The sequence below is a fragment of the Amnibacterium kyonggiense genome (genome assembly GCF_004364555.1).
GTDB lineage: Bacteria > Actinomycetota > Actinomycetes > Actinomycetales > Microbacteriaceae > Amnibacterium > Amnibacterium kyonggiense.
Map to the genome: position 1 here is coordinate 229349 of NZ_SOAM01000004.1, position 114586 is coordinate 343934.

101 protein-coding genes, 2 tRNA genes, 1 pseudogene and 1 riboswitch are annotated in these 114586 nt (G+C 73.7%); of the genes and pseudogenes, 49 read left to right on the forward strand and 55 right to left on the reverse strand.

Going from position 1 to position 114586, the window contains the following annotated elements; translation table 11 throughout:
- Nucleotides 1–55: 55 nt before the first annotated feature.
- The 7 genes from CLV52_RS17320 to CLV52_RS17350 form a co-directional block, all read right to left on the reverse strand.
- Complete coding sequence (locus CLV52_RS17320; RefSeq protein WP_133767650.1) at nucleotides 56–1069, reverse strand: hypothetical protein; 1014 nt, start codon at nucleotides 1067–1069, stop codon at nucleotides 56–58.
- A gap of 5 nt (nucleotides 1070–1074) precedes the next feature.
- A complete protein-coding gene (locus tag CLV52_RS17325; RefSeq protein WP_133767651.1) occupies nucleotides 1075–2331 on the reverse strand; it encodes a sensor histidine kinase in 1257 nt (418 codons plus the stop codon).
- Nucleotides 2321–3013, reverse strand: coding sequence for a response regulator transcription factor (locus tag CLV52_RS17330; protein WP_211342745.1), 693 nt, complete (start codon nucleotides 3011–3013; stop codon nucleotides 2321–2323). The genes CLV52_RS17325 and CLV52_RS17330 overlap by 11 nt, the downstream gene beginning before the upstream one ends.
- Before the next feature lie 117 nt (nucleotides 3014–3130).
- Nucleotides 3131–4147 carry a hypothetical protein gene (locus CLV52_RS17335; protein ID WP_133767653.1) on the reverse strand — a complete coding sequence of 339 codons (1017 nt, stop codon included), beginning with the start codon at nucleotides 4145–4147 and terminating at the stop codon, nucleotides 3131–3133.
- Entirely contained in the window at nucleotides 4144–5379 is a 1236-nt protein-coding gene (locus CLV52_RS17340) for a sensor histidine kinase (RefSeq protein WP_133767654.1), read from the reverse strand. Before CLV52_RS17340 ends, CLV52_RS17335 begins: the two co-directional genes overlap by 4 nt.
- Nucleotides 5369–6028, reverse strand: a complete 660-nt coding sequence (locus CLV52_RS17345) for a response regulator transcription factor (protein ID WP_246018212.1) — start codon at nucleotides 6026–6028, stop codon at nucleotides 5369–5371. Before CLV52_RS17345 ends, CLV52_RS17340 begins: the two co-directional genes overlap by 11 nt.
- Nucleotides 6029–6274: 246 nt before the next feature.
- Nucleotides 6275–7483, reverse strand: a complete 1209-nt coding sequence (locus tag CLV52_RS17350) for a class I SAM-dependent RNA methyltransferase (RefSeq protein ID WP_133767656.1) — start codon at nucleotides 7481–7483, stop codon at nucleotides 6275–6277.
- Between the two features lie 53 nt (nucleotides 7484–7536).
- Here CLV52_RS17350 and CLV52_RS17355 point away from each other — a divergent pair, with 53 nt between their 5' ends.
- Nucleotides 7537–8172: a Maf family protein gene (locus CLV52_RS17355; protein WP_133767657.1), complete on the forward strand. Its 636-nt coding sequence runs from the start codon at nucleotides 7537–7539 to the stop codon at nucleotides 8170–8172.
- An 87-nt stretch (nucleotides 8173–8259) separates the two neighbouring features.
- Entirely contained in the window at nucleotides 8260–10065 is a 1806-nt protein-coding gene (locus CLV52_RS17360) for an acetyl/propionyl/methylcrotonyl-CoA carboxylase subunit alpha (RefSeq protein WP_133767658.1), read from the forward strand.
- A 144-nt stretch (nucleotides 10066–10209) separates the two neighbouring features.
- Here the strand turns inward: CLV52_RS17360 and CLV52_RS17365 are convergent, their stop codons facing one another.
- The 3 genes from CLV52_RS17365 to CLV52_RS17375 form a co-directional block, all read right to left on the reverse strand.
- Entirely contained in the window at nucleotides 10210–10890 is a 681-nt protein-coding gene (locus tag CLV52_RS17365; RefSeq protein WP_162850929.1) for a DUF4397 domain-containing protein, read from the reverse strand.
- A gap of 144 nt (nucleotides 10891–11034) precedes the next feature.
- Nucleotides 11035–12426 (reverse strand): FUSC family protein, encoded by a 1392-nt coding sequence (locus CLV52_RS17370; RefSeq protein WP_133767660.1) that lies wholly within the window; start codon nucleotides 12424–12426, stop codon nucleotides 11035–11037.
- Nucleotides 12427–12429: 3 nt separating this feature from the next.
- A complete protein-coding gene (locus CLV52_RS17375; protein ID WP_133767661.1) occupies nucleotides 12430–13866 on the reverse strand; it encodes an NAD(P)H-quinone dehydrogenase in 1437 nt (478 codons plus the stop codon).
- Between the two features lie 105 nt (nucleotides 13867–13971).
- Here CLV52_RS17375 and CLV52_RS17380 point away from each other — a divergent pair, with 105 nt between their 5' ends.
- Nucleotides 13972–14820, forward strand: a complete 849-nt coding sequence (locus CLV52_RS17380) for a purine-nucleoside phosphorylase (protein WP_133767662.1) — start codon at nucleotides 13972–13974, stop codon at nucleotides 14818–14820.
- Complete coding sequence (locus CLV52_RS17385; protein ID WP_133767663.1) at nucleotides 14817–16460, forward strand: phospho-sugar mutase; 1644 nt, start codon at nucleotides 14817–14819, stop codon at nucleotides 16458–16460. The genes CLV52_RS17380 and CLV52_RS17385 overlap by 4 nt, the downstream gene beginning before the upstream one ends.
- Nucleotides 16461–16522: 62 nt before the next feature.
- On the opposite strand, the gene CLV52_RS17390 is transcribed toward CLV52_RS17385, so the two are convergent.
- From CLV52_RS17390 to CLV52_RS17405, 4 genes are all read right to left on the reverse strand, one after another.
- On the reverse strand, nucleotides 16523–16801 hold the full coding sequence (locus tag CLV52_RS17390; protein WP_246018201.1) for a PTS sugar transporter subunit IIB: 279 nt from the start codon (nucleotides 16799–16801) through the stop codon (nucleotides 16523–16525).
- A gap of 9 nt (nucleotides 16802–16810) precedes the next feature.
- A complete protein-coding gene (locus CLV52_RS17395; RefSeq protein WP_133767664.1) occupies nucleotides 16811–17920 on the reverse strand; it encodes an adenosine deaminase in 1110 nt (369 codons plus the stop codon).
- Between the two features lie 66 nt (nucleotides 17921–17986).
- Nucleotides 17987–19276 carry a thymidine phosphorylase gene (locus CLV52_RS17400; protein ID WP_133767665.1) on the reverse strand — a complete coding sequence of 430 codons (1290 nt, stop codon included), beginning with the start codon at nucleotides 19274–19276 and terminating at the stop codon, nucleotides 17987–17989.
- A 34-nt stretch (nucleotides 19277–19310) separates the two neighbouring features.
- Entirely contained in the window at nucleotides 19311–19955 is a 645-nt protein-coding gene (locus CLV52_RS17405; RefSeq protein WP_133767666.1) for a DUF4232 domain-containing protein, read from the reverse strand.
- Nucleotides 19956–20039: 84 nt separating this feature from the next.
- Here CLV52_RS17405 and CLV52_RS17410 point away from each other — a divergent pair, with 84 nt between their 5' ends.
- Nucleotides 20040–21431 (forward strand): amidohydrolase, encoded by a 1392-nt coding sequence (locus CLV52_RS17410; RefSeq protein WP_133767667.1) that lies wholly within the window; start codon nucleotides 20040–20042, stop codon nucleotides 21429–21431.
- 78 nt (nucleotides 21432–21509) lie between these two features.
- Here the strand turns inward: CLV52_RS17410 and CLV52_RS17415 are convergent, their stop codons facing one another.
- From CLV52_RS17415 to CLV52_RS17440, 6 genes are all read right to left on the reverse strand, one after another.
- Complete coding sequence (locus CLV52_RS17415) at nucleotides 21510–22781, reverse strand: ABC transporter permease (protein ID WP_133767668.1); 1272 nt, start codon at nucleotides 22779–22781, stop codon at nucleotides 21510–21512.
- On the reverse strand, nucleotides 22778–24055 hold the full coding sequence (locus CLV52_RS17420) for an ABC transporter permease (RefSeq protein WP_246018213.1): 1278 nt from the start codon (nucleotides 24053–24055) through the stop codon (nucleotides 22778–22780). The genes CLV52_RS17415 and CLV52_RS17420 overlap by 4 nt, the downstream gene beginning before the upstream one ends.
- A gap of 5 nt (nucleotides 24056–24060) precedes the next feature.
- A complete protein-coding gene (locus tag CLV52_RS17425) occupies nucleotides 24061–25578 on the reverse strand; it encodes an ABC transporter ATP-binding protein (protein WP_133767669.1) in 1518 nt (505 codons plus the stop codon).
- Between the two features lie 72 nt (nucleotides 25579–25650).
- Nucleotides 25651–26739 (reverse strand): BMP family lipoprotein, encoded by a 1089-nt coding sequence (locus tag CLV52_RS17430; RefSeq protein ID WP_133767670.1) that lies wholly within the window; start codon nucleotides 26737–26739, stop codon nucleotides 25651–25653.
- Nucleotides 26740–26891: 152 nt separating this feature from the next.
- On the reverse strand, nucleotides 26892–27308 hold the full coding sequence (locus CLV52_RS17435; RefSeq protein ID WP_133767671.1) for a cytidine deaminase: 417 nt from the start codon (nucleotides 27306–27308) through the stop codon (nucleotides 26892–26894).
- A gap of 82 nt (nucleotides 27309–27390) precedes the next feature.
- Nucleotides 27391–28542: a mannose-1-phosphate guanylyltransferase gene (locus tag CLV52_RS17440; protein WP_246018202.1), complete on the reverse strand. Its 1152-nt coding sequence runs from the start codon at nucleotides 28540–28542 to the stop codon at nucleotides 27391–27393.
- Nucleotides 28543–28665: 123 nt separating this feature from the next.
- Between CLV52_RS17440 and sdhC the strand changes: the two genes are divergently transcribed.
- From sdhC to CLV52_RS17470, 6 genes and pseudogenes are all read left to right on the forward strand, one after another.
- Nucleotides 28666–29091: a succinate dehydrogenase, cytochrome b556 subunit gene (gene sdhC, locus CLV52_RS17445; protein WP_133767672.1), complete on the forward strand. Its 426-nt coding sequence runs from the start codon at nucleotides 28666–28668 to the stop codon at nucleotides 29089–29091.
- Nucleotides 29091–29534 (forward strand): succinate dehydrogenase hydrophobic membrane anchor subunit, encoded by a 444-nt coding sequence (locus CLV52_RS17450; protein WP_133767673.1) that lies wholly within the window; start codon nucleotides 29091–29093, stop codon nucleotides 29532–29534. Before sdhC ends, CLV52_RS17450 begins: the two co-directional genes overlap by 1 nt.
- A 104-nt stretch (nucleotides 29535–29638) precedes the next feature.
- On the forward strand, nucleotides 29639–31459 hold the full coding sequence (sdhA, locus tag CLV52_RS17455; RefSeq protein ID WP_133767761.1) for a succinate dehydrogenase flavoprotein subunit: 1821 nt from the start codon (nucleotides 29639–29641) through the stop codon (nucleotides 31457–31459).
- A 46-nt stretch (nucleotides 31460–31505) separates the two neighbouring features.
- Complete coding sequence (locus CLV52_RS17460; RefSeq protein WP_133767762.1) at nucleotides 31506–32267, forward strand: succinate dehydrogenase iron-sulfur subunit; 762 nt, start codon at nucleotides 31506–31508, stop codon at nucleotides 32265–32267.
- Between the two features lie 207 nt (nucleotides 32268–32474).
- Nucleotides 32475–34433 (forward strand): hypothetical protein, encoded by a 1959-nt coding sequence (locus tag CLV52_RS17465; protein WP_133767674.1) that lies wholly within the window; start codon nucleotides 32475–32477, stop codon nucleotides 34431–34433.
- Nucleotides 34434–34476: 43 nt separating this feature from the next.
- A pseudogene (locus CLV52_RS17470) lies at nucleotides 34477–35250 on the forward strand (helix-turn-helix domain-containing protein); the annotation flags it as partial.
- 20 nt (nucleotides 35251–35270) lie between these two features.
- Here CLV52_RS17470 and CLV52_RS19000 read toward each other — a convergent pair.
- The 3 genes from CLV52_RS19000 to ptsP form a co-directional block, all read right to left on the reverse strand.
- On the reverse strand, nucleotides 35271–36104 hold the full coding sequence (locus CLV52_RS19000) for an alpha/beta hydrolase (RefSeq protein WP_133767675.1): 834 nt from the start codon (nucleotides 36102–36104) through the stop codon (nucleotides 35271–35273).
- 50 nt (nucleotides 36105–36154) lie between these two features.
- Complete coding sequence (locus tag CLV52_RS17480) at nucleotides 36155–36940, reverse strand: SDR family NAD(P)-dependent oxidoreductase (RefSeq protein ID WP_133767676.1); 786 nt, start codon at nucleotides 36938–36940, stop codon at nucleotides 36155–36157.
- Nucleotides 36941–37090: 150 nt separating this feature from the next.
- Nucleotides 37091–38755 (reverse strand): phosphoenolpyruvate--protein phosphotransferase, encoded by a 1665-nt coding sequence (gene ptsP / locus CLV52_RS17485; RefSeq protein WP_133767677.1) that lies wholly within the window; start codon nucleotides 38753–38755, stop codon nucleotides 37091–37093.
- 138 nt (nucleotides 38756–38893) lie between these two features.
- On the opposite strand from ptsP, the gene CLV52_RS17490 reads away from it, so the two are divergent.
- From CLV52_RS17490 to ribH, 9 genes are all read left to right on the forward strand, one after another.
- Nucleotides 38894–40147 carry a YihY/virulence factor BrkB family protein gene (locus CLV52_RS17490; protein ID WP_133767678.1) on the forward strand — a complete coding sequence of 418 codons (1254 nt, stop codon included), beginning with the start codon at nucleotides 38894–38896 and terminating at the stop codon, nucleotides 40145–40147.
- Between the two features lie 138 nt (nucleotides 40148–40285).
- On the forward strand, nucleotides 40286–41125 hold the full coding sequence (locus CLV52_RS17495; protein ID WP_281276104.1) for an exodeoxyribonuclease III: 840 nt from the start codon (nucleotides 40286–40288) through the stop codon (nucleotides 41123–41125).
- A 42-nt stretch (nucleotides 41126–41167) separates the two neighbouring features.
- Nucleotides 41168–42175, forward strand: coding sequence for a tryptophan--tRNA ligase (gene trpS / locus CLV52_RS17500; RefSeq protein WP_133767679.1), 1008 nt, complete (start codon nucleotides 41168–41170; stop codon nucleotides 42173–42175).
- Between the two features lie 48 nt (nucleotides 42176–42223).
- Nucleotides 42224–43324, forward strand: a complete 1101-nt coding sequence (locus CLV52_RS17505) for an NAD(P)/FAD-dependent oxidoreductase (RefSeq protein ID WP_133767680.1) — start codon at nucleotides 42224–42226, stop codon at nucleotides 43322–43324.
- A 35-nt stretch (nucleotides 43325–43359) separates the two neighbouring features.
- Complete coding sequence (locus CLV52_RS17510) at nucleotides 43360–44229, forward strand: alpha/beta fold hydrolase (protein ID WP_133767681.1); 870 nt, start codon at nucleotides 43360–43362, stop codon at nucleotides 44227–44229.
- 66 nt (nucleotides 44230–44295) lie between these two features.
- Nucleotides 44296–44430: riboswitch (FMN riboswitch) on the forward strand.
- Nucleotides 44431–44503: 73 nt separating this feature from the next.
- Complete coding sequence (gene ribD, locus CLV52_RS17515) at nucleotides 44504–45544, forward strand: bifunctional diaminohydroxyphosphoribosylaminopyrimidine deaminase/5-amino-6-(5-phosphoribosylamino)uracil reductase RibD (protein WP_133767682.1); 1041 nt, start codon at nucleotides 44504–44506, stop codon at nucleotides 45542–45544.
- Nucleotides 45544–46170, forward strand: coding sequence for a riboflavin synthase (locus CLV52_RS17520; RefSeq protein WP_133767683.1), 627 nt, complete (start codon nucleotides 45544–45546; stop codon nucleotides 46168–46170). Before ribD ends, CLV52_RS17520 begins: the two co-directional genes overlap by 1 nt.
- Nucleotides 46170–47444 carry a GTP cyclohydrolase II gene (ribA, locus tag CLV52_RS17525; RefSeq protein ID WP_133767684.1) on the forward strand — a complete coding sequence of 425 codons (1275 nt, stop codon included), beginning with the start codon at nucleotides 46170–46172 and terminating at the stop codon, nucleotides 47442–47444. The genes CLV52_RS17520 and ribA overlap by 1 nt, the downstream gene beginning before the upstream one ends.
- The gene (ribH, locus tag CLV52_RS17530; protein WP_133767685.1) at nucleotides 47441–47917 is read left to right on the forward strand and encodes a 6,7-dimethyl-8-ribityllumazine synthase; all 477 of its coding nucleotides are present in this window, start codon (nucleotides 47441–47443) and stop codon (nucleotides 47915–47917) included. The genes ribA and ribH overlap by 4 nt, the downstream gene beginning before the upstream one ends.
- A gap of 56 nt (nucleotides 47918–47973) precedes the next feature.
- Here the strand turns inward: ribH and CLV52_RS17535 are convergent, their stop codons facing one another.
- Nucleotides 47974–48804 (reverse strand): PfkB family carbohydrate kinase, encoded by an 831-nt coding sequence (locus CLV52_RS17535; RefSeq protein WP_133767686.1) that lies wholly within the window; start codon nucleotides 48802–48804, stop codon nucleotides 47974–47976.
- Nucleotides 48805–48824: 20 nt separating this feature from the next.
- On the reverse strand, nucleotides 48825–49424 hold the full coding sequence (locus CLV52_RS17540; RefSeq protein ID WP_133767687.1) for a TetR/AcrR family transcriptional regulator: 600 nt from the start codon (nucleotides 49422–49424) through the stop codon (nucleotides 48825–48827).
- Nucleotides 49425–49545: 121 nt separating this feature from the next.
- Between CLV52_RS17540 and CLV52_RS17545 the strand changes: the two genes are divergently transcribed.
- The 3 genes from CLV52_RS17545 to CLV52_RS17555 are packed head-to-tail and all read left to right on the forward strand — an operon-like array spanning nucleotide 49546 to nucleotide 54982.
- Nucleotides 49546–50853, forward strand: a complete 1308-nt coding sequence (locus CLV52_RS17545) for an MFS transporter (protein ID WP_162850931.1) — start codon at nucleotides 49546–49548, stop codon at nucleotides 50851–50853.
- 23 nt (nucleotides 50854–50876) lie between these two features.
- Complete coding sequence (locus CLV52_RS17550) at nucleotides 50877–53147, forward strand: beta-glucosidase (protein ID WP_133767689.1); 2271 nt, start codon at nucleotides 50877–50879, stop codon at nucleotides 53145–53147.
- Complete coding sequence (locus tag CLV52_RS17555) at nucleotides 53144–54982, forward strand: glycoside hydrolase family 3 protein (RefSeq protein WP_133767690.1); 1839 nt, start codon at nucleotides 53144–53146, stop codon at nucleotides 54980–54982. The genes CLV52_RS17550 and CLV52_RS17555 overlap by 4 nt, the downstream gene beginning before the upstream one ends.
- Nucleotides 54983–55242: 260 nt before the next feature.
- Here the strand turns inward: CLV52_RS17555 and CLV52_RS17560 are convergent, their stop codons facing one another.
- Complete coding sequence (locus tag CLV52_RS17560; protein WP_133767691.1) at nucleotides 55243–56241, reverse strand: LacI family DNA-binding transcriptional regulator; 999 nt, start codon at nucleotides 56239–56241, stop codon at nucleotides 55243–55245.
- 136 nt (nucleotides 56242–56377) lie between these two features.
- On the opposite strand from CLV52_RS17560, the gene rhaI reads away from it, so the two are divergent.
- From rhaI to CLV52_RS17610, 10 genes are all read left to right on the forward strand, one after another.
- On the forward strand, nucleotides 56378–57544 hold the full coding sequence (gene rhaI / locus CLV52_RS17565) for an L-rhamnose isomerase (protein WP_133767692.1): 1167 nt from the start codon (nucleotides 56378–56380) through the stop codon (nucleotides 57542–57544).
- A gap of 36 nt (nucleotides 57545–57580) precedes the next feature.
- The gene (locus tag CLV52_RS17570; RefSeq protein WP_133767693.1) at nucleotides 57581–59617 is read left to right on the forward strand and encodes a bifunctional aldolase/short-chain dehydrogenase; all 2037 of its coding nucleotides are present in this window, start codon (nucleotides 57581–57583) and stop codon (nucleotides 59615–59617) included.
- A 103-nt stretch (nucleotides 59618–59720) separates the two neighbouring features.
- Nucleotides 59721–61145 (forward strand): rhamnulokinase, encoded by a 1425-nt coding sequence (locus CLV52_RS17575; RefSeq protein WP_133767694.1) that lies wholly within the window; start codon nucleotides 59721–59723, stop codon nucleotides 61143–61145.
- A gap of 4 nt (nucleotides 61146–61149) precedes the next feature.
- A complete protein-coding gene (locus tag CLV52_RS17580; RefSeq protein ID WP_133767695.1) occupies nucleotides 61150–62388 on the forward strand; it encodes an alpha-hydroxy acid oxidase in 1239 nt (412 codons plus the stop codon).
- Nucleotides 62389–62443: 55 nt separating this feature from the next.
- Nucleotides 62444–63418 (forward strand): lactonase family protein, encoded by a 975-nt coding sequence (locus CLV52_RS17585; RefSeq protein WP_162850932.1) that lies wholly within the window; start codon nucleotides 62444–62446, stop codon nucleotides 63416–63418.
- Nucleotides 63415–65151, forward strand: a complete 1737-nt coding sequence (locus tag CLV52_RS17590) for an ABC1 kinase family protein (RefSeq protein ID WP_133767697.1) — start codon at nucleotides 63415–63417, stop codon at nucleotides 65149–65151. The genes CLV52_RS17585 and CLV52_RS17590 overlap by 4 nt, the downstream gene beginning before the upstream one ends.
- A 62-nt stretch (nucleotides 65152–65213) precedes the next feature.
- Nucleotides 65214–66059, forward strand: a complete 846-nt coding sequence (locus CLV52_RS17595) for an HpcH/HpaI aldolase/citrate lyase family protein (RefSeq protein ID WP_133767698.1) — start codon at nucleotides 65214–65216, stop codon at nucleotides 66057–66059.
- A 141-nt stretch (nucleotides 66060–66200) separates the two neighbouring features.
- Entirely contained in the window at nucleotides 66201–66935 is a 735-nt protein-coding gene (locus tag CLV52_RS17600; protein WP_133767699.1) for an IclR family transcriptional regulator, read from the forward strand.
- A gap of 53 nt (nucleotides 66936–66988) precedes the next feature.
- A complete protein-coding gene (locus tag CLV52_RS17605; protein WP_133767700.1) occupies nucleotides 66989–68398 on the forward strand; it encodes an MFS transporter in 1410 nt (469 codons plus the stop codon).
- Between the two features lie 129 nt (nucleotides 68399–68527).
- A complete protein-coding gene (locus CLV52_RS17610) occupies nucleotides 68528–70324 on the forward strand; it encodes an ABC transporter ATP-binding protein (protein WP_133767701.1) in 1797 nt (598 codons plus the stop codon).
- Between the two features lie 138 nt (nucleotides 70325–70462).
- Here CLV52_RS17610 and CLV52_RS17615 read toward each other — a convergent pair whose 3' ends face one another.
- The 3 genes from CLV52_RS17615 to CLV52_RS17625 are packed head-to-tail and all read right to left on the reverse strand — an operon-like array spanning nucleotide 70463 to nucleotide 74007.
- The gene (locus CLV52_RS17615) at nucleotides 70463–71935 is read right to left on the reverse strand and encodes an NAD-dependent succinate-semialdehyde dehydrogenase (protein WP_133767702.1); all 1473 of its coding nucleotides are present in this window, start codon (nucleotides 71933–71935) and stop codon (nucleotides 70463–70465) included.
- Between the two features lie 47 nt (nucleotides 71936–71982).
- Nucleotides 71983–72555: a nicotinamidase gene (locus CLV52_RS17620; RefSeq protein ID WP_133767703.1), complete on the reverse strand. Its 573-nt coding sequence runs from the start codon at nucleotides 72553–72555 to the stop codon at nucleotides 71983–71985.
- A gap of 39 nt (nucleotides 72556–72594) precedes the next feature.
- On the reverse strand, nucleotides 72595–74007 hold the full coding sequence (locus CLV52_RS17625) for a D-alanyl-D-alanine carboxypeptidase/D-alanyl-D-alanine-endopeptidase (RefSeq protein ID WP_133767704.1): 1413 nt from the start codon (nucleotides 74005–74007) through the stop codon (nucleotides 72595–72597).
- 103 nt (nucleotides 74008–74110) lie between these two features.
- On the opposite strand from CLV52_RS17625, the gene CLV52_RS17630 reads away from it, so the two are divergent.
- Nucleotides 74111–74186 (forward strand) — tRNA-Thr (locus CLV52_RS17630).
- A gap of 59 nt (nucleotides 74187–74245) precedes the next feature.
- Here CLV52_RS17630 and CLV52_RS17635 read toward each other — a convergent pair.
- From CLV52_RS17635 to sp36, 12 genes are all read right to left on the reverse strand, one after another.
- Entirely contained in the window at nucleotides 74246–74893 is a 648-nt protein-coding gene (locus CLV52_RS17635; RefSeq protein WP_246018203.1) for a TetR/AcrR family transcriptional regulator, read from the reverse strand.
- A gap of 36 nt (nucleotides 74894–74929) precedes the next feature.
- Nucleotides 74930–76447: an alpha/beta hydrolase gene (locus CLV52_RS17640; protein WP_133767706.1), complete on the reverse strand. Its 1518-nt coding sequence runs from the start codon at nucleotides 76445–76447 to the stop codon at nucleotides 74930–74932.
- Nucleotides 76444–77625 carry a DNA polymerase III subunit delta' gene (locus CLV52_RS17645; protein WP_133767707.1) on the reverse strand — a complete coding sequence of 394 codons (1182 nt, stop codon included), beginning with the start codon at nucleotides 77623–77625 and terminating at the stop codon, nucleotides 76444–76446. Before CLV52_RS17645 ends, CLV52_RS17640 begins: the two co-directional genes overlap by 4 nt.
- Nucleotides 77622–78230: a dTMP kinase gene (gene tmk / locus CLV52_RS17650; RefSeq protein ID WP_133767708.1), complete on the reverse strand. Its 609-nt coding sequence runs from the start codon at nucleotides 78228–78230 to the stop codon at nucleotides 77622–77624. Before tmk ends, CLV52_RS17645 begins: the two co-directional genes overlap by 4 nt.
- A 2-nt stretch (nucleotides 78231–78232) precedes the next feature.
- Nucleotides 78233–80965, reverse strand: coding sequence for a type I DNA topoisomerase (gene topA / locus CLV52_RS17655; protein WP_133767709.1), 2733 nt, complete (start codon nucleotides 80963–80965; stop codon nucleotides 78233–78235).
- 134 nt (nucleotides 80966–81099) lie between these two features.
- On the reverse strand, nucleotides 81100–81441 hold the full coding sequence (locus CLV52_RS17660; RefSeq protein ID WP_133767710.1) for a hypothetical protein: 342 nt from the start codon (nucleotides 81439–81441) through the stop codon (nucleotides 81100–81102).
- The gene (locus CLV52_RS17665; RefSeq protein ID WP_246018204.1) at nucleotides 81438–81716 is read right to left on the reverse strand and encodes a hypothetical protein; all 279 of its coding nucleotides are present in this window, start codon (nucleotides 81714–81716) and stop codon (nucleotides 81438–81440) included. Before CLV52_RS17665 ends, CLV52_RS17660 begins: the two co-directional genes overlap by 4 nt.
- Before the next feature lie 16 nt (nucleotides 81717–81732).
- On the reverse strand, nucleotides 81733–81912 hold the full coding sequence (locus CLV52_RS17670) for a DUF4244 domain-containing protein (protein ID WP_133767712.1): 180 nt from the start codon (nucleotides 81910–81912) through the stop codon (nucleotides 81733–81735).
- 82 nt (nucleotides 81913–81994) lie between these two features.
- The gene (locus tag CLV52_RS17675; protein ID WP_133767713.1) at nucleotides 81995–82912 is read right to left on the reverse strand and encodes a type II secretion system F family protein; all 918 of its coding nucleotides are present in this window, start codon (nucleotides 82910–82912) and stop codon (nucleotides 81995–81997) included.
- Nucleotides 82909–83913, reverse strand: coding sequence for a TadA family conjugal transfer-associated ATPase (locus CLV52_RS17680; RefSeq protein WP_246018205.1), 1005 nt, complete (start codon nucleotides 83911–83913; stop codon nucleotides 82909–82911). Before CLV52_RS17680 ends, CLV52_RS17675 begins: the two co-directional genes overlap by 4 nt.
- 481 nt (nucleotides 83914–84394) lie before the next feature.
- Nucleotides 84395–84853 carry a RidA family protein gene (locus tag CLV52_RS17685; protein WP_133767714.1) on the reverse strand — a complete coding sequence of 153 codons (459 nt, stop codon included), beginning with the start codon at nucleotides 84851–84853 and terminating at the stop codon, nucleotides 84395–84397.
- Complete coding sequence (sp36, locus tag CLV52_RS18575) at nucleotides 84853–85011, reverse strand: Sp36 family protein (protein WP_162850933.1); 159 nt, start codon at nucleotides 85009–85011, stop codon at nucleotides 84853–84855. Before sp36 ends, CLV52_RS17685 begins: the two co-directional genes overlap by 1 nt.
- A gap of 69 nt (nucleotides 85012–85080) precedes the next feature.
- Here sp36 and CLV52_RS17690 point away from each other — a divergent pair, with 69 nt between their 5' ends.
- The 8 genes from CLV52_RS17690 to CLV52_RS17725 all read left to right on the forward strand — a co-directional run bounded on the left by CLV52_RS17690 (nucleotide 85081) and on the right by CLV52_RS17725 (nucleotide 92869).
- Nucleotides 85081–87654: a penicillin-binding protein gene (locus CLV52_RS17690; protein ID WP_133767715.1), complete on the forward strand. Its 2574-nt coding sequence runs from the start codon at nucleotides 85081–85083 to the stop codon at nucleotides 87652–87654.
- On the forward strand, nucleotides 87618–88553 hold the full coding sequence (locus CLV52_RS17695) for a metallophosphoesterase (protein ID WP_133767716.1): 936 nt from the start codon (nucleotides 87618–87620) through the stop codon (nucleotides 88551–88553). The genes CLV52_RS17690 and CLV52_RS17695 overlap by 37 nt, the downstream gene beginning before the upstream one ends.
- Nucleotides 88554–88678: 125 nt before the next feature.
- A tRNA-Pro gene (locus tag CLV52_RS17700) sits at nucleotides 88679–88755 on the forward strand.
- Nucleotides 88756–88846: 91 nt separating this feature from the next.
- Nucleotides 88847–89701 carry a phosphotransferase family protein gene (locus CLV52_RS17705; protein ID WP_133767717.1) on the forward strand — a complete coding sequence of 285 codons (855 nt, stop codon included), beginning with the start codon at nucleotides 88847–88849 and terminating at the stop codon, nucleotides 89699–89701.
- A 48-nt stretch (nucleotides 89702–89749) separates the two neighbouring features.
- On the forward strand, nucleotides 89750–90406 hold the full coding sequence (locus CLV52_RS17710) for a hypothetical protein (protein WP_133767718.1): 657 nt from the start codon (nucleotides 89750–89752) through the stop codon (nucleotides 90404–90406).
- A 27-nt stretch (nucleotides 90407–90433) separates the two neighbouring features.
- On the forward strand, nucleotides 90434–90913 hold the full coding sequence (locus CLV52_RS17715; protein ID WP_133767719.1) for a tetratricopeptide repeat protein: 480 nt from the start codon (nucleotides 90434–90436) through the stop codon (nucleotides 90911–90913).
- Nucleotides 90914–90990: 77 nt separating this feature from the next.
- The gene (locus CLV52_RS17720; RefSeq protein ID WP_133767720.1) at nucleotides 90991–92175 is read left to right on the forward strand and encodes an aminotransferase class I/II-fold pyridoxal phosphate-dependent enzyme; all 1185 of its coding nucleotides are present in this window, start codon (nucleotides 90991–90993) and stop codon (nucleotides 92173–92175) included.
- A gap of 76 nt (nucleotides 92176–92251) precedes the next feature.
- Nucleotides 92252–92869: a YdeI/OmpD-associated family protein gene (locus CLV52_RS17725; protein ID WP_246018206.1), complete on the forward strand. Its 618-nt coding sequence runs from the start codon at nucleotides 92252–92254 to the stop codon at nucleotides 92867–92869.
- A 260-nt stretch (nucleotides 92870–93129) separates the two neighbouring features.
- Here the strand turns inward: CLV52_RS17725 and CLV52_RS17730 are convergent, their stop codons facing one another.
- The 7 genes from CLV52_RS17730 to CLV52_RS17760 all read right to left on the reverse strand — a co-directional run bounded on the left by CLV52_RS17730 (nucleotide 93130) and on the right by CLV52_RS17760 (nucleotide 101154).
- Entirely contained in the window at nucleotides 93130–93789 is a 660-nt protein-coding gene (locus CLV52_RS17730; protein ID WP_133767721.1) for a thymidine kinase, read from the reverse strand.
- Nucleotides 93790–93793: 4 nt separating this feature from the next.
- Complete coding sequence (locus CLV52_RS17735) at nucleotides 93794–94516, reverse strand: DNA-binding response regulator (protein WP_133767722.1); 723 nt, start codon at nucleotides 94514–94516, stop codon at nucleotides 93794–93796.
- 95 nt (nucleotides 94517–94611) lie between these two features.
- Nucleotides 94612–95658 carry an Rv2578c family radical SAM protein gene (locus CLV52_RS17740; protein WP_133767723.1) on the reverse strand — a complete coding sequence of 349 codons (1047 nt, stop codon included), beginning with the start codon at nucleotides 95656–95658 and terminating at the stop codon, nucleotides 94612–94614.
- A 104-nt stretch (nucleotides 95659–95762) separates the two neighbouring features.
- Nucleotides 95763–97241 carry a malate:quinone oxidoreductase gene (locus CLV52_RS17745; RefSeq protein WP_133767724.1) on the reverse strand — a complete coding sequence of 493 codons (1479 nt, stop codon included), beginning with the start codon at nucleotides 97239–97241 and terminating at the stop codon, nucleotides 95763–95765.
- Nucleotides 97242–97380: 139 nt separating this feature from the next.
- Nucleotides 97381–98433: an aspartate-semialdehyde dehydrogenase gene (locus tag CLV52_RS17750; protein ID WP_133767725.1), complete on the reverse strand. Its 1053-nt coding sequence runs from the start codon at nucleotides 98431–98433 to the stop codon at nucleotides 97381–97383.
- Entirely contained in the window at nucleotides 98430–99713 is a 1284-nt protein-coding gene (locus CLV52_RS17755) for an aspartate kinase (RefSeq protein ID WP_133767726.1), read from the reverse strand. The genes CLV52_RS17750 and CLV52_RS17755 overlap by 4 nt, the downstream gene beginning before the upstream one ends.
- Before the next feature lie 70 nt (nucleotides 99714–99783).
- Nucleotides 99784–101154 (reverse strand): polysialyltransferase family glycosyltransferase, encoded by a 1371-nt coding sequence (locus CLV52_RS17760; RefSeq protein WP_133767727.1) that lies wholly within the window; start codon nucleotides 101152–101154, stop codon nucleotides 99784–99786.
- Between the two features lie 90 nt (nucleotides 101155–101244).
- Here CLV52_RS17760 and CLV52_RS17765 point away from each other — a divergent pair, with 90 nt between their 5' ends.
- Entirely contained in the window at nucleotides 101245–102318 is a 1074-nt protein-coding gene (locus CLV52_RS17765) for a glycosyltransferase family 2 protein (RefSeq protein WP_133767728.1), read from the forward strand.
- Here CLV52_RS17765 and CLV52_RS17770 read toward each other — a convergent pair whose 3' ends face one another.
- The 4 genes from CLV52_RS17770 to CLV52_RS17785 form a co-directional block, all read right to left on the reverse strand.
- Complete coding sequence (locus tag CLV52_RS17770) at nucleotides 102319–103149, reverse strand: alpha/beta fold hydrolase (RefSeq protein WP_133767729.1); 831 nt, start codon at nucleotides 103147–103149, stop codon at nucleotides 102319–102321.
- 168 nt (nucleotides 103150–103317) lie between these two features.
- Nucleotides 103318–103917: a recombination mediator RecR gene (gene recR / locus CLV52_RS17775; RefSeq protein ID WP_133767730.1), complete on the reverse strand. Its 600-nt coding sequence runs from the start codon at nucleotides 103915–103917 to the stop codon at nucleotides 103318–103320.
- Nucleotides 103918–103921: 4 nt separating this feature from the next.
- Entirely contained in the window at nucleotides 103922–106066 is a 2145-nt protein-coding gene (locus CLV52_RS17780) for a DNA polymerase III subunit gamma and tau (protein WP_133767731.1), read from the reverse strand.
- A 140-nt stretch (nucleotides 106067–106206) separates the two neighbouring features.
- Nucleotides 106207–106578 carry a VOC family protein gene (locus CLV52_RS17785; RefSeq protein ID WP_133767732.1) on the reverse strand — a complete coding sequence of 124 codons (372 nt, stop codon included), beginning with the start codon at nucleotides 106576–106578 and terminating at the stop codon, nucleotides 106207–106209.
- 101 nt (nucleotides 106579–106679) lie between these two features.
- On the opposite strand from CLV52_RS17785, the gene CLV52_RS17790 reads away from it, so the two are divergent.
- Nucleotides 106680–107525, forward strand: coding sequence for an LLM class F420-dependent oxidoreductase (locus CLV52_RS17790; RefSeq protein ID WP_133767733.1), 846 nt, complete (start codon nucleotides 106680–106682; stop codon nucleotides 107523–107525).
- A 12-nt stretch (nucleotides 107526–107537) separates the two neighbouring features.
- Here the strand turns inward: CLV52_RS17790 and CLV52_RS17795 are convergent, their stop codons facing one another.
- Both CLV52_RS17795 and CLV52_RS17800 read right to left on the reverse strand, forming a co-directional pair.
- Nucleotides 107538–108254 carry a hypothetical protein gene (locus tag CLV52_RS17795; protein ID WP_133767734.1) on the reverse strand — a complete coding sequence of 239 codons (717 nt, stop codon included), beginning with the start codon at nucleotides 108252–108254 and terminating at the stop codon, nucleotides 107538–107540.
- The gene (locus CLV52_RS17800) at nucleotides 108244–108804 is read right to left on the reverse strand and encodes an RNA polymerase sigma factor (RefSeq protein WP_246018207.1); all 561 of its coding nucleotides are present in this window, start codon (nucleotides 108802–108804) and stop codon (nucleotides 108244–108246) included. Before CLV52_RS17800 ends, CLV52_RS17795 begins: the two co-directional genes overlap by 11 nt.
- Nucleotides 108805–108920: 116 nt before the next feature.
- Here CLV52_RS17800 and CLV52_RS18580 point away from each other — a divergent pair, with 116 nt between their 5' ends.
- The 5 genes from CLV52_RS18580 to CLV52_RS17820 all read left to right on the forward strand — a co-directional run bounded on the left by CLV52_RS18580 (nucleotide 108921) and on the right by CLV52_RS17820 (nucleotide 113730).
- Nucleotides 108921–109076, forward strand: a complete 156-nt coding sequence (locus tag CLV52_RS18580) for a hypothetical protein (RefSeq protein ID WP_162850934.1) — start codon at nucleotides 108921–108923, stop codon at nucleotides 109074–109076.
- Between the two features lie 261 nt (nucleotides 109077–109337).
- Nucleotides 109338–109688: a hypothetical protein gene (locus tag CLV52_RS17805; RefSeq protein ID WP_133767736.1), complete on the forward strand. Its 351-nt coding sequence runs from the start codon at nucleotides 109338–109340 to the stop codon at nucleotides 109686–109688.
- Nucleotides 109689–109838: 150 nt separating this feature from the next.
- Nucleotides 109839–110825, forward strand: coding sequence for a helix-turn-helix transcriptional regulator (locus CLV52_RS17810; protein ID WP_162850935.1), 987 nt, complete (start codon nucleotides 109839–109841; stop codon nucleotides 110823–110825).
- Between the two features lie 655 nt (nucleotides 110826–111480).
- Nucleotides 111481–112485: an NAD-dependent epimerase/dehydratase family protein gene (locus CLV52_RS17815; RefSeq protein WP_133767738.1), complete on the forward strand. Its 1005-nt coding sequence runs from the start codon at nucleotides 111481–111483 to the stop codon at nucleotides 112483–112485.
- A 69-nt stretch (nucleotides 112486–112554) separates the two neighbouring features.
- On the forward strand, nucleotides 112555–113730 hold the full coding sequence (locus CLV52_RS17820) for a zinc-dependent alcohol dehydrogenase (protein WP_133767739.1): 1176 nt from the start codon (nucleotides 112555–112557) through the stop codon (nucleotides 113728–113730).
- A 77-nt stretch (nucleotides 113731–113807) separates the two neighbouring features.
- Here CLV52_RS17820 and CLV52_RS17825 read toward each other — a convergent pair whose 3' ends face one another.
- A complete protein-coding gene (locus tag CLV52_RS17825) occupies nucleotides 113808–114479 on the reverse strand; it encodes an HAD family hydrolase (protein WP_133767740.1) in 672 nt (223 codons plus the stop codon).
- Between the last annotated feature and the right edge of the window lie 107 nt (nucleotides 114480–114586).

Consider the following 114586-nt stretch of genomic DNA (forward strand, 5'->3'; position numbering starts at 1 on the left):
GGTCCGCCTGCCCGCGCGGGCGGAGGTGCCGCGGAGAGGCGGACTCGGGCTCGGGTCAGGCGGGCGCGGGCTGCGGGCGCGGGAGCTCGAGCCAGAGGTCGACCTCCTCGCCCTCGTCCTCCAGGCCGAGGGCGGCCGCGGTCTCGTCGATCGTGATGGCCACGACCGTCACGGACTTGTCGGAGCCCTTCGGAGCGGTCCGGATAATGATGCGGTCGGAGTGGACGTGCGCGAGCTTCGCCGCGACCTCGTCGAGGATCGGCTCCATCAGGCCGGGGTCGACGTCGTCCAGGCCGCCGTCGTCGAGCACCTGCACGAACGCGCCGCGCCGGCGGTGCGCGATGACCTGATCCCGGAGGGCCTCGTTCAGGAGGCGCCGACCGCGGATCTCGTCCCGGATCGTCTGCTCGAGCACGCGGCACTCGGCGCGCGCGGCGTCGTCGAGGTCGCCGTCGGTCTCCGCGATGTGGAGCAGCATCGGCAGCGCGACGCGGCTCGTCTGCGTGAGCCGCACCTGCCGCTCGAAGTGGTGCGCGTCCTGCGCGGCCTGCCACTCGACGGCCTCCCGCTCGGAGCGGGCGAACTGCTGGATGTCGCGCATCGCGTGCGAGAGCGAGCGGACGCCGAAGTACGCGGCCGCGACCCAGAGCGCCATCGGCGCCGCACCCACCGCGACGACGCCCGCGGGACCGGCCCAGACGAGCGTCTGCGCGACGACCAGGCCGACGCCGATCCACGCGTGCGCGGGCCGCCGCCGGAGCATCGTGAGCACGAGCAGGCAGCCGGCGGCGCCGATGTACCAGTGCGCGTTCCCCTGGACGCCGGGACCGGACATGCTGCTCGCGCAGAGCAGGGCCATGGCGAACGAGGTGCCCGCGTTCAGCCCGGACACGAGCGGGGACATCGCGGACCTGCGGCCCAGCAGCGTCAGGACGAACGCGACGGCGAAGAGCGCGAGCGCGATGACGACGCGCTCGGGGTGCAGGGACGAGGGCAGCGAGAGGACGCCTGCGCAGATCGTGCACGCCGCGACGACGCTCGCGAGGAGCGCGATCAGCGGGCGGGGCATGGGGATCACGCCAGCACCGCCTCGCCGTCGGCGGGCGCCTGCGCGGGCGCGGAGGCACCGGCGGGCCATGACAGCACGAAGGTGGTCCCCTCCCCCAGCGCGGTCCGGAGGTCGACGGCGCCGCTCACGCGGCTCATGCGCTCGATGATCGAGACGCGCAGGCCGAGTCGCTCGGAAGCCACCTTCGCGGGGTCGAAGCCGCGCCCCTCGTCCTCGACGTGGACGCACACCGCGCCCTGACCGGTCCCCTTGACGAGCACGGAGCGCCGCACCTCGGGCCCACCGGCGTGCTTCACGCTGTTCGTCATCGCCTGCACCGCCGCGGACACGAGGGCGTCGGCGACGTTCTCGGGCACGACGTCGGCGTCGACGTCCTGCGTCGAGAAGGTGAACGCGTCGCCGATCGCCCCGGACTCCTCCCGGATCCGGTCGAGCAGATCGCCGAGCGGGACCTTCGGGCCGACGGAGGACGCGACCGTCGCGCGGGAGAGCACGCCCATCGTGTGCTTCGCCATCCGCGCCGCGAGCCGCTGCGCCTCGGGCGTGTGCGCGCCGGCCGCGGACAGGAACGTGGTGAGGACGGAGTCGTGCACGAGGGCGTCGGTGCGGACGCGCTCGCTCTCCGTCGCCTCGTCGATCTGCGCGTCGGCGTAGCGGCTGAGCGCCGCCCCCTGGGCGGAGTCGACCTGCTTCGCGGCCCGGCGGACGGCGACGACGATGAGCAGCAGGCTGATCCCCACTTCGAACACCGCGGCACCGTCGAGCAGCGCCGACCCGAGCGTCGCCGCCCCGCCCGAGGCGGTCAGGCGGAGGCCGACGGTCGAGACGGAGACGAGGAGCACGTACACCGCCGCGACCGCCCAGCGGGACGCCACGACGACGAGCGCGCACGGCACGCCGGCGAGGGCGAAGAGCCACGGCTTCGTGTCGCCGACGTAGGTGTGGCCGATCGTGGCGGGCCAGAGCGCGAGCGCGCCGAAGTACACGAGCCCGACGCCGCCGAACACGGCGCGCGTCCACTGGTGGAGCAGCGCAGCGAGCGCGGCGACGACGATCGAGCCGTAGACGGCGACCGCGAGCATGAGCGTCAGCCCCGGACGGAGGTCCGGCCAGTCCGCGACGAGCGCCGGGATCGTCGTCGCCGCGAACAGCAGGCCGAAGAGGCTGGCCATGCCCGCCAGCAGCATCTCGATGCGCCGCGAGCCGATCGGCGCGAGCCCCATGCGGGCCGCGAGGTCGCGGCCGCGGCCGTCAGTCGTCATGGAGGGAGGCGTCGGGGTCGAGGCCCGGCAGGATGCCGTCCTCGACCGCGCGCCGGAGCAGGTCGACCTTGGTCGGCGCGGGACGACCGACCTCGACGTACTTGACCCGGATCCGGTCGAGGTACTCGCGGACCGTCGACGGGGCGATGCCGAGCTGCTCGGCGACCATCCGCAGGGGCAGCCCCGACGCGTAGAGGTTGAGGACGTCGCGCTCACGCCGGCCGAGCTGCGCCTTCGCGAAGTCGGTGTCCGCGTCGATGGCGGTCGCCCACTCGAGGTTGTTCAGCACCGCACCGGACGCAACCGTGCGGATCGCCGCCATCACGACCGCGGTGGCGGCGGACTTCGGGATGACCCCGGCCGCACCCGCGGCGAGCGCCTCACGCACGCCGGCCGCGCGGTCGGCGATCGAGTGGATGAGCACCCCGGCGCCGGTCGCCTGGCACGCCTTCACGTTGTCGGTGATGGAGACGCCGTCGCCGAGCGACAGGTCGAGCACGACGACGTCGATCTCACGGCCGCCCAGGCGGGACAGGAGGTCGGCGACGTTCGCCCCCTCCTCCACGAACTGGTACCCCTCCCGCATGCACGCCGCGAGGAGACCGAGGCGGACCGACTCGTGATCGTCGACGACCGCGACGCGGACGACATCGGTGGCACTCTCAGCCTGCGCGATCGACACGACCGGGCTCCTCTCCGTCAGCGACCCGTCCCGGGCGGGACGGCGCGAGTGTATGTGCGGTGGCGCGGACCGAAGCGGCGCGCACGCCGGGGTCCCCGACCCCCAGAACGGGGTGGCTCACGCGAGCACCGGCCGCTCGAGCTCGAGCCACAGGTCGACCTGCTCCTCGTCGTCGTCGACACCGAGGGCGGCCGCGACCGGGTCGGTCGACATCGCGACGACGGTCACAGCCGTGTCGGAGTCGCGCGGCGCCGTCCGGATGATGATGCGGTCGGACGAGAGTCCCTCCAGGGCCGCCGCGATCTGCGCGAGCATCGGCTCGAGCACCGCCGCGGGGATGTCGTCGATGCCGCCGTCGTCGTTGACCTGCACGAGCGCGCCGCGTCGGCGGTGCGCGACGACCTGCTCGCGCACCGCGTCGTTGAGCAGGCGGCGTCCGCGGATCTCGTCGCGGATCGTCTGCTCCAGCACGCGGCACTCGAAGCGGTCGGCGTCCGTGAGGCCGTCCTTCGCGGCCGCGATGCGGTGGAGCATCGACGACGCGAGCCGGGCCGTGGTCGCGAGGCGCACCTGGCGCTCCGCGTGGTACGCGTCCTGAGCGGCCTCCCACTCGAGCGCCTCCCGCTCCGCCTCGGAGAAGGAGGAGAGGTGGTGCTCGGTGCGGGCGACGGCCCACCCGCCGGCGGCCATGACCGCGATGATCAGGGTCGCGGCGACGACGCCGAACCCGTTCAGCGCGTCGAATCCGCCCCACGCGTACGTGTGGACGAGCAGGCCGCCCATGAGGATCCAGGCCGCGCTCGCGCGGCGACGCCACAGGAGGACGACGACGAGGCAGGCGACGCCGCTCACGTACCATGCGCCGCTGCTGTAGCTGTCGTGCACGGGGTCGAGTCCGACGCTGCCGAGCACCGGGAGCAGGAGCCCGGAGGCGACGATCACGATCGTCGCCGGCAGCGAGGCGCGCCCGATCCGGACGATGGAGACCCCGAACGCGAGCCCGAAGAAGCCGAGCGCGATGAGGTTCGTGAGCGGCGAGCGGGCGGTCGCGATCCAGATGACCGCGAACGCGGCGGTGTAGGCCGCGATGGCGGAGGCGAGGCCCGCGGAGAACCAGCGGGGGACGACGATCACGCCGACACCTCCGCGCGCTCGGGGCGGATCGCGGTGCCGGAGACGACGACGGAGCCCCAGCTGAGCACGACCGCGGTGCCGCCCGCGCTCCCCGCGCGGACGTCGGCGCGGCCGTCGACGCTGCGCATGAGCTCGGCGGCGTCGCGGAGGAGCGCCGCGCGCTCGTGCCCCGCTTCGGCGGGGTCGAACGCCGCGCCGTCGTCCTCGAGGACGATGCGGATGCCGTCCGGGCCGAGCTCGCTCATCCGGATCGTGCGGGACGTCGCCTCGTCCGTGTGCAGCGAACCGGCCGTGACCGCGAGCAGGAGCGCGTCGACGAGCGCCTCCCCCGCCTCGACGGGGAGCACGAGGTCGTGGAGGCTGCCGAGGTCCTGGACGTCCCACCCGGGCAGCACGCCCGCGAACCGGTCGGCGGCGTCGCCGAGGACCTTGCCGAACGGCACCGCCGGTCCGGTGTCGCCGGCGCGGCTCACGTGCGCGAGGACGCGGAGGGCGTTCGCCGCCATGCGGCGGGCGAGCTCCTCCGCCTCCGGGTCGCGGGCGGCGGCGGCCGCGAGGAAGGTCGTGAGCACGGAGTCGTGCACGAGGGCGTCGGTGCGGACGCGCTCGTGCTCCGTCGCGTCGTCGAGCCGGGAGCGGCCGTAGCCCGCGAGCGCCGTCTGCTGGGCCAGGTCGGCGCGCTCGACGCCGCGGCGGACGGCGGCGATGAGGATGACGAGGACCGTCGACACGGCGATGCCGAAGAGGCCGTTCGCGACGGCGTCGGCGATCCCGAGCCCGCCGCGGAGGACGAGGACCGTCGCGATGGCGGCCGAGAGGAGCATCGCGGCCCAGATCGGGGCGGCCGCCCGGCGGAACGCGACGGCGAGGTAGGCCGCGACGACCGGGAGGAGCGCGATGAACCACGGCATCGGCGCGTCCGGGACGGGACCGCTGATCGAGAACGGCCAGACGGCGGCGGCCGCGCAGAACAGGATGGAGGCGCCGAGGAACAGGCTCCGCGCGCGCGACGGCACGAGCCCCGCGACGGTGCCGAGCAGCACCGATCCGGCGACGAGCGCCACGGCGGCGCCGCCGACGGGGCCGGCCATGGTCGGCCAGTCCGCGACGAGGCCGTCGAGGGTCTGGAGCGCGTAGAGCAGCCCGAACGCCGCGACGATGACGCCGAGGTACTTCTGGAACCGCAGAGCGCCCACGCGGTGGGCCGACACCCCGCGGAGGTCAGTCGTCATGGAGGGGCGCGTCGGGGTCGAGGCCCGGCAGGATGCCGTCCTCGACCGCGCGCCGGAGCAGGTCGACCTTGGTCGGCGCGGGACGACCGACCTCGACGTACTTGACCCGGATCCGGTCGAGGTACTCGCGGACCGTCGACGGGGCGATGCCGAGCTGCTCGGCGACCATCCGCAGGGGCAGCCCCGACGCGTAGAGGTTGAGGACGTCGCGCTCACGCCGGCCGAGCTGCGCCTTCGCGAAGTCGGTGTCCGCGTCGATGGCGGTCGCCCACTCGAGGTTGTTCAGCACCGCACCGGACGCAACCGTGCGGATCGCCGCCATCACGACCGCGGTGGCGGCGGACTTCGGGATGACCCCGGCCGCACCCGCGGCGAGCGCCTCACGCACGCCGGCCGCGCGGTCGGCGATCGAGTGGATGAGCACCCCGGCGCCGGTCGCCTGGCACGCCTTCACGTTGTCGGTGATGGAGACGCCGTCGCCGAGCGACAGGTCGAGCACGACGACGTCGATCTCACGGCCGCCCAGGCGGGACAGGAGGTCGGCGACGTTCGCCCCCTCCTCCACGAACTGGTACCCCTCCCGCATGCACGCCGCGAGGAGACCGAGGCGGACCGACTCGTGATCGTCGACGACCGCGACGCGCACCACATCGGTGGTGCTCTCGACTGCCTGCGCGATGGACACGGTGGATGCTCCTGGGATCTCGGATCGGTCCATCCACGGTAGGAGCGGCACCCGCCCCGCGTCCCGCCCCTGATCGGGGCTGTGTGGTCCCCAGTTGTGGTGCCTGCGGAATCCGCACGACGGGCCGGCCGCCCCTCCCCGCCGGTCGAGGTGCGAGCGAAGCGAGCCTCGAGACCACAGCAGCGCAGTGATCTGGCCGGAGCGGAGGGCTCAGGCGTCGGGGACGAGGCGGGCGACGGCCTCGAGGTGGTGCGTGTTCGGGAACAGGTCGAACGCGGCCAGCGACGCCGCGCGCCAGCCGCGGTCCGCGAACGTGCCGAGGTCCCGGGCGAGGGCGACCGGGTCGCACGCGACGTAGACGATCTGCGCGGGGCGGCTGGCCGCGATCGCGTCGACGACCTCCGCGCCGGCGCCGGAGCGCGGCGGGTCGAGAAGCACGGTCGCGCCGGGTCGCCGCGTCCGCTCCGCCTCGAGGAAGGCGTCGACGCGCGCCTCGACGGCCCGCGCGCGCGGGAGGTCCGCGAGGTTCGCGCGCGCGTGGCCGCTCGCCGCGCGGTCCGACTCGACGGTGGTCACGCGCACGTCCCGCCCGCCCGCGAGCGCCGCGGCGAGCAGGCCGACGCCGCCGTACAGGTCGAGGTTGTCCGCGTCCGGGTCGAGCAGCGCCGGGTCGACCGCGGCGCGCACCGCGTCCGTGAGCACCTGGGGGGCGGCCGGGTGCACCTGCCAGAACCCGAGCGCCTCGAGCCGGAACGTCCGATCGCCGACGCGCTCCTCGATCACCGGACGGCGGTCCCGCGGGCCGGCCGCGAACGCGTCCCCACCCGCGGCCACGAGGTCGAGCTCGCGGCCACGGGCGCGCTCGGGCAGCAGGCGCTCGAGCGGCTCGACCGCGAGCGGCAGGTCGCGCACCGGGATCACCCGCTTCGACCGGGCCGCGTAGGGCCCGACGCGACCGCCGCGGTCCACGTGCAGCCGGACGCGGGTGCGCGACCGGGTGCCGTCGGGTCGCCCGGGCACCGCGGCGACCTCGGGCGCGAGCGCGTCGACCTCCGACGCCGGCAGACGGCCGATGCGGCCGAGCGCGTCGCGGAGGACCTCCCCCTTCAGCGCCCGCTGCCGCGCGGGTGCGATGTGCCCGAACTCCGCCCCGCCGGCGCGCTGCTCGGGCGCCCGGTCGACGGACGCGGCGGCCCACACGTGCGGCACGCGGTCCGGGGACGGGTCGAGCACGCGGACCGTCTCCGCGCGCCAGAAGCGGTCGTGCCGGTCGTCCGTGACGCGGGCGAGCACGCGTTCGCCCGGGATCGCGTCGGCGACGAACACGACTCGGCCGCGGTGCTCGGCGACGGCGACGCCGCCGTGCGCGATCCGCAGCACGTCCAGCTCGAGGTCCGTCACCCCACCAGCCTGGCCCATCCGCTCGTGCGGCGGCGCACGCGGGAGCGCCGCAGAACCGGAAGGCTGGAGGGATGCGGCTCATCCTCGCGTCCACCTCCCCCGCCCGTCTCGCGCTGCTCCGCGCCGCCGGGATCGAGCCCGAGACCGTGCCGCCCGGCGTCGACGAGGAGGCCGCGGTCGCCGCCGCCGAGCTGCAGCGGGGCGCGCCGCTCGAGCCGGAGGACCTCGTGCAGCTGCTCGCGCGCCTGAAGGCGGAGGCCGTGGCGGAGGTCGTCGGCACGACGGACGCGCTGATCCTCGGCGGCGACTCGGCCTTCGCCTTCGACGGCACGACCTTCGGCAAGCCGCACGAGCCCGCCATCGCGACCGCGCGCTGGCACGCCCAGCGCGGCGGCACCGGCGTGCTCCACTCCGGCCACCACCTCGTCGACGCCCGCACGGGCGAGGGGTTCGGCGAGACCGCGCGCGCCTCCGTCCGGTTCGCTCCCGACCTCGATGACGAGGAGATCACCGCTTACGTCGCGAGCGGCGAGCCGCTGTCCGTCGCCGGCGCGTTCACGATCGACGGGCTCGCAGGCCCCTTCATCGAGCACGTCGACGGCGACCCCTCGACGGTCGTCGGCCTGTCGCTCAGCACGCTCCGCCGCCTGGTCCGCCGCACGGGGACGTCCTGGCCGTCGCTCTGGAACCGGCCGCCGTCGGCATGAGCTGGTGCGATCGGCACACGGATCGAGGCGGAGGTTTGTAGAGGGTCACCAAAGGGCTTCGGGCGCCTGCGAATACAGTAAGGATCCATGCCCTCCCCAGAGTCGCGTCGGATCACCAAGCTGCTCGTCGCGAACCGGGGCGAGATCGCCGTCCGGATCATCCGCGCGGCGCGCGACGCGGGCATCGCCTCGGTCGCGGTCTACGCCGATCAGGACCGCGACGCGCGGCACGTCCGCCTGGCCGACGAGGCGTACGCCCTCGGCGGCGCCACCTCGGCGGAGACGTACCTCGTCATCGACAAGCTGCTGTCGGTCGCGCGCCGCAGCGGCGCGGACGCCGTCCACCCCGGTTACGGCTTCCTCGCCGAGAACAGCGCCTTCGCGCAGGGCGTCATCGACGCCGGGCTGATCTGGATCGGCCCCTCCCCCGACGCGATCGAGGCGCTCGGCGACAAGGTCACCGCCCGCCACGTCGCGGAGTCGGTCGGCGCCCCGCTCGCCCCCGGCACGCTGAACCCGGTCGCGGATGCCGACGAGGTGGTCGCGTTCGCGCAGGAGGTCGGCCTCCCGATCGCCATCAAGGCCGCGTTCGGCGGCGGCGGCCGGGGCCTCAAGGTCGCGCGCACGATGGAGGAGATCCCGGAGCTGTTCGACTCCGCCACCCGCGAGGCGGTCGCCGCCTTCGGCCGCGGCGAGTGCTTCGTCGAGAAGTACCTCGACAAGCCCCGCCACGTGGAGACGCAGTGCCTCGCGGACGCGTTCGGGAACGTCGTCGTCGTGTCGACGCGCGACTGCTCCCTCCAGCGCCGCCACCAGAAGCTCGTCGAGGAGGCGCCTGCGCCGTTCGTCACCGACGAGCAGCGCGAGCTCCTCTACCGCTCGTCGAAGGCGATCCTCAAGCAGGTCGGGTACGTCGGCGCGGGCACGTGCGAGTTCCTCATCGGCTCGGACGGCACCGTCTCGTTCCTCGAGGTGAACACGCGGCTCCAGGTGGAGCATCCGGTGTCGGAGGAGGTCACGGGCCTCGATCTCGTGCGCGAGCAGTTCCGCATCGCCGAGGGCCAGGCCATCGGCTACGACGACCCCGAGCCGCGCGGGCACTCCTTCGAGTTCCGCATCAACGGCGAGGACCCGGGCCGGAACTTCCTCCCCTCCCCCGGACCGGTCAAGTCGTTCCGGGTCCCCGGCGGCCCCGGCGTCCGCGTGGATTCCGGCGTGACGACGGGGGACGTCGTCTCCGGCGCGTTCGACTCGCTGCTCGCGAAGCTCATCGTGACGGGCTCCGACCGCGCGGACGCGCTCGAGCGGTCGCGTCGCGCGCTCGCGGAGTTCGAGGTCGCGGGCCTCCCCACCGTCATCCCGTTCCACCGCGCCGTCGTGCGCGACCCCGCGTTCACCGCGGAGGGCGGCCGGTTCGGCGTCTACACGAGCTGGATCGAGACCGAGTTCGAGAACGAGATCGAGCCGTGGAGCGGCTCGCTCGGCGACCAGGACCCGACCGGGCCCGCGCCCGACGAGCGCCAGACGGTCACCGTCGAGGTGAACGGGAAGCGCATCGAGGTGTCGCTGCCGACCGCCCTGGCGAGGCCGCAGTCCGCGACCTCCGCGCCGCCGCCCCCTCGCCGCCGGACCGCGGCCGGCCACGCCAGCACGACCTCCGGCAACGCGGTGAAGGCTCCGATGCAGGCGACCGTCGTCAAGGTCGCGGTGACGGAGGGCCAGCGCGTCGTGGCCGGCGACCTCGTCGCCGTGCTCGAGGCGATGAAGATGGAGCAGCCCCTGACCGCGCACCGCGACGGGGTCGTGGGCCGGGTCGCCGCGACCGTCGGGACCACGGTGTCCTCCGGAACGGTCCTGCTCGAGATCCTCGACGAGGCCGCCGTCCCCGCCTGATCCCCTTTCACGGATCAGGACGGATTCGCGACACGCCGCTGCCACGCCCCGGCGGCACGGCGTGTCGCCCATTCCGTCCTGATCCGCGCAACGTGCGCAGAAGGGCCCGGCGCCTGGGCGGCGCCGGGCCCCTCCGGCTGCGGACTACTTCAGCGCCGGGGCGCGGGTCGCGAGCGCGAGCGTCCCGTCCTTCGCGCTGCCCCAGGCGTAGACGATCGCGTTCGTCCCGGCCGCCACGGGCAGCGTCGCGCTGAGCACGGTCGTGTTCGGCGACGCGGCCAGCTGCACCTTCACGTCGTAGGTGCCCGCGTAGAGCACGCCCTTCGCTTGGTGCGGGTTCTTCAGGTACGGCACCGCGACGAAGCCGTTCACGACGACGCGGACGGGCGGCGCCGCCGCGACGTGCCGCACGGTCAGACGGGCCTGGTCCTTCCCGACCGGGCGCAGGTCGTTCGTGTACTTCGTGAGGGTCGGCTTGCCCTTCGCGGTCAGGTGCGCGATCAGCGAGTAGCTCGCGCCCGACTTCAGCGAGACGTGCGCGGCCAGGATCGGGTGCTTCGGGCTCGTCGCGGTCGCCTTCGTCACCCGGACGAGGTAGCGGCCCTGCTTCAGCGAGAGCGACGGGGAGAAGGTGCCGGGCTGGAAGTCGTCCAGCACGCGCTTCGAGCCGACGTAGACGTCCACGGGGGTCTTCGGGATGCCGTGGAAGACGCCCACCGTCGCGGGGGCCTTGCCGTAGTGGGCGGGCTTCGCCTCGGCGGGGACCGCCAGGCCGAGGGCGGCGACCAGGCCGATGACGGCTCCGGCCACGAGTGTGCGTCGCATGGGACTCCTTCGTCTCTCTGACGTGGGCGGGGGATCGCGCCCACGGGAGCACCGTCCCGCATCCCGCCCGCAGCGCGCGGGACTCATACGACCTCAGCAGCCTGTTCAGGTCCAGTGCAGGTTCGGGGGGCGCGGTCGTCGATCTCAGCGGAGGCGCTCCAGCGGCTCCCAGAGCGCGTCGAGCGCGACACCGAGGGGCAGCGGTGGTACCGCCGGGCGCTCCTCGCCCTCCCGACGGCCGTTGAGGCGCCGCAGCGCGCCGACCTGCTTCTCGAGAGCGCCGATCCCCCGCTCCGGCGGACCGGCGACGAGGTCCTTCAGACGACGACCGACCTCGGCTGCGCGTTCGAGCACGGCGGCCTCCGGCGGCGCCGTGCGGCGCAGGACCCGCGCGATCCAGGCCTGCGCTCGGTGCGTCGTCGTCAGCTCCTCGAGCCGCGCGAGCGCCGCGCACACCGGCCCGAGCGGCGCCGCCTCCTCCGCGCGGATGGCGCCGAGCACCACCTGTGTCGCTGCGAGGAGGTCCGCGACGCGCCGCCGCAGCACGTCCCGCGACCGGACCGGCAGGACGAACCACGACGAGGCCGCCGCGATCAGCCCGCCGACGATCACGGCGAGGAGGCGCGGCAGCAGATCGGCCGGCGAACCCCGCCCGAGCACGTCGTAGAGCAGCGCCAGCGACGCCGTGACCCCGGCCGCCCACCAGACGTACGAGCGGGACCGCAAGGCGGAGGCGGACACGAGGACGAGCAGGATCAGGGCCACCCGGACCGGGTCCGGCAGCGGAACCGCTGCCGCCGCCATCCCGGCCGCGGTCCCGCCGAGCGCACCGCCGAGCCGCTCGACGGCCGTGAGCGCCGCGTGCCCCCGCCCGCGGGCACCGATCTGCACCACGTACGCCGTGATGACGACCCAAGCCCAGTGCCGGCCGAAGAGCAGGAATCCGACGGCGAACGCGGCGAGCAGCGCGAGGAGGATCTGCAGGGCCTGCCGCGTCGGCGCGTCGAGTCGCCCGGCCGAGCGGGGCCGGCCGGGAGGAGCAGGCGCCTCCACCGCCTCCGTCCGCACGCGCAGGGCGGTGAGCGCGAGCGCCGTGAGCGCCTGCCCGGCGATCGCGACCAGCGGCACGGCGAGCGCGGCCCCCGGACCGGCCGCGATCGCGGGAGCCGGCACGACGAGCACCGAGACGAAGGGCGCCGCCGCGAGCCGGCCGATGCGCCGCCCGCGCGGTCCCAGTCGCCGGGCGAGCACGGACGCGGCCACCGCGACGGCCAGCAGCACCGCGCCGAGCGGCGGCAGCGCGACGAGCACCCGCCCGAACAGGACGGCGACGACGATGAGCAGGGCGACGACGGGCAGCTCGGCGAACCGCCGCGCGGGGCGGAGCCCCGACATCGACCGGGCGGCGAGGATCACGTTCGCGACCCCGGTCACCGCGATCGCCGCGGGCAGGCCGGCGAGCGCGGCGACGAGCAGTGCCAGCCCGAGCGTCGCCGCGGCGGCGAGCCCGACGGCGACCGAGCTGCGGATCGGCACGGGTCAGGCGACGATGTGCATCGCCCGCGCGGCGTCGGTGATGGCGCCGGAGAGGCTCGGGTAGACGCTGAACGCGCGCGCCAGCTGGTCGACGGTCAGCCGGTGCTCGACCGCGAGGGCGATCGGGAGGATGAGCTCGCTCGCCCGCGGCGACGCGATCACGCCGCCGATGACCGTCCCGGATCCCGTGCGGGCGAACAGCTTCACGAAGCCGTCCTTCATGCTCAGCATCTTCGCCCGGGGGTTCGTGTCGAGCGGCAGCTTGTAGATCTCGCCCTGCGCGATGCCGTCCTCGATCTGCTTCTGCGTCCAGCCGACGGACGCGATCTCCGGCGCCGTGAAGATGTTGCTCGTGACGTTGCGCAGCTCCGTGGGCACGACGGCGTCGCCGAGCGCGTGGAAGACCGCCGTGCGGCCCTGCTGGGAGGCGACGGAGGCCAGCGGCAGGAAGGTCGTGCAGTCCCCGACCGCGTAGACCGACGGGCGCGACGTCGAGGCGACGCGGTTGACGCGGATGTGGCCGGACGGGTCGAGCTGCACGCCCGCCTCCTCCAGCCCCAGTCCGTTCGTGTTCGGCACGGAGCCGACGGCCATCAGGCAGTGGCTGCCGCGGATCTCCCTGCCGTCCGCGAGGGTCACGACGACCCCGTCGCCCTCCCGCTCCACCCTCGTGGCGCGGCTCTGCGACATGAGGTGCATGCCGCCGCGGGTGAAGACGGTCTCGAGGAGGTTCGCCGCATCCGCGTCCTCCCCCGGCAGCACCCGGTCGCGGCTCGAGATGAGCGTGACCTCGCTGCCCATCTGCATGTACGCGGAGGCGAACTCGGCGCCGGTGACGCCGGAGCCGACCACGATGATGTGCTCGGGTACCTCGTCGAGCTCGTAGAGCTGCGTCCAGGTGAGGATCCGCTCCCCGTCCGGCATCGCCGTCGGCAGCTTCCGCGGACTCGCCCCGACGGCGATCACCGTCGTGTCGGCCTCGAACTCGTCGAAGTCGTGCGCGGTCCTCCCCCGCCCCGTGGAGACGACGACCCGGCCCGGGCCGTCGAGCCGCCCCTCACCGATCACGACCTTCACGCCCGCGTGCTCGAGGCTCTCCCGCATGTCCTCCGACTGCTGGCTCGCGAGGCCCTTCAGCCGCCGGTTCACGGCGCGGAGGTCGACGGAGACGTCCGGCGTGTGGTGGCGGCCGGCGTCGTCGGGCACCGAGAAGCGCACCCCGAGCCGGGCGATGCGCTGGATCGCGCCCATGGAGTTCGCGGTGGCGATGAGCGTCTTCGACGGCACGACGTCCGTGAGCACGGCGGATCCACCGACGCCGGAGCGCTCGACGAGCGTCACCTCCGCGCCGAGCTGCGCGCCTGCGAGCGCCGCTTCGTAGCCGCCGGGCCCTCCGCCGACGACGACGACCCGGTGGTTGCGCTCGAACTCGTAGCTCACGCACGCCATTGTGGCCGCTCCCCCATCGTGCTCACGCTTCTTGCCGCCGACGTCGTTGCGCGGCGGCAAGAAGCGTGAGCAAGTCGGGCTCTCTAGGGTGGGGGCGTGGCTGCCGCACCGTCGCTCGATGACCCGTCCACCCCGCCGACCGCCGTCGCGCAGCTCGCCGCGGCGGAGATCGCCCGCCGCACCGGCGTCGAGCAGCACGACGTCGCGCTGACCCTCGGCAGCGGCTGGGGCCGCGCGGCCGAGCGTCTCGGCGAGATCGTCGCGCGCATCCCGGCGGAGGAGGTCCCCGGGTTCTCCGCGTCCGGCATCCCGGGCCACTCCGGGACGCTCACCTCCGTGCGCCTGCCGAACGGGTCGCACGCGCTCGTGGTCGGGGCCCGCACCCACTTCTACGAGGGCAAGGGCGTGCGCCGCGTCGTGCACAGCGTCCGCGCCGCCGCCGCGGCGGGCGCGAAGGTCATGGTGCTGACGAACGGCGCGGGCGGCATCGACCCGTCGTGGACGCCCGGCACGCCGGTGCTCATCTCCGACCACATCAACCTCACCGCCGCCTCGCCGCTCGAGGGCGCGACGTTCATCGACGTCACCGACCTGTACGCGAAGCGCCTCCGGGACCTCGCCCGCGAGGTCGATCCGTCCCTCGACGAGGGCGTCTACGTCCAGTTCCGCGGCCCGCAGTTCGAGACGCCCGCCGAGGTGCGGATGGCGCGCGCGATCGGCGGCACCATCGTCGGCATGTCGACGGCGATCGAGGCCGTCGCCGCGCGCGAGGCCGGCGTGGAGGTGTTCGGCATCAGCCTCATCACCAACCTCGCCGCCGGGATCTCGGACAGCCCGCTGAACCACGAGGAGGTGCTCGAGGCCGGCCGGAACGCGGAGGACCGCCTCGCCGACCTCCTGTCGCGGATCGTCCACCGGATCGCCGACGACCTCGCAGCGCGATGACGGACCTCGGCGCGCTCGAGGCCGCGGCGCGGGCCTGGCTCGCGATCGACCCCGACCCGGTGACGCGGGCGGAGACGGAGGCGCTGCTCGCGGCCGGAGACGAGCGCGGGCTCGCCGACCGGTTCGACGGCCGGCTCGAGTTCGGCACGGCCGGGCTGCGCGGCGCGCTGGGCGCCGGGCCGCTGCGCATGAACCGCGTCGTCGTGCGGCAGACGACGGCCGGCCTCGCGCGCTTCCTCCTGGCCCGCGAGCCGCGGCCGACCGCCGTGGTCGGGTACGACGGCCGCCGCAACTCCAAGGTGTTCGCGGAGGACGCCGCCGCGGTGCTCGCCGCCGCGGGCGTCGCGGCGACGCTGCTGCCCGCGGCGCTCCCCACCCCCGTCCTCGCCTTCGCCGTGCGGGACCTCGGCGCGTCCGCGGGCGTGATGATCACCGCCTCCCACAACCCGGCGCCGGACAACGGCTACAAGCTCTACCTCGGCGGCGAGGACGCGGGCTCGCAGCTCGTCTCCCCCGCGGACCGCGAGGTGCTCGTGGCGATCGAGGCGGCCGTCGCCGACGGGGCGGGCGCCGACGGCGGCGATCCGAGCGGCGTCGTGGTCGCGGGTGAGGAGGTGCTGTACCGGTACGTCGCCGCGACGGCCGGGCTCGCCACCCCTTCCGGCACCCTTCCCTGGGTCTACACGCCGATGCACGGCGTCGGGCTGGCGACCGTGCGGCGCGTGCTGGCACGGACCGCGTTCGACGCCCCCTCGGTCGTGCCGGAGCAGGCGCAGCCCGACCCGGACTTCCCCACCGCACCGTTCCCGAACCCCGAGGAGCCCGGCACGCTCGATCTCGCGACAGCGCTCGCAGATCGGGAGGGGGCGGCGCTCGTCCTCGCGAACGACCCCGACGCCGACCGCCTGGCGGTCGCGGTGCGCACGCCGGAGGGGTGGAGGCGCCTCAGCGGGAACGAGGTCGGGCTGCTGCTCGGATGGCGGATCGCGTCCCGCTCCGACGTCGCCGGGGGCTCGCTCGCGTCCTCGATCGTGTCGACGCCGGGCCTCGCGCGCATCGCGGAGCGGTTCGGCTTCCTCCACGTCGAGACGCTGACGGGCTTCAAGTGGATCTCGCGGGTGCCCGGGATGCTGTTCGGGTTCGAGGAGGCGCTCGGCTACCTCGTCGACCCGGACGTCGTCCGGGACAAGGACGGGATCTCGGCGCTCGTCGCGGTGCTGTCGACCGCGCACGAGCTGGCCGGGAACGGCCGCACGCTCCTCGACCTGCTCGGCGAGATCGAGGAGGCGATCGGGCGCTTCGACTCCGACCAGGTGTCCATCCGCGTCGACGACCTCCGGGCGCTCGGTGCGATGACCGCGCGGCTGCGCGCGGACCCGCCGACCGCGATCGGCGGGCTGGAGGTGCTCGAGGCCGACGACCTGTCGACCGGCGACGCCGGCCTCCCGCCGACGGATGCGCTGCGCTACCGCCTCGCCTCGGGCGCCCGCATGATCGTGCGTCCGTCCGGCACGGAGCCGAAGCTCAAGGTCTACCTCGACGTCGTGTCCGAGGCGCCGACCGCGCCGGAGCGCGCCGCCGCGACCGCCCGCACCCTGGACGCCCTCCGCGCCGCTGTCCGCCCCCTCCTCAGCATCTGACCCTCCGTTTCGGAGGACGCCGACTCCTACAGAACGAAGCGTGCGGGGGCGGGGAGGCAGGGCTAGTCGAGGGCGTCGGCGAGCTTCGCCTCGACCTCCGCCTGGTCGAGGATGTTGTCGATCACGATCACCTGCGCGTAGGTGCGCCCGATCGCCGCGACCTTCTCCGAGGTCGCGAGGACGACCTGGGCCTCCTCAGCGAGCTCGCGCACGTGCTCCGCGTCCGTCGCCGTCACCGTCGCCTCGATGCCGAGGCGCTGCAGCGCGCGGGTCGCGGTGACGCGGAGGATCTCGCTCGTCCCGACACCCGCCCCGCACACCGTGAGGATCTGCACCGCCATCGGCGCCTCCTAGTCGATCGCGTCGAAGCCGCTCGTGATCCGGTCGGCGAGCGCCTCCCGGTCCTCGAGCGGCAGGAACGCGGACTCGGCCGCGTTCAGCTGGAACGTGAGGAGGTCGTCGAGGTCGTAGTCGAACGCCTCCGTCAGCAGCGCGAGCTCCTTCGACAGGCTCGTGCCGCTCATCAGCCGGTTGTCGGTGTTCACGGTGACCCGGAACCCGAGCTGGTAGAGCAGGTCGAACGGGTGGTCCTCGAGCGAGTCGCCCCACGCGGCGATCGCGCCGGTCTGCAGGTTCGAGGAGGGCGACAGCTCGAGCGCGATCTGCCGATCGCGGATCCAGCGCGCGAGCCGGCCGACCGTGACGTACGAGCGGTCGTCGTCCTCCCGTTCGACCACGAGGTCCTCCGCGAGCCGGACGCCGTGCCCGATGCGGAGCGCGCGGCCGTCGAAGAGCGCGGAGCGGATGGAGTCGAGCCCGTCGGCCTCCCCCGCGTGCACGGTCGCCGGGACGTGCTGCTCGGCGAGGTAGTCGAACGCGACCCGGTGCCGCGACGGCGGGAACCCGGCCTCGGCGCCCGCGATGTCGAAGCCGACGACGCCCCGGTCCCGGTGCCGCACGGCGAGCTCCGCGATCTCGAGGCCGCGGTCCGCGTGCCGCATCGCGGTGACGAGCTGGCCGACCCGGATGCTCCGGCCGCTGCGCTGCACGCGCTCGACGCCCGTGTCCAGCCCGCGCTGGACCGCCTCGACCGCGCCGTCGAGCGTGAGGCCGCGCTCGAGGTGCTGCTCGGGCGCCCAGCGGACCTCGCCGTAGAGCACGCCGTCGTCCGCGAGGTCCTCCACGAACTCCCGCGCGACGCGCTCGAGGTTCGGGGCGGTCTGCATCACGCCGGTCGTGACCGCGAACGTCTTCAGGTACTCGACGAGCGACCCGGAGTCGGCCTGCCCGCGGAACCACGCCCCGAGCGACTCCCCGTCGGTCGCCGCGACCTCGACGCCCGCGTCCTGCGCGAGCTCGAACACCGTCGCCGGCCGGAGCCCGCCGTCGAGGTGGTCGTGCAGCGACACCTTCGGCAGCTTCGCCGCATCCACATCGCCCCAGAGGAGCCACCCCGCCATGGGGTCAGGATAGGCGACGCCGGTCCGGACGCCCCGGGGACCGGCAGGTCCTCAGCAGCCGGGCCCTCAGGCGATGCGCGCGGCGACGATCGGCCGACTCGGCACCGGGGTGCCGGCCGGAGCGATGGTCATGGCGCCCTCGAGCGCCTCGAGCGCGCGCGGGATGCGGTCCGCCTCCTCCGTGCGGAGGACCGCGAGGGGCTCACCCGCGCGGACCGCGTCCCCGGGCTTCGCGTGCAGCAGGATGCCCGCCCCGTGCTGGACCGGGTCGCCCTGCCGCGCCCGGCCCGCGCCGAGGCGCCACGCGGCGACGCCGACGGCGCGCGCGTCCTGCTCGACGAGGACGCCGTCGGCCTCCGCGACGACGACGTGCGCCTCGCGCCCGACCGGCAGCGGCGCGTCCGGGTCGCCGCCCTGCGCCCGGATCATGCGACGCCACGCGTCCATGGCGCGGCCGTCGTCGAGCGCCGCCTCGACGTCCGCGTCGGGCCGGCCGGCGAGGGCGAGCATCTCCCGCGCGAGCGCGACCGTCAGCTCCCGGACGTCGGCGGGCCCGCCGCCGGCGAGCACCTCCACGCTCTCGGCGACCTCGACCGCGTTGCCGATCGCGCGGCCCAGCGGCACGGCCATGTCGGTCAGCAGCGCCACGGTCGTCACACCGGCGTCCCCGCCGAGCTCGACCATGGTCCGGGCCAGCTCCTCCGCGCGCTCGCGCTGCGGCAGGAAGGCGCCGGACCCGAACTTCACGTCGAGGACGAGGGAGGACGTGCCCTCCGCGATCTTCTTCGACATGATGCTCGACGCGATGAGCGGGATCGCCTCGACCGTGCCCGTGGTGTCTCGGAGGGCGTAGAGCCGCTTGTCGGCGGGCGCGAGGTCGGCGCCGGCGGCGCAGATCGCCGCCCCGACGTCGGCGAGCTGCGCCCGCAGCGCGCCCGGCGAGAGGTCCGCGCGCCAGCCGGGGATCGACTCGAGCTTGTCGAGCGTGCCGCCGGTGTGGCCGAGGCCGCGCCCGGAGAGCTGGGGGACGGCGACGCCGAACGCGGCGACGAGGGGCGCGAGCGGGAGCGTGATCTTGTCGCCGACGCCGCCGGTCGAGTGCTTGTCCACGGTCGGCTTCCCGAGCCCGGCGAACGACATCCGCTCGCCCGAGTCGATCATCGCGAGGGTCAGGTCGCGGATCTCCCGGCGGTCCATGCCGTTCAGCAGCACCGCCATCGCCCAGGCGGACATCTGCTCGTCCGCGACGACGCCGCGCGTGTACGCGTCGACGAGCCAGCGGATCCGGTCGGTGTCCAGGGCGTGACCGTCGCGCTTGGCGGCGATCACCTCGACGGCGTCGAACGGTTCGGTCACCGGTCCACGCTACCGACGCCGACCGGGCCCGGGCTCACCGCGCTGCGACCGGCCCGACGGTCATGAACGCGGGTCCCGGCGCGCAGGCGACCGCCTTCGGGTCCGAATAGAAGAACGCCGTCGTCGAGTGCGGCGGGTACACGCGGTAGCCGTCGCCCTTCCGCACCGTGCAGCCGTCGAGCGGGCCGCCGTTCGTGCCGATGTTCACGATCGACAGCGGTGCGGCGACCGTGTCGCCGGCCTGCAGCGTCAGCGTGCGGACGTCGGACTGGTTCCGCGTCGCCGGCCTGCCGAGCTGCGTGCCGTTCCCGTCGCCGACCACGGAGACGCCCGGCGTGCCGCGCAGCGCGCACGGGGTGCCGCCGGTGTTCGTGAAGAGCACCTGGTACCCGACGCTGCCCGCACCGCCGCCGTCCCGATCCGCGATGACGCTCACGCCGAGGTCCGTGCACTGGTTCGCCGGGCGCCCGGGATCCGGATCCGCGCGCGTCGTCGTCGGCTCGGGCGTCGCGGTGGGCGCCGTCTCGGTCGGCGTCGGGGCCGCGCTCGAGGGCGGGGCGGACGCGGTGGGCGCGACCGTGATCGTCGGCGAGGACGTCGGCTGCGTCGCCTGCGACCCGCATCCCGTCAGCGCCAGCACCAGCGCGGCGCCGAGCGCCGCTCCCCCGAGGACCCGCATGGCTGCACCGTAGCCCGCTCCGGCGACCGGCCGGTGGTCCCACGACGGCCGGGACTGCTCCCGCGGTCCTCCTAGGCTCGTCCGGTGGCTCCCGTGGACCTGCTCATCAGCGATGCGACCGTCCTCACGCACACGGAGGGCGCGGCACCCGGCTACCCGGACGATCCCGGCGCAGCCCGGGCGGTCGCGCACCTGCTCGAGCACCACGACGTCGGGATCGCGGACGGCGCGATCGCCTGGGTGCTGCCGACCGGCACCGCGGCGCCGGAGGAGCGCGAGGGCGCCCGCGTGATCGACGGCCGCGGCCGCCTCGCCATGCCGGGGCTCATCAACTGCCACACCCACTCCGCCATGACGATGTTCCGCGGGTCGGCGGAGGACGTGCCGGTGCACTCGTGGTTCAACGACCACATCTGGCCGATGGAGGTGAACCTCACGCCGCACGACGTCGCACTCGGGGCCCGCCTGGCGATCGCGGAGATGCTGCTCGCCGGTGTGACCACCTTCTGCGACCACTACTTCTCGATGGACGAGATCGCGAAGGAGGTGTCGGCGAGCGGCGCCCGCGCCGTGCTGGCGCCGACCTACTTCTCGTCGGAGGGGGCGGCCGGGCTGGACCGCTCGGCGGCCTTCGCCGCGGAGTGGCACGGCGCCGCCGACGGCCGCATCACCGCGATGATGGGCCCGCACGCGACCTACACGGTCGTCGACGCCGACCTCGAGCGCACCGCGCGCATCGCGATGGAGCTCGGGATCCGCACCCACCTCCACGCCGCGGAGGGCATGTTCCAGACCGAGTCGAGCCTCGAGCAGCGCGGCGTCACGCCGATGCAGGTGCTCCAGGACACGGGGCTCCTCGAAGCGGGCGTGCTCATCGCGCACGGCGCGGGCATCACGCCCGACGACGTCCGATGGCTCGCCCCGGTCGCCGACCGGATCGGCGTCGCGGCCTGCGACAAGGTCTACCTGAAGCACGCGCAGCAGAGCACGACGCCCGTGCGCCTGCTCCACGACGCCGGCGTCCCGGTCGGCATCGGCACGGACGGCCCGGCCTCCGGCAACACGCTCAGCGTGCTCGAGAGCATGCGGACGCTCTCGCTCGTCGAGAAGCAGAAGGAGGCGGACGCCACCTGGCTGACGAGCGCGCACGCGCTCGACCTCGCGACCCGGCAGAGCGCACTCACGGCGGGGCTCGGCGACCGGATCGGCGCGCTCCTCCCCGGCCGGCGCGCGGACGTCGTCCTGGTCGACCTCGGCCGGCCGCACCTGCAGCCCCTGCACGACATCGCCGCCGCGCTCGTGCTCAGCGTGCAGGAGTCGGACGTCCGCACCGTCCTCGTCGACGGTCGCGTCGTCGTCGACGAGGGGCGGCTGACGACGCTCGACGTGCAGGAGGCGATCGACGGCCTGACCGCCCGCATCCCGCAGCTGCGCGACCGCTCGCACGGCCGCCGCATCCAGGACTACGCCCCCTGAGGACTGCTGGTTCACCGATACGGAGATCCGCGCGCGGAGCGCCCGGATCTCCGTATCGGTGAACCAGCGACGGAGGGGTCAGCCCTTGACGTAGGGGCGGCCCGCGGCGGCCGGACCGCGGACGCGGCCGACGAGGCCGGCGACCGCGACGATCGTCACGACGTAGGGCAGCGTGAGCAGGATGTCGGACGGGACGGGGCTGCCGACGATGCCGAGGATGTTCGCCACCTGGCTCGCGAAGCCGAACAGCAGGCCGGCGGCGGAGGCGCGCAGCGGGTCCCAGCGGCCGAAGATCACCGCGGCGAGGGCGATGTAGCCGGCGCCCGAGGTGATGTTCTGGCTGAACGCACCGACCGAGCCGAGCGTGAAGTACGCGCCGCCGAGTCCGACGATCGCGCCGGCGAGCGCCACGTTCCAGAAGCGCGTCCGGGCGACGTTGATGCCGACGGTGTCGGCCGCCTGCGGGTGCTCGCCGACCGCGCGGAGGCGGAGCCCCCAGCGGGTGCGGGTCAGCCCGATCCAGACCACGAACACGGCGATGATCATCAGGTAGGTGACGATCGACTGGTCGAACAGCAGCGGCCCGAGGACCGGGATCAGCGAGAGCCCGGGGATCGGGAGGTTCGAGAACGTGGGCGGCTGATTCAGGGTGTCCGTCGCCGGGATGAGCACCGACTGGTACAGGAACGTCGTCAGGCCGAGCACGAGCACGTTGAGCACGACGCCCACGATGACCTGGTTCACGACGTACTTGATCGACAGCGCCGCGAGCACGAACGAGACGAGCGTGCCGGCGATCACCGCGCCGACGAGGCCGACGAAGAGGTTCTTCGTGACGGAGGCGAGCACCGCCGAGACGAAGGCGCCGGCGAGCAGCTGCCCCTCGATGGCGATGTTCACGACGCCCACGCGCTCGGACACGACGCCGCCGAGCGCGCCGAAGATGAGCGGGGCGGCGAGCGCGAGCGAGCCGGTGAGCAGGCCGATGATCGGCAGCCGCTGGCCCGCGGTCGCCCAGGCGAGGAAGCCGACGACGAGCGCGAGGGCGAACACGACGACGAGCCAGCGCGAGGAGGCGCCGCGGAGCCGCACGAGCGCCGCGGCGACGACCGCGAGCAGCACCGCGATCACGGCGACGACGACACCGGTGCCGCGGACCGGGAACCGGACGTCGGGCAGCGCGACGGTGCCGGACTGCGCGAACGAGAACGTCGAGACGCCGTCCCGGCCGAACACGACGAACAGCAGGATCGCGAGCAGCGCGAACGCACCCAGTGCGATCGGCGTCTTGTAGCTGACGCCCTTCGTCGTGGTCGCGGTGGCGGCGGGCTCGGTCGTGGTCGCGGTCACGCGACGACCCCCTTCGGCTGCGGGAGGCGGAAGATCCACCGGACGAGGGGCGGCGCCGCGATGAAGAGCACGATCACCGACTGCACGACCTGGACGGCGTTGATGTCGACGTTCTGCGCCGCCTGCATCGTGTAGCCGCCGGCCTGGAACACGCCGAAGAGGATCCCGGCCCAGAACACGCCCCAGGGGCGCGAGCGGCCGAGCAGTGCGACCGTGATCGCGTTGAAGCCGATGCCGGCGTCGACGCCGCTCGTGAAGCCCGTGGTCGTGGTGCCGAGCACCTGGTAGACGCCGGCGAAGCCGACGAGCACGCCGGAGATCACCATGGCGGCGGTGAACACGCGGTCGACCTCGATGCCGGCGACCCGGGCGGCGCGCGCGTTCTCGCCGACCGCGCGCATCTTGAAGCCGATGCTCGAGCGGGAGAGCAGCCAGGAGCAGGCGAAGGTCGCCGCGATCGCGAGGACGAAGCCGATGTTCACGTGGTACTCGGCGGGCAGCACGTTGAAGAAGATCGCGTTCGCGTTCTCGGGCGGACTGATCGGGTTCACCGACTTCGGGTCCTGGAGGAGCGGCGTCTGCAGCGCGAAGTCGAGCAGGTAGTAGACGACGTAGTTGAGCATGATCGTGACGATCACCTCGTTGGCGCCGGTGCGCGCCTTCAGGACGCCGACGAGGCCCGCGAGCAGACCGCCGCCGAGCAGGCCGAACAGCACCGCGACGATGAGCGTGATGATCGGCGGCCCGTCCCAGGTGAAGCCGACGTAGCCGGCGAACGCCGCGCCCATCAGCACCTGGCCCTGCCCGCCGATGTTGAAGACGCCGGATCGGAACGCGACCGCGATGCCGAGGCCGGCCGCGATCAGCGGGGTCGCGAAGCCGATCGAGTGGCCGAGCGACTGGAGCGCGACGAGCGGGTTCGCCTGCGAGAAGTCGTAGACGCCGCCCTGGAACAGGGCGAGGTACGACCCGCTGACGCACGCCCAGATGGCGGAGAGCATGTCGGTCGGGCGGGCGAAGAAGTAGCCGGCCGTCGACTGCACGGTCGGGTTCGTGGCGGCGATCAGGATCGCGCCGACGACGAGCGCGATGACGACCGCGAGGATCGTCGTCAGCGCGTTGCCGTCGCGGATCGCGATGAGCGTCGAGCCGATCGGGCCGCGCTCCGGCGGCTTCGGGAGCCTCGCGCGCTCCTCCGGCGGGATCGACTCGGGGTCGAGGCCGGCGCCCGCCATCCCGGTCTCGCCGACGGGGACGCCGCCGGCCGGGCTCATCCCGCTCACGCGGCGGTCCGCACGTCATCGGGCAGCTCGCCCGCCATCATCAGGCCGAGCACGTCGCGGGACGTGTCCCCGGGCACGATGCCGACGATGCGGCCGCGGTACATCACGGCGATGCGGTCGGCCAGCGCGGCGACCTCGTCGAGCTCCGTGGAGATCACGATCACCGGCACTCCTTCGTCACGGGTCGCCACGATCCTCTCGTGGACGAACTCGATCGACCCCACGTCCAGGCCCCGCGTCGGCTGCGCGGCCACGAACAGGCGGAGGTCGCGCGAGAGCTCGCGCGCGAGGACGACCTTCTGCTGGTTGCCGCCGGACAGGCGACCGACGTGCGTGTCGATCCCCTGGGCGCGGACGTCGAACTCCTTGACCGTCGCGGTGGCAAAGGACTCGAGGTCGCGGCGCTGCACCGCGCCGCCCTTCACGAACGGCGCGCCGTCGGAGCGGTCGAGCATGAGGTTCTCCGCGATCGAGAACTCGGCGACGAGCGCGTCCTCCTGCCGGTCCTCCGGCACGAACCCGACGCCCGCGTCGAGCACCTGCCGCACGGAGGCCCCGGTGATGTCCCGACCGTCGAGGGTGATCGTGCCGCGCACGTCGTCCTGCAGCCCGAGCAGCGCCTCGGTGAGCTCGGTCTGCCCGTTGCCCTGCACACCCGCGATCGCGAGGATCTCGCCCCGGCGCACGACGAAGTCGACGTCGTCGACGACGATCTGGCCCGCGGCGTCGAGCACGCTGAGGCCCGCGACCTGCAGGCCGACGTCGCCGCCCGTCGACGGGGCGCGCTGGACCGTCAGCTCGACGCTCCGGCCGACCATCAGCGACGCGAGCTCCGCGTTCGAGGCGGTCGGCTCGGCCTCGCCGACGACCTTGCCGAGGCGGACGACCGTGATGCGGTCCGCGACCTCGCGGACCTCCCGCAGCTTGTGCGTGATGAAGACGATGGCGGTGCCCGCGTCGCGGAGCTGCCGCATGATCGCGATCAGCTCATCGGTCTCCTGCGGCGTGAGGACCGCCGTGGGCTCGTCGAACACGAGCACCTTCGCGTCGCGCGACAGCGCCTTCACGATCTCGACGCGCTGCTGGACGCCGACGGGCAGGTCCTCGACGAGCGCGTCCGGGTCGAGGTCGAAGCCGAAGCGCGCGGAGATCTCCTGCACGCGCGCCCGGGCGGCCGGGAGGTCGAGGAATCCGGCCTTCGTCTGCTCGTGGCCGAGCATGAGGTTCTCCGCCACGGTGAAGACGGGGATGAGCATGAAGTGCTGGTGCACCATGCCGATGCCCGCGCGCATCGCGTCGCCCGGGCCGGTGAAGTGCTGCGCGACGCCGTCGAGCCGGATCTCCCCCGAGTCCGCCCGCAGCAGCCCGTAGAGGATGTTCATCAGCGTCGACTTGCCCGCGCCGTTCTCACCGAGCAGGCAGTGGATCTCCCCCGGTTCGACGGTGAGATCGATGTGGTCGTTGGCCACGAGAGCGCCGAACGCCTTCGTGATGCCGCTGAGCTCGAGGCGCACGTGCCCTCCTTGACGCAGGACGGCCGGAGCCGGGCGGGTGCCCGGCTCCGGCTCGAACCGAATTGCTTCTTCTTACTTGAGCGTGGTCGCCGCCGGCGAGTCGACCGTGATCGACCCGTCGATGATGCCCGCCTTGATCGTGTCGAGCTCGCTCGAGAGCGACGACGGCACCTTCGACTCGTAGTCGTGGAACGGGGCGAGCGCGACGCCGCCGTTCTTCAGGTCGCCGATGTAGGTGCTGTTGTCGAACTTGCCGGACGCCGCGAGGGACGTCGCGGTCTGCGCCGCCAGGTCGACCTTCTTGACGATCGAGGTGAGGATCTTGTCCTTCACCGTCGCGTCGGACTGGAACACGTCGGCGTCCACACCCTCGAGCACCGCGTCGCCGCTGCCGATCGCCTTGTAAGCGCCCTGGTAGAGCGAGCCGGCGACCGGGATGATCACGTTCGCGCCCTGGTCGAGGAAGCCGGAGGCGATCTGCTTCGACTTGTTCTGGTCGGTGAAGTTGCCGACGAACGAGCCGTTCTGGCTCTTCACGTTCCAGCCGAGGAGCTTGACGCTCTTCTTCTTCTGCGTGTTGTAGTACGCGACGCCGTCCGCGACGCCGTCCATGAAGATGGTGACGGTCGGGAACTTCTGGCCGCCGTACGTGGCGACCGCGGGGGTCTTCGAGACGCTGTCCGCGTAGGCGGCCGCGGCGTAGCCGCCGAGGAAGGCCGCCTCCGACGTCTTGAAGACGACGTCCTTGACGTTCGGCAGCTCCGGCGTCGTGGTGTTGTCGATCATCACGTAGTCGATCTTCGGGTTGGCCTTCGCCGACGCGACCAGCGGGTCGCCGAACTGGAAGCCGGCGGCGACGATCGAGTTGCACTTCTGCGCGACGAGGCTCGCGAACGCAGGCGCGTAGTCGGTGGAGGTCTGCGACTGCACCTTCTTCGCGGTGGTGCCGATCTGCTTGGCCGCGGCCTGGACGCCCTCGAGGGAGAGCTCGTTGAAGGAGTGGTCGTTGAAGCCGCCGACGTCGCCGACCACGCAGGGCAGGAAGGTGGACTTCGAGGCGGAGGAGGTCGCGCTGGGCGCCGAACCGCAGCCGGTGAGGAGGGCGACGGTGCCGAGCGCCGCCACGGCGCCCAGGCCGATCCGCTTGGTGAGCGATGTCAAGGAGGGACCCTTCGTCAGGTGCTGTGAAGCCGTGCAGCGCGTGTGGGCGCGGCGGGCCGTCCGTCAGGGTAATGACGCCGTGTTACGGACGACGACCTCGTGCACCGCCTGCGGCGGATGGTTATCGATCCGATACCCCTGGAACCCGGGGGTCAGTCCTCCGGCCGCGTCGCCGCGTACTCGACGAGCTGCCGCGGGCCGAAGGCGTCGGGCAGCACCTGGTCGATCGTCCGCACGCCCGAGACCGTCTCGAGCACCATGCCCGGAGCGGCGTGCTCGACGAGCAGCTGGCGGCACCGGCCGCACGGCATGAGCGCCCGGCCGTCGCCGTCGACGCAGGCGAACGCCGTCAGCAGGCCGCCGCCGGTCATGACGAGCTCGGAGACCATCGAGCACTCCGCGCAGAGCGTGACGCCGTAGGAGGCGTTCTCGACGTTGCACCCGGAGACGATGCGGCCGTCGTCCACGAGCGCCGCGGCCCCGACCGGGAAGTGCGAGTAGGGGACGTAGGCCTTCTCCATCGCGGCGCGAGCCGCATCCCGCAACCTGCCCCAGTCGACGTCGCTCATGCTCCGATTCTCGTTCACGGATACGGAGATCCGCGGCGCGGAGCGTCCCGGATCTCCGTATCCGTGAACGAGGAACGTGGGGCTACAGCACGTCGGTGCGGCCGCTCAGCTTCAGCGCGTCGACGACGCTCTTCACGCGCTGGGCGTGCTCGCTCGTCGTGACGAGCAGGGCGTCCTCCGTGTCGACGACGACGATGTTCTCGACGCCGATCAGCGTGATGAGGCGGTCGCGGTCGGTCACGACGATGCCGCTCGACGAGTCCGCGAGGACGCGCGCGTGCTCGCCGAGGATCGCCAGGTCGCTCCCCCGGCCGCCCGACTGCAGCTTCGCGATGGAGGCGAAGTCGCCCACGTCGTCCCAGGGGAACTCGCCGACGACGACCGCGAGGCGGCCGGCCGCGGCGGCCGGCTCCGCGACGGAGTAGTCGATCGCGATCTTCTCGAGCCTCGGCCACTCCTCGTCGACGACGACGCCGCGCTCCGGCGTGTCCCACGCGGCGGCGAGCCGGCGGAGGCCCGCGACGAGCTGCGGCTTCGTCTTCGCCATCTCGTCGAGCAGGGCGTCCGCCCGGGCGATGAACATGCCGCCGTTCCAGAGGTAGCGGCCCGACTCGACGTACTCGCGGGCGGTGGCGAGGTCCGGCTTCTCCACGAACCGCGTCACGGCGTAGGCGGCGGTCGTGCCGGGCACGTCGAGCTTCTGGCCGCCCTCGATGTACCCGAACCCGATCGCCGGCTCGCTCGGGAGGATGCCGATCGTGGCGATGTAGCCGGCGTCCGCCACCGCGACCGCCTCGACGACGGCCTGGCGGAAGCGGCGCTGGTCGCCGATGACGTGGTCCGCCGCGAACGAGCCGATGATCACGCCGGGCTCGCGGTGCTCGAGGATCGCGGCCGCGAGGCCGATCGCCGCCGAGGAGTCCTTCCCCTCGCTCTCGAGCACCACGTTGCGGTCCTCGAGCTTCGGCAGCTGCTCCTCCACCGCGGCGCGGTGCGCGCGGCCGCAGACGACCATCACGCGGTCGTCGCCGGCGATCGGCGAGAGCCGGTCCCACGTCTCCTTGAGCAGCGTCTGCCCCGACCCGGTGAGGTCGTGGAGGAATTTCGGCGCGTCGGCCCGGGAGAGCGGCCAGAGCCGCGAGCCGATCCCGCCGGCGGGGATCACGGCGTAGAACCGCTCGACCGCCTCCGGCTCCGTGCCCCGACCGGCCCAGCGCATCGTCCCGTCCGTCATGGGGCCACAGTAACGACGGGCCCCGCTCGGGGGCGGGACAGCGCCCCCGTTCCTGTGCGAGGCGCCCCCGCGCCCAACGTAGGATCGCCGTCGAACGACGTACTGGAGAGGCTGCGGAGAACGATGGTGTCACTCAGGCCCGAGACCGTGACGAAGCCCGTCGCGGCACCGAGGAGGCCCGCCGGGACCGTGTACCGCGGCCATGAGGGCATGTGGTCGTGGGTCCTGCACCGGATCACCGGCGTCGCGATCTTCTTCTTCCTGCTCGTGCACGTGCTCGACACCGCGCTCGTCCGGATCTCGCCGCAGACCTACAACGGCGTCATCGAGACGTACAAGAACCCGATCATGGGGCTCGGCGAGCTCGCCCTCGTGGCGGCGATCGTGTTCCACGCCTTCAACGGGCTGCGGATCATCCTCATCGACTTCTGGAGCGTCGGCACGAAGCACCAGCGCGCGATGTTCTGGATCGTGATCGCGCTCTGGGTCGTGCTCATGGCCGGCTTCGCGCCGCGCCAGCTGATGGTGATCATGACGGAGGTGCAGTGATGGCCACGACCATCGAGGCCCCCCGCACCGCGCGCCCCCGCCGCAACGTCGAGAAGTGGGGCTGGATCTACATGCGCGCCTCCGGCGTCGTGCTGGTCGTGCTGATCTTCGGCCACCTCTTCATCAACCTCGTCGCCGGCGAGGGCGTGAAGCAGGTCGACTTCGCCTTCATCGCGGGCAAGTGGGCGAACCCGTTCTGGATGGTCTGGGACGGGCTCATGCTCTGGCTCGCGCTCATCCACGGCGGCAACGGGATGCGCACGATCACGAACGACTACGTGACGAACCCGACCGCGAACCGCCTCCTGAAGGGCGCCATCCTCGTGGCGGTCGTCCTCCTCATCATCCTGGGAACCCTCGTGATCACGACCTTCGACCCCTGCCCGCCGAACGCCGCCCCGGGCACCCTCGACGTCTCGCTCTGCCGGGCGCTCGGCCGGTGAACGCTCGCATCGAGAACCCGACGGGGCCGATCCGCCGGGTCGCGGAGCGCATCGCGCACCGCGCGGCGGAGGCCGTCGCGCCGCCGAAGCGCGCGTCCGAGACGATGGGCTGGACCGACGACGGCCCCGACGAGCGCGAGATCGACGGGATCCTCTACCACCGGCACGACGTCGTCATCGTCGGTGCCGGCGGTGCGGGCATGCGCGCGGCGATCGAGGCCGGTCCGAAGGCGAAGACCGCCGTCATCACGAAGCTCTATCCCACCCGCTCCCACACGGGCGCGGCGCAGGGCGGCATGGCCGCCGCGCTCGCGAACGTGGAGGAGGACAGCTGGGAGTGGCACACCTTCGACACGGTGAAGGGCGGCGACTACCTGGTGGACCAGGATGCCGCCGAGATCCTCGCGAAGGAGGCCATCGACGCGGTCATCGACCTCGAGAACATGGGCCTGCCGTTCAACCGCACGCCCGAGGGCAAGATCGACCAGCGCCGCTTCGGCGGCCACACGGCCGACCACGGCAAGAGCCCGGTCCGCCGCGCCTGCTACGCCGCGGACCGCACCGGTCACATGATCCTGCAGACGCTGTACCAGAACTGCGTCAAGCACGGCATCGACTTCTACAACGAGTACTACGCGCTCGACCTCGCGATGACGGACGTGGAGGAGAACGGGCGGATCGTCTCGCGCCCCTCCGGCGTCGTCGCGTACGAGCTCGCGACCGGCCGCATCCACGTCTTCCAGGCGAAGTCGATCGTGTTCGCGACGGGCGGCTTCGGGAAGATCTACAAGACGACCTCGAACGCGCACACGCTCACGGGCGACGGCGTCGGGATCGTCTGGCGCAAGGGCCTCCCGCTCGAGGACATGGAGTTCTTCCAGTTCCACCCGACCGGCCTCGCGAAGCTCGGCATCCTCCTCACGGAGGGCGCCCGCGGTGAGGGCGCGATCCTCCGCAATGCGTCCGGCGAGCGGTTCATGGAGCGCTACGCGCCCACGATCAAGGACCTCGCGCCGCGCGACATCGTCTCCCGCTGCATGGTGCAGGAGGTCGCGGAGGGCCGCGGCGCCGGTCCGCTGAAGGACTACGTGCTCCTCGACTGCACCCACCTGGGCGCCGAGGTGCTCGAGACGAAGCTGCCGGACATCACCGAGTTCGCCCGCACCTACCTCGGCGTCGACCCCGTCGTCGAGCCGGTGCCGGTCATGCCGACCGCGCACTACGCGATGGGCGGCATCCCGACCAACGTGAAGGCGGAGGTGCTCTCGGACAACGACACCGTCGTGCCCGGCCTGTACGCCGCCGGCGAGTGCGCGTGCGTGTCCGTCCACGGCTCGAACCGCCTCGGCACGAACTCGCTGCTCGACATCAACGTGTTCGGCAAGCGCGCCGGCAACAACGCGGTCGACTACGCGCGCAGCGCCCGGTTCGTGCCGCTCCCGAAGGACCCGGCGAAGGCCGTGCGCGACCTCGTCGAGCAGCTCCGCACCTCCACCGGCACCGAGCGGATCGCGGACCTCCGCAAGGAGCTCCAGGACAACATGGACGCCTCCGCCCAGGTGTTCCGCACGGACGAGTCCCTCGCGAAGGTCACCGAGACCATTCACGGGCTGCGCGAGCGCTACCGGAACATCGGCATCCAGGACAAGGGCAAGCGGTTCAACACCGACCTGCTCGAGGCCATCGAGCTCGGGTTCCTGCTCGACCTCGCCGAGGTCGTCGTCTACTCCGCGCGGAACCGCAAGGAGAGCCGCGGCGGTCACATGCGCGACGACTTCCCGAAGCGCGACGACGCGAACTACATGCAGCACACGATGGCGTACCTCACGGGCGACCCGCACTCGTCCGACGCCGCCGACCACATCAAGCTCGACTGGAAGCCCGTCGTCGTGACCCGCTACCAGCCGATGGAGCGGAAGTACTGAAGCAGCCATGACGATCACTGCTCTCCCCGGCGTCACCGACGCCGTCATGAACCCCGCGATCAAGCGCCGGCCCGCCGAGGGCTTCACGACGATCACGCTGATCGTCCGACGCTTCGACCCCGAGGTGGACGACGAGCCGCGCTGGGTCGACTACGACGTGGACACGTTGCCGACGGACCGCATCCTCGACGCGCTGCACAAGATCAAGTGGGAGCAGGACGGCTCGCTCACGTTCCGCCGCTCGTGCGCCCACGGCGTCTGCGGCTCGGACGCGATGCGCATCAACGGCCGCAACCGCCTCGCGTGCAAGACGCTCGTGAAGGACCTCGACGTCTCGAAGCCGATCTACGTCGAGGCGATCAAGGGCCTGCCCCTCGAGAAGGACCTCGTCGTCGACATGGAGCCGTTCTTCGCCTCCTTCCGCGCCGTGCAGCCCTTCCTCCAGTCGCACACCGCGCCGCCGGAGGGCCGCGAGCGTCTGCAGTCCGCCGCCGACCGCGAGCGGTTCGACGACACCACGAAGTGCATCCTCTGCGCCGCGTGCACGTCGTCCTGCCCGGTGTTCTGGACCGACGGGCAGTACTTCGGGCCGGCCGCGATCGTGAACGCGCACCGCTTCATCTTCGACAGCCGCGACGAGGAGGCGGAGGTCCGCCTCGACATCCTCAACGACAAGGAGGGCGTCTGGCGCTGCCGCACGACCTTCAACTGCTCCGAGGCCTGCCCGCGCGGCATCCAGATCACGAAGGCGATCAGCGAGGTCAAGGCGGCGACGATCCGCCGGCCCGACAAGATCAAGATCGCGTAGCCCTCGCGGCTCGAGCACCACTTTGCTCACGCTTCTTGCCGCCTGACCGAGGGTCGGGCGGCAAGAAGCGTGAGCAAAGTCCGTTTCGGCGGGGCGATCGGGCGCCGCTCCGTGTGGCGCCCGCCCTCGGGCGGGGGTCGCCCGTAGCGTGACCGCGCTGTGGGACGACGAACGGAAGGCGCGGGATCGAGGCGGATCCTCGCGGCGGTGGCGGCGGGCGCGCTGAGCGTGGCGACCCTGACCGGCCTGGTCGCCGCTCCCGCGAACGCGGTCACGCCGACGCCGACGGTCACCTCCAAGCCCACCTCAAAGCCCACCGGGAAGCCCACGCCCTCCCCCACGGCGACGCCCTGGCCCGTCGGCGTCGCGCTGCAGGCCCGGGTCGCCGTGAACGGCGCCGTGCTCACGCTGCCCGCGACCGACGGGCTGCGCGACCGGACGACCGTGCGCGTCCTGGCCGCCTCCGGCGGGAAGGTCGACCTCGACGCCTACCGCGGGAAGAAGGTCGTCCACCTCGCCGCCCGGATCGCGCTCCGGAAGGTGCAGCAGGGCTGGGCGAAGACGATCACCGTCGACGCCGCCGACCTGACGACGGGGACCTGGCGGCTCCGCACGAAGCGCTCCGACCTGCCCGGCGTCTGGGCGTGGGGCACGACCTCCGTCCGCGTGGGGTCCGGCGCCGCCGTCCACGTTGCGGTCCGACCGGCCGCGACCGTGCTCTACCCGTACCGGGACGGCGTCCTCGATGCGGCGGTCGTCCGCGTGACCGGGCAGGACGAGACGCGGACGGCGGTGCCCGTCGTCGGCACGGTCCGCATCGACGCGGGCCGGAAGCACCTGACGCGAACGCTGTCGAAGGCCGGCGCCGCGTCGCTGCCGGTGACGGCGCTGCCCCTCGGTCCGGCGACGCTCACCACCACGGTCACCGGCCCGACGGGGAAGAAGGCGGTGCGCCGCACGGCGTTGACCCTCGCGCCGACCGCGGTCGGGAGCCTCCGCATCGCGCGGTCCTCGGACACCGTGCAGCCGGTGGTCGACGGTCTGCTCGACTCCGTCGTGCTGACGACCTCGGGTGCGGCGTCCGGCGGCTCGCCGGCGAAGGTCTCCGGGACCCTGACGGTGTCCAAGGGGAGCACGGTCGCGCAGCGGTTCGTCGTGAAGGACGGGAAGCAGCACGCCTTCACCTGGAACGGGCGCGTCAAGGGCGTCGTCGTCCCCGGCACCTGGACCGCGACCCTCGCCCTCAAGGGACCGCAGGGCGTCGTCCGGACGAGGACGGCGAAACTCGTCGTCACGAAGAAGCACCTGCCGTACGCGGTCCGCGAGATGTTCACGATCGCCGCCGGCAACCAGCAGGGGCTCGCCGTCCGGAACGGCTTCTTCTACGTCGGCTACGACATCGGGAACGGGCAGTCGAAGATCGAGCGCTACGACGGCACGGGGATGCCGGCCGGCACGCTCGGCCCGCTGCCGATCGAGCACGTCGCGGAGCTCGCCTACTCCACGACCACGGACAGGATCTACGCGGCGAACGGCGGCAGCAGCACGCCGACGATGGTCTACGCGATCGACCCGGTGTGGGACCCGGACGCACCGCCCGCCGACCCGTCGACCGCGATCACGCAGCGGTTCGACCTCACCGCGCTCGGCGTCAACGGCATGGTCGCGGTCGACGACGTGAACAAGCGGCTCCTGGTCTTCTCGAGCACGGCGAAGAGCTCCGGCTACCAGGTGAGCTCCGTGACGCTCACCGACACCCCCGTCCTCGATGCGAACGGCGCGCCCGTGCTGAACGACGACGGCACGCCGAAGGTCGTCCCGGCGGGCACCGTCACCGCGACCGTCCCGGTGTCGATCGACGGCGTGCCGCAGGGCATCGACCTCGTCGGGCAGCAGCTCTGGATCTACACGAGCCTGAAGAAGGTCAACCACGTCGCGAAGTACGACCTGCGGTCGAACGCGCTGCTGACGGCGTCCGCCGCGACCGCCTCGTCCGACCTGTACTGGGGCGGCGAGGGCGAGGGCATGGCCACCGTCCAGGCGACGGACACCGGCGACGGCCTCCCCGCATGGATCTACGTCGGCGCCCACGACCTGATGTACAAGAAGAACCCGCTCGCGCCGAACCACATCGGACAGCTGGTCCCGGTCACCGACAACGACTGATCCGGACCGCCTCCCGTCCTCCGCCCGGCGCTACGCTGGCGCCGTGTCGGCCGGTGAGCTCGGCTCCTACCTCCGCGCACGGCGGGAGGCCGTGCCGCCGGAGTCCGTCGGCGTCGCCACCGGCGCCCGCCGCCGCGTCGCGGGCCTCCGCCGCGAGGAGGTCGCGCTGCTCGCCGGCATCAGCGCCGAGTACTACGTCCGGCTCGAGCAGGGCCGCGAGCGGAACCCGTCGCCGCAGGTCGTCGCGGGCCTCGTCCGGGCGCTGGCCCTCGACCGCCCCGCGGAGGACTTCCTTCGCGCCCTCGCCGGTCAGCCGCCGTCGCCCCGGCGCAGCGCCACCACCGACCCGGGCCTCGTCGCGTTCCTCGACGCGCTGTCGACGACCCCCGCGATGGCGCACGACCGCGTCCTGACGGTCGTCGCGTCCAACCGGCTCGCCCGCGGACTGACGCCGGCGTTCACCCCCGGCGTCAACCTCCTCCGCGCCGCGCTGTTCGACCCGGGTCTCCGCTCCCTCTACCAGGGTGCCGAGGAGGCGATCGGCCGCCTGGTGTCCTACCTGCGCGCGCAGGCGGCGGTGCCCCCGCCCGACCCCCGGCTGGCGGACCTCGTCGCGGAGCTCTCCGCCGCGAGTCCCCTCTTCGCCTTGCTCTGGGCCCGCCAGGAGGTCGTGCCCGCGGCGAACGGCGTGAACCTGCTCCTGCACGAGCGGTACGGGGCGCTCGAGCTGCGGTTCGAGCGCCTGACGCCCGCCGGCAGCGACGACCCCGTCGTGGTCGTGTACCACGCGGCCCCCGGCAGCGCGACGGAGCGGGCGCTCGAGGCGCTCGCCCGGGATCAGCTCGGCGCCGCCGCCGCACTCGGGGCGGAGGACGGCAGCGCCACGGTTCGGATCCACTCGAGCGCCGCATCGGCCACGTCGGGCCAGCCCGAGTCGAGCGTCAAGGAGTGGCCCCGCCCCTCGAACTCGCGGTAGTCCGTCACGGCCGGCCCGCCCTCGTAGAGCTTCAGCACGGCCCGGGTGACGGAGGCCGGGACGGTGTGGTCCTCCGTGCCGGACACGAGCAGCAGCGGACCGCGCTCCGCGGCGGTGTCCACGGTCGCCGGGGAGCGGCGCGAGAGGTTCGCGGTCGCGTCCTCGAACAGCGGGCGCCCGGGACCCGGGATGGTCCACGCCTCATGGAGGCGGTCGGACTCCTCCCGCGGGATCGCGTTGCCGAACGCATACCGGAACTGGGACGGCGTGAGGGAGACGGTCCTCCCGCGGTTCGCCGGGTTGCCGAGCACGGGCAGCGCCGAGCGGAGCTGGGCGAACGGCAGGACGCGCACCCCCTTGATCGGCGCGGGGTCGACGGCGATCGCCGCCGACGCGTACCCGTGCACCAGCAGCTCCTGCGCGATGAGGCCGCCGAAGGAGTGCCCCACGACGATCGGGCGGGCCGGCAGCCCCTCGATCAGCTCGGCGAAGGCGTGGCAGATCGCCTCGATGCCGACCCCTTCGAGCGCGGACGGGTCCTCCCGCGTCGCCGCGACAGTGGCCCGGTCGCCGGGCCAGCCGGGCGCGCTGGTGGTGAACCCCTCCTGCTCGAAGCGGGCCTGCCAGGGTGCCCAAGCGCTCGCGTGGATCCAGAGTCCGTGGATGAAGAGGACGTGGGGGACGGGGTCGGTCATGACGGGTTCGCTCTCTCGTTCGGGGCGGGGTGGACTCGGCGCAGGTCGGGTCAGAGGGTTTGCACGAGGCCGCCGTCGATCCGCAGGTCGGCGCCCGTGACATTGCCCGCCCGGCCGCCGGCGAGCAGCAGCACGAGGTCGGCGACCTCCTCGGGACGGGTGAAGCGGCCGGTGCTGAAGCCCGCCCGGGCCGCCCGGACGACGGACTCGGGGTCGACGCCGGATGCGGCGCCGAGCGTCGAGGCGACACCGCCGCCGCCGAGCCACAGGTCCGTCTCGACCGGGCCGGGGCTGATCGTGTTGAACCGGATGCCGGCCGGACCGAACTCCTTGGACAGCGACTTCGAGATGTTCCAGAGCGCCGCCTTCGCGGCGGAGTAGTCGACGACGACCGGGTCCGGGAGGTAGGCGTTTACGGACGCGATCGAGACGACCGCGCCGCGGCCGCGCTCGACCATGCCCGGGAGGACGGCGCGGATCGCGCGAAGGGCGGCGAAGAGGTCGAGCTCGAAGGTCCGGCGCCAGTCGCCGTCGGACACGGCGAGGAAGCCGTCGGTGCGCGGGGCGACGGCACCCGCGTTGTTCACGAGGACGTCGACGTCGCCGAGCTCGGCCGCGCGCGCCACGAGCTCGGCCGGGCCGCCCTCGGTCGCCAGATCGACCTCGACCGGGTGCACCCGCCCGGCGTCGGCGAGCGTCTGCAGCGCGGGCGGCACCGACCGCGAGCCGGTCACCACGACGGCGCCCTCGTCGACGAGCGCGCGGGTCACGGCCAGGCCGATCCCCCGGCTGGCACCGGTCACGATCGCGAGGCGCCCCTCGAGCTCAAGATCCACGTCGCGACCGTAGGACCGCGCCGCCGGCGCCGGGGAGGCCGCCGTTCTCCTAGCAGCGGCGCACCCACCCGGGCAGAGACGCCGAAGTGCTCACGCTTCGTGCCGCATGATCGTCCATCAGGCGGCACGAAGCGTGAGCAAGTCGGGCAGTCAGGCGGAGGCGGGGACCTTCGCGACCTCGGCCGCCGCGGCGCGCGCCGCAGCCGCGCTCGGGGCCTTCAGCGCGGCGGCCGCGCGGGCCCTCGCCTCGTCCAGGGTCACGGTCAGCAGCTCCGCCCGCACGTCGGCGAGCGCCGCCGGCGTCATCGACAGGCTCTTCGCGCCCAGGCCGACGAGGACGACCGCGAGGGCCGGGTCCGCCGCGGCCTCACCGCAGATGCCGACGCTCTTGCCCGCTTCGGCGCCGGCCTTCCCGACCTCCGCGACGAGCCGGAGGACGGCCGGGTGCCACGGGTCCTGGAACGCGGCCACGGTGCCGAGCAGGCGGTCCGCCGCGAGCGTGTACTGGGTGAGGTCGTTCGTGCCGATCGACACGAAGTCGGCCGACTCGAGGATCTGCGGGGCGAGCAGGGCCGCGGAGGGCACCTCCACCATCACGCCGGGCGTCTTGATGCCGAGCTCGCGGGCGAGCGCGGTGAAGTACTCGGACTCCTCCGGCTCGGACACCATCGGGGCCATCACCCAGAGGTCCGCCTCGGTCGCCTCAGCGGCCTCCGCGAGCGCGGTGAGCTGCTCGCGGAGGATGTCCTCGTGGACGCGGAGCACCCGCAGGCCGCGGAGGCCGAGCGCCGGGTTCTCCTCCTCGCTGTCGTTGAGGAAGGACAGCGGCTTGTCCGCACCGGCGTCGAGCGCGCGCACGACGACCTTCTTGCCCGGGAAGGCCTTCAGCACGGCGACGTACTGCTCCTTCTGCTGCTGCACGGTCGGCGCCGACTTCGAGTCGAGGAAGAGGAACTCGGTGCGGAACAGGCCGACGCCCTCGGCTCCCAGCTCGACCGCCTTCGCCGCGTCCTTCGCGCCGCCGATGTTCGCGAGCAGCTGGACCTTCGTGCCGTCGCCGAGCGCACCCGGCGTGATGGGAGCGTTCGCCGCGGCCTTCCGCTCCTCGATCGTCCGCAGCGTCGCGGCGACCGTCTCCTCGCTCGGTTCGACCTCCACCGTGCCGGCGCCCGCGTCGACCACGACGACCTGCCCGTCCTGCAGCGAGTCCGCCGCGGAGACGCCGACGATCGCCGGGATGGAGCGCGAGCGGGCGAGGATCGCCGTGTGCGACGTCGGGCCGCCGTCCCGCGTGATGAGCGCGAGGACCTTGTCGAGGTCGAGCAGCGCCGTGTCGGCCGGCGCCAGGTCCCGCGCCACGAGCACGAACGGGGTGTCCGAGTCGGGCACGCCGGGCGCCGGGACGCCGGTGAGCTTCGCGATGATGCGCTGCGCCACGTCGCCGAGGTCGGCGGCGCGCTCGGCCATGTAGCCGCCGAGCCCCACGAGCATCACCTGGAACTCGAGGAACGCCTCGTGCACCGCCCGCTGACCGGTGCGGCCGGACCGGATGCGCGCGACCACGTCGTCGACCAGCGTCGGGTCCTCCGCCATCAGCGCCTGCGCCTCGAGCACGCCCTGGGCGTCGCCGCCTGCGCGGTGCCCGCGCTCGACGAGCTCCGCGGCGACCTGCTGCAGCGCGGTGCGCGTGCGGGCGACCTCCGCGTCGAGATCATCGGGCCGCTCGCCCTCCGGCGGCTCCGGCAGCGGATCCGGCATGCGCCGCACCGGCCCCGTCGCGAGCGCTCGTCCCACACCGATCCCGTTCAACGCCATCGCCCGTCTCCTTCGCCGTGGCCGTGTCGGACAGTCGATCAGTGTAGGACCGTGGTTGTCGAGGACAACCGTGCGGGCTTCGCCGGCGCCCAGCGCGCTCCCACCGCGACGGCAGCGGTCGCTCGGTAGCCTCGCGGGGTGAGCTACTCGCGCGACGATCAGGGCGTCCGCGACGAGGCGGCACCGGTCCGCGCCTCGGGTGCGCAGGAGGACGCCGCGCCGCGCCCCACCGGCATCGCCGGGCTGATCGACCGCGTCTTCAAGCTGCGCCCCGTACGCGTCTTCTTCCACTACGCCGGCGACAACGGGCCGCTCATCGCGTCCGGCATGACCTACCAGGCGTTCTTCGCGCTCGCCGGTGCGCTCTGGCTGTCCTTCGCGCTGCTCGGCTTCGCGCTGCGGGGGAACCTCGCGCTCCAGGCGAGCGTGTTCGGCGCGATCAACCAGTTCCTGCCGGGCCTCATCGGGTACGACATCGCCGGCACGCAGGTCCAGGGCGCCATCGACAGCGCGGCGCTGCTCGAGAACTCGTCGCTCTCCTGGTCGAGCGCGATCTCGCTGCTGATCGTGCTCTGGACCGCCGTCGGCTTCCTCGCGACGCTGCGCACCGCGATCCGGATCATGTTCGGCCTGCCGAACGAGCAGGGGAACTTCATCCTCCTGAAGCTCCGCGACCTCGGGTACACCGTCGCGTTCGGCGCCGTCGTGCTGCTGACCGCCGCGATCACGGTGCTCAGCAACGCCGCGCTCGACGTCGTGCTGAGCCTGCTCGGGCTCGGGCAGGCCGGTCCGGTGCAGCAGGTGCTCACGGCGGCCGTCGCACTCGTGCTGCTCGCCGCGATCGAGACCGCCATGCTCGCGGCGGCGTTCCGCATCCTCTCGGGCATCCCGGTGCCGCACCGACGGCTGTGGGCCGGGTCGCTGCTCGGCGGCGTCGCGCTCGCCGTGCTGCAGACGCTCGCCTCCACACTCCTGCACTTCGGCACCAACAACCCGGTCATCAAGGGCTTCGCGGTCCTCGTGGGCCTGCTCGTCTTCTTCAACATCGTCTGCCAGCTGATCCTCCTCGCCGCCGCGTGGGTGGCGGTCGGCATGCTCGACGCCGGCATCGACGCCTCGTCGCTCTCGCCCGACCAGCGGGAGAACGCGGAGGCGCAGCGCCTCGAGGACGCCCGGCGGCTCGTGGCGCGCGCGAACCGGGAGGCGCTCGAGGACCGCCTCCGGAACGCCCGCGGGCTCGCGCGGTGGCGCCTGTCGCGGCAGCTGCAGCGCGAGGTGCGGGACGAGGCGCGACGGCGGCAGGAGGTGCCGACGACGAGCGAGTACCGGGAGGCGCAGCAGCGCACGGGCGACAGCTCCCCGGACGAGCGCCAGGTGGAGCGCGCGGGCTGATCCTCCTCACTCGCTGCCGGGGCCTTCCGCTGCATTCCGGGCAGTGCGCACGGCCGATCGTGCAGCGGGAGGCCCCGGCAGCGGAGGGTCCGGCGGCGGTGCGCAGCGCGGCGGCGCCTGCTCGTAGGGTTGAGGACCGTGGCGCAGCAGACGGTGAGACTGGCGACCGTCAACGTGAACGGCGTGCGGGCGGCGTTCCGGAAGGGCATGGGCGCGTGGCTCGACGGCCGCGGCGTCGACATCCTCGCGCTGCAGGAGGTGCGCGCCGAGACCTCCGACCTCGAGTCGCTGCTCGGCCCCGAGTGGAACGTCCTCCACGACGCCGCGACCGCGAAGGGCCGCGCCGGCGTCGCGATCGCGTCCCGGGGGAAGGCGCAGATCCACCGCGTCGCGATCGGCGAGGAGGACTTCGACACCGCGGGCCGCTGGCTCGAGGCGGACTACGCCGTGGGGGACGAGGTCGTGACCGTCGTGTCGGCGTACGTCCACTCCGGCGAAGCGGGCACGCAGAAGCAGGTCGACAAGTACCGGTTCCTCGACGCGTTCGAGGCGCGGCTGCCAGAGCTCACCGCCCACAACCCCCTCGCGGTCGTGGTCGGCGACCTGAACGTCGCCCACCGCAGCCTCGACATCAAGAACTGGAAGGGCAACCTGAAGAACTCCGGCTTCCTGCCGGAGGAGCGCGCCTACTGGGACCGCTTCGTCGGCGCGGAGGGCGACGCGGACTACAACGCGGGCGGCGGCCTCGGCTGGGTCGACGTCGGCCGCCGCGCGGCCGGCGAGGTCCAGGGCCCGTACACCTGGTGGTCGTGGCGCGGGCAGACGTTCGCCAACGACGCGGGCTGGCGGATCGACTACCACCTCGCCTCCCCCGCGCTCGCGGAGCGGGTCGACGCGGTCGTCGTCGATCGCGCGGCGACCCGCGAGGAGCGATGGTCCGACCACACGCCCGTGGTCGTCGACTACCGCGTCGGCTGAGCGCCGGCCCTCCCACTCCCCCTCTTCCACGCAAGGACCCTCATGAACGACAAGCCCCGCATCTTCTCCGGCATCCAGCCCTCCGCCGACTCCCTCCACATCGGCAACTACATCGGTGCCCTCCAGCAGTGGGAGTCGATGCAGGACGACTACGACGCGATCTTCTGCATCGTCGACCTGCACGCGATCACCGTGCCGCAGGACCCGAAGGCGTTGCGGGACGCGACGCGGACCCTCGCGGTGCAGTACATCGCCGCGGGCATCGACCCGGCCCGGTCGACGATGTTCGTGCAGTCGCAGGTGCCCGCCCACGCGCAGCTCGCCTGGATCCTGAACGGCATCACCGGCTTCGGCGAGGCCGGCCGGATGACGCAGTTCAAGGACAAGTCCGCACGGAACGGCGCGGACGCCGCCAGCGTCGGACTCTTCACCTACCCGGTCCTGATGGCCGCGGACATCCTGCTCTACGACACGGAGCTCGTGCCGGTCGGCGACGACCAGAAGCAGCACGTCGAGCTCGCCCGCGACCTCGCCCAGCGGTTCAACAGCCGCTTCGGCGAGACGTTCGTGGTGCCGAAGCCGCAGATCCAGAAGGAGACGGCCCGGATCTACGACCTGCAGATCCCGACCGCGAAGATGAGCAAGTCCGCCGCGACGGACTCCGGCATCGTCTGGATGCTCGACGAGCCCGCCGTCATCGCGAAGAAGATCCGCTCCGCCGTGACGGATACCGGCCGCGAGGTGCGGTTCGACCGCGGCGAGAAGCCCGGCGTCTCGAACCTGCTCGCGATCCTCTCCGCCTTCCGCGGGGTGCCGATCGCGACCCTCGAGGCCGAGTACGAGGGCCGCGGGTACGGCGACTTCAAGCGCGACGTCGCCGACGCGGTCGTCGACGCGTTCGGGCCGATCCGCGAACGCACCCTCGAGCTGCAGGCCGACCCGGCGGAGGTCGACCGCATCCTCACGACGAGCGCGCAGCGGGCGCACGACCTCGCCTCGGCGAAGCTCGCGCAGGTCCACGAGGCGGTCGGGCTCTACCCCTCCCTCTGAGCCGCCCCGCGACACGAACGCGCAACACGGGGCGAGCAGGATGACGGCATGAGCATCAGCGCGGACATCGCGATCATCGGCGGCGGCATCGCCGGGCTGTCGCTGGCCGCGGCGATCGGCGACCGGGCGTCGACGGTCGTGATCGAGGCCGAGCCGGAGCTCTTCCACCACACGTCGAGCCGTTCCGCGCAGCAGATGCAGCCGACCTACGGGCCGGCGCCGGTGCGCGCGCTCACGACCGCGTCGATCCCGCTCGTCGAGGCGCGCGCCGAGCGGGCGGGCCGAGGCGTCTACGTGCCGCGACCGCTGCTCTGGCTGCACGCCGACGAGGACCGGTCCGAGCTCGAGCACCTGCTCGCCACCGTGCCCGGGCTGACGCCGATCGGTGCGGACGAGGCGGTGCGCCTCCTGCCGCCGCTCAAGCGCGACCTCCTGGTCGACGCGGCCGTCGACCTCTCCGCCGTCGAGGTGGACGTGCCGCTGCTGCTGTCCTGGTACCGGGAGGACGCGCTCGCCGGCGGCACCGAGCTCGTCACCGGTGCGCGCGTCACGGCCGCCGAGCGGGCTGGCGACGTGTGGCGGCTGACCGCGGGCGCGACGACGGTCGAGGCGCCGGTCGTCGTGAACGCCGCGGGCGCCTGGGTGGACCGCGTCGGCGCGCTGCTCGGCGCCCGGTCCCGGGGCCTCACGCCGAAGCGCCGCACCGTCGCGGTCGCGCCGCCCTCCCGCCCGATCGACCCGGGCTGGCCGATGGCGGCGGACGTGGCCGACCGGTTCTACTTCCGGCCGCGGGGCGAGGCCGTGCTGGCGTCGGCGCTCGAGGACGTCGTGAGCGAACCGGAGGACGCGCAGCCGACCGCGGACGTCGTCGCGACCGTCCTGGAGCGGGTGAACGCGGTCACCGATCTCGGGCTCGGCGCGCCCGTCACCACCTGGACGGGGCTGCGGACCCTCTCCCCCGATGCGTCGCCCGTGGTCGGGTTCGACGGCGAGGTCGACGGCCTCTACTGGCTCGCGGGGCAGGGCGGGTACGGGATCCAGACGTCGGCGGCGCTCGCGGCGGTCGTCGCCGCGGACCTGCTCGGGGCCGACCACGGCCTCCGCGGGCTCGACGGGGTGCTCGCCGATCTCTCCCCCGCCCGGTTCTGACCCGCCGGCGCGCGGGACCGCGCCGAACAGCTGCCGTGGATGAGGCGGCGCTCGGGCTCTCGCGCGTCGTAGTCCCGACCGCGGCGGGGCCCGTCGTCGCCCGCGTCGGCGCGGGCGACGACGAGCGCGGGCTCCTCCTGATCCACGGCGCCGCCGGCTCGTGGCGGGCGTGGATCCCGATGCTGCGGGAGGCGGCGCGGGCCGGACGGCCGCTGCCCCGCGTGGCGGCGGTCGACCTGCCGGGGTGGGGCGAGAGCCCCGAGCCCGTACGGCCGCTCGACGCGGGCGCAGCGGCGGAGGCCGTCGTCGCCGTGGCGCGGGCCGTCGGCGTCACGCGCTGGACGGTCGTCGGTCACTCGCTCGGCGGCGTGGTGGCGCTCGAGATCGCCGTCCGCGAGCCCGACCGGACCGAGCGCGTCGTCCTCGTGTCGCCGACGGGCCCCGCGGTGCTCGACGCCATCCGCCGACCGGTCCGGGGCGGCGTCCGGCTGCCGTGGTTCGCCGGGATGCTGCTCGCGATGCGGGTGCTCAGCGCCCTGCCGGGCGGCGGGCGCCCACTGCTGCGCGCCCTCGGTCGGACCGGCGCGCTCGGCGTCCTCGCCGGCCCGCTCTTCGCCGATCGCGCCGGGGTCGACCCGCAGGTGCTCAGGGACTTCGGCGAGGAGACCCGCCCGGCCGCGTTCGTCCGCGCCGCGCGCTCGGCCGCTCGGCTGCGGCTGCCGTCGGACGCGGTCCGCTGCGCGGTCCGGTCCGTGCGCGGTGGCCGCGACCGCTTCATCGGCGCGCGCGACGCGACGGCGTTCGCCCGCGTGCTCCCGGGGTTCCGCGAGACGGTCGTCCCGGGCGCGGGGCACTTCGCGCTCGCGGAGCGGCCGGAAGCGGTCCTCGCCGTGCTCGACGACTGAGCGCCGCGTCCTGAGGACCGCCGCCCCGCGCGGGCTGCTGGCCGCCGGCGCTACACTCCGGTCAAGCACGTGCTCCGGGGTCGGTGGAAGTCCGAACCGGCGGTCAAAGTCCGCGAACCCGCTCGACCCGCGAGGGTCGGCCGGGCCGATCCGGTGGAACTCCGGAACCGACAGTCACAGTCTGGATGGGAGAAGCACGAGGGCGATCCGCGCGCGGACCGCCCCGCGGCGCCGTCCCGCGACCCCCGGAGCACCCGGACGAGGACAGGGACGCATGGACACCGCGGCTGCGGGCACGGAGGTGCTCCTCGAGCGCGCCATGCGCCGCGCCCTCGAGCTCGCCCGGCTCGGGCCCTCCGGCGGCCCCAACCCGCAGGTCGGCTGCGTGCTGCTCGGCCCCGACGGGGACGTGCTGGCCGAGGGGTGGCATCGCGGTGCGGGCACGCCCCACGCGGAGGCGGACGCGCTCGCGAAGGTGCCGGAGGGCGCCGCGGCGGGGGCGACCGCAGTCGTCACGCTCGAGCCCTGCGACCACACGGGTCGGACCGGCCCGTGCTCGGTCGCGCTGATCGACGCCGGCGTCGCGCGGGTCGTGGTCGCGCAGCCCGACCCGAACCCGCTCGCGGCCGGCGGAGCCGAGCGCCTCCGTGCCGCGGGCGTCGCGGTCGAGATCGGCGTGCTCGGGGACGAGGCGGCGGCGCTGAACGAGCGCTGGGCCACCGCGCTCCGGCTCGGGCGGCCGTGGGTGACCGCGAAGTGGGCGTCGAGCCTCGACGGGCGGATCGCCGCGGCCGACGGCTCGAGCCGGTGGATCACGGGACCGGCGGCCCGGGCGGACGTGCATCGGCGCCGCGCCGAGCACGGCGCGATCCTCGTCGGCTCGGGCACCGTGCTCACCGACGATCCCGCGCTCACCGCCCGCGACGGCGACGCCCTGCTCCCCCACCAGCCGCGGCCCGTCGTCGTCGGCCTCCGCGAGCCCGCGCCGGACGCCGCCGTCCGCGCCCACCCGGAGCCGCTCCTCCGCGTCCGCTCGCACGATCCCGCTGCAGCGCTCGAGGCGATCGCCGACACGGGTGCGACGAGCGCGTTCCTCGAGGGCGGCCCGACGCTCCTCTCCGCCTTCCTCGCCGCCGACCTCGTCGACGAGGTGCTCGTCTACCTAGCGCCGACGCTGCTCGGCGGCGACCGCCTCGCGACCCTCGACCTCGGCGTGCCGACGATCGGCGCACAGCGCCGGCTCACGATCCGCGAGGTCCACCGACTCGGCGACGACCTGCTCGTCGTCGCCCACCCCGACCACAGGGAGGCCTGATGTTCACCGGCATCATCGAGGAGCGCGGCCGCATCGTCGGCTGGGAGACGACGCCCGACGGCGGCGCCCGGCTGACGATCGACGCGCCGACGACCTCGGCGGACGCGCACCACGGCGACTCGATCGCCGTGAGCGGCGTCTGCCTCACGGTCGTCCGGTTCGGCGACGGCCGCTTCACCGCGGACGTGATGGGCCAGACGCTCGCGGTCAGCGCGATCGCCGACCTGGCGGAGGGCGACGAGGTCAACCTCGAGCGCGCCGCGAAGGTCGGCGACCGGCTCGGCGGCCACATCGTCCAGGGGCACGTCGACGGCGTCGGCGAGCTGCTGCAGGTCCGCGACGAGGGGGCGTGGCGCGTCCTCCGCATCTCCCTCCCCGCCGATCTCGCGCCCCTCGTGGTCGACAAGGGCTCGATCGCCGTCGCGGGCACGTCCCTCACGGTCTCCGCGATCGGGCAGGAGGGTCCGGCGCACTGGTTCGAGGTCAGCCTCATCCCCGAGACGCTCCAGGCGACCACGCTCGGCGCCCTCGCCGTCGGCGGCCGGGTGAACCTGGAGACGGACGTGCTCGCCCGGCACGTCGCACGGCTGCTGGCGCTCACGCCGGCCTCGGAAGGGATGGCGTGATGCCGCTGGCGCCGGTGGAGGAGGTCGTCGCCGCGCTCCGCGACGGCCGCATCGTGATCGTCGCGGACGACGAGACTCGGGAGAACGAGGGCGACGCGATCGTGTCGGCGGTGCTCGCGACGCCGGAGACGATCACCTGGATCGTGAACCACACGTCCGGGTTCATCTGCGCACCCATGACGAACGCGATCGCCGACCGCCTCGACCTGCCGATGATGGTCCGCGACAACCAGGACCCGCGCGGCACCGCCTACACGGTGAGCGTCGACGCGACCGACCGCCTCTCGACCGGCATCAGCGCCGCCGACCGGGCGCACACGCTGAACGTCCTCGCCGACCCGGACTCGACGCCCGCCCTGGTGAGCCGCCCGGGGCACATCCTCCCCCTGCGCGCCGTCGACGGCGGGGTGCGGCAGCGCGGCGGCCACACCGAGGCGGCCGTCGACCTGATGAAGCTCGCAGGTCTCCCGCCGGTCGCCGCGATCTCGGAGATCGCGTCCCCGGACGGCACCATGACGCGGCTCCCGGGGCTGCTCGAGCTCGGCGAGCGCGAGGGCATCCTCGTGACGACCGTCGCGGCGATCCGGGAGCACCTCGACGCGCATCCGGCGGCGTGCGACGAGGCCGGGATCACCGAGCCGCCCGCGGCGCCGCGGGTGCGCTTCGAGGTGGAGACGAACCTCCGCACCGTCCACGGCGTCTTCCGTACGCGCGCCTACCGCGACCTGCTGACGGGGGACGAGCACGTCGCCCTCGTGGCGGACGGCGACGGCTCGACGCCGCCGCTCGTGCGGGTGCATTCCGAGTGCCTGACCGGGGAGGCCTTCGGCTCCGCGCAGTGCGAGTGCGGCCCGCAGCTCGACGCGGCGCTCGACCGGGTGCAGGCGGAGGGCGGCGCCGTCGTCTACCTCCGGGGGCAGGAGGGCCGCGGCATCGGCCTGATCGACAAGCTCCGCGCGTACCGGCTGCAGGAGGACGGGCTCGACACCCTCGACGCGAACCTCGCGCTGGGTCTGCCGGTCGACGCCCGCGAGTACGGGGCCGCGGCAGCGATCCTCGAGGATCTCGGGTTCGACTCGGTGCGGCTGCTCACGAACAACCCGGACAAGATCGCGCAGCTCGAGGCGCACGGCGTGACCGTCGCGCACCGCGAGCCGCTCGTGGTCGGCGTCGGCGCCGCGAACCAGGGGTACCTCGACACGAAGCGCGAGCGCATGGGCCACCTGATCGACCGCCCCCGGGCGGTCGCGGACACGAAGCGGAGGGCCGGATGAGCGGCGAGGGAAGGCCTGCGGCGCAGGAGATCGACGGCAGCGGCCTCACGGTCGCCGTCGTGCACGGGACGTGGCACCCGATGATCGCGGACGGGCTCCTCGCCGGAGCGCGCCGGACGATCGAGGCGGCGGGCGCCACCGCCGTCGAGTACGCGGTGCCCGGCAGCTTCGAGCTGCCGGTTGTCGCGAAGGCGGCGCTGCTCGCAGGCGCCGACGCGGCGGTCGCGCTCGGCGTGATCATCCGCGGCGGCACTCCGCACTTCGAGTACGTGTCGAGCGCCGCGACCGACGGGCTCACCCGCGTCGCCCTCGACACCGGCAAGCCGGTGGGCTTCGGCGTGCTGACGCTCGACGACGAGGAGCAGGGTCTGGACCGGGCCGGTCTGCCGCACAGCCGCGAGGACAAGGGCGCGGAGGCGGCGGAGGCGGCCCTCCGGACGGCGCTGATCCTCCGCGGGATCCGCGCGAGCTGAGGCCGGGCCGTCGGCGTCGCGCGTCGGTGCCGAGGGTCCGGGGTGGTTTCGAGGCCTCAACCACCGAGGACGGGTGGCTCGGGTTGCGCGCCCTCGTGCTCGACCGAACGTGCTCCGGCGACGGCGGCCGCACGCATCGCCTGGTCCGGGTCGCTGCCGGCCGCGAGCGCCGCGGCGAGCGCGCCGCAGTAGGTGTCGCCCGCACCGGTCGTGTCGACGACCCGTGCCGCGCGGTCGGCCGGCACCGATCGCGCCCCCCACTCGGAGCCGTGCTCGCCGCGGGTCACGAGGAGCGACCGAGGAGCCGCGCCCGATGCGCGCAGCAGCGCCGCTTCGGACTCGTTCGCGACCACCGGATCCGCCAGGGCCAGCACATCGGCGGGGAGCTCTGCGAAGGGCGCGACGTTGAGCACGATCCGCGCCCCGGCCGCGCCGGCCCGCCGCGCCGCCTCGGCGACGACGCCGAGGTCGACCTCCAGCTGCAGCAGGAGGACGTCGCCGGCCGCGATCCCGTCGAGGGCGGCGAGGTCGTCGTCGCCGACCGCGGCGTTCGCCCCGGGCGACACGATGATCGTGTTCTCCCCGTCGTCCGCGACCGCGATGAACGCGCGCCCCGTCGGACCGGGCACGGTCCGCAGCCGGGTGACGTCGATCCGGAAGGCGGCGAGCCGGTCCCGGTAGGCGGCACCCTCCGCATCGTCCCCGACGGCGCCGATCATGCGCACGCGGGCGCCGGCCACGGCTGCGGCGACGGCCTGGTTCGCCCCCTTGCCGCCGAAGGCCGTCTCGGGATCGCCCCCGGTCAGGGTCTCCCCCGGCGCGGGATGGCGCTGCACCCGCACCACCACGTCCACGTTCAGCGAGCCGAGCACCCAGACGTCCGCCACCGCTCCATCGTGGCAGGCGCTCAGAGCGGAACGGTGAGCCGTTCCTGCACGTGCTGCCGCACGAGGTCGGCCATGTCGCTCGTGCAGCCGTCGAGCAGCCACTGCACCTGCAGGCCGTCCATGACCGCGACGAGCTCGCGGGCCGCGACGTCGGGATCAACGCCGTCGCGCAGGGCGCCGTCCTCCCGCGCCTGCTCGTAGGACTCCCGCATTTCGGCCCGGCTGGCCCGGTAGCGGCGGACGAAGTAGGCGTGCGCCGGGTGATCGGCTGCGGTCGCCTCGGCCGAGAGCACCGTGTACAGCTCGACGATGCCGCGGCGCCCCTCGTTGCGGCGGGCCAGCTCGACCACGCGGCGCAGCTGGGCCACCCCGCGCACCGGCGGCGTGAAGAACTGCGCGATGTCCTGCTCGTCGCGGTGCTCGAGCACGGCGATCAGCAGCGCCTCCTTCGTCGCGAAGTGATGCAGCAGGCCGGGGTGCGAGATCCCGCAGCGGGACGCGATCTCGCGGAGCGAGGCACCGCGGTAGCCCACCTCCCCGAACAGCGCCGTGGCGCGCTCGATGATCTCGGCGCGCTTCGCCCGCCCCTTCGCGTAGCCCCGCTCCGCTGCGATGGTCATGCGCTCCTCGATCCGCTCCTGGGCAGTTTCTCACGCGCTTACTTACCAAATGGTCGGTTTTGGGGTTATCGTGGGCGCCGCACCGGCCGACGCGGGCCGGCGGAGAGGACAGAGGAGTCCCATGGCCGTCATCGAACCGACCGGCGTCGCTGCGGCGAGCGCCGGCGCAGGAGCCGTGCCCGGGTCCCGCCGCAGCGCGGGCAACGGCGTGATCGTCGCCTACGTCATCGCCTACCTGGCGCTGTACATCGCGCTCATCACGCCCGTCATCTCGACCCTCGCGGTCAAGGTCAACGAGATCTCGACCGTCGCGACCCGCGCGGGCGACCTCAGCCTCGTCACCGGGATCGGCGCCTTCTTCGCCTTCGTCGCCAACCCGATCGCGGGCGCCCTCTCCGACCGCACGACGAGCCGCTTCGGCATGCGCCGGCCGTGGCTCGTCATCGGTGTGATCGGGGGCGCGGTCGGCCTGCTCGTCATCGCGACCGCCTCCGGCATCTGGCAGGTCGTCGTCGGCTGGGCCATCGCGCAGACCGCGTTCAACGGCACGCAGGCCGCGCTCCAGGCGGTCCTGCCCGACCAGGTCGAGGAGCACCGCCGCGGAAAGGTGTCGGGCTGGCTCGGCATCGCCCAGAACGCGTCCTCGCTCATCGGCATCGGCCTGGCGACGCTGTTCGCCGCTGCGGGACTGACGTCCTTCTGGTCGATCGCCGTCCCGGCCGCGATCGGCGTCGTCGGCGTGGTCGTCTTCGCCGCACTCCTGCACGACCGGCGGCTGTCGAAGGCCGACGCCGTCCCGTTCCATCTCGGCGCGTTCGTCAAGGGCTTCTGGATCAGCCCTCGGAAGCACCCCGACTTCGCCTGGGCCTTCACCGGCCGGTTCCTGATGCTGCTCGGCTTCGCGGCGTACAACGGTTACCAGGTGTACTTCCTGCTCACCCGGTTCGGCTTCGACACCCCCACCGCGCTCTCCTGGCAGCTCCGGCTGTCCGTCGTCCAGACGATCGTCCTGGTCGTCGCGGCCGCGCTGGGCGGCTGGCTCTCGGACCGCACCGGCCGTCGGAAGGTCTTCGTGATCGTGGCGACCGTCCTGGCCGGCGTCGGCCTCATCGTCTTCGCGTCGGCGCAGGACCCGAACATCCTGTTCGTCGCCGCCGCGCTGTTCGGCGCCGGGCTCGGCGCCTACTTCGCGGTCGACCTCGCCCTCGTCACGGACGTGCTGCCGAACCGAGAGACCGACGCGGCGAAGAACATGGGCGTGTTCAACATCGCGAACGCGCTGCCGCAGTCCCTCGCACCCGCGCTCGCGCCGCTGCTGCTCGGCATCGGTTCCACGACCGCGGGCAACTACACGCTCCTGTTCGTGGTCGCGGCGGTCGTGATCCTCGCGGGTGCGGCGAGCACCATGTTCATCAAGGGCGCGCGCTGACGCGCGCATCGGACGGAGACGACATGAGCACCACCACGCCCGCGACCATCGACGTCGAGGAGGTCCTCGCGGGCCTCACCCTCGAGGAGAAGGCCGAGCTGCTCGACGGCAGCGACTTCTGGAACACCACCCCGATCGAGCGGCTCGGCGTCCCGGCCGTCATGGTGACGGACGGCCCGCACGGGCTGCGCAAGCAGTCCGGTGCCGCCGACCACGTGGGCCTGAACGACAGCGTCCCGGCGACCTGCTTCCCGCCCGCCGCGGGGCTCGTGTCCTCCTGGGACCCGCAGCTGCTGCGCCGCGTCGGCGTCGCGCTCGGCGACGAGTGCCGGGCGGAGCGCGTCGCGGTCCTGCTCGGCCCGGGCGTGAACATGAAGCGGTCCCCGCTGAACGGGCGGAACTTCGAGTACTTCTCGGAGGACCCGCTGCTCGCCGGCGAGCTCGCCTCCGGCCTCGTGCAGGGCATCCAGTCCCGCGGGGTCGGCACGTCGCTGAAGCACTTCGCCGCGAACAACCAGGAGACGGACCGCATGACGGTCTCCGCGGAGGTCGACGAGCGGACGCTCCGCGAGGTCTACCTCCCGGCCTTCGAGCGGGTCGTCACCGCGGCGCAGCCGTGGACGGTCATGTGCTCCTACAACCGCATCAACGGCGTCTACGCCTCCGAGGACCCGTGGCTGCTCACCGACGTCCTGCGCGGCGACTGGGGCTACGAGGGGCTCGTCGTCTCCGACTGGGGCGCGACGAACGTGCGCGAGGCGGGCGTGGCCGCGGGCATGGACCTCGAGATGCCGTCCTCCAGCGGCGCCGGGACGAAGCGGATCCTCGACGCGGTGCGCGAGGGGCGCCTGGCGGAGGCCGACGTGGACCGCGCCGCCCGCCGCGTGCTCGAGCTCGTCGCGAAGGCGCAGCCCGCGCTGACGTCGCCCGCCGAGCCCTTCGACGTCGACGCGCACCACGCGCTCGCCCGCGAGGCCGCGACCGCCGCCGCGGTCCTGCTGAAGAACGAGGACGGGATCCTCCCGCTCGCGCCGACCGGCGGCCGCGTCGCCGTGATCGGCGAGTTCGCCCGCACCCCGCGCTACCAGGGCGCCGGTTCCTCCCAGGTGAACCCGACCCGGCTCGACGCCGCGCTCGACGCGCTCACCGCCGCGCTCCCGGATCGGGAGGTCGTCTTCGCGCCCGCGTTCGAGGTCGAGGCGGAGGAGGCCGACCCCGCGCTCGTCGCCGAGGCCGTCGCCGCCGCGCGGGACGCCGAGGTGGTCCTCCTGTTCCTCGGGCTGCCCGCGTCCTACGAGTCGGAGGGCTACGACCGCGCGCACATGGACCTGCCGGCGCAGCAGGTCGCGCTCGTCGACGCGATCGCGGACGCCAACCCGAACGTCGCGGTGGTCCTGTCGAACGGGTCCGTCGTCACGCTCGACCCGTGGCAGGACCGCGTCAAGGGCCTGCTCGAGGCGTGGCTCGGCGGCCAGGCGGGCGGGGCGGCGATCGCCGACCTGCTCACCGGCGCGGCGGAGCCCTCCGGGCGCCTCGGCGAGACGATCCCGGTCCGCTACGAGGACAACCCGACGATCGGGAACTTCCCCGGCGAGCAGGGGAGGGTCCGCTACGGCGAGGGCCTGCTGATCGGCTACCGCTGGTACGACGCCCACCGCCTGCCGGTCGCGTATCCGTTCGGACACGGCCTCGGCTACACGACGTTCGCCCACGAGGACCTCGCGGTCACCGTCGAGGCGGACGGCGCCGCGCCGCGGGTCGTCGTCGAGGCGACCGTGCGGAACACCGGCTCCCGCCGCGGCACCGAGACCGTTCAGGTCTACGTGGCCGACCCGGCCGCGACGGTGTTCCGCCCGGACCAGGAGCTGCGCGGCTTCGCCCGCACGACGCTCGAGCCGGGCGCGTCCGAGCGGGTGCGCATCGAGCTCGACGCCCGCGCGTTCGCGTACTGGGACGTCTCGCGGGGTCGCTTCGTCGTGGAGGGCGGCGCCTTCGAGATCCGCGTCGGCGCCTCCAGCCGCGACGTCCGCGCCAGCGCGACGATCGAGCTGACGGGCGAGGAGCTCCTTCCGCCGCTCGCGCCGGACTCGACCGTCCAGGCGTGGCTCGACCACCCGCGGGCGGGCGCGTGGGTCCGCGAGCGGATCGCCGACCACCCGTTCGGCGGGATGCTGTTCGACCCGACGCACGGCGAGATGATGCGGGCGATCCCCCTCGTGCGCATCGCGCGCTTCCCGGGCTCGCCGGTCTCGGAGTCCGAGATCGACGACGCGGTCGCACGGTTCGGCGCATGAGCCGCGAACGCCTCGTCGCGCCGGACGGCACGGCCTTCCGCGACCTCGACCACGACGGCGTCATGGCGCCGTTCGAGGACCCGCGACTGAGTGCGGAGGAGCGCGCCGACGACCTGGTCGCACGGCTGTCCCTCGAGGAGAAGGCCGGCCTCTGCTTCCAGGACATGCTCGCGGTCGGGTCGGCGGACGACCTCGACGACCCCGGCCCGTACGGCGCCTCCCCCGCGTCGCTGGCGCAGGGGCTGCTCCTCAACCACTTCAACCTGCACGGCCTGCCCGCGCCCGCGGAGGCGGCCCGGTGGCAGAACGCCATGCAGGACCTCGCGGCCGCGACGCCGCACGGTGTCCCGATCACGTTCTCCTCCGACCCGCGGCACGCGGTCGCCGACGCCGAGGGCGGGGAGAACGTCGGCGTCGCGCTGGCGACGGGCGCGATGTCGGCGTGGCCGGAGCCGCTCGGACTCGCCGCGATCGGTGACGCCGACGTGGTCCGCTCCGCCGCGGAGGCCGCACGGCGCGAGTACGTCGCGGTCGGGATCCGCGCGGCGCTGCACCCGCAGGCGGACGTCTCCGCGGACCCGCGCTGGGGCCGGCAGGCGCAGACGTACGGCACCGATGCCGCGCTCGTCGCGCGGCTGACGGTCGCGGAGCTCGAGGGGCTGCACGGCGACGGGGTCGGCCCGGACGCCGTCGCGGCGACCGTGAAGCACTTCCCCGGCGGCGGCGTGCGCGACGGCGGCGAGGACTCCCACTTCCCCTACGGCGCCGACCAGTCCTACCCGGGCGACCGCTTCGAGGAGCACCTCGCGCCGTTCCGCGCCGCGATCGACGCCGGCGTCGCGAACGTCATGCCGGCCTACGGGAAGCCGGTCGGCCTGGTGCTCGACGGCGAGCCGGTGCCGGAGGTCGCGTTCGGCTTCAACCGCCCGGTCATCACGGGCCTGCTCCGCGAGGAGCTCGGGTTCGACGGGGTCGTGGTCACCGACTGGGGGCTCGTCAGCGACCTGGTGATCGGCCCGCTGACCCTGCCCGCCCGCGCCTGGGGCCTCGAGGACGCGTCCGCGGAGGACCGGATGGTCGCGATCTTCGACGCGGGCTGCGACCAGCTCGGCGGCGAGCGCCTCCCCGGCATGCTCGCCGAGCTCGTGCGCAGCGGGCGGATCGCGGCGGAGCGCCTCGACGAGTCGGTCCGCCGCCTGCTGCTCGTGAAGTTCCGGCTCGGGCTGTTCGACGACCCGTACGTCGACCCCTCGGCCGCGGAGGCGGCGCTCGGTGCGCCCGATCTCGTGGCCGCTGGGCGGCGGGCGCAGTCCGAGGCGGTCACGGTGATCGAGGACCGCGGGGCGGCGCTGCCGCTCCGGCCGGGCGCGCGGGTGCTCCCCGTGCACCTCGCGGCGGACGCGGTGACGGGCGCCGGGCTCGTGCCGGTGACCGAGGCGTCGGAGGCGGAGCTCGCGATCGTGCGGATCACGGCGCCGTTCGAGCCGCGGAACCGGTACTTCCTCGAGGGCATGTTCCATGCGGGCTCGCTCGAGCCGGCCGCGGAGACGATCGCCGAGGTCCGCGACCTCGCGGAGCGGCTCCCGGTCGTGCTCGTCGTGTCGTTGGACCGGCCAGCGATCCTCACGCCGGTGGCGGACGCGGTCGCGGCGCTCGTCGGCGTCGTCGGCTGCTCGGACGCGGCGCTGCTCGACGCACTGACCGGCGCCGTGCCGCCGCGCGGCCGGCTCCCGTTCGACCTGCCGCGCTCCGCCGAGGCGGTCGCCGCGGTGCGGCCGGACGTGCCGAACGACACGGCCGACCCGCTGTTCCGGGCCGGCACCGGCGGCGCCTGACGCGCCTCCTGCCGCCGCCCCTCCCCTCGTCGAGCACGTCGGCAGGCTCATCTCGCTTCGACAGGCCCGGAGGTCTGCCTGGAGCCTGCCGAAGTGGATCCGGCCTGCCGAAGTGCTCCGCGCAAGGCGCCGACGCTCGGGTGGGGAGCGGGACGCCGGACGCATCGACGACACGGACCTCCGCCGGATGGAGGACCGGCTCGACATCGAGGAGCTGCGGCTCTCCCCCCGTCGCCGCGGACGACTGAGCCGCCCGGGCGTCAGCGACCGGCGCTCGACGCCCGGACGACCAGCTCCGGCTGGAGCACGATGCGGCTGCGCTCCGTCGCGCCGTCGATCTCGGCGAGCAGGAGGTCGACGGCGGTCGCGCCCATGCGGTCGCGTGGCTGCCGGACCGAGGTGATGGGCACGCCCGCGGACGCCGCGAACTCGATGTCGTCGTAGCCGACGATCGCCAGGTCGTCCGGCACCCGCAGGCCGCCGAGCAGGCCGACGGCCTGCAGCACGCCGAGCGCGACGAGGTCGTTCGCGGCGAAGACGGCGTCCGGCGGCTCGGGCATGGCGAGGATCTCCCGCCCGGCGTCGACGCCGTGCCGGACGGTCAGCGCGCCGATCGGCAGCGCCTCGAGCGTCGCGCCGGTCACCGCCGCGACCGCGTCCCGCGCCCCCTGCAGCCGGTCCCGGACCTGCTCGAGGTCGAGCGGACCGCCGACGAAGAGGAGCCGGCGGCGGCCGCCCTCGAGCAGGTGCCGGGCGGCGAGGCGCCCGCCCGCGACGTCGTCGACGGACACCGAGGAGAACCCGGGCGTGGAGGCGACGCGGTCGACGAGCACGGCGGGCGTCCCCCGGCTCCGCAGCCGCTCCAGCCGCTCGCTGATCTCGCCGACCGGCGAGACGAGCACGCCGCGGACCCGCTGCTCCTCGAACAGATCGATGCCGGCGGCCTCCCGCGCCTGCTGCTCGCCGCTGTTGGCGATGAGGACCGCGAGGCCGGACTCGGCCGCACGCTCCTCGGCCGCACGGACGAGGTCGGTGAAGAACGGGTTGCCCACGTCGAGCACGACGAAGCCGATGCTCCGGGACGTCCCCGCGCGCAGCTGGCGCGCCGCGTCGTTGCGGACGAAGCCGAGCTCCGCGATCGCCCGGTGCACGCGCTCCGCGGTCTCCGCGGCGACCTTCGCCGGGGTGTTCAGCACGTTCGAGACGGTGCCGACGGAGACGCCGGCGCGCGCCGCCACGTCCTTGACGCTCACGCTCATCGGGCCTCCGGGGTGCTCCGGCGCATCGTAACGACCGATCCCCGGCGCGCCGCACCGTCGGCTTGCGGTCGAACCCCGTGTGATGCGACGCTATGAAACGATTCAACACCAGCGCCGAGAAGAGAGCCGAGGAACGATGCCGTCCTTCGACCAGATCACCGACGCCCTGGCGCAGCAGGCGATCGAGCTGCCCTCGTGGGCGTTCGGCAACTCCGGCACGCGGTTCCGCGTGTTCCCGCAGGCCGGCGTCCCGCGCGACCCCTTCGAGAAGGTCGCCGATGCCGCCGAGGTGCACCGACTCACCGGGCTCGCACCGAAGGTCGCGCTGCACATCCCGTGGGACCTCGTCGACGACTTCGCCGCACTCCGCCGGCACGCGGAGGACCACGGCGTCGCGCTCGGGACCATCAACTCGAACACGTTCCAGGACGAGGCCTACAAGCTCGGCAGCCTCGCGCACCGCGACGCGGCGGTGCGCCGCAAGGCGATCGACCACCACCTGCGCTGCATCGAGATCATGGGCGAGACCGGCTCGCAGGACCTGAAGATCTGGCTCGCTGACGGGACGAACTACCCCGGCCAGGACGACATGCGCGCCCGGCAGGACCACCTGAGCGAGTCGCTGACCGAGATCTACGCCGCGATCGGCGAGGGCCAGCGCCTGGTGCTCGAGTACAAGATCTTCGAGCCGGCGTTCTACCACACGGACGTGCCGGACTGGGGCACCTCCTACGCCCAGGTGACCGCGCTCGGCGACAAGGCGTTCGTGTGCCTGGACACCGGCCACCACGCGCCGAGTACGAACATCGAGTTCATCGTCATGCAGCTGCTGCGTCTCGGGAAGCTCGGGTCCTTCGACTTCAACAGCCGCTTCTACGCCGACGACGACCTGATCGTCGGCGCAGCCGACCCGTTCCAGCTGTTCCGCATCCTCGTCGAGGTGATCCGGGGCGGCGGCTACGGCACGGGCTCCGGGGTCGCGTTCATGCTCGACCAGTGCCACAACATCGAGAAGAAGATCCCCGGCCAGATCCGCAGCGTGCTGAACGTGCAGGAGATGACCGCGCGGGCGCTGCTGCTCGACCGGAAGGCGCTCGACGCGGCGCAGCGCGACGGCGACGTGCTCACCGCCAACGGCGTCTTCATGGACGCCTTCTCCACCGACGTCCGACCCGCGCTCGCCGAGTGGCGGGAGTCCCGCGGTCTGCCCGCCGACCCGATGGCCGCCTACGCGGCGAGCGACTACCAGTCGCGGATCGAGGCCGACCGCGTCGGCGGGGACCAGGCCGGCTGGGGCGCCTGAACGCCTCCCGCCCCGCACCACCATCACGAGGAAGCCATGACGAACCCTGCTGTCGCCGCCCTGATCGCCCGATCCAACCGGCTGGCCGCCGACCCGACCGTGACGAACTACGCGGGCGGCAACACGTCCGCGAAGGGCGAGGAGACCGACCCCGTGACCGGTGAGCCGGTCGAGCTCATGTGGGTGAAGGGGTCCGGCGGCGACCTCGGGACGCTGACCGAGGCCGGCCTGGCCGTCCTCCGCGTCGACCGCCTCCGGGCGCTGCAGCAGGTCTACCCCGGCGTCGACCGCGAGGACGAGATGGTCGCCGCGTTCGACTTCACGCTGTTCGGGAAGGGCGGCGCGGCACCCTCCATCGACACCGCGATGCACGGGCTCGTCGACGCGGCGCACGTCGACCACCTCCATCCCGACGCCGGGATCGCGATCGCGACCGCGGCGGACGGTGAGCGCCTGACCCGCGAGATCTTCGGCGACGAGGTCGTCTGGGTGCCGTGGCGGCGGCCCGGGTTCCAGCTCGGCCTCGACATCGCCGCCATCGAGGCCGCGAATCCGCAGGCGATCGGCACGATCCTCGGCGGCCACGGCATCACCGCGTGGGGCGACACCAGCCAGGAGGCCGAGGCGAACTCCCTGCGGATCATCCGCACCGCGGAGGCGTGGATCACGGAGCACGGGAAGGCGGACCCGTTCGGCCCGGCCCTCGACGGGTACGGCGCCCTGCCCGAGGAGGAGCGGCGCGCCCGCGCGGTCGCGCTCGCCCCGACCATCCGCGGACTCGCGTCCCACGACCGGCCCGTGGTCGGGCACTTCACCGACTCCCCCGTCGTGCTCGACTTCCTGGCCTCGGCGGAGCACCCGCGGCTCGCGGCGCTCGGCACGTCCTGCCCCGACCACTTCCTCCGCACCAAGGTGAAGCCGCTGGTGCTCGACCTGCCGGCGACCGCGCCGGTCGAGGAGCAGATCGCTCGGCTGCAGGCGCTGCACGAGGCGTACCGCGCCGACTACCAGGCGTACTACGACCGCAACGCGGATGCGGAGTCCCCCGCGATCCGCGGCGCCGACCCGGCGATCGTGCTGGTGCCGGGCGTCGGGATGTTCTCCTACGGCGCGAACAAGCAGACCGCGCGCGTGGCCGGCGAGTTCTACATCAACGCGATCACCGTCATGCGCGGCGCCGAGGCGCTCTCCACCTACGCGCCCATCGACGAGCGCGAGAAGTTCCGCATCGAGTACTGGGCGCTCGAGGAGGCGAAGCTGCAGCGGCTGCCGAAGCCGAAGAGCCACGCCACCCGCATCGCGCTCATCACCGGCGCGGCCTCGGGCATCGGCAAGGCGATCGCCACCCGGCTCGCCGCGGAGGGCGCGTGCGTCGTCATCGCCGACCTCGATCTCGAGAAGGCGCGCACCGCGGCCGCGGAGCTCGGCGGCACCGACGTCGCCGTCGGCGTGCAGGCGGACGTGACCGACGAGGCCCAGGTGCAGGCCGCGATCGATGCGACCGTGCTCGCGTTCGGCGGGATCGACCTCGTCGTGAACAACGCAGGGCTCTCCCTCTCCAAGCCGCTGCTCGAGACGAGCGCCGCGGACTGGGACCTGCAGCACGACGTCATGGCGAAGGGCTCCTTCCTCGTCTCGAAGGCGGCCGCGAAGCCGCTCATCGAGCAGGGCCTCGGCGGCGACGTGATCTACATCTCGAGCAAGAACTCCGTGTTCGCGGGGCCGAACAACATCGCCTACTCGGCGACGAAGGCCGACCAGGCGCACCAGGTGCGGCTGCTGGCCGTCGAGCTCGGCGAGCACGGCGTGAAGGTGAACGGCATCAACCCCGACGGGGTCGTCCGCGGGTCCGGCATCTTCGCGTCCGGCTGGGGTGCGAACCGGGCGAAGACGTACGGCATCGACGAGCAGGACCTCGGGAAGTTCTACGCGCAGCGCACGATCCTGAAGCGCGAGGTGCTGCCGGAGCACGTCGCGAACGCGGTCGCCGTGCTGACCGGGCCCGACCTCTCGCACACGACCGGGCTGCACATCCCGGTCGACGCGGGCGTCGCCGCCGCCTTCCTCCGATGAGCCCTCTTGTCACGGATCAGGACGGATCCGGCGACACGCCGTCCTACGCCCTTCCGGCTGCGGCGTGTCGCGAAAAGGGCCTGATCCGTGAAAGCTGCGGGCGATGAGGTCGGTCGCGGCGATCGATCTGGGGGCGACGTCCGGCCGCGTGATCGTCGGCGCAGTGGAGGGCGGCGAACTGCGGCTGCGGCACGTCGCGCGCTTCCCGAACACGCCCGTCCGGCTCGCGGACGGCCTGCACTGGGACGTCCTCTCCCTCTACTCCGCGGCGATGCAGGGGCTCGGCCGGGCGTCCCGGGAGGACGACGAGCTCGTCGGCGCGGCGATCGACTCCTGGGCCGTCGACTACGGCCTCCTGCACGGCGCCCGCCTGCTCGGCAACCCGTTCCACTACCGGGACGCCCGGAACGAAGCCGCCGTCACCCGCGTGCACGCCGTCGTCGGGCCGGAGGAGCTCTTCCGCCGCAACGGCCTGCAGCACCTCCCCTTCAACACGGTGTTCCAGCTCGCCGCAGCCGCTGCCGCCGGCGAGCTGGACGAGGCGGAGCAGCTGCTGCTCGTCCCCGACCTGCTCGGGTACTGGGCGACCGGCAGCCGCGTCGCCGAGCGCACGAACGCCTCCACCACCGGCCTGCTGCGGGTCGGCGGCGACTGGGACGTCGAGCTGCTGCCGCGGCTCGCACTGCGGCGCAGCCTGCTCCCGCCGGTCGTGGACCCGGGCACCGACCTCGGCCCCGTCCTGCCGGAGGTCGCCGCGGAGTTCGGCATCGCCGACCGCATCCGGTTCAGCACCGTCGGGTCCCACGACACGGCGTCCGCCGTCGTGGGCGTGCCGATGGCGGACGACGGCGCGGTGTACATCTCCTGCGGCACCTGGTCGCTCGTCGGGGCTGAACTGCCCGCCCCTGTCGTGAGCGACGACGCCCGCGCCGCCGGCTTCACGAACGAGGGCGGCGTCGACGGCCGCACCCGGTTCCTGAAGAACGTGATGGGGCTCTGGCTGCTGTCGGAGTCCGTGCGGGCGTGGGAGAAGGTCGGCGAGCAGCAGGAGCTCGGCGCGCTGCTCAAGCAGGCCGCGGAAGCGCCGGCGGACGTGCCGACCTTCGACGCGAACGACCCGCGGCTGCTCGCCCCCGGCGACATGCCCGCCCGCATCGAGGCGCTGCTCCTCGAACGCGGCTCGCGCGTCCCCGCCTCCGTCCCGGAGTTCGTGCGGGGCGTGCTGCAGAGCCTCGCGAACGCGTACGCCGACGCGGTCCGCGAAATCGAGCGGCTCACGGGCCGCACGGTCCGCACCGTGCACCTCGTCGGCGGCGGGGCGCAGAACGCCCTGCTCTGCCAGCTGACCGCCGACACGGTCGGCGTCCCCGTCGTCGCCGGCCCGGTGGAGGCGACCGCGATCGGCAACCTCCTGGTCCAGGCCCGCACGCACGGCATCCTGTCCGGGGACCTGGAGGCGCTCCGCGCCGTGACCGCCCGCTCCTTCCCGCCGCGCACGTACGCCGTGCGCCCGTTCGCGAGAGGCTGACCCCATGGTGCAGCGCCGGTTCCCGAAGCCCGTCGACGTGTTCGAGTACCTGCAGTTCAAGAAGCCGCAGCTCGACCGGAAGAAGGCGCGGCTCGACGCCGCGCTCACGATCGAGGACCTCCGGAGGATCGCGAAGCGGCGCACCCCGGCCGCGGCCTTCGACTACACGGACGGGTCCGCGGAGGCGGAGATCTCGATCAAGCGCGCCCGCCAGGCGTTCCGCGACGTCGAGTTCCACCCGCAGGTCCTCCGCGACGTCGCGCACGTGGACACCGCCGCGACCGTCTTCGGCGCGCCGTCCGCCATGCCCTTCGGCATCGCGCCGACCGGCTTCACCCGGCTGATGCAGACGGAGGGCGAGACCGCCGGCGCGGGCGCCGCTGCCGCCGCGGGCATCCCCTTCACCCTCTCGACGCTCGGGACGAACTCCGTCGAGGGCGTGAAGGCCGCGAACCCGCACGGACGGAACTGGTTCCAGCTCTATGTGATGCGGCAGCGGGAGATCTCCTACGGCCTCGTCGAGCGCGCGGCGCAGGCGGGCTTCGAGACGCTCTTCTTCACCGTCGACACCCCGGTCGCGGGCAACCGCCTCCGCGACAGGCGCAACGGCTTCTCGATCCCGCCGCAGCTCACCGTGAGGACGATCGCCGACGCGCTGCCCCGGCCGTGGTGGTGGATCGACTTCCTCACGACGCCGAAGCTCGAGTTCGCGTCGCTGTCGGACACCGGCGGCACGGTCGGGGACCTGCTCGACATGGCCATGGACCCCACGATCTCCTTCGAGGACCTGAAGGTCATCCGCGACCTCTGGCCGGGCAAGCTCGCGATCAAGGGCGTGCAGACGCTCGAGGACGCGAAGACCTTCGCGGACCTGGGCGTCGACGGGATCGTGCTGTCGAACCACGGCGGCCGGCAGCTGGACCGCGCTCCGATCCCGTTCCACCTGCTGCCGGAGGTCGCCCGGGAGGTCGGCCGCGACACGGACGTGATCGTCGACACCGGGATCATGAACGGCGCGGACGTCGTCGCGTCGATCGCGCTCGGCGCGAAGTTCACGCTCATCGGGCGCGCGTACCTGTACGGCCTGATGGCCGGAGGCCGGGCGGGCGTCGACCGGGCGATCGCGATCCTGTCCGACCAGGTGGTGCGGACGATGAAGCTGCTCGGCGCGCACTCGCTCGAGGAGCTGACCCCGGCGCACGTCACTCAGCTCGAGCGGCTCGTCCCCCGCGCCCGCGGCTGAGCGAGAGCCCTCGACCCGCTTCGCACTGGTCCATCGCTCGGGCCAGGATGGAGGCGTGACCGGGTTCTGGGTGGGCGGGTACACCGCCGATGACGCGACCGGAGGGGTGCGCCGACTGGATGCCGCCACCGGCATGAACGAGGTCGTCGTCGCGACCCCGGACCCCTCCTATCTGCTCGCCTCGCCGACCACGGACCTGCTCTACGCGGTGGACGAGGGCGGCGACGCGGTGGTCGCCCTCCGCGACGGCGTCGTCGTCGCGCGGGTCGCGGCGGCGGGCAGCGCCCCCTGCCACCTCTCGATCACCGCGGACGGAACGCTCCTGCTCGCGGCCTGCTACGGCGACGGCCGGGTCGGCGTCCACGACCTCGCCGAGGACGGGACGCCGGGGCCCGCCCGGGCCCTGCCCGATCCCCCGCCCGCGTCGATCGGCCCGCACCCGGCGCAGGACGGCCCGCACGCCCACAGCACGCTCGAGCTCGGCGATCTGCTGCTCGTCGCCGACCTCGGCACCGACCGGGTACTCGTGCACCGCCGCCGCGGCGCGGACTTCGCGTTCGACGGCGCGATCGCGCTGCCGGCGGGGTCGGGGCCGCGGGACCTCCTCCTCGTGCCGTCCGGGCCGGTGCTCGTGCTCGGGGAGCACGACGCGCGCATCCACGTGCTCGACGTCGCGGCCCGCAGCGTGCGCGTCTCCGTGCCGACGACCACCGATCCGGTGCGCGGCGATCAGGCGGCGGGGATGACCCTCGTCGGGCGGCGGCTCACCGCCGGGCTGCGCGGCAGCGACCGGATCGCCCTCCTCCGCCTCGACGACGACGGCGTCCCGGAACCGGTGGACGCCGCGCTCACGGGCGGCACGTGGCCGCGGCACCACGCGGTCGACGGCGACCGGCTGCTCGTCGCGAACGAGCGGTCGGGCACCGTGACCGCGCTCGCGTTCCGGTCGGACGAGTCGCTCGGCTCCCCCGGCCCGGTGGCGCGGATCCCCTCCCCCACCTTCCTCCTCGCGACGGGCGGCGCCGCATGAACGCGGACGCGGACCTCGACCTGCTCGGCGTGCTCGTCACGCGCCGCGATCGCCTGATCGAGGTCGCGGGCGTCCTCCGGCGCTACGGCTTCGCGTCGATCGCGGCCCAGCTCGAGGGCGCGGGCGGGCCGGTGCGTCGCGCGGCCGCCGCGGTCGCCGACCGGCTCATCGACCCGGAGCTCGAGGCCGAATCGGCCGGGCAGCGCCTGCGCGGCGCCCTGACGGAGATCGGGACGACCGCGATCAAGCTCGGTCAGCTGCTCAGCCTGCGTCCGGACGTCGTCGGTCCGGCGGTCGCCGCGGAGCTGAGCACCCTCCGGTCGAGCGTGCCCGCCGATCCGCCCGGGTACGCGGAGACGACGGTGCAGGAGGAGCTCGGCGCGGACGTGAGCGAGCTCTTCGCGAGCTTCGATCCGGAGCCGCTCGCCTCCGGCTCGGTCGCGCAGGTGCATCGCGCCGTGCTGCACGACGGCTCGCGGGTCGTCGTGAAGGTGCTGCACCGGCACGTCCGCCGCCGCGTGCTCGAGGACCTCGAGCTGCTCAGCGCGCTCTCGGTCTGGGCGGAGGCCGTCTCGCCCGTCGCGCACCGCCTCCGGTTCGCGGCGGTCGTCGCGGACTTCGACCGCAGCATGCGCGGCGCCGTCGACCTCGGGCAGGAGCTCGCGAACCTCCAGCGGTTCGGCGCGATGTTCGCGGACGACGACGGCGTCCGCATCCCCGCCGCGCACCCGGACCGCTCCGCGACCGGCGTGCTCACGATGGAGGAGATGGCCGGGACCGTCCTCGACGGCCCGGACAGCGTGCGCGCCGCGGGCTGGACGCCCGACGACCTCGCGAACCGCACCGCGAACGTGTACCTGACGATGGTCTTCCGGCACGGGGCGTACCACACCGACCCGCATTCCGGGAACTTCCTGCTCAACCCGGGCGTGATCACCATCCTCGACTTCGGCGACGTGGCGCGGATCACGCGCACGAAGCGCGAGCAGCTCGAGGACCTCATCGCGGCGGTCGGGACGGGCGACCCCGCGGCGACGACGGAGGCGCTGCTCGCGATCACGGACGCGCCGCCGGACCTCGAGCCCGGCGACGTGCAGGACGACGTCGAGTCGCTGATCACCGACCACCTCTCCGGCGGGGTCGACACGATCGACCTGACCGCGGTCTCCCGGGGCGTCGCGGTCGTCGTGCAGCGGCACGGCCTCTCGCTGCCTGGCGAGATCGCGCTCGTCCTCCGCGTGATCACGCTGCTGCAGGGCCTCGCGGCCGACATCGGGGCGGACATCGACCTCGCCGAGATCAGCCGGCCGTTCGCGCTCGACGTCGCGCGGCACAGCCTCGATCCGCGCGCGGCGCTCGCCCGCGCGCTGCGGACCAGCCGCTCGTGGGAGCGGCTGCTCGAGACGCTGCCCGGTGAGGTGACCGCGCTGCTGCAGCAGGTCCGTCGCGAGGGCGGTGCGGACCTGCGCATCAAGGACCCGGACGGCATCGCGGACCGGATCGTCGACGGCCTCCTGACGGCGGCCCTCGTGCTCTCGGCGGGCGAGCTGGTGTCGCGCGGCACCGCGCCCCGACTCGGGTCGATCTCCGTGCCCGGCGTCGCCGTCGCGGGCGCCGCCTGGCTGCGCTGGCGGTCCCTGCGCGCCCGCCGCTCCGGTGCCCCGTCCGCGGCCGCCCGCCTCCGGCTGGCCGAGCGCGTCATCCGCTCCGCCCGCCGCCCGTCGGCGCCGTGAAGCCGATCCGGTAGGTTCCCACCGGCCGCGGAAGCGGCAGCCCTTCGCCGATCGGAGCACCGTTGAGCAGCACCGGACAGGAACGCCGGACCGTCGATCCCGAGATCGCCCGGTCCTGGCTCCTCGTGAACGGCACCCGGACCGACACCTTCGACGCGGCCCGCGCGTCGCGCGCCGACCAGATCATCCTCGACATCGAGGACGCGGTGGACCCGGCGAAGAAGGACGACGCGCGCCGGGCGGTGATCGACTGGCTCGCCGCGGGCAACCGGGCCTGGGTGCGGATCAACGACCGCTCCACGACGTTCTGGGGCGACGACGTCGCGCTCCTCGCGGGCGTGCCCGGGCTCGACGGGGTCCTGCTCGCGAAGACGGAGGCGCCGGAGCACGTCACGGAGACGTTCGACCGCCTCGGCGGCTCGGTACCCGTCCTCCCCCTCATCGAGTCCGCAGTCGGGATCGAGAACGCGGTCGCCGTCGCCTGCGCGCGTGGCGCGTTCCGCCTCGCGTTCGGCAGCGGCGACTACCGCCGCGACACCGGCACGAGCGCCGCGGACCTCGCGATGGCGTATCCGCGGTCCCGCCTCGTCGTCGCGAGCCGCGTCGGCGGCCTCCCCGGCCCGATCGACGGGCCCACGGTCGGCACCAGCCACGGCGTGCTGCGGGAGCAGTCCCAGATCACCGTCGAGCTCGGGATGACGGGCAAGCTCTGCCTCGACGTCGGCCAGCTGCCGGTCATCAACGAGGTCATCAGCCCGACGCCCTCCGACGTCGCGTGGGCGCGGGACTTCCTCGCCGACTTCGAGGCGCGGGGCCGCGTGATCCGCGACGGCAGCGACCTGCCGAGGCTCGGCCGGGCCCAGAAGATCGAGAAGCTCGCGACAGCGTTCGGGGTCAATCCGCTCTGACCGGGAAGAACCGCACGGCGTGCGGCGCTGGGGGATGCATCATCGAGTTGTCATCGAACCGTTACCTGCTCCTAGACTCCCCAGGATCGACGGAGATCGGAGAACCCCCTGGATCCGGATACCGAAGAGCGCGACCGATCGGTGCTCGGCCGCGCCGTGGGCGTGCTCGACGCGTTCGCCGGCGCCGAGGGTCCTGAGCTGTCCCTGACGGAGCTCGCGGACCGCGCGGACCTGCCGCTCACCACCACGCACCGCCTCGCGGGCCAGCTCGTCAACGAGCGGCTCCTCGAGCGGCTCCCCTCCGGCCGGTTCCGCATCGGGCCGCACGTGCAGGAGCTCGTCTCCCTCGCCCCCCGCGACGTCGCCGCGGAGGACGTCGCCCACCCGTACCTCCAGGACCTCGCGGACGTGACCGGGCAGCCCGTGCAGCTCGTCGTCCTGGACGGCGGCGAGTCCGTCACCGTCGACCGGGCGGACGGACAGCTGCCGAGCCGCGCACCGACTCGCTCGCCCGCCCACGCCTCCTGCGGCGGCCTCGTGCTCCTCGCGCACGCGCCCTCCGGCCTCGTCGACGCGGTGATCGAGCACGGCCAGTTCGAGCGCCGGTGGGACGCCGCGCCCGGGGTCACCGAGCGCGTGCGGACCGCGATCGAGGTCGCGCGCCGACAGGGGCACCTCGAGCTCCGCAGCAAGCAGACCGGCACCGTCTCCGTCGCCGCGCCCGTCATCGTCGACGACGCCCCGGTCGCCGCCGTCGCGATCAGCGGGGCGCCGCACTCGGAGCGCTCGCTCGCGCCCGCGGTGCTGACGACCGCCCGGAGCATCGCCCGGGCAATGGGGGCGCCGCCGACCGGGCCCATCCCGACCGTTCACTGAGCGCCGGCCGCTCCTAGGCTGTCGGGGTCCTTCACGAACCCCTCGGAGACCCGATGCCCAGTGCGACCGCCGATCCCACCGCCGTCAACAGCCGCGGGCGGGTGATCGTCGCGAGCCTCATCGGCACGTCGATCGAGTTCTACGACTTCTACGTCTACGCGACCGCCGCGGTGCTCGTCTTCCCGGCCCTCTTCTTCCCGAACGACAGCCCCGCCGCGGCGCAGCTCTCGTCGTTCGTGACCTTCGGGCTCGCCTTCCTCGCCCGCCCGGTCGGCTCGGTCCTGTTCGGCCACTTCGGCGACCGGGTCGGGAGGAAGACGACGCTCGTCGCGTCCCTCCTCGTGATGGGCATCGCGACCTTCCTGATCGGCGTGCTGCCGACCTTCGACGCGATCGGGATCGCGGCGCCTGCGCTGCTGGCGGTCCTCCGCTTCACGCAGGGCATCGGGCTCGGCGGCGAGTGGAGCGGCGCCGCGCTGCTCGCGACCGAGAACGCGCCGCGGGCCAGGCGGGCGATCTACGGCACGTTCCCGCAGCTGGGCGCGCCGATCGGCTTCATCCTCGCGAACTCGCTGTTCCTCGTGCTGTCCCTGACGGTCGACGACGCCGCGTTCGCCGCCTGGGGCTGGCGCGTCCCGTTCCTGCTGTCCGCGGTCCTCGTGATCGTCGGCCTCTACGTGCGGCTGCGGCTCGTGGAGACGCCCGCGTTCCGCCGGACGCTCGAGACCGGCACGCGGGTGCGCGTGCCGCTCGGCAGCGTACTGCGCTCGAGCTGGCCGCAGCTCATCCGCGGGACGTTCATCATGGTCGCGACGTACGTCCTCTTCTACTTCATGACGACCTTCACGCTGACCTTCGGCACCGCGGCGCACACCGTGGAGGCCGGCGCCGCGGCCGCGCAGGCGGCGGGCAAGCCGTTCAACCCGGCCACGTTCCAGATCGGGCTCGGCTACCTGCGGAACGACTTCCTCGTGATGCTCATCGTCGGCGTCGTGTTCTTCGGGGTCTTCACCCCGATCGCGGGCGTGCTCGCGGACCGGTTCGGCCGACGGCCGATGCTGCTCGTCACGACCGCGCTCATCGCGCTGTTCGGCCTCTCGTTCCAGCCGTGGTTCGGCAGCAGCGCCGGGGCGCCGGTCGCGACGACCGCGTTCCTCGCCGTCGGGCTGGCGCTGATGGGCCTGACCTTCGGGCCGATGGGCGCCCTGCTGCCGGAGCTGTTCCCGACGAACGTCCGGTACACCGGTTCGGCGATCGCGTACAACGTCGCGAGCATCCTCGGCGCCTCCATCGCCCCGATCGTCGCCGTGCTGCTCTGGGACCGGGACGGCAGCATCCTCAAGGTCGGCCTCTACCTCACGGGCGCCGCGGTCGTCACGTTCGTGGCGCTGCTGCTCACCCGCGAGACGCGCGACGTGGACCTCGTCGAGGCCGCGGTCGCGGAGGCCGCCGCAGCCCCCTGACGGACGGGTCCGTCGATACGGAGATCCGCGGCGCGAAGCGTCCCGGATCTCCGCATCGGTGAACCGGACCCGGCCATGTGCCGCCCGCGGTACGAGAGGCCGTCCGGGGGCGAGCATCATGGACTCCCGATGACCACCAGCACCGCCGCCGCGCCCCGGCGTGGCCTCTTCCGCCGGAGCGCCGACACGGGGCCGCGGGCCCGCTTCCGCGACCTCCTCCCCTATCTGACCGAGCACCGGGGCCCGCTCGTCGCGGTCGTCGTGCTCAGCGTCGTCGGCGCCGGCCTCTCGCTCGCGCAGCCGCTGCTCGTCGAGCAGGTCGTGACGCGGGTGCAGCGCTCCCAGCCCCTCGGCGGGGTGGTCGCCCTCGTCGCCGTGATCGTCGCGGTCGGCGCCGTGCTGTCGGGCGTGCAGCACTACCTCCTCCAGCGCACCGGAACCTCGGTGGTGCTGTCCGCCAGGACGCGGCTGATCCGGCACCTGCTGCGGCTGCCGGTCGCGGACTTCGACCGGCGGCGCACCGGCGACCTCGTGGCCCGCGTCGGCACCGACACGACCCTGCTCTACGCCGTGCTCACCCAGGGGCTCGTGGACGCGGTCGGCGGCGCGTTCACCTTCGTCGGCGCGATCATCGGCATGGCCCTGCTCGACCCGGTGCTGCTCGGCCTGACGGTGCTGATCGTCCTCTTCGCGATCGTGGTCGTCGGCGGGCTGTCGCGCCGGATCCGCACCGCGAGCCGCACGCAGCAGGACGCGGTCGGCGCCCTCACCGCGGATGTCGAGCGGTCCATCTCCGCCGTCCGGACGATCCGCGCCTCCGGGGCGACCGAGCGGGAGACCGAGTCCGTGCTCCAGGGCGCGAAGCGCGCGTGGGACGCCGGCCTCGGCGTCGCGCGTGCCTCGGCACCGGTCGTGCCGATCGCCTCCCTCACCCTGAACCTCGCGTTCCTCGTCGTGATCGGCGTCGGCGGCTTCCGCGTCGCGTCCGGCGCGATCGGGATCGGGAGCCTCGTCGCGTTCCTCCTGTTCCTCTTCCTCATGGTGATGCCGCTCGGCAGCGCGTTCGGGGCGGCGAGCTCGGTCGCGAGCGCGCTCGGTGCGCTCGGCCGGATCACGGAGGTGCTCGAGCTGCCGTCCGAGACCGCCTCGGACCGCGCCGACCAGCAGGTGCCGGCGGGGTCGGCGGCGCCCGCCGTCGAGTTCGACCACGTCTCGTTCGCGTACTCGGGAGCGGACGGCGAACGCGTCGACGTGCTGCACGACGTGACCTTCGCGGTGCCGCGCGGCACCCGCACCGCCCTCGTCGGTCCGTCCGGAGCGGGCAAGAGCACGATGCTGTCGCTGCTCGAGCGGTTCTACGACATCGACGGCGGCGCGATCCGGCTCGGCGGCGTCGACGTCCGGCGCCTCCCCCGCGACGTGCTGCGGAGCCAGTTCGGCTACGTCGAGCAGGACGCGCCGGCCCTCGCCGGGACGATCCGCGACAACCTCGTGCTCGCGGCGCCGCTCGCCACCGACGAGGACTGCCTCCGGGCGCTCGACGCGGTGAACCTCCGCGGTACGGTGCTGAAGCACGCGGACGGGCTCGCCGCCCAGGTCGGCGAGGAGGGCGTGCTGCTGTCGGGCGGCGAGCGCCAGCGCCTCGCGATCGCGCGGGCGCTGCTCGCGGACGCGCCGATCCTGCTGCTCGACGAGTCGACCTCGAACCTCGACGGCCGCAACGAGCAGCTGCTGCGCGACTCCCTGGCCGCGGCGGCGGCGGGGCGAACGACGATCGTCATCGCACACCGCCTGTCCACGGTCGTGGACGCGGACCAGATCGTGGTCGTCGACGGCGGCCGCGTCGTGGCCGCCGGGTCGCACGAGGAGCTCCTGACGGCCTCCCCGCTCTACCGCGAGCTCGCCGCGACGCAGCTCCTGGTCTGACGCCTCCTGATCCCGGCGCATCCCGCGCCGGGATCAGGAGCCGGGACGGCGTTCAGGACGATCCGCCCTGCCGCGTCCTGCACTCGGCACGCGGTCCTGAGCCGCGCACGGACGCGCCGCCCCACCCCGCGCGGTCGGTCAGGCGAAGGGGGACGGGGTCATCGTGTACTTCGTGTCGAGGTACTCGTGGATCCCCTCGGCGCCGCCCTCGCGGCCGATGCCGGACTGCTTCACGCCGCCGAACGGGGCGGACGCGTTCGAGATGACGCCGACGTTCAGCCCCATCATCCCGGTCTGCAGCCGCTCGATCATCCGCTGACCGCGCGCCAGGTCCTTCGTGAACACGTAGGAGACGAGCCCGTACTCGGTGCCGTTCGCGATCCGGACGGCCTCGTCCTCGTCCGTGAACCGGACGATGGACACGACCGGTCCGAAGATCTCGGTGCGGAGGATGTCGCTGCCCGCGTCGACGCGGTCGAGCACCGTCGGCGCGTAGAAGGTGCCCGGGCCGTCCACGGGACCGCCGCCCAGCCTCACGTCGGCGCCGCGGCCGATCGCGTCCTGGACCAGGTCGTCCGCCTTCGAGACGGCGGCACGGTTGATGAGCGGCCCGATGCCGACGCCGTCCTCCGTGCCCCGCCCGACCTTCAGCGCCGCGACCTTCGCCGTGAGCCGCTCCGCGAACTCGTCCGCGACGGACTCGTGCACGATGAAGCGGTTCGCCGCGGTGCACGCCTCCCCCACGTTCCGGAACTTCGCGAGCATCGCCCCGGTGACCGCGGAGTCGAGGTCCGCGTCGTCGAACACGAGGAACGGGGCGTTGCCGCCGAGCTCCATCGAGGTCCGCAGCACGTTCTCCGCGGCCTGAGCGATGAGCTTCTTCCCGACCGGCGTGGACCCGGTGAAGCTGAGCTTGCGGAGGCGCGGGTCGCGGAGGACCGGCTCGGTGAGCGCGCCGGCCTTCGTCGTCGGCACCACGTTCAGCACGCCCGCGGGCAGCCCGGCCTCCTCGAGGATCCGCGCCGTGGCGAGCGTCGTCAGCGGCGTCAGCTCCGCGGGCTTGACGACGACGGTGCAGCCGGCCGCGAGGGCCGGGCCGATCTTCCGCGTCGCCATCGCGAGCGGGAAGTTCCAGGGGGTGATGAAGTAGCAGGGCCCGACCGGGTGCTGCGAGACGATCGTGCGCCCGGAGCCCTCCGGGTTCACGCCGTAGCGGCCCGTGATCCGCACGGCCTCCTCGGAGAACCAGCGGAAGAACTCCGATCCGTAGACAACCTCGCCCGCGGCCTCCGCGAGCGGCTTGCCCATCTCCAGCGTCATGAGCAGCGCGAGGTCGTCCTTGCGGTCCTGCATGAGCTGCCAGGCGCCGCGGAGGATCTCGCCGCGCTTCCTCGGCGCGGTCGATGCCCACGCGTCCTGCGCGGCGACCGCCGCGTCGAGCGCCGCGATCCCGTCCTCCGGCGTCGCGTCGGCGACCGACACGAGCACCGAGCCCGTCGAGGGGTCGAGGACGTCGAACCGCTCCCCGCCGCTCGCGTCCCGCCACTCGCCGCCGATCAGCAGCCCGGTGGGCAGCCCTCCGAGCAGCCTCGCCTCATCGTCCACGGACATCGTGCCTCCCGTGGTCCGATCCTACGGAGGGGCGGGAGGGCGTCCGCTCAGACGGTCTCGACGCCGACCGCGCGGAACTCCTCCAGCGCCGCCGCGCTCGTCTCCGGCGCGACGCCCGCGACGAGGTCGGTCAGGACGCGGACGCGCTCGCCGCTCTCCAGCGCGTCGAGCGCGGAGGCGCGCACGCAGTAGTCGGTGGCGATCCCGACGACGTCGAGGTCGGTGATCCCGCGCTCGGCGAGCACCTCCGCCAGGCTGCGGCCGTCCTCGGTCGTCCCCTCGAACGCGGAGTAGGCGGGCTTCCCCTGCCCCTTCCGCACGTGCACCTCGATGTCGGAGGTGTCGAGGGCCGGGTGGTACTCGGCTCCGGGCGTGCCCGCCACGCAGTGCACGGGCCAGGTCACCGTGAAGTCCGGCGCCGCGGACGTCGCGAAGTGGCCGCCGTTGTCGTTCCCGCCGTCGTGCCAGTCGCGGGAGGCCGCGACGAGCGCGTACTCGTCGCGGTGCGCTGCGAGGTGCTCGCTGATGCGCTGCGCGACCGCGGCGCCGCCGTCGACACCGAGGGCGCCGCCCTCCGTGAAGTCGTTCTGCACGTCGACGATGAGCAGGCCCCGGGTCATGCCTCCATCCTGACCGACCTGGGAGCGCCGCGGGGGCGCTCAGCGGTTCGAGAGCCGCTTCCCGCAGGACCAGACGTCCGCCGTGAGCGAGTCGAGCGCCTGCTTCGCCGTCGAGCTGACGATCGGCGGACCGAGCGCGTAGAACGCGAACGTGAGCGGCGTCCCGTCCTTCGCCCGGATGATCCCGGCGAGGGTGTAGCCGGAGTCGATCCAGCCCGTCTTCGCGCGCACCTTCCCGTCCGCGCGCGACGCGGCGCCGGAGAAGCGGTCGCTGTAGGCGAGGGATCCGGTGCGGCCGGCGATCGGCAGGCCGTCGAACACGGGTCCGAGGCCGCCGCTCCTGTGCAGCACCTTCACGAACAGCTTCGTCAGGTACGAGGGCGGGATGCGGTTGTCGTCGCTGAGCCCGCTGCCGTCGACGACGCGGACGCCGGTCGGCGCGATCCCGTAGGCCTGCAGGGCCGGGACGACGGCGGCGTCGATGGCCGAGAACGTGTTGCCCGCGCCCGCCTCGATCGCCGTCACGCGGGCGAGGGCCTCCGCGATCGTGTTGTCCGAGACGATGAGCTCCTGCTGCACGAGCGTGCCGACCGGCTGCGACCGCACCGTGCCGAGCACCGCGGCGCCGCTCGGCGCGGTGCCGCGGACGACGGTCACCCCGCCGCCGAAGTAGGAGGCGAAGGCGGCGCCGGCACGGCCGATCGGGTCGGAGCCGCGCGGCGAGGTGTTCAGCGCCGGATTCGCGCGGTCGCCGTCGACCATCAGCGCGGTGATCTTCGGCGTGGAGCCGAGACGCCGCTCCTTCAGGTCCCACGTCGGCTGCCAGGTCGGGCCGCCGAAGTAGGACGCGTCGAGCACGATGCGGGTGATGCGCTGCCCGGGGTGCTTCGCCTTCCACGCGGCCTTCACCTGCCGCGCGAGCGTCGACAGGTGCGGGGCGCCGGCGTAGGCTGTCGTCGTGCCGGCCGGGGTGCGGGACAGGGTGGGGTCGCCGCCGCCGACCAGCACGATCTCGCCCGCGCGGGAGCCCTGCACGACCTTCGTCGTGAGGCGGTGGTCGGGACCGAGCACCTCGAGCGCCGCGGCGGAGGTGAGCACCTTCATGACGCTCGCGGCGCGGGATGCCTTCGAGCCGCCTCGGTCGAACAGGACCTCGCCCGTGCGGGCGTTCCGCACCTGGCCCTGGAAGCTGTGCAGTCGCGGGTCGCGCGCCGCGGCCGCGACGGAGCAGGTCCGGGCCACCGGCGCGGCCGTCCTCGTCCGCGTGGCGGTCGGGGTCGGCTTCGCACTCGCGGTGACGGCGGGCGTGCTCGCCGCGGCGACCGGCGCGGTGCTCGACGCGATCGCGGCCGGCACGGGCTCGCCGAGCGCGTATCCCGCGGCCCAGCTCGCGGCGATCAGCCCGACGAGCACGGCACCGCCGGAGGCGGCGAGGGCGGTCCGACTGCGCATGCCCGCCAGGGTAGGTGCCCCGAACGGGGGCGGCCGGGCGCGCCACGCGTCCGGGCGGTTCCTGACCGGGGCGGCGCATCGTCTACACTCGTCCGGGCACCGCGCCGCCTTAGCTCAGTCGGCAGAGCGATTCACTCGTAATGAATAGGTCTGGGGTTCGATTCCCCAAGGCGGCTCCACGATCGAAGGCCCGTCCCGCGAGGGGCGGGCCTTCGTGCTCCGCCCGGGGCCCGTCGGGTCAGACGGCCGAGGCGGCCGCCGCGGCCGCGATCTCCCCGAACTCTCCCAGCGCGGCGAGCATGCACTCGCCGAGCGGCGTCGCGCCCTCGCTCGAGACCCAGCGGCTCCAGCCGTGCCGCGCGATCGTCATGCAGAGCATCGCGGTGAAAGCGGCCCGATCCGCGAGCGCGACCTCGTCGGGCATCCGACCGGAGCGCAGCGCGTCGGCGCGGAGGCGCTCCGCGATCATCTCGACGATCTGCTCGCGGATCCGCTGCATCGTCCCCGCCTTGTCGCCGAGGAGCCGGGACTCGCGGTGCATGAGCTCGCGGCGCAGGCCGTGCAGCTCGAAGTCCTCCTCGTCGCCGACCCGGCCCGCCATGAGGCCGATGAAGTCGGTGAGCGGGTCCCCGGGGCCCTCCACGTAGCGCGCCACCTCGTCGGCGGTCAGCTCGTGCGGGCCGTGCGGCATGGCGACGGCCTCGTCCTTCGACGCGAAGTAGTTGAAGAACGTCCGCGGCGAGACCTGGGCGGCCTGCGCGACCTCCTCGACGGTGACGTTGTCGAACCCGCGCTCGAGGGCGAGCCGCAGCAGCGCGACCTGCAGGGCGCGCTTCGTCGCGATGCGCTTCTGCTCGCGCAGGCCCGGGGCCGCGGTATCCGTCACGCCTTCAATTCTTGCACGGACTGCAAAGTTCTCGCGTCATCCGCAGGTGACGGCACGGGGCAGGGTCCCGTCGACGAAGAAGCGGTCGACCCGGTCGTTGATGCACGGCACCTGGTTCCGGTAGGCGGTGTGCCCCTCGCCGCGCAGCGAGAGCAGCACGCCGCCCGGCAGCTGGCCGGCAAGGCTCTGCGCCCAGGCGTAGGGCGTGGCGGGGTCGCCGGTCGTGCCGAGCACGACGATCGGCGGGGCGCCCTTCGCGGTGACGCGTTTCGGCGCCCCCTCCGGCTTCACGGGCCAGTTGCCGCACACCGCGTCGCCCAGGTCGTTCGTGTTGTCCGCGGCGCGCAGGGGGTCGGCCGCGTCGAGCTGCTCCCCCTGCGCCTCGAGGGTCGCCCGGTCCGTCGTCACCGGCTTGTCGAGGCAGTTGACCGCGTAGATGGCCTCGAAGAGGTTGCTGGTGTAGCCCGAGCGCCCGCGGTCGACGTAGGCGTCCGCGAGCGCCTGCACGGCGTCGGGGCGACCGCGGAGCAGGGCGTCGATCGCCTCCGACAGCACGGGCCAGGACTGCTCGTCGTAGAGCGACGCGTCGATGGCGGTGCGGAGGACCGCGCTGTTCACCGCCCGGCCGTCCTTCGCTCGCATCGGGGTGGCCCGCAGCTCGAGCAGCAGGTCGGCGATCCGGGCGATCGCACCGTCGACGTCGTCGCCTCGGAACGGGCACGACGACGCGCTCAGGCAGTTCCGCAGGTAGGCGCGCAGCGCCGCACCGAACGCCTTGGTGTTCGCGAGGGACTCCTGGAACGTGGAGAGCGACGGGTCGACCGCGCCGTCGAGCACCATCCGCCCCACCCGCGGTCCGAAGCGGTCCGCGTACAGCGCGCCGATGTAGGTGCCGTAGGAGAAGCCGAAGTAGTCGAGCTTCGACTCCCCCGCCGCGGCGCGGAGCATGTCGAGGTCCTGGATCGTGTCCGCCGTGCCGACGTGCGCGAGCCGATCCCCCGACCGGTCGAGGCACGCCCTGCCGAACGCCTTCGCCCCGTCCTCGACATCGGTCCGGAGCGCGGAGCTGCCCTCGGGCAGGTCGGGGTCGTCGAACAGGAACCCGTCGAGCTGCCGGGTGCCGTAGCAGTCGACCGGGGCGGACGCGCCGACGCCCCGCGGGTCCCAGGCCACGAGGTCGTAGTGGTCGAGCAGGTCCTTGTCGTAGAACGTGCTCGCCGCCCCGCGGAGGAAGTCCACGCCGGACACGCCCGGGCCGCCGGGGTTCGTGAACAGCGTGCCGAGCCGTTTCCCCGACGCCGGTCGCTGGATCAGGGCGAGCGAGATGCGCGCGCCTCCCGGGTCGGCCCAGTCCTCGGGCGCCGTCGCGGTCGTGCAGCGGAAGCCGCCGCCGCAGTCCTTCCACACGAGCCGCTGTCCGTAGTACGGCCGCAGCGCCGCCGACACCCCGTCGGTGTCGGGCGTCGTCGTCACGGTCGGCAGCGGCAGCACCCCGCACCCCGCCAGCAGCACCGCGCAGAGCACGGCGACCGCTGCGGCGAGCGCCCGCCTCACGCGGTCCTCGCGAGCACGGCGGAGACGAGCATCGCCTCGAGGGCGAGCAGGGGCGGCACGTTCGCGGGCAGACGGCGGCGCGCGTCGGCGATCGCCTCGAGCACCTGCAGGGTCGCCGTCGGCCGGGTGCGGGCCGCGAGGTCGGCGACCTCCTTCGCCCACGCCGCGTTGACCGGCGCGAGCCCGGCGCCGAGCTGCACCATGAGCACGTCCCGGTACACCGACAGGAGGTCGACGAGCACGCGGTCGATGCCGTCCCGGAGGCCCCGGGTCGCCCGCCGCTTCTGGTCCTCCTCGAGCTGTCGCAGCACGCCCCGCAGCTGCGGCGGCACCGCGCCACCCGGCTGCACGCCCATCGAAGCGAGGGCCTTCTCCCGCTCCGAGTCCTCGCGCTCGTGCGTGAGCGCCGTCGAGTCGGCCTTCGCGATCTCGAGCAGCTTCGCCGCGCCCCGCACCGCCTTCGGCACGGTGTCCGTCTCGAGCACGAGTCGGATGCTGTCGTGCCGACGCGCCCGCGCCTCGGCGTCGGTCGCGAGCCGGTGCGCCATGCCGATGTGGCTCTGCGCCTCCTGCGCGGCCCGGAGCGCGACGTCGGGATCGACGCCGTCGCGCTCGACGAGCAGCCCGGCCACGGCGGCCGGCTCCGGCACCTGGAGGCGGACGACGCGGACCCGCGACCGGATGGTGGGCAGCAGGTCCGCCTCGCTCGGCGCACAGAGGATCCACACCGTGCGCTCCGGCGGCTCCTCGAGCGCCTTGAGCAGCACGTTCGACGTGCGCTCGGTCATGCGGTCCGCGTCCTCGACGACCATGACCCGGTAGCGGGCGACCGACGGGGAGTACTGCGAGGAGGTGACGAGCCGCCGGACCTCGTCGATGGAGATGGTGACGCGGTCCGAGGCGAGCACCGTGAGGTCCGGATGGGTCCGGGCGTCGACCTGAGCGCGCACGCGCTCCCGGCCGGCGGGGTCGTCGTCCTCCTCCGTCGTCAGCAGCGCGGTCGCGAACGCGTACGCGAGGTTCGACCGGCCCGAGCCCGGAGGTCCCGTGATCAGCCAAGCGTGCGTCATCACGCCGACGCCGCCGTCGGCGCGCTTCGAGTCGCGGGCCGCTGCGGCGATCGCCTCGACGGCGGCCGTCTGGCCCACGAGCTCCGCGTACGCGCCGACGTCCGTCATCGCTCGAGGCGCGGCTCGACCGCGGCGCGGACGTCGGCCGCCACGACCTCGGCCGGTCGCGCGCCGTCCACGACGACGAAGCGCTCCGGGGACGCGGCGGCGAGCGCCAGGAAGGCGGCGCGCACGCGGGCATGGAAGTCGTCCTGCTCCGCCTCGAGCCGGTCCTCGGCGGCGCGGCCGCCGCGCCGGGCGCGCGCCTCCACCGGGTCGACGTCGAGCAGGATCGTCAGGTCGGGCAGGAGCCCCTCGGTCGCCCAGGTGGACAGCCCCCGCACCTCCTCCGGGTCGAGCACCCGGCCGGCGCCCTGGTACGCCACGGACGAGTCGAGGTACCGGTCCTGCACGACCACGTCGCCGCGCTCGAGCGCGGGGCGCACGACGGTCGCGACGTGGTGGGCGCGGTCCGCCGCGTAGAGCAGCGCCTCCGCGCGGGGCGCGACGTGACCGCCGTGCAGCAGGAGGTTCCGGATCTCGGCGCCGAGCTCGGTCCCGCCGGGCTCGCGGGTGCGCACGACGGTGCGGCCCCGCTCGACCAGCCAGCGTTCGAGGGCGACGGCCTGCGTGGTCTTGCCCGCCGCGTCGCCGCCCTCGAGCGTGAGGAACACGCCTACGCCTTCTTCGTCGCGCGCTTCGTGGTCGTGGTGCGCTTCGCCGGCGTGCGGGCCGTCGTCTTCTTCTTCGGCGCCGGACCCTTCGCGCGCTTGTCGGCCAGGAGCTGCTTGGCCCGCTCGAAGTCGACGGCCTCCACATCCTCGCCGCGCGGGATGGTCGCGTTCGTCTCGCCGTCGGTGACGTAGGCGCCGAAGCGGCCGTCCTTGATGCGGATCGGCTTGCCGCTCACCGGGTCGGCGTCGAACTCCTTCAGCGCCGACGACGCACGGCGCGCGCCGTACTTCGGCTGCGCGAACAGCTCGAGTGCCCCGGGGAGGTCGACGGAGAAGATGCTGTCCTCGTCGGGCAGCGTCCGGGTGTCCGTCCCCTTCTTCAGGTAGGGCCCGTAGCGGCCGTTCTGCGCCGTGATCGGCTCGCCGCTCTCCGGGTCCTCCCCGACGGTGCGGGGCAGCGCCAGCAGCTGCACGGCGGTGTCGAGGTCGACCGTGTCGGGCGACATCGACTTGAAGAGGGACGCGGTCCGCGGCTTCGGCGCGGTCTTCGCCGCCTTGCCGGTCGGCACCTCGTCCTCCGGGATCACCTCGGTGACGTAGGGGCCGAACCGGCCGTCCTTCGCGACGAGCGTGCGGCCCGTCTCCGGGTGCTGTCCGAGGACGCGGTCCTCCTGCGGCGGGGCGTCGACGAGCTCGCGCGCCTTCGCCGGGGTCAGCTCGTCCGGCGCCAGGTCCGGCGGCAGGTTCACGCGCCGCACGGCGGGCTCCCCCTCGGCGAGCTGCCCGGTCTCCGGGTCGACGACCGGCTCGGTCGGCTCCGCCACCTCGAGGTAGGGGCCGTACCGGCCGATGCGGAGCGTGATCCCGTCGCCGACCGGCACCGAGTTGATGCTCTTCGCGTCGATCTCGCCGAGGTTGTCGACGACGGAGCGCAGGCCGGGGTGTCCGGTGTGCCCGAAGTAGAACTCGCGCAGCCAGTCGACGCGCTCGGCGTCGCCGTCGGCGATGCGGTCGAGGTCGTTCTCCATCTCGGCGGTGAAGTCGTAGGCGACGAGCTCGGTGAAGAACTCCTCGAGCAGCTTCACGACCGAGAACGCGATCCAGTTCGGCACGAGCTGGGTGCCGCGCGGGACGACGTAGTTGCGGTCGACGATGGTCGAGAGGATCGAGGCGTAGGTGGAGGGCCGCCCGATGCCGAGCTCCTCCAGCTTCTTCACGAGGCTCGCCTCCGTGTACCGCGGCGGCGGGGAGGTCTCGTGGCCGTTCGCGGTCGGCTCGGAGGGGGTCAGCGCCTGCCCCTGCACGAGCTGCGGGAGGCGCTCGTCGTCACCGTCGGCGTCGCGATCCTCGTCGCGCCCCTCCTCGTACGCCGCGAGGAAACCGCGCACCGTGATCACGGTGCCGCTCGCCGAGAACTCGGCATCGCGGCCGCCCGCCGTCAGGCCGACGACGACGGTGGCCGTCGAGCCGGTCGCGTCGATCATCTGCGAGGCGACGGTCCGCCGCCAGATCAGGTCGTAGAGCCGCTGCTCGGTCGAGGTCAGGGTGCCGCGCAGGGAGTCCGGCGTCGGGAACACCTCACCGGAGGGGCGGATGGCCTCGTGCGCCTCCTGCGCGTTCTTCGACTTGCCCGTGTAGATGCGCGGGGCGTCCGGCACGGTGTCCGCGCCGTACAGGGCACGGGCCTGCGACCGGGCCGCCTGCGTCGCCTGCGACGACAGCGAGGGCGAGTCGGTGCGCATGTACGTGATGTGGCCGTTCTCGTACAGGCTCTGCGCGACGGACATCGTCTGCTTCGCGCTGAAGCGGAGCTTGCGCGCCGCCTCCTGCTGCAGGGTGCTCGTCGTGAACGGCGCGGCCGGGCGACGGCGGTAGGGCTTCGTCTCGAGCGAGACGACGCGCGCCGTCGGGGACTCCGCCTCGATGGCGGCCACGAGGGCGCGGGCCCCCGCCTCGTCGAGCACGACCGCGTCGGTCCGCAGCGCGCCGCGGTCGTCGAAGTCGCGGCTCCCCGAAGCGACGCGCTTGCCGTCGATCCGCTGCAGGCGGGCGCCGAACGCGGACCCTCCTGAGGCTCTCGAGGGGCTGCCGCCCTCCGGAGCGAAGCGTGCGAGCACGTCCCAGTAGGACGCGGAGACGAACGCGAGGCGCTCGCGCTCCCGGTCGACCACGAGCCGCGTGGCCGCGGACTGGACGCGACCGGCGGAGAGGCCCGGCCCGACCTTGCGCCACAGCACCGGCGAGACCTCGTAGCCGTAGAGGCGGTCGAGGATGCGCCGGGTCTCCTGCGCGTCGACGAGCGCGGTGTCGAGCTCGCGGGTGTTGTCCCGCGCCTTCGTGATCGCATCCTTGGTGATCTCGTGGAACACCATCCGGCGCACGGGGACCTTCGGCTTCAGCACCTCGAGGAGGTGCCACGCGATGGCCTCGCCCTCGCGGTCCTCATCAGTCGCGAGGTAGAGCTCGTCGGCGTCCTTGAGCGCGCGCTTCAGATCCGCGACCGTCTTCTTCTTCTGGTCGGAGACGACGTAGTAGGGCTCGAACCCGTTGTCGACGTCGACGGAGAACTTGCCCATCGACCCCTTCTTCAGCTCGGGCGGAAGGTTCTTCGGCTCGATGAGGTCCCGGATGTGCCCGACCGAGGCCTGGACCTCGTAGTCGGGTCCCAGGTACTTGCCGATCGTCTTCGCCTTGGCCGGCGACTCGACGATGACGAGCTTCTTGCTTCCGGGCATGGCCACCTCCTCGCCGTACTCCCGACGCCCCCGTCATGACCGGCCCGCACCAGCGCGGCCGGGGGCCGGTCCCGCACACCATACACACGGCGCCGACACCCGTCGGCCGCTCGCGCTCGGCCCCCACCCCTGCTTCAGGGCGCGCGAGGCGGCCCGGCGAGGGCGTCCGCAGCCACCGGGATCCCGAGGACGACCGTCGACGCGCGCACCCGGACGAGCACGCCCCGCTGCGCGCAGCGGTCGAGCCGCAGCCCGGCGTCCGCGACGAGGTCGGCGGCCCGCCCGCACGGCGTGCCGGTGGCGTTGCCGAGCGCGACGTCCGCCCCGGCGAGCGCCGCCGCGTCGGCGGCCGCGACCACGCGCCGGTGGGCGTCGAGGACGACCGCGGCCGCCGCCGCGAGGACGAACACGGCGATCACGGCCGCGATCACCGCCGCGGCGAGGGCGGTCCCGGCGCCGCCCTCCCGGTCGGTCACGGCGTGACGCCGGCCAGCGCGCACGCCGTCGCGTCGACGGGCACCGGGAGGCCGAGCAGCGGCACCTCCCGCCGCACGGTCGCGCAGACGGTCTCGCGGCGTCGCTCCGTGCCGGTGACCCCGGACGGCAGCGGCTGCCCGACGGCCGCGGCGCGGGCGGCCTGCGCCGCGGCGTCGACGACGCGCAGCCGCTCGACCCCGATCCGGAGGCCGCCGAGGCAGGCCGCCAGCACGAGCAGCACCGCCGGCACGGCGACCGCGAACTCGGCGGTCACCGTGCCGCGCTCCCCGTCAGCTCGGCGCGGCGAGCGCACGGGTGATGAGGCCGAGCAGCAGGCCGCGGACCTCGTCGCTCCGCAGCACCACCACGAGCAGCGCCGCGAAGCCGACGGCGGCGATCGTCGCGATCGCGTACTCGGCGGTGACGGCGCCCTCCTCGTCGATCCGACCGGACAGCGGTTCCCTGTGCATCCCGTACCTCTTTCACTGCGTCTTCTCGGCGCACGTCGATCCCGGCACGGGCAGGACCATCCTGCGCCGCCCCGGTCCCGGATCACAGCGGGACGGCTGTGGAGGAGAGGACCGCCAGCCCGACGGGCAGCGCACCGAGCACCAGGAACGAGGGCAGCACCAGCAGACCGAGCGGGAGCAGGAGCCGCACGGCCAGCACCTCCGCGCGGATCCGGGCCGCCGCCAGCGCCGCTCCGCGCACGCGGTCCGCCTCAGCGGCCAGCAGCGCCACGACCGGGAGCCCGGCCGTCGCGGCGAAGCGCAGCACCGCCTCGAGCTCGTCGGACGGCTCGAGCACCGCGCCCGTGCCCTCGGCCGCCTCCGCGGCCAGCCGCCGGGCCGTCGACACCGGGAGGCCGGCGCCGACAGCGGTGCGCACCAGCTCGAGGTCCAGTCCGGCGGTCCAGGTCGTGCGCCGGGCGTCGCGGATGAGGCGGCGACTCCAGACGGCCGCGGCGGCGAGCAGCCCGCCGCCGATGAGGAGGGCGAGCGCCCCCGGTGGGGACACCAGCACCCTCGGGACGTCGAACCCGAACGCCCAGCCGAGCAGCGCGGTGGCGGGCGGCAGCAGGAGCACGAGGCGGGCGCTCGCGACCGGTCCGGCCATCGAGGCGGCCACCGCCCGGTGGAGCTCGGCGGTCCGGCGCGCGCCCGTCGCGGCCGTGCGGACGGCCGCGGCGAGGGGTGCGCCGGTCTCGGCCGCGAGCGCGACGACCGCGCCCGCGGCCCGCCAGGCGTCGGACGCGTCTCGGAAGGCGGCTGCGAGCGGCCGGCCGTGCTCGGCCGCGGCGGCGACCAGAGCCGCCGTCCCGGCCGCGGAATCCGCGCTCGTGCGCGCGAGGTGCTCCCACGCGGCACGCTGCGAGGCGCCCGCGGCGATCAGCGCCCCGAGCCGGTCGAGGTCGGCGGCGACCTGCTCGGCCTCGACGGCGGGGTCCGTCCGCCGGCGCCGACCGATCATGCGACCGCGAGCGCGCCGTCGCTCCGCTCGACGAGCCGGCCGATCCGCTCGACCCGGCGCGTCCCGCCGCTCCGGGCCAGGAGGACGACGAGGTCGATCGCCGCGAGCGCCTGCGCGCGCAGCGCCGGGACGGACAGCCCGGCGAGGGCGCCGAGCGCCTCGAGCCGAGCCCCGAGACCGTCCGCGTGCGCGCAGTGCACGGTCCCCGCGCCGCCGTCGTGCCCGGTGTTCAGCGCACCGAGCAGCTCCGCGACCTCGGCCCCGCGGCACTCCCCGACGACGATGCGATCGGGCCGCATCCGCAGCGTCTGGCGCACGAGCGAGGCGAGGTCGACGCCGCCGATCCCGTCCGTGTTCGGCTGCCGCGTCTCGAGCCCCACGACGTGCGGGTGGTCGACGACGAGCTCGGCGACGTCCTCGACCGTGACGATCCGCTCGTCGTGCGGCACCTCCGCCATGAGCGCGGCGAGCAGCGAGGTCTTGCCGCTGCCCGCCGGTCCGCAGACGAGCACGTTCCGCTTCGCCAGGACGGCCGCCCGGAGGACCTCCGCCTCGTCGACGGTGAGCATGCCGGTCCGCTGCAGGTCGGCGAGCCGCCACGGCCGCGCCCGCGCGATGCGGATCGAGAGCAGCGGCCCGGCCGTGCTCACGGGCGGCAGGACGGCGTGGGCGCGGGCACCGCCGGGGAGGCGGACGTCGACCGCCGGGGTGGCGTCGTCCAGATGCCGACCGCCTCCCGCGACGACGGCGACCGCGAGCCGGCGCGCCTCGGCGGCGGCGAGGGGCGGGACGTCGAGGGTCTCGAGGCCCTCCCCCGCGTCGCGCCAGAGCCGCCCGGCGCCGTCGAGCAGGAGGTCGGTGACCGCCGGGTCCTCGGCGAAGGGCGCGAGCGCCCCGAGCGCGGGGAACCGCGGCGAGAGGGGCGCGGGCACGGGCGCGGTCTCGACCGCCTCGGGTGGCGCGGCCGAGGACGGCGCGACGGGCACGAACGGCGGTGGCACGCGGGCACGCTAGGAGCAGCGCAGCACCCGCGACTCGGCCGGCTGCGACGAACGACCGGATCAGGCCTGTGGAGGAGCCGACACCCTCGTCGGACCCGAGTCGCCGGTCACTGGACGAGCGCAGCGGAGCGGCACGACTCGACCCGGACGTCGCCGTAGGGCGTCGGCGCGTTCAGCGCCGCGCTCCGGCACGCCGCGCGGCGGCGGCAGCCGCGCGGCAGTGAACGCAAGAGGCGGCACCTATTGGGGGGAACAGGTGCCGCCTCAGCAGCGCCCGACTGGGGGGAATCGACAGCGCCGCAAGCCAAGCTCTTCACTCGACGTTGCCGAGTGTACCCATTTCGAGGTCCCGTGCAAGCGATACCACCGCGTGTCGTCCACGGCGTGTCGCCCATGTCCGCGGGCATCGGTGTGCGAGTCCCGCCCGCGTGCGCCTCGGGTCGCCGTGCACCCTTGATACCGCGCGGTGCACGCGGTGGTATCAGCGGAACTGGGCGATCAGCTCGACCTCGACGGGCGAACCGAACGGCAGCGCCGCGACCCCGACCGCCGAGCGCGCGTGCCGACCGTGCTCGCCGAACACGTCGACCAGCAGGTTGGACGCCCCGTTGATCACGAGGGGCTGCTGGGTGAAGCCGGGCGCGGAGGCCACGAAGCCGACGACCTTGACGATGCGCACGACGCGGTCGAGGCCGCCGAGGACTCCGGCGACCGCGGCGAGCGCGTTCAGCGCGGCGGTCGCGGCGAGGTCCGCGGCCTCCTCCACCTCGACGTCCGCACCGAGCAGGCCGGTCCGCGCGAGCTTCCCGTCGACGAACGGCAGCTGGCCGGCGGTGAAGACGAACTCACCGCTCGCGACCGCGGAGACGTAGGAGCCCGCCGGCGCGGCGACCTCGGGGAGCACGAGCCCGAGCTCCGCGAGCCGGTCCGCGACGGCCATCAGGCGTCCTTCTCGCGCTTGAGGTAGGCGACGAGGCCGCCCTCGGGACCGGTGACGATCTGCACGAGCTCCCACCCCTGCGCGCCCCAGGTGTTGAGGATCGCGGTCGTGTTGTGGATGAGGAGCGGGGTGGTCACGTACTCCCAGGTGGTGGGCACACGTCCTCCTTTTTGGGGGTTGCGGCGGGGCGCCCGGCGTTCCGCGGGCCCCGACCTAGCCTGAAGCCTATGTCTGCACGTCCACGCCGTACCGGGTCGGGAGTCCTCGGGGTGCTCGGCATCCTCGTCGTCGCCGGCCTGATGCTCACCGTCGGCGTCGCGCCCGCGATCGCGCTGTCCGCGAGCAACAGCGGCCCCTTCGCGCTGTCCGAGGACCTGAAGATCGCGAAGCTGCAGCAGAAGACCCGGATCTACGCGAAGAAGGGCGGCAAGGACGTGCTGCTCGCGTCCTTCTACGTCCAGAACCGCGAGTCGATCAAGTGGGACGACGTCCCCGCCTCGGTGAAGAACGCGACGCTCGGCGCGGAGGACCCGCGCTTCTTCGACCACGGCGGCGTCGACCCGATGGGCATCGTCTCGGCCCTCGTCAACAACGTCGTCCACGGCAGCAACCGCGGCGCGTCGACGATCTCGCAGCAGTACGTGAAGAACGTCTGCATCCAGGAGGCGGAGCTCCTGCCGACGCAGACGCAGGTCGACGCGGCGTACGCCGAGTGCACGGGCGGCATCCAGCGCAAGCTGAAGGAGGCCCGCGGCGCCATCGCCCTCGAGAAGGCGTACTCGAAGCAGGAGATCCTGCTCGGCTACCTGAACATCGCGGGCTTCGGCGGCCGCATCTACGGTATCCAGGCCGCGGCGAAGTACTACTACGGCGTCGACGCGAAGGACCTGACCATCGCGCAGGCCGCGAGCCTGATGGCCATCGTGAACAACCCGAGCTACCTCCGCCTCGACGAGAAGGCGAACCTCGCGGCGAACAAGATCCGACGCGACTACGTGCTCGGGGTGGAGCTGAAGTACGAGCTCATCACCGAGGCCGAGTACGACGCCGCGATCCAGACGCCCGTGAAGCCGAAGATCACCCCGACCACGACCGGCTGCGCCGCCGCGAAGTCCGCCGCCTTCTTCTGCGACTACGTCGTCAACGTGGTGACCAACGACCCGGCCTTCGGCAAGACCCGCACCGAGCGGTACAACAAGCTGCAGAGCGCCGGCTGGAAGATCTACACCACGCTCGACCTGGGGCTGCAGAGCAAGGCGAGCGCCGCGATGAAGGCGAACGTGCCCGCGCAGTCCGCCCCCGGGACGAACCTCGGCGGCGCCGCGGTCTCCGTGCAGGCGGGAACGGGCCGGATCCTGTCGATGGTCGAGAACAAGCGGTACGACAACACCCAGAGCAAGGCGACGACGGGCGCGGACTACACCGCCACGTCGGTGAACTACAACACGGACACCGCGTACGGCGGCTCGCAGGGGTTCCAGCCCGGATCGACGTTCAAGATGTTCACGCTCATCGACTGGCTCGAGAACGGCCACGGCCTGAACGAGGTCGTGCAGGGCTCGACCGCGAGGTACCCGGCGGGGACGTTCCCGTGTGCGAACCCCGACGGTCCGTGGTCGCCGGGCAACGACACCCCCGGGGAGGGCGGCTACCAGACCGTAATGCAGGGCACGGCGGGATCCGTGAACGGCGTGTTCGCATCCATGGCGATGAAGCTCAAGCTCTGCGACATCATGAAGACGTCGCAGGACCTCGGCTTCCACCGGGCGAACGGCGAGCCGCTCGAGGCGAACCCGCCCGCCATCCTCGGCTCGAACATCAACGCGGCCTCTCCGCTCACGATGGCGAGCGCGTACGCCACCATCGCGAACAAGGGCATCTTCTGCTCCTCCGTCGCGATCGACAAGATCGTCAGCAGCGACGGCTCCAAGGTCACGCCGCCGGCGGCGGACTGCCACCGGGTGCTGCCCGAGGACGTCTCGATCGCCGTCGGGTACGCGCTCCACGGGGTGCTGACCGGCGGCACCGCCTCGATCGACCGGCCCGCCCTCGGTGGGGCCTGGGGCTTCGCGAAGACCGGCACCACGGACTTCGCGCACTCGACCTGGGTCGTCGGCGGCTCGACGAAGACCGTCACCGCCGCATGGGTCGGCAACGTCTCCGGCGATGCGAATCTGCGGCTGATCAAGGGCTGGTCGTCGTACGGGAACTCCGCCGCGGATGCGCGTCACGGGCTGTGGAGCGGCATCATGGCCGCCAACGAGGCCAAGTACCCGGGCGACACCTCCTGGCCGCAGCCGGCGTCGCAGTTCCTCTACGGGCAGAAGATCCCGGTGCCGGACGTGTCCGGCAAGTCGGTGTCGCAGGCGAAGCAGATCCTCAAGGCGGCGGGCTTCCAGGTGAAGACCGGCGGGTCCACCCCGTCCGACACGATTCCGGCGGGCTCGGTCGTCTCGACCGATCCGGCATCCGGGTCGTCGGTGGTCGCCGGCACGCTGATCACGCTCACGAAGAGCTCCGGTCAGGCTCCGACGCAGCCGACTCCGGCCCCCGGCGCGACCGCCACGGTGCCGGTGGTGCAGGGCGCGCCCATCGCCCAGGCGATCCAGACGCTCGCGGGCGCCGGCTTCACGAACGTGAACGTGACGTGGGCCCCGCAGGGCGGCGCGCTCTGCCTCGTCATGCAGCAGACCCCCGGCGGGAACACGCCGGCCGACCCGAACGCGACGACGGTGCAGCTGTCGGTCGCGGGAGACCAGAACACGTGCCAGGCCCAGCAGCAACCGCAGCCGCAGCAGTAGTCCGGACCGCGGCGGTCGCAGGCGCGGCCGCCGCGGTGTGGGGCGTCGGCGTCGAACGGCTCGCGTTCACCGTCCGGCGCGCGACCCTGCCGGTGCTCGCGCCCGGCACCGCCGACCTGAAGGTGCTGCACCTCTCGGACCTCCACATGGCGCCGTGGCAGCGCCGCAAGCAGCGCTTCGTCCGGGAGCTCGCCGACCTCGAGCCGGACCTCGTCGTGAACACGGGCGACAACCTCGGTCACCGGATGGGTCTGCTCGGCATCAAGGCGGCGTTCGAGCCGTTCCGCGGTGTCCCGGGCCTCTACGTCTGGGGCTCCAACGACTGGTGGGCGCCGCAGCCGAAGAACCCGTTCGCGTACTTCGGCGGCCCGTCCGGCGTGCCGACGGAGCCCGAGCGGCTCGCCACCGACGCGCTCGGGTCGTACCTCGAGGGCCTCGGCTGGACGAGCCTCAACAACCGGACCGCTCGGCTCGTGGTGCGGGGCACCCCGATCGACGCGTTCGGCACCGACGACCCGCACCGCGAGTACGACGACCTCGCCGCGCTGAACCCGGGGCTGCGGGGCCTGCGCCAGCGCAAGGTGCGGCCGGCCCTGTCCCTCGGGGTGACGCACGCCCCCTACCGGCGCATCCTCGACGCCTTCGTCGACCGCGGCGCCGACCTCCTGCTCGCCGGCCACACCCACGGCGGCCAGGTCTGCGTGCCGGGCTTCGGCGCGCTCGTCACGAACTGCGACATCCCCCGCGAGCAGGTGAAGGGCGTCTCCTCCTGGGAGCACGACGGCCGCACCGCGGCGCTCGAGGTCTCCGCCGGGCTCGGCACCTCCATCTACGCGCCGGTGCGCTTCGCCTGCCGCCCGGAGGCGACGCTCCTCACCCTCACCGCTCGCCCGGCCTGACCCACTTTGCTCACGCTTCTTGCCGCCCACCGGGTCGGGAAGCGGCAAGAAGCGTGAGCAAAGCCCGGGTGGAGCCGGGCGGGCGGTGGGTCCGCTATCCTTGTCCAGCCCGCTCGCGCGGGCACCGGGATATAGCGCAGCTTGGTAGCGCGCCTCGTTCGGGACGAGGAGGTCGTGGGTTCGAATCCCGCTATCCCGACCACAGCCGTCGACCGCATGAAGAGCGCCGCGTCCTGTCGCTCCCATCTCGATTCGGCACTCGCCTGGTCCGACGCCGGGGCTAGCGTCGGGCCGTGCATGATGGCGGATCGGGGCTCTCGCCGGAGCAGCGCCGGATACTCGCCGAGTGGTTCCCGCGGCACCGCGTCCTCGCGGACCACAGCTGGGGCCTCGTCGGAACGTTCGTGCTCGAGGTCGACACCGGGAGCGGTCGGGTCATCGTCAAGGCCGGTGACGAGCACGACCACCACCTCGGCAGGGAGGTCCGCGCGCATCGCGAATGGCTGACGCCCTGGACGTCGATCGGCCGAGCCCCGGCGCTCCTCCGCGCCGACGAGCGTGCTCGCATCATCGCCACCCGCTACCTGCCCGGTCGACTGGTGCAGGGCGCGCCCGAGGAGCTGGAGCCCGACGTCTTCCGGCAGGCGGGCGCACTGCTCGCACTGCTGCACGGGCAGCGGACCGTCATCGACCACGACTACGCGCGGATCCTCCGCGACGAGGTGCTGAGCCGGTTCGAGCAGCCGCACCGGATGTCGGCGGCGACCGTCCGAGCCGCGCGGGCGGAGGTCGAGGCGTGGTCGACGGACCCGGTCGAGGTCGTGCCGACGCACGGCGACTGGCAGCCGCGCAACTGGCTCCTCCATGAGGGCGAGGTGGCCGTCATCGACTTCGGGCGCGCGGAGCTGCGGCCCGCGCTGAGCGATCTCGTGCGTCTCGAGAGTCGCAGCTTCCGGCACGCTCCGGCGCTCGAGGCGGCGTTCCTGGAGGGCTACGGCGCGGACCCGCGCGACTCGCCCTGGTGGCGGCGGGAGCGACTCCGCGCCGCGATCGGCACGGCGGTCTGGGCGCTCGCCGTCGGCGATGCGGAATTCGAGGCGGAAGGGCGGCGCGAGGCCGCCGCGCTCCTCGGTACGAGCGAGGCCTGATCGCGCTCCGCGACCGGAGTGCTCGCCGCGGGGCCGCAGCATGGGGTCGTGAGCGAGCAGCGACGTCGGCGCCGCGCGGCCGTCCCGCTGCTCGCGGTCGCGGTCCTCGGGCTGGCCGGGGTCGCCGTCGCGGTCGCCACGCTCGTCCTCCGACCTGAGCCGTTCCCCGCGCCGAGCCCGCTCGGCCCGGAGCGGATCGCGATCCAGGAGGGCGTGCCGCTCGCGCCCGACACGACCGGGACCTCGCGCCGGGTGCGGGACGGGGTCGCGTGCTCGGCCGGTGAGGGGACGGCCCAGCACCTCCACGCGCACCTCGCCGTCTACGTCGACGGCGTGCTGCGGCCGATCCCGGCCGGCGTCGGGGTGGTCGCTCCGTCGATCACGAGGCGCGGGACGTCCGCCGAGTTCGCCCGGGCGACGCACTGCTACTACTGGCTGCACGTCCACGCGCGCGACGGGATCATCCACATCGAGACGCCGACGAAGAACCCGTCCACACTCGGCCAGTTCTTCGCCGTCTGGGGTCAGCCCCTGAGCGCCTCCCGCGTCGCGGGCGCGAAGGGGCGCGTCACCGTCCTCGTCGACGGTCGCGTCGTCCGCGGCGACCCGGCCGACGTCGTGCTCCGGCGGCGGGAGTCGATCCAGATCGACGTCGGCGCGCGGGTGCCGTTCCAGCCCGTCGACTGGAGCCGCAGCCACCTGTGATCGGCGTGGAGGCGGGACGATGGCGGGATGACGGACGACTGGGACGAGCGGGTGGCACGGTTCTGGGTCGAGTTCGACGACGGGGACCCCGATGCGGCGCTGGCCGGGATGCACGCGCTCGTCGGCGAGCGGCCCGACGGCGACGCCCGCGCGCTGTACGAGCGGGGGTCGGTGCACGACTCGCTGGGACAGGAGCAGGAGGCGATCCCGCTCTACCGCGCGGCGCTCGCCGCCGGCCTCGACGAGGAGCACGAGCCCCAGGCGGTCATCCAGCTCGCGAGCTCCCTCCGGAACGTCGGGGACGTCGAGGAGGCGGTCGCGCTGCTCCAGACCGCGGGGCTGACGGCCTGGACGGGCGACGCGGCCCGCGCCTTCCTCGCCCTCGCGTTGCGGGACGCTGGGCGCCCGGACGAGGCGCTGCAGGTCGCACTGCTCGCGCTCGCCCCGACCCTCCCCCGCTACACCCGCGCGGTCCGGGCCTACGCGGACGACCTCACCCGCGCGTGATCCCGCCGCTGCGCGGCGCGGTCGGCGGCGGGTGCCAGGATCGCGGAGCCGCATCGCGGCCGACGCCGGGAGGACCCATGCACATCGCGCAGCGCGCTCGGGAGACCGAGCCCTTCCACGCGCTCGCCTTCGGGCAGCGGGCGGCGGACCTCGAAGCCGCCGGCCACCACGTCGTGAAGCTCTCCATCGGCGAGCCCGACTTCGGCGCGCCGCCGGCCGTGCGGGAGGCGATGCGCGACGCGATGGACGGACGCCCGCTTCCCTACACGCCCGCGCTCGGGCTCCCCGAACTGCGGCGGACGCTCGCCCGCTTCTACCGGGATCGGCACGGCGTCGAGGTGGACCCGGGGCGCATCGTGATCACCTCCGGCGCCTCCGCGGCGCTGCTCCTCGTCACCGCGGCGACGACCGACCCGGGCGACGCCGTGCTCATCGCCGATCCGTCCTACCCGTGCAACCGGGAGATGGTCCGCGCCTTCGGCGGCGACCTCCGGCTCGTGCCGACCTCGCCGGAGACGCGCTACCAGCTCTCGCCCGGCGCCGTCGCGGCGGCGTGGACGGAGCGGACGAACACGGTGATGATCGCCTCCCCCTCGAATCCGACCGGCACGGCCGTGCCGGCGAACGCGCTCCGCGAGATCTGCGCGCTGGCGCGCGAGCGCGGCGCCTGGCGGATCGTCGACGAGATCTACCTCGACCTCCAGGATCCCGGCGCGGACGGCGCGCCCGCGCGGACCGTGCTGGCCGACGATCCGGACGCGATCGTGATCGGCAGCTTCTCGAAGTACTTCGGGATGACGGGGTGGCGGCTCGGCTGGGCGGTGCTCCCGGAGGTCCTCGTGCCGGTGATCGAGCGGCTCGCGATGAACTGGTTCCTCTGCGCGTCGGCGCCCGCGCAGCTCGCCGCGGTCGCCGCGTTCACCCCCGAGTCGCTCGCGGTCTGCGAGGACCGGCGGCGCGAGCTCGCGGCCCGCCGCGCCCTGGTGCTCGACGGGCTCGCCGCGATCGGCCTGCCCGTGCCGGTGCAGCCGGACGGCGCGTTCTACGTCTACATCGACGTGAGCGGCACCGACATGGACGCGTGGCGGTTCTGCGAGGAGGCCCTCCAGCACGCGCACGTCTCCCTCACGCCGGGCCGCGACTTCGCCGTCGAGACCGGTGAGACGCACGTGCGGCTCTCCTACGCCGCCTCCCGCGCCGACCTCTCGGAGGGCCTGGCCCGCCTCGGGGCGTTCCTCGACGCGCGCCGCGCCCCGGCCTGAGCGCCTCGATCGACGCTCCGTCCCTGATCCGACCGAGCGCTCCGTCGCTCGAGTGACGGGGCGTCGATCGCGCGGCGTGGACACGGCTCCCGCGGTCTGGCTGAATAACGACGTGGCCGCGCCCGTCGAGCTCGTCGTCGTCCCGCACGCCGAGGCGTGGCGGGACTGGCTGATCGCGCACGAGGACGACTCCGAGGGGGTCTGGCTGGCGCTCGCGAAGAAGGGCACCACCGAGCCGACGACGCTGGTCTACGACCAGGCGCTCGAGGAGGCGCTCTGCAGCGGCTGGATCGACGGGCAGAAGCGCGGGTGGGACGACGCCGTCTTCGCGCAGCGGTTCACGCCCCGGCGGAAGGCGTCGCTGTGGTCGACCCGCAACGTGGGTCTCGTCGCGGTCCTCGTCGCCGACGGACGGATGCGGCCGCGCGGGCAGGCGGAGATCGACCGCGCCAAGGAGGACGGCCGCTGGGATCGGGCGTACGGCGGCGCGAGGACCGCCGAGGTGCCGGAGGACCTCGCCGCCGCGCTGGCGGCGTCGCCCGCGGCCGCGGCCCGGTTCGCGGAGCTGAACCGCACGAACCGGTACGCCGTCATCCACCGCACGGTCACTGCGCCGAACCCCGCGGTGCGGGCGAACCGCCTCGCGAAGCTGGTCGCCCTCCTGGCGTCGGGCGGCGCGCCCCACCCGCAGTAGCCGAAGGGTCGCCCGCGAGGACGGGCGTGATCGCGCAGGACGGGCGTCGGTCGACGCCCGTCCTGCGAGATCACGCCCGGATCGCGGGTCAGGCCGGGAGGGCGGTGCCGGCGAGCCGGAGACGGCGCACGAACTCGCCGAGCGTCTGGCTCGGAGTGGCGTCTCCCATCGCGCCTCCGCGGTTCGGGCGCCACCATCCTCCCGGAGGACGCGGCCCGCGGCATCCTCCGTTTCGGAGGGCGGCGGTAGCGCGGGGGGGGCTAGCTGAAGTCGACGTCCGGACCGAGCGGGGCGGAGACGGTGACCGCCTCGCCGTCGAGCACGCCGCCCGATTCCGCCAGGTAGCACGCGGCGCAGAGCGACTCGTAGCCGACGTCGTTCAGGGTGTCGATGGCGACCTGCTGGCCGTCGAACACGTACTGGTCGCCGATCCGTCGCGCGTTGAACAGCGCCTTCCGCCCGCAGCGGCAGATCGTCTTCAGCTCCTCGAGGCTGTGCGCGACCTCGAGGAGGCGGGCGCTGCCGGGGAACGCCTCGGTGCGGAAGTCCGTCCGGATGCCGTAGGCGAGCACCGGGACGTCCTGCACCACCGCGATGCGGAGCAGGTCGTTCACCTGCCACGGCGTGAGGAACTGCGCCTCGTCGATCAGGAGGCAGGCGACGGGCGACCCGGTGGCCTCCACCAGCGCCCGGCGCTCCGCGAAGAAGAGCTCGAGGACGTCCGCGTCCTCGCCGATCAGGAAGTGCACCGGCCGCGTCACGCCGAGCCGGGACACGATGTCGCGGTCGCCCTTCGCGTCCACCCCGGGCTTCGCCAGCAGGACCTGCTGCCCGCGCTCCTCGTAGTTGTACGCGGCCTGCAGCAGCGCGGTGCTCTTCCCGCTGTTCATCGCGCCGTACCGGAAGTAGAGCTTCGCCATGCCTCTAGATGTACCCGTCCTCGGTGGCCCGCTGGATCAGATCGGCCTTCCGGCTCGCCGGTCGGTTCACCCGCGCGTACTTCTCCCGCACGCGCCGGAGGTACGTCTTGGCCGTCTCGAACTGCACGTGCATCTCGGCGGCGACCTCGTTCGTGGAGCGCCCGGAGGCGTACAGGCGAAGCGCGGCCTCCTCCCCCAGGCTGAGCCGGGGGCGCTCGACCTGCTCCGCCGCCCGCGGCAGGGGGCGCCAGTCGCGCTGCACGGCGCGACCCGCGGTGAGGCCCATGACCTCGCGGGCGACCGCGAGGACGTCGCCGAGCGGACGCGACTTGCCGAGGAACGCCGCCGCGCCGGCGCGCAGCGCCCGCTCGCGCAGGTCCGGGGTGTCGAGGCCCGTGAGCACGATGACCGTCGCACCGGCGGCCCGGCAGGTGCGCACCCGGGCCTCGATCGACACCGGCTCGCGCAGCTGCACGTCGATCAGCACGAGGTCCGTCGGGAAGGCGGGGCTGTGCACGAGCTGCAGCCAGGACGTCGCGGTGAGCGCGATGTCGAAGTCGGGGGCGTTCGAGCGGAACCAGGAGGCCATGCTGTCGAGGAGCACCTCGTGGTCGTCGAGGAGGGCGACGCGCACCGCGCGGGCGCGGGTCGGCGCGGCGACCGAGCGCGCGGTCCGCGTGCCGCCGCCGATGACGGTGGGCACGAGCGGATCGTCCTCGGCGGACATGGGGCTCCTCGCATCGGGGGACGCGATCCGCGCCCCTGTCCCCCGATCATGCAGGACGCCGCCGCAGCAGCGGGCGCATCCGCCCCGAACTGGGGTCAGAACAGCGTCGGCTGGGTGTCGACGGCGGCGGTCGCCCGCACGATCCCGGCGGCCCGCGAGCGCACGGTGCCGGAGGCGTCGTCGACGGAGCCGCGCTCCAGCCCGTGCTTCCGCAGCAGGGGCTCCATCCGGGCGGCGAGCCCGCGCCGGTACTCCTTCGGCGTGTGGGCGCCACCGGCGTAGAGCCGCTTGTAGGCCAGGTCGTGCTGCGGGAACCACCGGTGCAGCCACTGCAGGTACCACTGGCGCACGCCCGGCTTCAGGTGCAGCGCCGTCCAGACGACGTAGGAGGCGCCGGCGTCGGCGATCGCCGCCAGCGCGGCGTCGAGGTGCTCGACCGAATCGGTCAGGTACGGCAGCACCGGCATGAGGAAGACGCCGCACTCGAGCCCCGCCTCCCGGGCCGCTCGGACGGTCGCGAGCCGAGCGGTCGCCGACGGGGTACCCGGTTCGACGAGCTCCTGCAGGTCCGGGTCGAACACCGCGACCGACATCGCCAGGTCGACCGCGCCGGTCTCCGCGATGCGGGCCAGCAGCGGCAGGTCCCGCCGGAGGAGCGTCCCCTTCGTGAGCAGCGAGATCGGGGTGCCGGCGTCCGCGAGCGCCTCCAGGATCCCGGGCATGAGGCGGTAGCGCCCCTCCGCCCGCTGGTAGGGGTCGGTGTTCGTCCCGAGCGCGACCGGGTCACCGCGCCAGGACGGCCGGTGGAGCTCCGCCCGCAGGACCTCCGCCACGTTGACCTTCACGACCACCTCCGCGTCGAACGCGCCGGGGTCGTCGAACTCGAGGTACTGGTGGGTCGGCCGGGCGAAGCAGTAGACGCACGCGTGGGAGCAGCCTCGGTAGGGGTTGATCGTCCAGCCGTAGGGCGTGCCCGGCACGTGCCCGGGGACGCGGTTGAGGGCGGACTTCGCCCGCACCTCGTAGAAGGTCATCCCCGCGAACTCCGGCGGCCGAGTGGTGCGGACGAGGTCGTGCACCTTCGCCAGCCCCGGCAGCGCGCCGGGGATGTCGGCGCCCACCTGCTGCCCGGCCCATCGCATGGGCTCATTCGAACACGCGTTCGAAGCAAGCGCAACTCGGGGCTTCACGGATACGGAGATCCGGGACGCTGCGCGCCGCGGATCTCCGTATCCGTGAACCGGTCCTAGGCGGTGAGGCCGAGCGTCCTCGCGGTCGACTCCTGGATGCGGCGCGCGTTCCGCGGGTCGTCGGAGAGCAGCGAGCCGTAGGTCGGGATGAGCCGGCGCAGCTCCGGCTCCCACGCGGCGAGCCGGTCGGGGAAGGAGCGGCGGACGACGTCGAGCATGATCGCCGCGGCGGTCGAGGCGCCGGGCGAGGCGCCGAGCAGGCCCGCGATGGTCCCGTCCGCGCCGCTCACGACCTCCGTGCCGAACTGCAGCACGCCGCCCTTCTTCGGGTCCTTCTTGATCACCTGCGCCCGCTGACCGGCGCCGAGCGGGTACCAGTCCTTCGGGTCGGCGTCGGGGTAGAACTCCTGCAGCGACGCGAACTTCGCCTTCTTCGACTTCGTCAGCTCGCGGACCAGGTACTGCACCAGCGCGAAGTTGTCCTTCGCGACGGCGAGCATTGGGATCAGGTTGTGCGGCCGCACGGAGAGCGGCAGATCGAGGAGGTTCCCCTTCTTCAGGAACCGCGGCGACAGCCCCGCGTACGGCCCGAACAGCAGGGACGCGCGGCCGTCGACGATGCGCGTGTCCAGGTGCGGCACGCTCATCGGCGGGGCGCCGAGGGAGGCCTTGCCGTAGACCTTCGCGCGGTGCTTCGCGACGATCGCGGGGTCGTCCGAACGCAACCACTGTCCGCTGATCGGGAAGAGGCCGTAGCCCTTCGCCTCCGGGATGCCGGCCTTCTGCAGCAGCTTCAGCGCCCAGCCGCCCGCGCCGACGAAGACGTACCGGGCGCTCACCTCGTGCTTGTCGAGCCCGACGGAGTGCTGCGACCGGATGCGCCACAGCCCGTTCTTCAGGCGCTTCAGCCCGGTGACCTCCGTGTTCAGGCGGAGGTCGGCGCCCTCGTCGACGAGCCCGTCCATCAGCGCCCGGGTCAGCGCGCCGAAGTCGACGTCGGTCCCGGCCTCGGCGCGGGTCGCGGCGACGGGCTCGAGCCGGTCGCGGCCCACCATGAGCAGCGGGGCCCAGTCGTGGATGACCTTCGGGTCCTCCGAGTACTCCATGTCCGCGAACAGCGGGTGGTCCGTCAGGGCCTCCCAGCGGCGGCGGAGGTAGTCGACGTGCTCCTTGCCGCGGACGAACGTCATGTGCGGCGTCGAGTTGATGAAGAGCGCGTCCTTCGGCAGCTTCGCGTGCTCCGCGAGCGACGCCCAGAACTCGCGCGAGACCTGGAACTGCTCGTTGACCTTCACGGCGCTCGTGATGTCGATCGAGCCGTCCGGGCGCTCGGGGGTGTAGTTCAGCTCGCAGAGCGCGGCGTGCCCGGTGCCGGCGTTGTTCCAGGGGTTGCTCGACTCCTCCGCGACGCCGCCGAGGCGCTCGTAGATGCGGATGCTCCAGTCGGGCTGCAGCGCGTGCAGCAGCGTCCCGAGGGTGGCGCTCATGATGCCGCCGCCGATCAGCACGACGTCGATCGTCTCGTCCTGCGCCATGGTTTTCAGCCTATCCGCGCCCCGTCGAGCGCCCGGTCAGAGGCCCCTGCGGGCGCGACGAAGATCCGTCGATCTTCACGAGCGCTCCGTTCTGAAGGAGGGTCTGCCGCGAAGCCGCAGAACCTCCTTCGAAACGGAATCAGCGGGTCGCGAGGTTCGCGGCGACGAGCTCCGCGATCTGCACCGCGTTGAGGGCGGCGCCCTTGCGGAGGTTGTCGTTGCTGACGAAGAGCGCGAGGCCGCGGCCGGCCGGCGCGCCCTCGTCCCGGCGGATGCGGCCGACGAAGCTCGGGTCCTTGCCCGCCGCCTCGAGGGGCGTCGGCACGTCCGTGAGCACGACGCCGGGGGCGTCCGCGAGCAGCTCGCGGGCCCGGTCCGGGGAGATCTCCTCCGCGAACTCCGCGTTGATCGACAGCGAGTGGCCCGTGAAGACCGGGACGCGCACGCAGGTGCCGGAGACGAGCAGGTCCGGGATCGACAGGATCTTCCGGCTCTCGTTGCGGAGCTTCTGCTCCTCGTCCGTCTCCTCGCGGCCGTCGTCGACGAGGTTGCCCGCGAAGGGCACCACGTCGAACGCGATCGGGCGCACGTACTTGCTCGGCTCGCCGAGGTCGACGGAAGACCCGTCGTGCGTGAGCGTCGTGATGTCGCCGCCCGCGACCGCCCGCTCGACCTGGCCCGCGAGCTCCGCCACGCCGGCGAGCCCGCTGCCGGAGACCGCCTGGTAGGTGCTGACCGTCAGGCGGGTCAGGGTCGCGTCGTCGTGCAGGACCTTCAGCACCGGCATCGCGGCCATCGTCGTGCAGTTCGGGTTCGCGACGATGCCCTTGCGCGCCTCGGCGAGCGCCTCGGGGTTCACCTCGCTGACGACGAGCGGCACGTCGGGGTCCATCCGCCACGCGCTCGAGTTGTCGATCACGATCGCGCCGGCGTCCGCGAACCGCGGGGCGAGCGTGCGGGAGGCGGACGCACCGGCGCTGAAGAGCGCGACGTCGATGCCCGACGGGTCCGCGGTCGCCGAGTCCTCGACGACGATCTCCTCGCCGCGGAACGGCAGCGTCGTGCCCGCGGAGCGCGCCGACGCGAAGAACCGCACGGACTCGATCTCGAGGTCCCGCTCCTCGAGGAGCTTCCGCATCACGGCGCCGACCTGCCCGGTCGCGCCGACCACGGCCACCCGCAGACCACTCATCGTCCCGTCCCTCCGTAGACCACGGCATCCTCGTCCGCGTCGAGCCCGAACGCCGAGTGGATGGCCAGCGTGGCGGCCTTCACGGAGTCGGCGCGGGTCACGACGGAGATCCGGATCTCCGACGTCGAGATCATCTCGATGTTGATGCCCGCGTCGGACAGCGCGCGGAACAGCTTCGCGGAGACGCCGCTGTTGGTCCGCATGCCGGCGCCGACGAGGGCGATCTTCCCGATCTGGTCGTCGTGCTGGAGAGACGCGAACCCGAGGACCTCCTGCTCGGCCGACAGCGCGGCGATCACGGCCTCGGCCGACGCCTTCGGCAGCGTGAAGGAGATGTCCGTGAGGCCCGTCGCCGCAGCGGAGACGTTCTGCACGATCATGTCGATGTTCGCGCCGGTGCGCGCGACGGAGGTGAACAGCTCCGCGGCCTTGCCCGGCTCGTCGCGGATGCCGACGACGGTGATCTTCGCCTCCGACAGGTCGGTCGCGACCCCGGCGATGACCGGCTCTTCCACGGGTGCTCCGTTCTCATCGAGGCCCGGCCCCGCCGGGTTGTAGACGATGGTCCCCTGCTTGTTGCTGAACGACGAGCGCACGTGCAGGGTCACGCCGTGCCGCCGCGCGTACTCGACCGAGCGGATGTGGAGGACCTTCGCGCCGGAGGCCGCGAGCTCGAGCATCTCCTCGCTCGTGATGCGCGGCACCTGGCGGGCCTTCGGCACGATCCGAGGGTCGGCGGTGAAGATGCCGTCGACGTCGGTGTAGATCTCGCAGATGTCGGCGTCGAGCGCGGCGGCGAGCGCCACTGCGGTCGTGTCCGAGCCGCCCCGACCGAGCGTCGTGATGTCGCCGGTGCCGCGGTTGAAGCCCTGGAAGCCGGCGACGATCGCGATCGCACCGTCATCGAGGGCGCCGCGGACGCGGCCGGGCGTCACGTCGACGATGCGCGCGGCGCCGTGCTGCGCGTCCGTGATCATGCCCGCCTGGCTGCCGGTGAAGGAGCGGGCGTCGTAGCCCATGCTCTTGATCGCCATCGCGAGCAGCGCCATCGAGATGCGCTCCCCCGCGGTGAGCAGCATGTCGAGCTCGCGCGGCGCGGGCAGCAGCGTCACCTCGTGCGCGAGGTCGAGCAGCTCGTCGGTGGTGTCGCCCATCGCGCTGACCGCGACGACGACCTCGTTGCCGGCCCTCCGCGTCTCGACGATACGCTTGGCGACCCGCTTGATGCTCTCCGCGTCCGCGACGGACGAGCCGCCGAACTTCTGCACGATGAGCGCCACGGATCGCCTTCCAGGTCGTCCTCCGATCCCCGTTCCGGGGCCGAGCCATGGTACCGGCGGCCGGGCGCGCTCAGCGGACGGCGATCGCCCACGCCTCCCTGGCCCGGCGGGCGGTGACGTAGACGGAGCGGATCGCGGGCACCCGCGCTGCGCGCCGCCGCACCAGGCCCGCAACGGAGGGCCGCGGCGCGGGCAGGTCCGCGACCAGCCGCCGCAGCCGCTCCTCGGTGACGTACCGCCGGATCACCGCGAACCGCTCGGCGGGCAGCGCGCGGACGGCGTCGTCGTGCACGCCGATCGACCGCTCGAGCACGCCCGGCTGCATGCTGAGGGCCGTCATCGCCGTCACGAGCTCGACGAGCGCCGGGTCCGTCTCCGCGGGCCGGAGCACGCCGCCGTCGAGCGGGACGGCGTCGTTGAGGAGGTCCGCGAGCACGATCGCCATGCGGTTGCTGTTCTGGTACGGCCGGAGGTTCCGCAGCACCGCCGCCGCACCGACCGCCACCGTGCGGAGCCCCATCGCCCGCGCGGTGAAGAGCGCGGTCGAGAAGCAGCTGACGACGAGGCCGACGTCCACCGCGGTGAAGAGCGTCTCGACGAGGCCGCCCGTGGGCAGCAGCCGCACGTCGTGCCCCTCGGCGACGAAGACGGCGACCACCGCCGCGGTCGCGTGCGCCGCCGCCTTCGGGTGGGCGCGGACGAGCACGGGGCGGCCCGGCAGCTCCCGGGTCGCGACCTCGATCATCCGTCGCAGCAGCGCCGCGTCCTCCTCCTGCGTGAGCAGCTCGAGGTCGGCGAGGTACTGGCCGACCACGACGGCGACCGGCCCGTCGACGGGAGGCGGGTCCACCCGGCCGACGGCCTCGAGCACGCGGAGGAAGCCGTCGAGCGGGAACGAGCGGTACTCGGGCTCGAACTCGCGCAGGACCCACGGCGTCGTGCCGGGCACGAGGTCGAGGTGCACGACCTCATCGATGCGGTCGCCGACGAGGGCGGGGATCCCGATCCGCGTCGGGCCGTAGGTCATGAGCCCGTCCGCGTAGACCGCGATGCGCGCGTGCTCGAACAGACGGACGAGGGAGGCGGAGGCGGTGCCGTGGATCGACTCGACCCACAGCCGATGCTCCTCGTCCTCCTCGATGCCGCACGCGGCATGCAGCTGCTCGGACGCGAGCCGGGCGGCGTGCGTGTTCGGGACGGGCGACCACCCGTGGGGGTGCTCCGGCGCGATGAGGTCGTTGAGGTGGACGACGCGACCGAAGAGCGCGAGCAGCGGCGCGTACTCCGGCAGCTCGTGCACGGCGGGCACCGCCTCGAACGCCTGCACCGTGTTCATGACGAGGAGCACGCGGTCCTCGGGCTCGCCGACGTCGAACCGGTCGATGATCGCGGCGACCCCGCAGAGCCCGAACCCGGTGGAGACCTCGAAGACGTGACGCACGCGCCGGACGGTAACCCCCGCCGGTTACCGGCGGTCCACCGTTCGGCAACCAGCGGGTGACACGGTGGCCACCTCCGCCCGCCTCGGAAGGTGCTCCACCGCGTGATCCCGGCTCCTCGCCTGTCCGTCGTCATCCCGCTGCGCGACGTGGCCCCGTACCTGCCGACCCTCATCGCGACGCTCCGCCGGACGGAGGGCAGGGCCGTCGAGCTGCTCTTCGTCGACGACCACTCGCGGGACGCGACGCCGGAGATCGCGGCCGCGGCGCTCGACTCGTTCCCGAACGCCCGCCTGCTGCACCTCGACGCCACGACCGGGCTGTCGGCGGGCCGCAACCGCGGGCTCGACGAGGCGACGGCGCCCGTCGTCACCTTCCTCGACGGCGACGACTGGATCGCGCCCGGCTACCTCGACGAGGCCGTCGACCTGTTCGAGCGCCGGAACGTCGACGTCATGCGCGTCGACCACACGCGGGTCACCGGCACCCGACGGCAGGTGGTGCGGAACCCCGTCGGCGTCCGCGGTGCGCCCGTCGACCCTCGGGACCACGTCCTGCCGGTACATCGGGCCTCCGTCGTCGAGTTCCCGACCGCGTGGGGCGGCTTCTACCGCCGCGGGTTCCTGCTGGACCGCAGACTGCGCTTCGCCGAGGAGCTGCTCACCGCCGAGGACCGCGACTGGTGGTGGCGGGTGCTGCTGGCGGACGGCCGGATGTCGTTCGAGGACCTCAACGGCTACCGGTACCGGCGCGGCGTCGCCACCTCCCTCACGCAGATCGGCGACGCGCGGCAGCTCCACTACTTCGACTCGCTCGAGCGCTCGCTGGCCGCGGTCTCCGCCGACCGGGACGCCGACCGCTTCCTCCCGAAGCTGTGGCGGGGCTACCTCGCGATCATCCTGTCCCAGCACCGTCGGGGTGCCCGGTTGACGCCGGCCGCGCGGCAGGAGCAGCGGCGGCGCACCGCATCGGTCCTGGCCCGGGTGCCGTCGCACCTCCTGCACCGCACGCTCATCCAGATGGCCGGCTCGGACGTGGAGGAGCTGCGGTCGCTCGGTCTGGTCGTGCCGAACCCGGAGACCCTGCAGCTCGGCAAGCGGCGCGCGCTCGCGGACGTCGTGCCGGACGTCGACCCGGACGCGGCCGCCGGCGGCGCCGCCCGCTGATCAGGCGGCGCGGAGGAACGGGATGAGCGCGCCGTTCACCGCGTCGGGCGACTCCTCGGCCGGGTAGTGCCCGGCGTCGCGGACGACCACGGAGTGCACCCGGCCGACCGCGTGCGAGAGCGCCTCCGCGACCTGCCCGCCGCGGCCGAACCGGCCCGCGATGGCGAGGCCGGGCATCGGCAGGCGTCGGCGGACCGCACGGCGCACGGCCGTCGCGTCGTCGGTCGCGGAGCGGTAGAGCGCGAGCGTCGCCGCGAGTCGGGCGTCCGTGGCGTAGGCGCCCATGTAGGCGACATGCGCGTCGAAGTCGAGGCCCGCCGGCCCCGCGCTGCCGCCGAGGTAGGCGTCCACGGTCGCGTCCAGGCGCCCGGCGAGCAGCCGCTCCGCGACGCCCTCCGGCGCGGTGAACAACGGCAGGTGCCACGACGGATAGGAGTCGGCCTCCTCGGACTCCACCTCGATGCCGGGAGAGACCTCCTCCTCGACCGCGAGCGCGGCGACGCGGCCGGGCTGGTCGGCCGCCATCAGCAGGGCGACCGTCGCGCCGACGTCGTGGCCGACGACGGCGAAGCGCCGCACGCCGATCGCGTCGAGCGCGGCGAGCACCTCCCGGGCGAGCGTGGCCTTGGCGTGGTCGCCGCGACCGCTCGACGCGTCGCCGAGACCGCGGGCCTCGACCTCCACGGTCCGGTAGCCGGCGCGCAACAGCACGGGGACCACGTGACGCCAGTGCACCGCGGTGACCGGCCAGCCGTGGATGAGCACCACCGCGGGACCGCGGCCGGTGTCGGTGAGCGAGATGGAGGTGCCTGCGCCGATCGGGACGAGCATGGCCGATGCTAACGCCGGGTCCTCCGCGCACTGCGGCGCCGCGCGCACCCGGACTGCGCTCGAACCCCGACGCGGCGGAGCACTTCAGCAGGCTGCATCCGCTTCAGCAGGCCCGGACGACCCTCCGCAGCCTGCCGGAGTGAGCAGAGCCTGCCGAAGCGCTCAGGGTCAGTGCTCGACGAGGCGGCGGCCCTCGAAGGCGCGGCCCAGGGTGACCTCGTCGGCGTACTCGAGGTCGCCGCCGACGGGGAGGCCGGAGGCGAGCCGGCTCACCGGCACGTCCATCGTCTTCAGCAGGCGGGACAGGTAGGTCGCCGTCGCCTCGCCGGTCATGTTCGGGTCGGTCGCGATGATGACCTCCTGCACCTCGCCGTCGGCGAGGCGCTGCACGAGCTCGCGGATCCGGAGGTCGTCCGGCCCGATGCCGTCGATGGGGCTGAGCGCGCCGCCGAGCACGTGGTACAGCCCGCGGTACTCGCGGGTGCGCTCGATCGCCGCGACGTCCTTCGGCTCCTCGACGACGCAGATCGTCGCACGGTTGCGGCGCGCATCGCGGCAGATGCCGCAGCGGTCCTGATCGGCGACGTTCCCGCAGAGCGAGCAGAAGCGGACCTTGTCCCGCACCTCGAGCAGCACCTCGCCGAGCCGCGTCACGTCGAACCCGCGCGTCTGCACGATGTGGAACGCGATGCGCTGCGCCGACTTCGGGCCGATGCCCGGCAGACGGCCGAGCTCGTCGATCAGCTCCTGGACGATGCCTTCGTACACGGGATCACCTCACCTCGGTCGGGACGATGACGGTCTCCTCGAGGAAGCTCGCCCCCAGCAGCTCCCGCACGACGGACTCGCCGTAGCGCTGGTCCTCGTCGGGCCGGATCGGCGGCACCGGACGGCTCGCCGCGGGCGGCGGACCGACCGGCTCCGGCTCGGCCGGGTCCGGCTCATCCTCCTCCGGGTCGGGGATCGTCGCCACGGTGCCCCAGCCGCTCGGCGGCAGGGGCTCGGCGACGACCGTCGGCGCCGCGCGGAGCGCCGCGGGAGCGGGAGCAGGTCGGACGGGGGCCGTGACGGGCGGCACGGCCGAGGGAGCCGAGACCGGTGCGGCGGCGGCCCGCGGGGCGGCGGGCTCCGCTCCGCGCTCGGCGGGGTCGGGCGGCGGCGGGACGTCGTCGGGGTCGTCGGGCGGCACGTCCGCGACCGGCGCGGAGGGGGTCGCCGGCTCGGTGCGCGCCGCGCCGCCGTCGACGCGCGGCAGAAACTTCACGCGGACGCCAAGGACGTCGACGATCGCCGTGCGCAGCACCTCGCTGACGCCGCCGCCGGCCTTGGCCGTCCCCTTGAAGCCGTCGACGTCGCTGCGGCTGACGAACGCCAGCGTGAGCACGTCGTCCTTCAGCGCCAGCGGGTAGGACGTGTAGACGACGGCCCACGCGCTGCGCTTCGCCCGCTGGACCGTCTCGAGGATCTCCGGCCACGCGTCGCGGACGTGCTGGATGGTCAGCTCGCTGCCCGGCACACGGGGCGGCGCCGCAGCGGGCTTCGCGGCCGCCGCCGGCTGGACGGACGCCGCCGCCGGTCGCGGCGCGGGCACCGCCGGCGCGGCGGTCGGCGGCGGCACGTCGAAGGTCGGCGGCGCGACCGCGGGCGGTGCGACGACGGGAGCCGCGGCGGCGACGGGCGCGGGGACGGCGGGCGCGGACGCGGGCGCCGGAGCGACCGGGCGCTCGGGCTGCGCGGCCGGAGCCGCGGCGGTCTGGACGGACTCGACGCCGACGCGTCGCTCGAGCCGCTCGATGCGGGTGGCCGCGCCCGCGTCGGACGCCGGCACGAGCATGCGCGCGACCATGAGCTCGAGGTGCAGCCGCGGCGAGGTCGCGCCGACCATCTCGTCCAGGGCGTCGCTGATCGTGTCGGCGATGCGGGACAGCTCGGCGGACCCGAAGCGCTGCGCCTGCACGGTGAGGGCGGCGATCTGGTCGGCAGGCGCCCCCCGCAGGACGCTGGCCGCGGAGTCGCCCGTCGCGGCGACGACGATGAGGTCGCGCATGCGCTCGAGGAGGTCCTCCACGAACCGACGCGGGTCCTGGCCGGTCTGCACGATGCGGTCGATGCTCGCGAAGGCGCCCGCGGCGTCCCCCTCCGCGACGGCCGTGACGACGTCGTCGATGAGTGACGCGCTCGTGTAGCCGAGCAGCGCGGTCGCCCGCTCGTACTCGACGCGCTCGCCCTCGGAGCCCGCGATCAGCTGGTCGAGCAGGGACAGGGTGTCGCGCGGGGAGCCGCCGCCCGCCTTGACGACGAGGGGCAGCACGCCCGCCTCGGTCGTGACGCCCTCCTCCTCGCAGAGGTGGCCGACGTACTCGAGCAGCTGCGCCGGCGGCACGAGCCGGAACGGGTAGTGGTGCGTCCGCGAGCGGATGGTGCCGATGACCTTCTCGGGCTCGGTCGTCGCGAAGATGAACTTCACGTGCTCCGGCGGCTCCTCCACGAGCTTGAGCAGCGCGTTGAACCCCTGCGGCGTCACCATGTGCGCCTCGTCGAGGATGAAGATCTTGTAGCGGTCGCGCGCCGGGGCGAAGACCGCCCGCTCGCGCAGGTCGCGGGCGTCGTCGACGCCGTTGTGGCTTGCCGCGTCGATCTCGACGACGTCGAGCGATCCGCCGCCGCCGCGGCCGAGCTCGACGCAGCTGGGGCAGGTGCCGCACGGGGTGTCCGTCGGCCCCTCGGCGCAGTTCAGGCAGCGCGCGAGGATCCGCGCGGACGTCGTCTTGCCGCAGCCGCGCGGGCCGCTGAAGAGGTAGGCGTGGTTGACGCGGTCGGTGCGAAGGGCGGTGCGCAGCGGGTCGGTGACGTGGGCCTGCCCGATGAGCTCGGCGAAGGTCTCCGGCCGGTAGCGGCGGTAGAGGGCGGTGACCACTGCACGAGGGTAACCGCGGGGTCGGACAGCGGCGGGCGTGTCCGCCCTCAGCGCGACACGTCGTCCGCGCCCGCCCTCGCGTCGCGATTCCTGCCGCCATCCGCCGTCGGACGCGGCTCGAATCGCGACGCGAGAGCAGGTCAGTCGCCGGGTACCTCGACCAGCACGACCGTGTTCCCGTCGGGGTCGCGGACCGTGAACATCGCCGGCGCGGAGGGCGTCCGGATCACCGCGTCGTCGACGTCGATCTCGTCGCGCTGCAGCGTCTCGTGCAGCAGGTCGATGTGCGGCACCCCGACGCGCACGCCGAGCGGAACGGGCCCGTTCCGGTCGACCAGCGCCACGGACACCGGCGAGCCGGGCGGCGCGACCTCGACCCAGCGCGCTCCCCCGCTGAGTGCCGCGTCGCGGACGACCTCGAACCCGAGCACGTCCCGGTAGAACTCGATCGCGCGGTCCTGGTCCTCGACCGGCTGCGCGACGCTGAGGACGGCCATCTCCCGAGCGCTCATGCGGGCAGTGAACACCCGGCCGTCGGTCGGCGCCAGGGGCGGAGTCCCGGGCCGCGTCGAGGACACGCGCCGTCCAGGGGCGCGGTCGTAGCGTCCGGGGCATGACGTGGCGCGAGCAGCTGGGACCGGTCGGCGTGTGGCGGGGTGTCGCCGCGGTGAGCACCGAGCTGGCCGTGGAGGTCGAGCGCCTCGGCTTCGGCGCGATCTGGCTCGGCGGCAGCCCCGGATCGGACCTGCGGCATCCGGAGGCGCTGCTGGACGCCACCGCGACGATCACGATCGCGACCGGGATCGTGAACATCTGGAGCTCCGACGCGGCCGAGCTCGCCGCCTCCTTCCACCGCATCGAAGCGCGTCATCCAGGCCGGCTCCTGCTCGGCATCGGCACCGGCCACCGCGAGGCGACCGCCGAGCGCACCCGACCGCTCGACGCGATGCAGCGCTACCTCGACGTGCTCGACGAGAGCGGGGTGCCCCGCGACCGCCGCGTCCTGTCGGCCCTCGGGCCGAAGATGCTCGCGATCTCCGCCGAGCGCAGCGCCGGCACGCATCCGTACCTCACCATCCCGCGGCAGACGGCCGAGCAGCGGGAGGCCCTCGGGCCGCACGCCCTCGTCGCGCCCGAGCAGACCGTCGTGCTCGACACCGATCCGGCCTCCGCGCGGGCATCGGCGCGCGGCTTCCTCGCGAACTACCTCCGGCTCGTCAACTACACGACGACGATGCGTCGCGGCGGCTTCTCGGAGGACGACGTCGCGGCGCCGGGAACCGACCACCTCGTCGACGCGATCGTCCGCCACGGCGATGCGGCCGCGCTCGCGGCGGCCGCGCGTGCCCACCTCGACGAGGGCGCGGATCACGTCTGCCTGCAGGTCGTGCCCGCGCAGGACGACCCGCTGCCGGCGTACCGGGCGGTCGCCGCCGCGCTGGGCCTCCCCGCGACCTGAGGCCGTCGGGGGTCAGTTCGCGTTGTCCTGCCCCGTCTCGTGCACCGAGAGGCCGTGGCATCCGGCGGTTCGCCAGTCGTACGCACCGCTCTGCGGCGGCCCGAACAGCGCGGCGTCGTAGGCCTGCTGCTGCGCCGTGGTGAGCCCCTTCTTCCAGCCGAGCGGGTCGCGGTAGTCCGCGATCGGGTCGTAGACGAATCCGTGATCCGCCATGCACTGGATGTCGAGCCAGTTCTGCTCCTCCCAGACCGCGTCGTTCCCCGAGCTGCCCAAACCGACGACGAAGGCGTGCAGCTGCGCCCGGGAGATCCGCTGGAAGCCGGTCGGCGTGATCAGCGTCGCGGGAGGCGTGGACGGCGCGGTCGGCGTCCCGGTCGGCACGGGCGCGTCGGAGGTCGGGGCGTTCGTCGGCGTCGGGTCCGCGACCGGGGGCGTCGTCGCCGGCGTCGAGGTCGTCTCCGGCGGGGACGTCGTCGGGACGGCCGTCGAGGTGGCGGGCACCGGCCGCGTCCCGCCGACCGGCGCGCCGCGGAACGCGCCCCCGGGCAGCTGCAGCGCGACCGCCGTCGCCGCGACGACGGCGACCGCCACCGCGCCGGTCACGACGGCCATGCGGAAGCGACCAGGTTCGGCGTCATGCGTGCGCATTCGGGGCCGCTCGGTGGCGACGGCCTGCTCGACGAGCAGCGCGCGCAGCGCCGCCCGGCGTTCCGAGAGGTCAGAGGCCATGGGAGATCCCTTCCAAGGAGCCGGCGGTCATCGCGCCGAACCGGTCGGCCAGCCGCCGCTTGGCCCGGTGCAGCCGCGACTTGACGGTGCCGGGTCGCACCTGGAGCGCGGCGGCCGCTTCGCGCTCGCTCCACTCCTCGAGCACGCAGAGCGTGAGCACCTGCTGGTCCGCGATCGACAGGAGGCGCATCGCCGCGACGACCTCCGACTCCTCCACCGCGTCGAACCCGCCGTCGGTCGGCAGCACGGGCGGCAGGCGGTCGAGCAGCGCCTGGTAGCGGCGACCGCTGCGCCGCACGTTGTTCGCGACGTTCGTCGCGGTGACGAGCAGCCACGGCACCGGCGAGCCGTCGACGACGCGGACGGTCGCCCGCTTCCGCCACGCCTCGAGGAACACGATCGCGAGCGCGTCCTCCACGTCCTGCGTCGACTGCAGCAGCCGGTGGAGGTGCCGCTGCACGCGGGGCGCGAACCGGTCGAAGACGACGCCGAAGGCCTCGCCGTCACCGGCGACGGCGCGCGCCCACGCGTCGGAGTCGTCCTCGTTCACAGTCAAGGAGTGTCCGGCAGGTGCGGAACGGTTCCCGGTCGCGCCGCACCGGTGCTCCGGAGCACCGCCCGGCCCTCACTCGGCGCCCGTCAGGGTCGGGGCGTACCGTCCCGCGGATGAGCGACGAGCGCGACGACGCGGCCTCCCGATCCGAGCACGACCCGGTCACCGGGAACCCGGAAGGGCTGCCGGACCTGTTCGGGGAGGACCCGGAGCACAAGAAGCCACTCGTCCAGGACGCCTCCGTCGATCCGGAGGACGATCGCGACTGACCGCTCGGGGCGCCGCCTCGGCACGCCCTCGGAGATCCCGGCGAACGGACCCGGGACCGTTGCACGCGACGGAGGGCCCATCTACCGTGCAGCGGGACGAGGGGAGGGCTCCGATGCGCGACGCCGAGGACGGGTTCGGATTCGGCGCGGCGCTGCGCGATCGCGGCGAGTGACGCGCGCTGGCGTGATCCGGCCGAGGCGGGCGACGATCCGCGGTTCGCGCCCGCCGAGCTCGAGCGCTTCCCGCACGCGCTCGCGTTCGTGCTGAACGCGTTCCCGAAGTGGACGGAGACGGTCGTCTTCCCCTGGACGGCCGGGACGAGCGAGACCGAGGTGCGCATCCTCACCGAGCGCGCGCTCGTCGTCGCGTCCATGCCGTGGGCGGCGGACGGCACGCGACCCGAGCCCCTGCTGAAGGTCCGGCCGCTCGGCCAGCTGCGACAGGTCGACGTCGACGGGTTCGCGTACGACGACGCCGGTCGCCCCGTCGGGTGCATGGTCACGCTGCTGTTCCAGCAGGGATCCGGCGTCCGCCTCGGCGGCGCCGAGGGCGCGGATCGCGCGGAGCTCGCCGAACTGCTGCCCTGGCTGCTGCGCACCCTCGACGCCTGACGTCAGGTCCACGACGGACGACGGGGAGCCGTTGCTCCCGATGCGCATCCTGGCCCTGCGTGCGCATTCCGGCCTACCCTCTCCTCGGAGCACCGCCCCTGTCGCCGGCGGCGGCGCGCGAGTAGGTTGCGGCGCGAACGAGGAGGCGACGTGGCATCCGAGGGGCCGAACGGGCTGCACCGGTGGTCGTTCACGGACGTCCACCAGCTCGCGGAGCTCTGGCCGGGAGCGGTGTTCCGTCAGATCGGACACGGCCCCTTCAGCGCGACGGTCGTGCGCCGCGCGCTCACGACGATCGTGATCGAGGGCGTCGTCGCGTCGCCCTACGCGGTCCGGCGCGGGGAGCACGAGATCGCCGCCGCGCCGCGGAACGACCTGCTGCTGCACGTCGTCCTCGACGGCCGCGCGACCGTCCGGCATGCCGGCATCGACCTCGACCTCGCGGCGGGAGACGCGTTCCTGCTCCGCCCGGGCAGCCCGTTCGAGTTCCGCTGCCCCGTCCGCACCCGCACGTTCCGCGCGACGGTCGCCGAGGAGCTGCTCCCGCCCGCGCTCCGCGACGTCTGGGACCCGCCGCTCGCCGCGCTGCACCGCTCGACCGTCGTCCGCGCGTTCCGCGCGCTGGCCTGGGACCTCCTCGCCGACGACGCGGCGCTCACGCTGCCGAGGGCCTCGGCGGCGCACCTCGACGCGGCGCTCGTCGCGCTCGAGCAGGGCGTGCTGGCGGAGGAGCTGGCGCAGCGTCCGGGCCGACCGGACGGGAACACGGCGCTCCGCGACGCGGTGCTCGCGGAGATCGAAGCGAGGCTCGCGGATCCTGCGCTGTCCCCGACCTCCCTCGCGGCGCACTTCTCGATCGGGGTGCGCACGCTGCACAAGCTCTTCGAGCCGCTGCCCGAGACCGCCGCCGGCCGGATCCGCCGTCGCCGCGTCGAGGAGGCCGCCGCCGTGCTGCGGATCCGCGACGCGAACGCCGCCGAGCTCGCGGCGTCGCTCGGGTTCGGGTCCCGCGACGTGTTCCAGCGCGCCTTCCGGCAGCTGCAGGGCATGACGCCGGCCGAGTACCGCTCGCTCCGCGCGGACGTCGCTCAGCCGCGCGTCGAGCCGCGGGACAGCACGCCGAGCACCGCGCCGTAGAGCGCGTGCGCGACGACCATCGTGACGACGCGACCGCGCTGATCGTGATGGGCGGCGGGAGCACGCCCAGCACGGGCAGCCACCCCTCGTAGCCGACCGCCCACAGGACCAGGCCGTACCCGACGCCCGCCACCGGTCGCAGCCCGGCCGGCAGCGGCACCGCGCCGAACGCGGCGCCCGCGGCCGCCCCGTACGCGAGGTGGGACGCGATCGCGAGCCCGTCCGCCGTCCCGCCGCCCGACACCGGCGCGAGCCGGTCGACCACCTTCCGCGGCGGCTGGCCGCGCATCACGCCGATGCGCTCGGCGACGACCATCCGCGTCGACATCGCCGCGGTGGCGCCGGTGCCGGCCAGCACGCCCCGGGCGACCCCGTTCAGCAGGTCCACGGATCCGTCCCTCCCGCTCCGCCGGGAAGAGCGCAGCACGGTCGACGGTAGGCGCGTCGCCGCGCACGGTCACGGGGTTGCGCGACGCCGACGCATCCCCGCTCGACCGCGGGCGCGCGCGGGCGCGGGCGCGGGCGCGCGTCACCGCGGTCGTCAGCCGAGGGACGCCCTACGCCGTTCCGTCAACGGGGTTGACAGGGTCGCGGACGCCCCCGTATGAGCGCTCCGGGCGCCCCCGCTCCCAGACGTCGCTCGTACCGTGGCGCGATGCGAGTCGTGGTCGTCGGTGGGTCGGGCAACGTCGGATCCGCGCTGCTCGGCCGACTCGGCGCGGAGCCCGACGTCGAGCGCGTCGGGGTCTCCCGCCGTGCGCCGGAGCCGGCCGAGCCGTTCGACGGCGTCGCCTGGCACGCGCTCGACGTCGCGGACCCGGCCTCCGGCGAGCGGCTCCGCGCCGCGCTCGCGGGCGCCGACGCCGTCGTGCACCTGGCGTGGCTCCTGCAGCCGAACCACGACGAGGCGGTGATGCGCCGCACGAACGTCGGCGGCCTGGCCGCGGTCCTCGAGGCGGCGACGGACGCCGGCGTCCCGCACGTCGTCGTCGCGTCCTCCGTCGGCGCGTACAGCCCGGGACCGAAGCGGCGGGTCGACGAGTCGTGGCCGACGGACGGGGTGCGCTCCTCCCACTACGCGCGGCACAAGGCGGAGAACGAGCGGCTGCTCGATCGGTTCGAGCGCGCGCACCCGCAGGTCGCGATAGCGCGGCTGCGCCCGGGTCTCGTGATGCAGGCCGCCGCCGGCCGCGAGCTCGATCGACTCTTCCTCGGCCCGCTCGTCCCGACCTCCCTCCTCGCACCGGTGCGCGTCCCGCTGCTGCCCCTGCCGCCGCGCCTCGTCTCGCAGGCGGTGCACGCGGACGACCTGGCGGACGCGATCCTGCGGATCCTCCGCGCCCGCGCCACCGGCCCCTTCAACATCGCCGCAGACCCGGTGATCGGACCCCGGCAGCTCGCGCGGATCCTGCGCGGCCGCTGGCTGCCCGTCCCGGCGTGGGCGATGCGCGCGCTGCTGCTCGGCGCCTGGCGGGCGCACCTGGTCCGCGCGGACCCCGGCTGGCTCGACCTCGCGACGGGCGTCCCGCTGATGTCGACCGCGCGGATCCGCGCGGAGCTCGGCTGGCGGCCGCGGATCGCCGCGGACGACGCCGTGCGGGAGACGATCGCCGCGGTCGGCCGGCACCGGTCGCTCGGCGCGTCGCCGCAGCTGCACTGAGTCGCGCTCCGGCGCGACGCATCACCGAGGACGGATCGTCCGCCCTCGCATCCGGACGAGGAGACGACCATGAAGGCGCTCACCTGGCAGCACACCCGCGACGTGAGCGTGGAGGAGGTGCCCGATCCGCGGATCCTGGAACCGACGGACGCCGTCATCCGGGTCACCTCCGCGGCGATCTGCGGCTCCGACATCCACCTCTACGACCTCTTCGGCCCGTTCCTCGACAAGGGCGACGTGCTCGGCCACGAGACGATGGGGATCGTCGAGGAGGTGGGGTCCGCGGTCACGCGTGTGCAGGTGGGCGACCGCATCGTCGTGCCGTTCGTGATCGCGTGCGGGCACTGCTTCATGTGCGAGCGCGGCCTCACGACGCAGTGCGAGACCACCCAGCAGCGCGACTCCGGCACAGGCGCCGCGCTCTACGGCTACACGAAGCTCTACGGCGAGGTGCCCGGCGGGCAGGCGGAGCGGCTGCGCGTGCCCTTCGTCGACTTCAACGCGATCCCGACCGGGCCGGACCTCCCGGACGTCCGGTACCTCTTCCTCAGCGACATCCTGCCGACCGCCTGGCAGGCCGTGCAGTACGCGGACGTGCCCGACGGCGGCACCCTGGCCGTGCTCGGGCTCGGCCCGGTCGGGCAGTTCGCGAGCCGCATCGGCCGGCACCTCGGGTACCGCGTGATCGGCGTCGACCCGGTGCCGGAGCGGCGGGCGATGGCCGAGCGCCACGGCGTGGAGGTCCTCGACCTCACCGACGACGTCCTCGACCGCCTCCGCGAGGCCACCGACGGGCGCGGGCCCGACGCGGTGGTCGACGCGGTCGGCTCCGAGGCGCACGGCAACCCGGTCGCGTCCGTGGCGCAGACCGCCGCCGGGCTCCTGCCCGATCCCATCGCGCAGAAGCTGATGACGACCGTCGGGGTCGACCGGCTCGAGGCGATGCACCTCGGATTCGACGCCGTGCGCCGCGGCGGCACGGTGTCCCTCTCCGGCGTCTACGTCGGCACGGCCGACCCGACCCCGTTCATGACCCTGTTCGACAAGCAGGTCACGATCCGGATGGGCCAGTGCAACGTGCAGCGCTGGATCGACGACCTCCTGCCGCTGGTCGAGGACCCCGCCGACCCGCTCGGCACCGAGGACCTGGTCACGCACGAGGTGCCGCTCGATCGTGCGCCGGAGCTGTACGCGACCTTCCGGGACAAGAAGGACGGATGCATCAAGGTCGTGCTGAAGCCCTGAGACCCGTCGCCCGCCGTCGCGTCACGGGACGACCGACGGCGGGCGACGACCACCGCGGCGACCGGCCGCGCCCGACGTCAGCGCCGGAAGATCGGGCTCTCGTCGAGGTCGTCGAGCAGCGCGGCCACGTCGTCGTAGACGGCGATCGCGCCGGCGTCGCGCAGCTCGTCCGCGCCGACGCCGCCCGAGCGCACCGCGATGCAGCGCACGCCCGCCGCAGCCGCGGCCTGCACGTCCCAGACCGCGTCGCCGATCATGACCGCGTCCGACGCGGCGACCTCCGCCTTGTCGAGCGCGACCCCGACCACGTAGGGCGCCGGCTTCGCGGTGTCGACGTCGGACGAGGTGGTCGCGGTGAGCACGGCGTCGCCGGCACCGAGCACCGCCGTGGTCCGGTCGAACTCCTCGGGCGGGGAGGAGGTCGCCAGCACGACCTTGAGCCCGCGTCGCGCGAGCTCGCGCAGCAGATCCTGCGCCCGCGGGAAGGCGCGGATGCGGTCGGCGAGCTCCGCGAAGTGGGCGGCGTGCCGCTCCTTCGCCGCATCGCCGAGCCGTTCCGCGTCGTCGCCGAGCAGCGCCTCGAGCAGCTTCCCGGAGTCCATGCCGATGGCCGCATGGATCCGCCAGGCGTCGACGGGGTGCCCGAGCTCGCCGAAGGCGCGGGACCAGGCCTCGACGTGGAGGTAGTTCGTGTCGACGAGCGTCCCGTCGATGTCGAGGAGGACGGCGGAGCAGGTGGCGTCGGGCATCGGACGATCCAACCCGAGGCAGGTGGGAGGCGCGGTCTCGTCCAGCGAAAGCGGAGCGGACGTCCGGATGACGGTCATCCCGCGCTCCGTACGCTCGCCGGGACCCC

What these genes read in the sequence shown, in the direction of transcription:
- CLV52_RS17320 (WP_133767650.1), bottom strand. Translation starts at nt 1,069, where the DNA reads ATGCCCCGCCCGCTGATCGCGCTCCTCGCGAGCGTCGTCGCGGCGTGC.
- CLV52_RS17325 (WP_133767651.1), bottom strand. Translation starts at nt 2,331, where the DNA reads ATGACGACTGACGGCCGCGGCCGCGACCTCGCGGCCCGCATGGGGCTC.
- CLV52_RS17340 (WP_133767654.1), bottom strand. Translation starts at nt 5,379, where the DNA reads ATGACGACTGACCTCCGCGGGGTGTCGGCCCACCGCGTGGGCGCTCTG.
- CLV52_RS17350 (WP_133767656.1), bottom strand. Translation starts at nt 7,483, where the DNA reads ATGGGCCAGGCTGGTGGGGTGACGGACCTCGAGCTGGACGTGCTGCGG.
- CLV52_RS17355 (WP_133767657.1), top strand. Translation starts at nt 7,537, where the DNA reads ATGCGGCTCATCCTCGCGTCCACCTCCCCCGCCCGTCTCGCGCTGCTC.
- CLV52_RS17360 (WP_133767658.1), top strand. Translation starts at nt 8,260, where the DNA reads ATGCCCTCCCCAGAGTCGCGTCGGATCACCAAGCTGCTCGTCGCGAAC.
- CLV52_RS17365 (WP_162850929.1), bottom strand. Translation starts at nt 10,890, where the DNA reads ATGCGACGCACACTCGTGGCCGGAGCCGTCATCGGCCTGGTCGCCGCC.
- CLV52_RS17385 (WP_133767663.1), top strand. Translation starts at nt 14,817, where the DNA reads ATGACGGACCTCGGCGCGCTCGAGGCCGCGGCGCGGGCCTGGCTCGCG.
- CLV52_RS17390 (WP_246018201.1), bottom strand. Translation starts at nt 16,801, where the DNA reads ATGGCGGTGCAGATCCTCACGGTGTGCGGGGCGGGTGTCGGGACGAGC.
- CLV52_RS17395 (WP_133767664.1), bottom strand. Translation starts at nt 17,920, where the DNA reads ATGGCGGGGTGGCTCCTCTGGGGCGATGTGGATGCGGCGAAGCTGCCG.
- CLV52_RS17405 (WP_133767666.1), bottom strand. Translation starts at nt 19,955, where the DNA reads ATGCGGGTCCTCGGGGGAGCGGCGCTCGGCGCCGCGCTGGTGCTGGCG.
- CLV52_RS17420 (WP_246018213.1), bottom strand. Translation starts at nt 24,055, where the DNA reads ATGAGCCCGGCCGGCGGCGTCCCCGTCGGCGAGACCGGGATGGCGGGC.
- CLV52_RS17435 (WP_133767671.1), bottom strand. Translation starts at nt 27,308, where the DNA reads ATGAGCGACGTCGACTGGGGCAGGTTGCGGGATGCGGCTCGCGCCGCG.
- CLV52_RS17440 (WP_246018202.1), bottom strand. Translation starts at nt 28,542, where the DNA reads ATGACGGACGGGACGATGCGCTGGGCCGGTCGGGGCACGGAGCCGGAG.
- sdhC (WP_133767672.1), top strand. Translation starts at nt 28,666, where the DNA reads ATGGTGTCACTCAGGCCCGAGACCGTGACGAAGCCCGTCGCGGCACCG.
- CLV52_RS17450 (WP_133767673.1), top strand. Translation starts at nt 29,091, where the DNA reads ATGGCCACGACCATCGAGGCCCCCCGCACCGCGCGCCCCCGCCGCAAC.
- sdhA (WP_133767761.1), top strand. Translation starts at nt 29,639, where the DNA reads ATGGGCTGGACCGACGACGGCCCCGACGAGCGCGAGATCGACGGGATC.
- CLV52_RS17460 (WP_133767762.1), top strand. Translation starts at nt 31,506, where the DNA reads ATGAACCCCGCGATCAAGCGCCGGCCCGCCGAGGGCTTCACGACGATC.
- CLV52_RS19000 (WP_133767675.1), bottom strand. Translation starts at nt 36,104, where the DNA reads ATGACCGACCCCGTCCCCCACGTCCTCTTCATCCACGGACTCTGGATC.
- ptsP (WP_133767677.1), bottom strand. Translation starts at nt 38,755, where the DNA reads ATGGCGTTGAACGGGATCGGTGTGGGACGAGCGCTCGCGACGGGGCCG.
- trpS (WP_133767679.1), top strand. Translation starts at nt 41,168, where the DNA reads ATGAACGACAAGCCCCGCATCTTCTCCGGCATCCAGCCCTCCGCCGAC.
- CLV52_RS17505 (WP_133767680.1), top strand. Translation starts at nt 42,224, where the DNA reads ATGAGCATCAGCGCGGACATCGCGATCATCGGCGGCGGCATCGCCGGG.
- ribD (WP_133767682.1), top strand. Translation starts at nt 44,504, where the DNA reads ATGGACACCGCGGCTGCGGGCACGGAGGTGCTCCTCGAGCGCGCCATG.
- CLV52_RS17520 (WP_133767683.1), top strand. Translation starts at nt 45,544, where the DNA reads ATGTTCACCGGCATCATCGAGGAGCGCGGCCGCATCGTCGGCTGGGAG.
- ribA (WP_133767684.1), top strand. Translation starts at nt 46,170, where the DNA reads ATGCCGCTGGCGCCGGTGGAGGAGGTCGTCGCCGCGCTCCGCGACGGC.
- ribH (WP_133767685.1), top strand. Translation starts at nt 47,441, where the DNA reads ATGAGCGGCGAGGGAAGGCCTGCGGCGCAGGAGATCGACGGCAGCGGC.
- CLV52_RS17540 (WP_133767687.1), bottom strand. Translation starts at nt 49,424, where the DNA reads ATGACCATCGCAGCGGAGCGGGGCTACGCGAAGGGGCGGGCGAAGCGC.
- CLV52_RS17545 (WP_162850931.1), top strand. Translation starts at nt 49,546, where the DNA reads ATGGCCGTCATCGAACCGACCGGCGTCGCTGCGGCGAGCGCCGGCGCA.
- CLV52_RS17550 (WP_133767689.1), top strand. Translation starts at nt 50,877, where the DNA reads ATGAGCACCACCACGCCCGCGACCATCGACGTCGAGGAGGTCCTCGCG.
- CLV52_RS17555 (WP_133767690.1), top strand. Translation starts at nt 53,144, where the DNA reads ATGAGCCGCGAACGCCTCGTCGCGCCGGACGGCACGGCCTTCCGCGAC.
- CLV52_RS17560 (WP_133767691.1), bottom strand. Translation starts at nt 56,241, where the DNA reads ATGAGCGTGAGCGTCAAGGACGTGGCGGCGCGCGCCGGCGTCTCCGTC.
- rhaI (WP_133767692.1), top strand. Translation starts at nt 56,378, where the DNA reads ATGCCGTCCTTCGACCAGATCACCGACGCCCTGGCGCAGCAGGCGATC.
- CLV52_RS17570 (WP_133767693.1), top strand. Translation starts at nt 57,581, where the DNA reads ATGACGAACCCTGCTGTCGCCGCCCTGATCGCCCGATCCAACCGGCTG.
- CLV52_RS17575 (WP_133767694.1), top strand. Translation starts at nt 59,721, where the DNA reads ATGAGGTCGGTCGCGGCGATCGATCTGGGGGCGACGTCCGGCCGCGTG.
- CLV52_RS17580 (WP_133767695.1), top strand. Translation starts at nt 61,150, where the DNA reads ATGGTGCAGCGCCGGTTCCCGAAGCCCGTCGACGTGTTCGAGTACCTG.
- CLV52_RS17590 (WP_133767697.1), top strand. Translation starts at nt 63,415, where the DNA reads ATGAACGCGGACGCGGACCTCGACCTGCTCGGCGTGCTCGTCACGCGC.
- CLV52_RS17605 (WP_133767700.1), top strand. Translation starts at nt 66,989, where the DNA reads ATGCCCAGTGCGACCGCCGATCCCACCGCCGTCAACAGCCGCGGGCGG.
- CLV52_RS17610 (WP_133767701.1), top strand. Translation starts at nt 68,528, where the DNA reads ATGACCACCAGCACCGCCGCCGCGCCCCGGCGTGGCCTCTTCCGCCGG.
- CLV52_RS17615 (WP_133767702.1), bottom strand. Translation starts at nt 71,935, where the DNA reads ATGTCCGTGGACGATGAGGCGAGGCTGCTCGGAGGGCTGCCCACCGGG.
- CLV52_RS17620 (WP_133767703.1), bottom strand. Translation starts at nt 72,555, where the DNA reads ATGACCCGGGGCCTGCTCATCGTCGACGTGCAGAACGACTTCACGGAG.
- CLV52_RS17625 (WP_133767704.1), bottom strand. Translation starts at nt 74,007, where the DNA reads ATGCGCAGTCGGACCGCCCTCGCCGCCTCCGGCGGTGCCGTGCTCGTC.
- CLV52_RS17645 (WP_133767707.1), bottom strand. Translation starts at nt 77,625, where the DNA reads ATGACGGACGTCGGCGCGTACGCGGAGCTCGTGGGCCAGACGGCCGCC.
- topA (WP_133767709.1), bottom strand. Translation starts at nt 80,965, where the DNA reads ATGCCCGGAAGCAAGAAGCTCGTCATCGTCGAGTCGCCGGCCAAGGCG.
- CLV52_RS17670 (WP_133767712.1), bottom strand. Translation starts at nt 81,912, where the DNA reads ATGCACAGGGAACCGCTGTCCGGTCGGATCGACGAGGAGGGCGCCGTC.
- CLV52_RS17675 (WP_133767713.1), bottom strand. Translation starts at nt 82,912, where the DNA reads ATGATCGGTCGGCGCCGGCGGACGGACCCCGCCGTCGAGGCCGAGCAG.
- CLV52_RS17685 (WP_133767714.1), bottom strand. Translation starts at nt 84,853, where the DNA reads ATGGCCGTCGCGGACCGGCTCGCGGAGCTCGGGCTCGTGCTCCCCGAG.
- CLV52_RS17690 (WP_133767715.1), top strand. Translation starts at nt 85,081, where the DNA reads ATGTCTGCACGTCCACGCCGTACCGGGTCGGGAGTCCTCGGGGTGCTC.
- CLV52_RS17715 (WP_133767719.1), top strand. Translation starts at nt 90,434, where the DNA reads ATGACGGACGACTGGGACGAGCGGGTGGCACGGTTCTGGGTCGAGTTC.
- CLV52_RS17720 (WP_133767720.1), top strand. Translation starts at nt 90,991, where the DNA reads ATGCACATCGCGCAGCGCGCTCGGGAGACCGAGCCCTTCCACGCGCTC.
- CLV52_RS17730 (WP_133767721.1), bottom strand. Translation starts at nt 93,789, where the DNA reads ATGGCGAAGCTCTACTTCCGGTACGGCGCGATGAACAGCGGGAAGAGC.
- CLV52_RS17735 (WP_133767722.1), bottom strand. Translation starts at nt 94,516, where the DNA reads ATGTCCGCCGAGGACGATCCGCTCGTGCCCACCGTCATCGGCGGCGGC.
- CLV52_RS17740 (WP_133767723.1), bottom strand. Translation starts at nt 95,658, where the DNA reads ATGCGATGGGCCGGGCAGCAGGTGGGCGCCGACATCCCCGGCGCGCTG.
- CLV52_RS17745 (WP_133767724.1), bottom strand. Translation starts at nt 97,241, where the DNA reads ATGGCGCAGGACGAGACGATCGACGTCGTGCTGATCGGCGGCGGCATC.
- CLV52_RS17750 (WP_133767725.1), bottom strand. Translation starts at nt 98,433, where the DNA reads ATGAGTGGTCTGCGGGTGGCCGTGGTCGGCGCGACCGGGCAGGTCGGC.
- CLV52_RS17770 (WP_133767729.1), bottom strand. Translation starts at nt 103,149, where the DNA reads ATGCTCGTCCCGATCGGCGCAGGCACCTCCATCTCGCTCACCGACACC.
- CLV52_RS17785 (WP_133767732.1), bottom strand. Translation starts at nt 106,578, where the DNA reads ATGAGCGCTCGGGAGATGGCCGTCCTCAGCGTCGCGCAGCCGGTCGAG.
- CLV52_RS17790 (WP_133767733.1), top strand. Translation starts at nt 106,680, where the DNA reads ATGACGTGGCGCGAGCAGCTGGGACCGGTCGGCGTGTGGCGGGGTGTC.
- CLV52_RS17795 (WP_133767734.1), bottom strand. Translation starts at nt 108,254, where the DNA reads ATGGCCTCTGACCTCTCGGAACGCCGGGCGGCGCTGCGCGCGCTGCTC.
- CLV52_RS18580 (WP_162850934.1), top strand. Translation starts at nt 108,921, where the DNA reads ATGAGCGACGAGCGCGACGACGCGGCCTCCCGATCCGAGCACGACCCG.
- CLV52_RS17815 (WP_133767738.1), top strand. Translation starts at nt 111,481, where the DNA reads ATGCGAGTCGTGGTCGTCGGTGGGTCGGGCAACGTCGGATCCGCGCTG.
- CLV52_RS17820 (WP_133767739.1), top strand. Translation starts at nt 112,555, where the DNA reads ATGAAGGCGCTCACCTGGCAGCACACCCGCGACGTGAGCGTGGAGGAG.
- CLV52_RS17825 (WP_133767740.1), bottom strand. Translation starts at nt 114,479, where the DNA reads ATGCCCGACGCCACCTGCTCCGCCGTCCTCCTCGACATCGACGGGACG.